This window comes from Streptomyces sp. NPDC001903 (genome assembly GCF_042891345.1).
Lineage (GTDB): Bacteria > Actinomycetota > Actinomycetes > Streptomycetales > Streptomycetaceae > Streptomyces.
The window spans coordinates 167,991-249,656 of sequence record NZ_JBIASZ010000005.1 but is presented as its reverse complement, the minus strand read 5'-3'; the positions used below and the strand labels follow the sequence as shown (position 1 = coordinate 249,656).

The following is an 81,666-nucleotide window of genomic DNA, read 5'->3' as shown; positions in this document are numbered from 1 at the left end:
TTCGGCGCGCCGGGCTTTTTCTTCCCCCCCCTTTCACTGTCCGCCTCCCACGCCCTCCCGGCCTACCTCTCCCCCCCCCCCGCCCGGCGGCCCCCCCCCCCCGGGGGGGGGGGGCGGCGCCGGGGCCCCCCACCACCCTTCGCCTTCCGCACCCCCCTTCGCTCTCCGCACCACCCGTCGCCTCCCGGCCCACCCCGCCTCCCCGCGCCGACTGGAGAACCGCCCATGCGCCCCCGCCCCCGTATCGCTCCGTACGGTCCGCTCCTCACCCTGTTGCTGCTGGTCGCGGGCCTGCTCCTGCTGCCGGCCACGACGGCGACGGCCGCGGACAACGGCACCTGGGGGGTGTTCCCGACGCCCGCGGCCGGGGCCGCGATGACCGACCGCGCGTACTTCTTCCACCAGGGCTCGGCCGGGACCACGGTCAGCGACAGCGTGACCGTCCTGAACTCCTCCGACCGGGAGCTGACCTTCCAGATCTTCGCCACCGACGCCGTGAACACCCCGGCCGGCGGCGCCTTCGCGCTGCTGCCGGCGGAGCAGAAGCCCAAGGACGTGGGCACGTGGATCGCGCTGGCGCCGGGGACGGCGAACACGGTGACCGTCCCGCCCAAGGGCCGCAAGGACATCCCGTTCACGGTGAAGGTTCCCGAGAACGCCACGCCCGGCGACCACGTCGGCGGGATCGTCGCCCTCAACACCGCGGTGGAGGGCATCCGGCAGGAGGGGAAGGTCCAGGTCGGGGTGAAGCGGCAGGTCGGCTCGCGGCTGTACTTCCGGGTGCCGGGACCGGTGACGCCGGGGCTGAGCGTGGAGGACGTGAAGGTCAGCCGGTCCGCGCCGCTGCTGCCCTGGGTCAAGGACGCCCGCGCCACGGTCTCGTACACGCTGGTCAACCGGGGCAACGTGGTCGTCGAGCCCAAGGTCGCGGTGTCCGCGGAGGGATTGTTCGGCCGTACGGTGCTGGACCGGCCGGCCCGCGAGCTGAAGCTGGTGCTGCTGCCCGGCCAGCGGATCGAGCTCACCGAGCCCTGGGCGGACGCACCGCAGTCGGACTGGGTGACCGTACGGATCTCGGCCGGGGCGACGGCCTATCCGGACCTCGCCTCAGCCTCCGAGGCGGAGTTCGTCGCCGTGCCGTGGCCCGCCCTCGGCGCGCTGCTGGTACTGGCGGGCGCCGCCCTCACCTTCCTGGCCCTGCGGCGCCGCCGCCGGGCCCCCGTGGAACAGGACGATCCCGCCCCCGACCTGGCGGCGACGCACTGACGGGACGGGCGAGGGCGGCCCCGGCGGCGGACCCGGCGGCGACCGGTGTCCGCTCCCCGCTCCCCACTCCGCCCCGCCCCGCCCCGAACGCACGCTCGCCTCCCGCGTGAGGGTGCGGGAGGCGAGCAGGTGGTGGTGCCGGTCAGCCGGTCAGTGGTTGCGGGGGAAGCCCAGGTCCACGCCCACCGGCGCCTCGGACGGGTCCGGCCAGCGGGTCGTGACGACCTTGCCGCGGGTGTAGAAGTGGATGCCGTCGTTGCCGTAGATGTGGTGGTCGCCGAAGAGCGAGTCCTTCCAGCCCCCGAAGGAGTGGTAGCCCACCGGCACCGGGATCGGCACGTTGACGCCGACCATGCCCGCCTCGATCTCCAGCTGGAAGCGGCGGGCCGCCCCGCCGTCACGGGTGAAGATCGCCGTGCCGTTTCCGAACGGCGAGGCGTTGATCAGCGCCACGCCCTCCTCGTAGGTCTCGGCGCGCAGCACGCACAGCACCGGCCCGAAGATCTCGTCGCGGTACGCGTCGGAGTCGGTCTTGACGTTGTCCAGCAGCGACAGGCCGATCCAGTGGCCCTTCTCGAACCCGCCGACCGTGTAGCCGGTACCGTCCAGGACCACGTCCGCGCCCTGGTCGGCCGCGCCCTTCACGTACGAAGCGACCTTGTCGCGGTGGGCGGCCGTGATCAGCGGGCCCATCTCGGAGGTCGGGTCGTTGCCGGGGCCGATCTTGATCTTCTCGGCGCGCTCGCGGATCTTCTCCACCAGCGCGTCACCGATCGATCCGACGGCGACGACCGCGGAGATCGCCATGCAGCGCTCGCCGGCCGAGCCGTACGCGGCCGAGACCGCCGCGTCGGCGGCCGCGTCCAGGTCGGCGTCCGGCAGCACCAGCATGTGATTCTTGGCGCCGCCCAGCGCCTGGACCCGCTTGCCGTTCGCGGAAGCGGTGGTGTGGATGTGACGGGCGATCGGCGTCGAGCCGACGAAGGAGACGGCGGCGATGCCCGGGTGGGCGAGCAGCGCGTCGACGGCGACCTTGTCACCGTGGACGACGTTGAGCACACCGTCCGGCAGGCCGGCCTCGGAGGCCAGCTCGGCCAGCTTGTTGGCGGCCGACGGGTCCTTCTCGCTCGGCTTGAGGATGAAGGTGTTGCCGCAGGCCACGGCCAGCGGGAACATCCACATCGGCACCATCGCCGGGAAGTTGAACGGGGTGATGCCCGCGACCACGCCCAGCGGCTGGCGGATCGAGGAGACGTCGACCCGGTTCGAGACGGAGGTCGACAGCTCGCCCTTGAGCTGCGTGGTGATCCCGCAGGCCAGCTCGACGATCTCCAGGCCGCGCGCCACCTCGCCCAGCGCGTCCGAGTGGACCTTGCCGTGCTCGGCGGTGATCAGCTCGGCGATGGCGTCGCGGTTGGCGTCCAGCAGGGCGCGGTAGGCGAAGAGCACCTTGGTGCGGGCGGCCAGCGAGGACTGGCCCCAGCTCTGGAACGCCTCACGGGCGACGCGTACCGCAGCGTCGACCTCGTCGGCGGACGCGAGCGCGACCTGCGTGGTGACCTCGCCGGTGGCCGGGTCGGTGACCGGGCCGTAGTTGCCCGACGCGCCCTCGACGGTCTTGCCACCGATCCAGTGGTTGACGGTCTTCATGCCTTTTGCTCCTTCACAGATGGCGACGTCGCTGCGCGGCTTGCCGGTCGTACTCTTCGCGGGCCGCGGCCGCGGATTTCCGTGTCGCGGTCTCGGCCACAGGAACATCCCACCACGCCTGTGCCGGGGGCGGGCCCGACACAGTGTCGGGTGTTCGGGTCTGTGCGTAGACACATGTGGGACGGTCCGCCGCACGCGCCTCGGCGAGGGCTTTCCGCAGGTCACCGATGGTGCGGGTGCGGATCACGGCCATCCCGAGGGAGGCCGCGTTGGCCGCGAGGTCCACCGGCAGCGGTGCGCCGGTGTACGAACCGTCGTCCGCCCGGAAGCGGTACGCGGTCCCGAAGCCCTCCGCTCCCACGGCCCCGGAGAGGCCGCCGATGGAGGCGTAACCGTGGTTGTCGAGGATCACCACCTTGATCGGAATCCCCTCCTGCACGGCCGTGACCAGCTCGGTCGGGTTCATCAGGTACGTCCCGTCTCCGACCAGCGCCCACACCGGGCGGCCGGGGGCCGCGAGCGCGACCCCGATCGCGGCCGGGATCTCGTAGCCCATGCAGGAGTACCCGTACTCCACGTGGTACTGGTCGGCCGAGCGGGCCCGCCACAGCTTGTGCAGGTCCCCGGGGAGGGAGCCGGCGGCGTTGATCAGGACGTCCTCGGCGCCGACGACCGCGTCGAGCAGCCCGAGCACCTGGGCCTGCGTCGGGGCGGCGTCCTCGTCGGCGGCCGCGTACGCCTGGTCGACCAGCAGCTCCCAGGCGCCTTTCTTCTCTTTGTACGCCGTCTCGTACCCGGGGTCCACGCGGTACCCGGCGACCGCGGCCCGGAGTTCTTCCAGGCCCGCTCGCGCATCGCAGACCACCGGCTGACCGGCGAGCTTGTGGGCGTCGTACGGGTCGAGGTTGAGCCCGAGGAAGCGGACGGCGGGGTTTTGGAACAGGGTCCCCGAGGCGGTGGTGAAGTCCGTGAGCCGGGTCCCGGCGGCGATGACCAGGTCGGCGCCCCGGGCCAGCTCGTCGGCGGTGGCCGTGCCGGTGTGCCCGATGCCGCCGACATCGGCGGGGTGGTCGTAGGGGAGCGCCCCTTTGCCCGCCTGCGTGGACGCGACCGGGATCCCGGTCGCCCCCGCGAACTCCGCGAGCGCGCTCTGGGCCGCGCTGTGCCGGATCCCGCCGCCGGCGATGATCAGCGGCCGAGCGGAGTCCCGTACGGCCGCCGCGGCCCGGGCGAGCTCGTCCCGGTCGGGCCGGGGCCTGCGTACGGCCCACACGCGCTCGGCGAAGAACTCGGGCGGCCACTCGTACGCCTCGGCCTGGACGTCCTGCGGCAGCGCCAGCGTGACCGCGCCGGTCTGCACGGGGTCGGTGAGCACCCGCATCGCCTGGAGGGCGGCCGGGATCAGGGCCTCGGGACGGGTGATCCGGTCGAAGTGGCGGGAGACGGGCCGGAGCGTGTCGTTGACGGAGACGTCACCCGCGTAGGGCACCTCCAACTGCTGGAGGACGGGATCGGCGGGCCGGGTGGCGAAGGTGTCGCCGGGCAGGAGGAGTACGGGGATCCGGTTGATGGTGGCGAGGGCGGCCCCGGTGACCAGGTTGGTGGCACCGGGCCCGATCGAGGTGGTGACGGCGTGGGCCGAGAGCCGCCCGCGCCGGCGGGCGTACCCGACGGCGGCGTGCACCATCGCCTGCTCGTTGCGCCCCTGGAGGAACGGCATCCGCTCCGGTCCGCTCTCCAGGAGGGCCTGCCCGATGCCGGCGACGTTCCCGTGCCCGAAGATCCCCCAGGTGGCGGCGATCAGCCGCTGCCTGTGCCCGTCGCGCTCGGTGTACTGGGCGGCCAGGAACCGTACGAGGGCCTGGGCGACGGTGAGCCTCACGGTGTCTCGTCCTCCGCTCGGTGGAAGGGCAGCCGGGGGTCGGTGTCCCGGCCGGTCCAGGTGTCCCGGATCCAGGCGTGGTCGGGATGGTCCCGGATCAGCCACTCGCGGGGCTGGCCCGGGGGCCCGGCCATGACGTTGAGGTAGTACATGTCGTGCCCGGGCGCGGCGATGGACGGCCCGTGCCAGCCGTCCGGGATGAGCACCGCGTCCCCGGTCCTCACCTCGGTGAGGATGTCGGTCTTCCCGGCGGGGGAGGGGGTGACACGCTGGTAGCCGAGGCCGGGCGTGTCGCCGTGCGGGGCGATTTCGAAGTAGTAGACCTCTTCGAGGCGGGACTCGTGGCCGGGGTGGTACTCGTCGTGCTTGTGCGGCGGGTACGAGGACCAGTTCCCGCCGGGGGTGAGCACCTCGACGGCGATGAGCCGGTCGCAGTCGAAGACCTCGGCGGCGGCGAAGTTGTTGACCTGGCGCGTGCAGTGGCTGGCTCCGCGGATCTCCACGGGGACGTCCCGGGCGGCCCCGTACCGGGCGGGCAGCACCTTCTCGCACCGCGCCCCGACGAGCGCGAACCGCCCTCCGGCGGCGGAGGCGATCTCCGCCGCCCCGTCCCGGGGGAGGTAGGCGAAGTCACTCACGCCGCTGAACACACCGTCCCGCCCGCCGAGTTCGAACACGGGACCGGGTGGCCCTGCGGGACTTTCCCCCTCCCCGCCGTTCTCCCGTTCACCGGGCTCCGCCCGGGCCCGGTCCTCGAACGCCGGACGGGCCAAAGGCTCCGGCTCCGCGCAGCGGATCGTGCAGGCACCCGCGAGCGGGAGGACGATCCACTCCCGGTCCCCGCACGGGTGCGCGTACGCCTCCCCCGGCTCGAGCTCCAGCACCCGCAGCGCCGCGAACTCCATCTCGTGCGACACGGTCACCGTCACGTCTCCAGCACCTCCTCCACTTCCTTGGCGTACGGCATCGCCGTCGAGCAGGCCAGCCGCGAAGCCACGATCGCCCCCGCCGCGTTGGCGAAGCGGAGCACCCGCTCCAGAGCCCACCCCTCGAGCAGCCCGTGGCACAGCGCTCCCCCGAACGCGTCCCCGGCCCCCAGTCCGTTCACCACGTCCACCGGCACCGGCGGGGCCTCCACCACCGTTCCGTCCCGGCGCATCGCCAGTACCCCCTCCGGGCCGCGCTTCACCACCGCCAGTTCCACCCCCGCCGCCAGCAGCGCCCGCGCCGCGGCCCGCGGTTCGGACTCGCCGGTCGCGATCGCGCACTCCTGTACGTTGCCGACCGCCACCGTGGCGAAGCCGAGCGCCCGCGCATACGCCTCCCCCGGGTCGCCCGGGTCCCCCGACTCCCCCTCCCACAGCATCGGCCTCCAGTCGAGGTCGAACACCGTGATCCCCGACTTCGAGCGCGCCTCCAGCGCGGCGAGGGTCGCGGACCGGCTCGGCTCCACGCTCAGGCCCGTCCCCGTCATCCAGAACACCCGCGCGGCCCGTACCGCCGCCAGGTCCAGCTCGCCCGGCTCGATCTCCAGGTCAGGGGCCTTCGGCAGCCGGTAGAAGTACAGCGGAAAGTCGTCCGGCGGGAAGATCTCGCAGAAGGTCAGCGGGGTCGGATACCGCGCCACCTCCCCCACCCACCGGTCGTCGACCCCGAATCCGCGCAGCTCAGCCCGGAGATAGGCGCCGAAGGGGTCCGCTCCGGTCCGGGTGATCACCGCCACCCGCCGTCCCAGCCGGGCCGCCGCGACGGCGACGTTGGTGGGCGAGCCGCCCAGGAACTTCCCGAAGGTGTCCGCTTCCGCCAGCGGTACACCCGTTGTCAGCGGGTAGAGATCCACCCCGATCCGCCCCATGGTGATCACGTCGAACGCGACATCGTCCGCGGTCGTCACAGGCAGTCCTCCCACTCGTCTCGCACCCTAAGGTGGCCGTCATGACGTCCTCCCCACCCGCGTTGACCCGTATCCGCGTCGGTTCGGCTCCGGACTCCTGGGGTGTCTGGTTCCCCGACGATCCGCTCCAGACCCCGTGGGAGCGGTTCCTCGACGAGGTCGCCGACTCCGGGTACGAGTGGATCGAGCTCGGCCCCTACGGCTACCTCCCCACCGACCCGGCCCGCCTCGCCGAGGAGACCTCCGCACGGGGCCTGCGCGTCAGCGCAGGCACCGTCTTCACCGGACTCCATCACGGGCCCGCGGTCTGGGAGCAGACCTGGGAGCACGTGTCGCGGATCGCGGCGCTCACCCAGGCCATGGGCGCGGGCCATCTCGTCGTCATCCCCTCCTTCTGGCGCGACGACAAGACCGGCAAGATGCTGGAGGACCGCACGCTCACCCCGGAGCAATGGCGTGAACTGACCACGCAGACCGAGCGGCTGGGCCGCGAGGTGCGGGACCGGTACGGGCTGCGGATCGTCGTCCACCCGCACGCCGACACGCACATCGACACCCCTTCGAACGTGGCCCGCTTCCTGGACGCCACCGACCCGGACCTGGTCTCCCTGTGCCTGGACACCGGGCACTACGCCTACTGCGGCGGCGACAGCGTCCAGGCCGTCGAGACCTTCGCCGAGCGGATCGGCTACCTCCACCTCAAGCAGGTCGACCCGCGGATCCTCGCGGAAGTCCGGGCGGAGGAGCTGCCCTTCGGACCGGCCGTGGCCCGCGGGGTGATGTGCGAACCTCCGGCGGGGGTGCCCGCGCTGGAGCCCGTCCTCGCGGCCGCCCAGCGGCTCGGTGTGGACCTCTTCGCCATCGTGGAGCAGGACATGTACCCGTGCCCGCCCGACCGGCCGCTGCCGATCGCCCGCCGCACCCGCGCCTACCTGCGCTCCTGCGGCGCCCGCTGACTCCCCGGAGGGAACACGACATGAGCACGCTGGGCATCGCCGTCATCGGGACGGGGAAGATGGGCGCCGACCACGTCCGCCGGATCGGGCGGACGGTGGGCGGGGCCCGGGTGGTGGCCGTGGCCGATCCGGACGGGGACCGGGTGAAGGCGGTCGCGGCGGATCTGGACGGCGCGAGCGCGCACACGGATCCGGCGGCGGCGATAGCGGTGCCCGGAGTACAGGCCGTACTGATCGCCTCCCCGGGGCCCGCCCACGAGGAGGCGATCCTGCACGCCCTGGGGCGGGAGTTGCCGGTGCTGTGCGAGAAGCCGCTGACCCCGGATCCGGCGGGGGCGCTGCGGGTGATGGAGGCGGAGCAGCGGCTGGGCCGGCGCCTGGTGCAGGTGGGGTTCATGCGGCGGTTCGACGCCGAGTACGAGCGGCTGAAGGAGTTGCTGGACGCGGGCGGGATCGGCCGGCCGCTGTTCCTGCACTGCCGGCACCGCAATGCCTCCTCGCCCTCCTTCTTCACCAGCGACATGCTGATCACCGACTCCGTCGTGCACGAGGTCGACGCGGCGCGCTGGCTGCTCGGGCAGGAGATCACGGCGGTGTCCGTGCTCTCGCCGACTCCCAGCTCGGCGGCCCCCGAAGGGCTGCGCGATCCCCGGCTGGTCCTGCTGGAGACCGCGGGCGGGGCCATCGTCGACGTGGAGATCTTCGTCAACTGCGGCTTCGGCTACGAGGTCCGCTGCGAGGCGGTCGGCGAGTCCGGCAGCGCCCAGATCGGCGAGGGACAGTCGATGGTCGTCCGCTCCGCGGGCCGCAGCTCCGGTGAGATCGCCCAGGACTTCACCGTCCGCTTCGCCGACGCCTACGACCGCCAACTGCGGCGCTGGGTGGCGGCGGCCGCGCAGGGCCGGGTGGCCGGGCCCGACGCCTGGGACGGCTACGCGGCGGCCGCCGTCTCGGCGGCGGGACTCACCGCCGCGCACAGCGGCGTACGGACCCCCGTGGAGCTGGTGGAGCGCCCCGCCCTCTACCGCTGAACCCTCCCTCCCCTCCTCCCCGTTGTGCCGCATGTGTCACAGGCGTCGCCCTTGTGTCACGCATATCCCCATTACGCGGGTATTTCGTCACAGCCGGTCGACAAGGCCTCCCCCGCCTTCACCCTCTGTCGTTCTCCGGGCACAACCCGAGTGATCGTCACTGTCCACGCGTCGGCTCCCCCGACGGCCTCCCGGCCGGCCCCGCCTCGTGGACAAGGAGGTGTCGTGGATGAGCGACCGACAGCTGTGGTCGTACAAGGAGATCGCCGCCCATATCCGGGTCCAGCCGGACACGGTGCGCTCGTACCGCAAGCACGGACTGCTCCCCGCTCCCGACCTCGTGGAAAGCGGGAAGCCCTACTGGTACGCCGACACGATCCGCACCTGGGTGGCCCGCCGCCCCGGCAACCGGGGCCGCCGCGAGGACTGACCCCCGGCGGCGGCCCCGGCGCCGGACGCGGCCGCCGGGGCCCGGCCCCGCGCGGTCAGTCGGCCCCGCGGGGCGGCCGCCGCCGCGGGCGGCGTCTAGCGGCTGCCCGCCGGTATCCGGTCCGGCTCCGGTGCCTTCCCCGGCACCTCCCCTGCCACCTGCGGCGCGGCCGTCGGCGCGGACTCCCCCTCGCTCAGGCCGAACCTCTCGTGCAGCCGCCGCAGCGGGCCCGGTGCCCACCAGGTGGCCTTCCCCGTCAGCTTCATCACCGCCGGGACCAGCAGGCTCCGTACGACCAGGGCGTCCATCAGCACGGCCAACGCGATCCCGAGCCCGAGCATCTTGGTGTTGGTCACCCGGGAGCTGCCGATGGCCACCATCACCACCGCCAGGATCACGGCCGCCGCGGTGATCAGCCCGCCCGTGCGGACCAGCCCGGTGCGCACCGCCCCCTCGTGGTCCCCGGTCCGCTCGTACTCCTCCTTGATGCGGGATATGAGGAACACCCCGTAGTCCATGGAGAGTCCGAAGGCGATGCAGAACATCAGCACGGGCAGGGTGGTCTCGATGTCCCCGGTCGAGGTGAAGGAGAGCAATCCGGAGAGGTGGCCGTCCTGGAAGACCCACACCACCGCCCCGAACATCGCCGTCAGGCTCAGCGCGTTGAGCAGGACCGCCTGGACGGGGATCAGCACGCTCCCGGTGAGCAGGAAGACCAGCAGCAGCGTCGCCAGGACCACCAGGGCCAGCGCGGCCGGCAGTTTCTGCGCTATCGCGTTCCGGGCGTCGACGAGGACGGCCGCCTGTCCGGTGACCGCGGTGTCGAAGGGGGCGTCCACCTCGCGCACCACACCGACGAGGTCCTGGGCCTGCTGCCCCACCGGCTCGCCGTCGGTGACCACCGAGAAGTACGCGTAACCCGGCCGGGCCCCGGAGCTGACCGGCCCGTCCACCCGGACCCCGGGCAGGGCCGCGAGCCGCTCCCGGTAGGCGGCGAGGTCGGCGGGACCGGCCGCGCCCTCGGCCAGCACGGTCAGCCCGGCCCCGGGGCTGCCCGGGAAGCCGTCGCGGATCTGCTGCTGGACCAGGTGGGAGGTGGCCGTCTCCGGTAGCTGCCGGTCGTCCACGCTGCCGAACTTCACCCCGAGGAAGGGCAGCCCGAGGAGCAGCAGCCCGGCCGTGGTGGCGATGGCGAAGACCGGGGCCCGGCGCATCACCAGCGCGGTCGCCCGCGCCCAGCCCCGCCCGGCCTCGCCGCCGGCGGCGGCCGCGCCCGGCGTCCCGGCGCCCGCCCCGGGCCGGCGGCGCCGCCACATCCGCCGCAGGTCGAGGGAGTTGACCCGCTCCCCGAGGAGCACCAGCGCCGCCGGCAGCAGGACGAGGGCCGCGGCCGCCGCGAGCAGGACCACCGCGACCCCGGCGTAGGCGAAGGAGCGCAGGAAGTACATCGGGAAGAACAGCATCGCCGAGAGCGAGACGGCCACGGTCAGCGCCGAGAACAGCACCGTGCGCCCCGCGGTGCGCAGGGTGGCCCCCACGGCCGCCGCCGGATCCCGCCCGGCGGCGAGCTCCTCGCGGAACCTCCGGACGATGAACAGGGCGTAGTCGATGGCGAGGCCGAGGCCGAGCGCGGTGGTCAGGTTCTGGGCGAAGACGGAGACGTCCGTGAACTCGGTGAGGCCGCGCAGCACGGCATTGGTGCCGAGGATGGCGACGATGCCCACGCCCAGCGGCAGCAGTGCGGCCACGGCGCTGCCGAAGACGAGGACGAGCAGGACCAGGGTCACCGGCAGGGCGATCACCTCGGCGCGCAGCAGGTCCTCCTGGATGGTGGTGGTCACCTCGCGCTGGACGGCGACCGGCCCCCCGAGGGAGACGCTCACCGGCCCGTGCTCACCCCGGTAGCGCGGGGCGATCTTCTCCAGCACGGCGGCGCGGGTCTTCTCGTCGCCCAGCACCCGGGCGGCGATCAGGGCCTGCCGGCCGTCCTCGGAGCGCAGGGCGGGCAGGTGCGTGCGCCAGTACGAGCCGACCCCGGCCACCCCCTGCTCGGAGGCGAGTTGGGCGGTCAGCCGCTCGGCTTCGGCGGCGACGGCGGGATCGTCCACCCCGGCCGCTCCCGCTGCGGCGGCGTCCACCAGCAGGAGCAGGTTGGGCTGGGAGCCCGGGAACTCGCGCTCCAGCACCTTGGCGGCGTAGGTGGACCGGGCGTCCGGGTCCTCCCAGCCGCCGCTGCCCATCCGGTCGGCGACGCCACCGCCCGCGAGGACGGCCAGGGCCGTGACCACGAGGGCGAGCAGCAGCGAGAGCCGCGGCCGGGCCGTGACGATCCGGGTCCACCGGCCGCTCTCCCCTGGCGACGGCGGTTTTTTGACTTCGGACATGACTCGGTGTCCCCTTCACCGTGATTGCCAGACGACTTACGCTGGCAAACACGAGCAGTCGCTCGCGTTTTCCAAGAATGCGAGCGACCTCTCGCATTTGTCAATCACCCACGGGAAGCAAGGGACGCGCCATGCCCGAGAGGCCCCAGGCCGAAAACGCCGCCAAGGCCCCAAAGGCCACCAAGACCACCGCCGCCGAGAAGACGACGAAGAAGGCGGTCAGGAGCGCCGCCGAGAAGACGGCCGCCCCGCGCCGCCAGGCCCGCGGCGAGCGCCGGATCGCCCAGCTCCTGGACGCCGCCGCCAGCGTGTTCTGCCGTACCGGCTACGCGGCGGCCAGCACCAACGCCATCGCCCGCGAGGCGGAGGTCTCACCGGGCACGCTCTACCAGTTCTTCCCGAACAAGGAGGCCATCGCCATCCACCTGGGCGACGAGCTGCTCCGGCGCGCCCGCGACATGCACGGCCAGGCCTTCCTCCCCGAGAACCTGGACAAGCCCCTGCCCGAGCTGCTCGACGCCGTCCTGGACCCGGTCATCGCCTTCAACTGCGAGAACCCGGCCTTCTGGGCCCTCATGCACGGCTCCGGCATCCCCGGCATCACCCAGGAGCGCGAGGAGCTGCACTCCGGCCTGCTGGAGCGCGTCCAGGACGTCCTGCGCACCTTCTGCCCGGACGGCTCGCCCGAGGAGCTCACCCGCGTCTCCGGCATGATCCTGGGCATTTTCAAGGCTGCCCTCGACCTGATCCTGGCGAGCGAGGGCGCCGAGCGCGCCGCGTACGTCGCCGAGCTGAAGACCGTCCTGCTGCGCTACGTGGAGCCGATGCTCACCACTCCCCACGCCCACTGACCCGGCCGCGGGGACCGCCTCGGCCTCCGCTTCCGCCGCCGCATCCGCCGCCACCTCGGCCGTCGCTTCCGCCACCACTTCGGCCGTCGCTCCGGACACAGCCCCCGACACTCGCATTGATACCCCCTAGGGGTATAGTCTTCGAGTGTCGGGAGGACGGTGGGGTGACAACACCCGCGACACCGCCGCCCCCGGCGACCGGACACGCCCTCGAAGAGGAGAACGACATGACCGCCGAGACGGACACCCAGACCACCACCGTCTACCGGGTGACCGGCATGACCTGCGGCCACTGCGAGGGCGCGGTGACCACCGAGCTCTCCGCCCTGCCCGGCGTCAGCTCGGTCAAGGCCGTCGCCGCGACCGGCGAGGTCACCGTGGTCTCCGCCACCCCGCTCGCCGAGGAGGACGTACGCGCCGCCGTGGACGAGGCCGGGTACGAGTTCGCCGGCCAGGCCGGCTGAGCACCCCGCGCCCCGCGCCACTCCTCCTTCGCAGTACCCCGCCGGGTCGTGCCGGCCAGCTCATACTGGTCCCGTACGACCCGGCCATCCCCTGGAGCCGGACATGAGCAGCAGCACAGTGCACGACGGGCCCATAGCGGCGGCCGGAGCCGCCCAGGTCGAGCTGACCATCGGCGGAATGACCTGCGCCTCCTGCGCCGCCCGCATCGAGAAGAAGCTGAACCGGATGGACGGGGTCACCGCCACGGTGAACTACGCCACCGAGAAGGCCCGCGTCTCGTACGGGAGCGGCGTCCAGGTCGCCGACCTGATCGCGACCGTCGTCAAGACCGGCTACACCGCCGAGGAACCCCCGCCGCCGGAGCCGGAACCGGAGCCGGAGGCCGCGGAGACCGGCCGGCCCCCGCGCGACCCCGAACTGGCCGCGCTGCGCCAGCGGCTGCTGGTCTCGGCCACCCTGGCCCTGCCCGTCGTCCTGCTCTCGATGGTCCCGGCCCTCCAGTTCGACAACTGGCAGTGGCTCTCGCTGACCTTGGCCGCCCCCGTGGTCGTCTGGGGCGCCCTCCCCTTCCACAAGGCCGCCTGGACCAACGCCCGGCACGGCGCCGCCACCATGGACACCCTGGTCTCGGTCGGCACGCTCGCCGCCTTCGCCTGGTCGCTGTGGGCCCTGTTCTTCGGCCACGCCGGCATGCCGGGCATGCGGCACGGCTTCGACTTCACCGTCTCGCGCACGGACGGCTCCTCCTCGATCTACCTGGAGGTCGCCGCCGGAGTCGTCAGCTTCATCCTGCTCGGCCGCTACCTGGAGGCCCGCTCCAAGCGGAAGGCGGGCGCCGCCCTCAAGGCCCTGCTGGAGCTCGGCGCCAAGGACGTCGCCGTCCTGCGCGGCGGCGGCGAGGTCCGGATCCCGGTGGCGCAGCTCGCCGTCGGCGACCGCTTCGTCGTCCGCCCCGGCGAGAAGATCGCCACCGACGGCACCGTCGTCGAGGGCGCCTCCGCCGTGGACGCCTCGATGCTGACGGGCGAGTCCGTCCCCGTCGAGGTGGCCGTGGGCGACTCCGTCACCGGCGCCACCGTCAACGCCTCGGGCCGTCTCGTCGTCGAGGCCACCCGGATCGGCGCCGACACCCAGCTCGCCCGGATGGCCCGGCTCGTCGAGGAGGCGCAGAACGGCAAGGCCGAGGTGCAGCGCCTCGCCGACCGGATCTCCGGGGTCTTCGTGCCGGTCGTGCTGGTGCTGGCGCTCGGCACCTGGGTCACCTGGCTGCTGATCACCGACAACCCCACCGCCGCCTTCACCGCCGCCGTGGCCGTCCTGATCATCGCCTGCCCCTGCGCCCTGGGCCTGGCCACGCCGACCGCGCTCATGGTCGGCACCGGGCGGGGCGCGCAGCTCGGCATCCTGATCAAGGGCCCCGAGGTACTGGAGTCCACCCGGCGCGTGGACACGGTCGTGCTCGACAAGACCGGTACGGTCACCACCGGCCGGATGACCCTGACCGGAGCCGTCCCCGCCGAAGGCGTGGACCCCGCCGAGCTGTTGCGCCTGGCAGGCTCGCTCGAACACGCTTCGGAGCACCCGATCGCCCGGGCGGTGGCGGCATCGGCGAGCGACCTCGGCGAGGGGTTGTCGGTCCCGGAGAGCTTCGAGAACCTCGGCGGCCTCGGCGTCCAGGGCGTCGTCGACGGGCACGCCGTGCTGGTCGGCCGCGAGCAGCTGCTGGCGGACTGGTCGATCGAACTGCCCGCCGGCCTCGCCGGGGCCAAGGCGGCCGCCGAGGCCGCGGGCGGCACCGCTGTCCTGGTGGCCTGGGACGGGGCGGCCCGCGGGGTCCTGACCGTGGCCGACGCGGTCAAGGAGACCAGCGCCGAGGCGGTGTCGCGGCTGCGGGCACTGGGGCTGACCCCGGTGCTGCTGACCGGTGACAACAAGGCGGTCGCCGAGACGGTGGCCCGCGCGGTCGGCATCGACGAGGTGATCGCCGAGGTCCTCCCGCAGGACAAGGTGGACGTCGTACGCCGACTGCAGGCCGAGGGCCGTACGGTCGCCATGGTCGGCGACGGGGTGAACGACGCGGCCGCGCTGGCCCAGGCGGACCTGGGCCTGGCCATGGGCACCGGCACCGACGCCGCGATCGAGGCGGGCGACCTGACCCTCGTACGGGGGGACCTGCGGGTGGCGGCGGACGCGATCCGGCTCTCCCGCCGGACCCTGGCCACCATCAAGGGCAACCTGTTCTGGGCCTTCGGCTACAACGTGGCGGCCTTGCCCCTCGCGGCCGCAGGCCTGCTCAATCCGATGATTGCGGGGGCCGCGATGGCGTTCTCCTCGGTTTTCGTGGTGAGCAACAGCCTCCGGTTGCGGACCTTCCGCTAAGGGATCTTCTCCCCACGCTGCACACACTTCCTTCACGGGAGACGCAGATCACAGTGATTGCAACGTAACCATCCGGCACTGCAGTGGGTCTAATGGGGCGATGCCAGGAACGTCTTGGGGGACGTTCACGGGGGTCTTGGGGGACGTCCGGGGCATCAGCCGGCCGGGACGCGTGCTCAACGGGGAGCTTTGAGCGGCCCTCCCGACCCGTACGGGTCCCGGCAGACACCCAACCGGAGCGCACCGCGCGTGCGCTCCCCGCCGACGCCCCGGCTCGGGTCCCGTGGGGGGAATCCGTTCCGGGGAAAGGAAAGCGCCCCGACCGTCGACCCGTGGGGGGATCGACGGCGGGGCGCTTTTCGCTTGCTCGAGGGACCTCGGGTCAGCGGGCCTCGACCGGGACGAAGTCGCGCAGGACCTCGCCGGTGTAGATCTGGCGCGGACGGCCGATGCGGGAACCCGGCTCCTTGATCATCTCGTGCCACTGGGCGATCCAGCCGGGAAGGCGGCCGAGCGCGAAGAGCACGGTGAACATCTCGGTGGGGAAGCCCATGGCCCGGTAGATCAGGCCGGTGTAGAAGTCCACGTTCGGGTAGAGGTTGCGCGAGACGAAGTACTCGTCGGCCAGCGCGTGCTCTTCCAGCTTGAGCGCGATGTCGAGCAGCTCGTCGCTCTTGCCGAGCGAGGAGAGGACGTCGTGCGCCGCGGCCTTGATGATCTTCGCCCGGGGGTCGAAGCTCTTGTAGACGCGGTGTCCGAAGCCCATGAGGCGGACGCCGTCTTCCTTGTTCTTCACCTTGCGGATGAAGGCGTCGACGTCGCCGCCGTCGTTCTTGATGCCCTCGAGCATCTCGAGGACGGACTGGTTGGCGCCACCGTGCAGCGGGCCCCACAGGGCCGAGATGCCGGCGGAGATCGAGGCGAACATGTTCGCCTGCGAGGAGCCGACCAGGCGCACGGTGGAGGTCGAGCAGTTCTGCTCGTGGTCCGCGTGCAGGATCAGCAGCTTGTCGAGCGCCGAGACCACGACCGGGTCCAGGTCGTACTCCTGGGCCGGCACGGAGAAGGTCATGCGCAGGAAGTTCTCGACGTAGCCGAGGTCGTTGCGCGGGTAGACCACCGGGTGGCCGACCGACTTCTTGTACGCGTACGCCGCGATCGTCGGGAGCTTGGCCAGCAGGCGGATCGTCGAGAGGTGCCGCTGCTTCTCGTCGAACGGGTTGTGGCTGTCCTGGTAGAACGTCGACAGCGCGCTGACCACGGAGGACAGCATCGCCATCGGGTGCGCGTCACGCGGGAAGCCGTCGTAGAACCGCTTCACGTCCTCGTGCAGCAGCGTGTGCTGGGTGATCTCGTTGCGGAAAGACGCGAGCTGGTCGACGGTCGGCAGCTCACCGTTGATCAGCAGGTACGCGACCTCGATGAAGGTCGAGCGCTCGGCCAGCTGCTCGATCGGGTAACCGCGGTAACGCAGGATGCCCTGCTCACCGTCGAGGTAGGTGATCGCGGACTTGTAGGCGGCGGTGTTGCCGTAGCCGCTGTCCAAGGTGACGAGCCCGGTCTGGGCCCTCAGCTTCGAGATGTCGAAGCCCTGGTCACCGACGGTGCTTTCGACCACCGGGTAGGTGTATTCACCGTCCGCGTACCGGAGTACTACAGAGTTGTCGCTCACGTCATCCCTCACCGACGTAGTGCCTCTTCTTCGAGGTGCCCTGACTGCCTCTACCTTCCCCCATTTGGCGCAGGAGAGTGCACTCGGGGTCGGCCTTTGGTCCTTTTGACGGCACTGAGTGCCTTCAACCTGCTCATCCTGCCCCCTCCACACCGGTGCGGGAACCCAAAATGATCGATCATTTAGGTGATGTTTCCCACCGGTATCCGGCCGGACAGCCTGGGCGCGACCGCCGTGAACCTCCTACCTGCGGAAACGGTACGCACAGCCTGACCGAGGGCTTTCCGGGACCCGACCAGCACGACCAACTTCTTCGCCCTGGTCACCGCCGTATAGAGCAAGTTGCGCTGGAGCATCATCCAAGCCCCGGTGGTGACAGGGATCACCACGGCCGGATATTCACTCCCCTGGGAGCGGTGGATGGTGACGGCGTACGCGTGCGCCAGCTCGTCCAGCTCGGCGAACTCGTACCCGACCTCCTCGTCCTCCTCCGTCCGCACCGTCAGCCGCTGTTCGTCCGCGTCGAGGGCGGTGACCACGCCGACCGTGCCGTTGAAGACCCCGTTGGCGCCCTTCTCGTAGTTGTTGCGGATCTGGGTGACCTTGTCGCCGACGCGGAAGACCCGGCCGCCGAACCGCTTCTCCGGCAGATCCGGCCGGGCCGGCGTGATGGCCTGCTGGAGCAGCCCGTTGAGGTTCCCCGCACCGGCCGGACCGCGGTGCATGGGCGCGAGCACCTGGATGTCGCGCCGCGGGTCGAGTCCGAATCTGGCCGGAATCCGCCGGGCGGCCACATCCACGGCGAGCCGCGCGGCCTCCTCCGTGTCCTCCTCCGGGAAGAGGAAGAAGTCCGGCAGCCCGTCGGTGATCGGCGGCACCCCGGTGTTGATGCGGTGGGCGTTGGTGACCACGCCCGACTGCTGCGCCTGCCGGAAGATGCGGGTCAGGCGGACCGCCGGGACGGGGCCGCCCTCGGCCAGCAGGTCCCGCAGCACCTCCCCGGCGCCGACCGAGGGCAGCTGGTCCACATCCCCGACCAGCAGCAGGTGCGCCCCCGGCGCCACCGCCTTGACCAGCTTGTTCGCCAGCAGCAGGTCCAGCATCGAGGCCTCGTCCACGACGACCAGGTCCGCATCGAGCGGGCGCTCCCGGTCGTACGCCGCGTCCCCGCCCGGCTTGAGCTCCAGCAGCCGGTGCACGGTGGAGGCCTCGGCCCCGGTGAGCTCGGCGAGCCGTTTCGCGGCCCGGCCGGTGGGCGCGGCGAGCACGACCTTGGCCTTCTTGGCCCGGGCCAGCTCCACGATCGAGCGGACGGTGAAGGACTTCCCGCAGCCCGGCCCGCCGGTCAGGACGGCCACCCGGCGGGTCAGCGCCAGCGTGACGGCGTCCCGCTGCTCGGGGGCCAGCCTGGCCCCGGTGCGCCCGGCGAGCCAGCCGAACGCCTTGCCCCAGTCCACGTCCTGGAAGCCCGGCATCCGGTCGTCCTCCGCGTTCAGGAGCCGCCGCACCTGCCCGACCAGCGACAACTCGGCCCGGTGGAAGGGGACCAGGTACACGGCGGTCAGCGGGTCCGGCCCGCCCTGCGGATCCGGCACCGATTCCCGTACGACACCCTCGGGATCGGCGGCGAGCTCGGCCAGGCACTCGATGACCAGCCCGGTGTCCACCTGGAGCAGCTTGACCCCGTCGGCGATGAGCCGCTCCTCCGGGAGGAAGCAGTGCCCCTGGTCGGTGGACTGGGACAGGGCGTACTGGAGCCCGGCCTTGACCCGCTCGGGGCTGTCGTGCGGTATGCCGACGGCCTGGGCGATCCGGTCGGCGGTCAGGAAGCCGATGCCCCACACGTCGGCGGCGAGCCGGTACGGCTGGTTCTTGACCACCGAGATGGAGGCGTCGGCGTACTTCTTGTAGATGCGGACCGCGATGGAGGTGGAGACTCCGACGCCCTGGAGGAAGACCATGACCTCCTTGATCGCCTTCTGCTCCTCCCAGGCGGCGCCGATCAGCCTGGTCCGCTTGGGGCCGAGCCCGGGCACCTCGATCAGCCGCTTCGGGGACTCCTCGATCACGTCGAGGGTGTCGGTGCCGAAGTGCTCCACGATCCGGTCGGCGATCTTCGGGCCGATGCCCTTGATGAGGCCGGAGCCGAGGTAGCGGCGGATGCCCTGGATGGTCGCGGGGAGCACCGTGCGGTAGTTCTCCACCGTGAACTGCTTGCCGTACTGGGGGTGGGAGCCCCAGCGGCCCTCCATGCGCAGCGATTCGCCCGGCTGGGCCCCGAGCAGGGAGCCGACGACGGTGAGCAGGTCCCCGCTGCCGCGGCCGGTGTCGACGCGGGCGACCGTGTACCCGCTCTCCTCGTTGGCGTAGGTGATGCGCTCGAGCACCCCCTCGACGACTGCCGGTTGCACCGCCCCGTTGGTTGTCATGGCACGAAGCTACCGCCCGGCGCCGACAGCCCGTCAGGCCTGTGGACAACCCCGGAGAACCCAGAAGGGGGTCCGGCCTCGCGGCCGGACCCCCTCACGGTTACCCCTCCCGTGTCGGCCTTCCCGATCCCCCCAGATCCCTCCCCGGAAGTACCGACGCACCATACGACCCGCTGCCCGGCCCAGGGGTTGCACGCGGAATCGGAACTTTACGTTTCCATTACCTTGGCGGGATCCGGTGCCGATCCGAAGTGCCGGTGAATCACCACAGAAGTAGCGTTTCAGGCATGAGCGAATCCGAATCTTCATTCCAGGACGACGTGCTCGGCGAGCTGGGCCCGGACCGGCTGGGCGAGATCGCCGGCCTGCTCGGCACGGACGCGGCGGGCGCCCGCGAGACCGTCGCGACCACGGTCGGCGCGATGACGGGCGACCTCCAGGAGAAGGCCGGCGCCGATGACGACGAGGGCAACGAGGTCCGCCAGGCTTTCGCCGAGGTGGCCGAACCCCCGCTCCAGGGCGTGGCCACGCTCGGCGGCGGGCTGCTCGGCGGCGGGCTGATGGCCGGGGTGCTCGCGAAGGTGAGCAAGCCGGTCGCCGCGGCGGTCTCCAAGAAGACCGGCATCCCCGCGGCCACCGTCTCCCGCGTCATCGAACTGCTGATCCCGGTCGTCCTGGCGGTCTTCGCCAAGCGCGCGGCGGCCGGCAAGGGCGCCACCGCCGGAGCCCCGGGCGCCACTGCGGGCGCGGCCCCCGGAGCCGCCCCGGCGGAGGGCGGCGGACTCGGCGACCTGCTCGGCCAGATCCTCGGCGGCGGCAAGAAGTAGCCCGCTACCCTGGGGCGCCATGGAGCCCCCTGCTGACAACTCCGCCGCAGCGGTACGGCTGCGGGACCCCGAGCCCGGGGAGCTGGGCTGGATCGTGCAGCGGCACGGCGCGCTCTACGCCGCCGAGTACGGCTGGAACACGGCCTTCGAGGGCCTGGTGGCCCGCATCGTCGCGGACTTCGCCGAGGACCACGACCCGTACCTGGAACGGGTCTGGATCGCCGAGCTGGACGGCCGCCCGGTCGGGTCGGTGATGTGCGTACGCGAGGACAGCTCCCCCGGCACCGCGCGGCTGAGGCTGCTGCTCGTGGAGCCGGCGGGCCGGGGCCACGGCATCGGGTCCCTCCTGGTCGACGCGGTCGTCGCCTTCGCCCGCTCCGTCGGATACCGCGAGCTGGTGCTGTGGACCAACGACGTGCTGACCTCGGCCCGTTCCCTCTACGAACGCGCCGGGTTCACCCTGGTGGCCGAGCACCCGCACCGCTCGTACGGCGTCAGCCTCACGGGGCAGGACTGGCGGCTGCCGCTGCAGGAGGGCTCCCCGCACTGACGGCCGCCGCGGCGCCCACCGCCGCGCCGCCGCCCTCCGCCACCGGCGTACGGGTGCCCGCGCGGGCGGGCGCCAGCGAGGTCATGCCCACCCCGCCGACCAGCAGCAGCGCCGCCACCCACCGCAGCCCCGAGACGCCCTCGCCCAGGACCAGCGCGGCCGAGGACATCCCGAACACCGGCACCAGCAGGGAGAACGGCGCGACCGAGGAGGCCGGGTAGCGCTTCAGCAGGAAGTTCCAGGCGCCGAAGCCGAACACGGTCGACACCCAGGCGACGTACGCGATGACCGCGGCCCCGGACCAGTCCAGCCCGCGCAGCGCGGCCAGGTCCCGCTCGGGCCCCTCCAGCAGCAGCGACAGCGCGAACAGCGGCAGCACCGGGACGGTGCACACCCAGACCATGAAGTTCAGCGCGTCGGGCGGGGACGCCTTGCGGGTCAGCACGTTGGACACGCCCCAGCAGGCGGCGGCCGCGACGACCAGGGTGAAGCCGAGCACCGGCCCCGAAGTGCCCCCGTCCACCGCGGCGACGGCGATCCCCGCGAGCGCCACCGCCATGCCGGCGATCCGGACCCGCCCGGGCCGCTCGCGCAGGACGAGGGAGGCGAGGACCGCGGTGAAGACGGACTGCACCTGGAGCACGAGCGAGGACAGTCCGGCCGGCATGCCGGCGGCCATCCCGGTGAACAGGAGGCCGAACTTGGCGACGCCGAGGGCCACGCCGACCGCGATGATCCACTTCCAGGCGGTCTTGGGCCGGCCGACGAAGAACACGGCGGGCAGCGCCGCGACGAGGAAGCGCAGGGCGGACAGGAGCAGCGGCGGGAAGTGGCCGAGCCCGATCTCGATGACGACGAAGTTGAAGCCCCAGACGGCGGCGACGAGTACGGCGAGTGCGGTGTGAACGGGACGCATGCTTCGAGCATCGACGCGGCGACCATGTAGCACCAGCGCGGATGTCTTCAGGGATGGATGAAGCATCTCTTACGGGTGCCTCGCGCTCGCGCGGTGCCTACGATGGGCCGCATGCTCGACCTCTCCCGGCTGCGCGCCCTGCACGCCGTCTCCGTCCACGGCTCGGTCGCGGGTGCGGCGGCGGCCCTCGGCTACACCCCCTCCGCCGTGTCCCAGCAGATCGCCAAGCTGGAGCGGGAGACCCGGACCACGCTGCTGGAGCGGCGCGGGCGCGGGGTCGCGCTCACCGAGGAGGCCCGGCATCTCGCGGATACCGCCCAGGAGTTGCTGGCGATCGTGGAGCGCGCCGAGACCACCCTGGAGGAGCGCCGCGGGCAGCCGAGCGGGCTGCTGACGGTGGCCGCCTTCGCCTCCGCGGCGCGCGGTCTCATGCCGGGGGCGCTCGCCGATCTCGCACGCCGGCATCCCGCGCTGGACGTGCGCCTCACCGAGGTCGACCCCCACCTGTCGGTGGACCTGGTGGCCCGGGGGGTCACCGACCTGGCGGTGGCCCACGACTGGGACATCGCCCCGCTGCCGGCCCCGGAGGGCGTCGAGCAGGCGGTCATCGGGGACGACCGCTGCGACCTGGTCGTACCGCGGGACCACCCGTTCACGCAGCGGGCCGTCATCCGGCGGGCGGACCTCGGCGGCCAGCGCTGGGTCTGCCAGCCACCCGGCCGGGTCTGCCACGACTGGCTGATGCGGACGCTGCGCACCGCCGGGTTCGAGCCCGACATCGCGCACGTGGCCGAGGAGAACCACACCATCGTCGCGCTGGTCGCGGCCGGGCTCGGGGTGGCCGTCGTACCCCGGCTGGGGACCGGGGCGCTGCCGCCGGGCGCGGTGGCCGTACCGCTGGAACCGAGCCCCGTGCGCAGGTTGTACGCCGTGTGGCGGACGGGGGCGGCCCGCCGGCCGGCGATCACCGAGGCCGTACGGACCCTGCAGGAGCACTGGGCGTACGCGGCACCCCTTCCGGGGGACCTCCCGAGTGTCCGCGGCGGCGCGGACGCGGCGCGGCAGTAGGGTCCGGCCGTGTCGTACCAAGCGTCCCGCAGGTCCCTGCTCACCGCGGCCGCCCTGGCCGCCGTCACGGCCGCCGGGGTGGCCTCGTACGCCGCGGTCGACGGCCCGGACGGCGGGGGCGGCGGCCCGCGCCCCGACGACGGCCGCCCGGGCGACCGGCCGCCGGGCCGGGCTCCCGACCGGGCGGCGCTGCGCCGGCTGGTGGACGGGATGAGCCTGGCGGAGAAGGTCGGGCAGCTCTTCGTGTCCCGCGCGTACGGCCATTCGGCGACCGATCCGGATCCGGCGGACGCCGAGCAGAACATGAAGCTGTTCGGGGTGCGCACGGCCGCCGAGCTGGTCTCCCGCTACCACCTCGGCGGGATCATCTACTTCTCCTGGGCCCACAACACCCGCGGCCCGCAGCAGATCGCCGAGCTGTCGGCCGCGCTCCAGCGGGCGGCGGCCGGGACCGGCTCCGGCATCCCGCTGCTGCTCTCCACGGACCAGGAGCACGGCGCGGTGGCGCGCATCGGCAAGCCCGCGACCCTGCTGCCGGGGGCGATGGCCCTGGGCGCGCGGCACGGCGCGGGCGGCACCGGCGGCACGGGTGGAAGCACAGCCGGCAGTACGGGCGGTACCGGTGGCACCGGTAGCACGGGTGGCACCAGTATTACGGGTGGCACCGATGCCGACTCCGACTCCGCGGCCACCGCCGAGGCCCGGCGCGCCGCACGCATCGCGGGTGCCGAGCTCGCCGCGATGGGCATCCGGCAGGACTACGCGCCGGTGGCCGACGTGAACGTCAACCCGGCCAATCCGGTGATCGGAGTACGGTCCTTCGGCTCGGACCCGCAGGCGGTGGCGGCCCTGGTCGCCGCCCAGGTCCGCGGCTACCAGGGCGCCGGAGTGGCCGCCACCGCCAAGCACTTCCCCGGCCACGGGGACACCGAGACCGACAGCCACGTCGGACTGCCGGTGATGCGGCACAGCCGGGCCCAGTGGGAGGAGCTGGACGAGCCCCCCTTCCGGGCGGCGGTGGAGGCGGGCGTGGACGCCGTGATGACCGCGCACATCGTCTTCCCCGCGCTCGACCCCTCCGGGGACCCGGCGACCCTCTCCGGACCGATCGTGACCGGCATCCTGCGCGAACGCCTGGGCTTCCGGGGGGTGGTGGTGACCGACGCCCTCGACATGGCCGGGGTACGCCAGAAGTACGGGGACGACCGGGTCCCGGTCCTGGCCCTGAAGGCGGGCTGCGACCAGCTGCTGAACCCGCCGGACCTGGGGCTCGCGCACCGCAGCGTCCTCGCGGCCGTCGAGGCGGGCGAGCTGACGCGGGCCCGGATCGAGGAGTCGGTGCTGCGGATCCTGGAACTGAAGGCCCGCCGGGGCCTGTTCGACGCGGCGCACACCGCCGCCGGGCAGACGGACGCCCAGGTGGGCATCCCGGCGCATCTGACGGCCGCCGACGAGATCGCCGCGGGTACGACGACCCTGCTGGCCAATCCCGTCAAGCTGCTGCCGCTGGACCCGGCCGCCGCGCCCCGGGTACTGGTCACCGGGGCCGACCCCGCCTCCCCCAGCGGTACGACAGGACCCCCTACGGCGGTACTGGCCCGGGAGCTGACCGCCCTGGGCTGCCGGGCGACGGCCGCGCCGCCCGCCCGGGCGGTGGCCGCGGCCCCCGGCAACGCGGCGGTGCTGGTGTGCACGTACAACGTCCCGGAGGGGGACGATCCGCAGCGCACGCTGGTCAAGGAGCTGCTGGCCACCGGGGTGCCGGTGGTCCTGGTGGCGATCCGCAATCCGTACGACCCCGCCCGGCTGCCCGCGTGCGCGGCGGAGCTGGCGACGTACACCTGGACGGACGTGGAGATGCGGGCGGCGGCCCGGGTGGTCACCGGGGCGGTACGGCCCACGGGCCGCCTCCCGGTCCCGGTTCCGGGCCGCTACCCGCTGGGCCACGGGCTCTCGTACGACTAGCCGTACCAGTACCGGTAGTTGGTACTGGTACTGGTGCTGGTATTAGCCGTACTACCTCTCCCGTGGCCCCTGGGGCCCTCCCGGGGAGCTACGGCCGCAGCTGCGGCTCGCGCTCCACGTCCTTCTGGTCGAGCACCGCGTCGGGCTTCGCCAGCGGCGTCGCCCGGCCCGCGTCGACGAGCGAGGCGGCCGGCGCGACCCCGGCCCACTGCAGGATCTTCTGCGTGGCCAGCGCCTTCTCGCCGTCCATGAGCTTGGCGACGTTGGCCCCGTGGTTGGCGCCCGGCGCGATCATCACGTAGCTGTCGCGGACGGTGTAGCCGAGGTGGAACGGTTCGGCACCCCACGGGTCGTTCTGCCCGTACACGAACAGCATCTGGTTCGCGTTGTTCTTCACCCAGTTGTCGACGTCCGCCATGACCCCCGGCTGGAAGGTCATCGGGATGTCGCGGGGCACGAAGTTGCGCGGCGGCTGGTAGCCGTAGCGGCTCAGGCCCTTCAGGTGCGGCTGCTTGATGTCGGGCGAACCGAGCTGCGTACCCGCCTGGTAGTAGTACGGCGTGTACGTCTCCAGGCCCTGGTCGGCGTAGGCCGAGAAGCCGGAGATCGTGTCGATCGAGTCCCAGATCTCCTGGTCGCTCGCGGTCGCGGCGGCCGGGATGGAGGCGCAGTCGGCCAGCAGGCTGTACTGCCAGAAGGCCCACACGTAGTCGAGCACGACGGCCTCGTAGGCCTTGTCGAGGTTGCCGACGGTGGTGAAGGTCCAGCCGTTCTCGGCGGCGGCGGCCGCGTACTTGGCCTCCAGCGGCTCACGGCGTACGAGGGCCTCCCGCTGCACCGCGTTCAGCTTGTCGCGGCACTCCTTGGTGCCGACCTTGGCGAAGAACCGGTCGTACGCCGAGTCCTCCTTGTTGACGACGTCGTTCGGCGCGACGTAGGCGACGACGCCGTCCATGTCGCGCGGGTAGTAGCGCTCGTAGTACGTCGCCGTCATGCCGCCCTTGCTGCCGCCCGTGGCCAGCCAGTTCTTCTTGTAGATCTTCTTCAGGGCGGTGTAGATGCGGTGCTGGTCGCTGGCGGCCTGCCAGATGTCCAGGTTCGCCCAGTTGGCCGGGTCGGGCCGGGAGGGCGTGAAGAACCGGTACTCCAGCGACACCTGGTTGCCGTCGACGATCGTCGTCGGCTCGCTGCGGCGCGGGCTGGTGTTGACGTTGTAGCCGGAGGTGTAGAAGACCGTGGGCCGGGAGACGTCCTTGTGCAGCAGGGTGAGGCGCTGCTTGAAGGTGCCCTTCGAGGGCTGCCGGTGATCGACCGGCTGTTCGTAGTTCAGTACGAAGAAGCGGTACCCGGGGTACTCCTTCTCCTCGATCAGACTCATCCCCGCGATGGCGAGGATCTCGTCCTTGATGTCCGTCGCGGCGGACGGCCCTGCGGCGGTGGCCGCCTGGGCCGTGAAGCCGGCTGTTCCCATGGTGCCGATCAGCACCACGAGCGACAGCAGCCAGCCGAGCGTCTTGCGCATTCACCCTCCCCTTGAGTTCACTTCGGTCGCCCGTGAACCTAGCGGGGTCAACGCGCCGCTGACCAGACCTAGTTGGGCCGCTCGTTCAGCACAGAATCCAGCCGGAATCGACAGATCCGGCCTCGATGCTCCCCTTTACATACACGCAGCGGCTGATCGCACCGACGGTGACGGGTCCGGCATATCGGGTGAATTGCCCGGCATCGCGGACCGGCACCCCGCCGCGCGGCTGGATGCTCACCGCCATCGCCCGGCGCCGCCCCGGGTCACGGGCGACGGTCACCGCGCAGGCCTGCGTACGGCTCTTGTAGACGCGCACCTCGCCGCTCCCCAACGGCAGCGTCCTGACCAGGTCACCCCCGCAGCCGCCGGTCGCCGCGTGCGCCGGAGGCGCCGCGAGCAGCCCCCCGACGCACAGCATCAGCCCGGCCACGAACACCCGCGCCGACGCGGCCCCCCGGCCGCGCCCCTTCCGCCCGTGCTCCACCCTGTCCCCCGATCAGTCGTACGCGACACGTACGCACGTACGACGCGCAGACCCCCCGGAAGGTTGCTCGCAGCAAGGTCCGGGGGGTCTGCGGGGCGGGTCGAACCGCCGGCGCCACGTCAGGCGGCGGCGCGTTCGTCCTCGCCCACGAAGGTGCGCCACAGCTCCGCGTAGCGGCCGCCGCGGGCCACGAGTTCGGCGTGGGTGCCGTCCTCCACCACCCGGCCGCGGTCCATGACCACCACGCGGTCGGCGCGCGCGGCCGTGGTCAGCCGGTGCGCCACCACGAGGGTGGTGCGCTTGCCGGCGAGCCGGTCGGTGGCCTGGTTGACCTGGGCCTCGGTGGCCAGGTCGAGCGCGGCGGTGGCCTCGTCGAGCAGCAGCACGTCCGGGTCGACGAGTTCGGCGCGGGCCAGCGCGATCAGCTGGCGCTGGCCGGCCGAGAGGTTGCGGCCGCGCTCGGCGACGGTGTGCAGGTAGCCGCCGTCCAGGGTGGCGATCATGTCGTGGGCGCCGACCGCGCGGGCGGCCGCCTCGACCTCGGCGTCGCCCGCCTCGGGCCGCCCGTAGGCGATGGCGTCGCGGACCGTCCCCGGGAAGAGGTACGGCTCCTGGGGGACGACACCGAGCCGGTGGCGGTACTCCGTCAGGTCGAGCTCCCGCAGATCGGCGCCGTCGGCGGTGACCCGGCCCGAGGTCGGGTCGTAGAACCGGGCCACGAGCTTGACCAGCGTGGACTTCCCGGCGCCGGTCTCGCCGACGAAGGCGACGGTCTGGCCGGCGGGTATGCGCAGGCTGATCCCGGCCAGCGCGTCCCCCTTCTCGCCGCGCTCCTCGGCGGTGCCGTACGCGAACCGCACGTCCTCGAAGGCGATCTCGCCGCGCAGCTCCTTGACCGCGCGCGGATCGGCCGGGCGGGGGGTGCTGGTGGGCTCGCGCAGCAGCCCCTGGATCCGGCCGAGCGAGACGGTGGCCTGCTGGTAGCCGTCGAAGACCTGGGAGAGCTGCTGGACGGGGGCGAAGAACAGGTCGATGTACAGGAGGTACGCCACCAGCGCGCCCGTGGTGAGGGTGCCGGCCTCGACCCGGCCCGCGCCGACGATCAGGACGGCGGCCGCGGCCCCGGAGGACAGCAGCTGGACGAAGGGGAAGTAGACGGATATCAGCCACTGGCCGCGCACCCGGGCCTCGCGGTACGAGTCGCTGCGCTCGGCGAACCGGGCGGCGCCCGCGCGCTGGCGGCGGAAGGCCTGGACGATGCGCAGTCCGGAGACGGACTCCTGGAGGTCGGCGTTGACCAGGCTGACCCGGTCGCGGGCGAGCTCGTACGCGGCCACCGACTTGCGGCGGAACACGATCGTGCCGATGACCAGCACGGGGAGGGTGGCGAAGACGATCAGCGCGAGCTCGACGTCGAGGACGAGCAGGGCGATCAGGATGCCGAAGAAGGTGAAGACGGAGACGACGGCGGTGACGAGCCCGGTCTGCAGGAAGCTGGAGAGGGCGTCCACGTCGGTGGTCATCCGGGTCATGATCTTGCCGGTCAGCTCGCGCTCGTAGTAGTCGAGGCCGAGGCGCTGGAGCTGGGCGAAGATCTTGACGCGCAGGGCGTACAGGACGCGCTCGCCGGTGCGCCCGGTCATCCGGGTCTCGGCGAACTGGGCGGCCCACTGCGCCACGACGACGCCCAGCGCGAGGACGGCGGCCACCCAGACGGCGCCGAGGGCCGCCTGTTCGACGCCCTTGTCGATGCCGTGGCGGATCAGGATCGGGAGCAGCAGCCCGGAGCCGGCGTCGACGGCGACGAGGCCGAGGCTGATGGCGAGGGGCGCCCAGAAGCCGTGGAGCAGGCGGCGCAGGTTGTAGCTCTTCTCGGCGGCCGCGGCGCGGTCCTCGTCCACGGCGGGCTCGTCGTCGGCGGGCGGCAGGGCGGCCACCTGGGCGAGCAGCTCAGGAGTGGCTGGCATGCCCGCGACGGCGCCGGCCACGGTGGCGCCCGGTACGCCGGTTCCGGGCGCGCCGGTCGCGGCCGCGGTCCCGGCGGCGGCCTCCGCCTCCGCTTCCTCTTCCTCCTCTTGTTCCTCCTGGCGGCGCCAGAGCTCGGGGGTCACCCCGTCCACGACCCGCCGCTTGGCGTTGACCGGCTCGGAGTCGATCTCGGCCTCGAGCTCGATGTCCCGTTCGAGCTTCCCCTCGATGTCCCGCTCGAATTCGGTCATCACGGGCGCCTCGGGGGTGCGCGGCGAGCCGGCGCCGAGCGCGTCCGGGTCGGTGAGCAGCCGCCGGTACAGGGGCGAGCGGCGCTCCAGCTCCTCGTGCGTGCCGATGTCGGAGAGCCGCCCGCGGTCGAGTACGGCGATCCGGTCGGCCAGCGCGAGCGTGGAGCGGCGGTGGGCGATGAGGAGGGTGGTGCGGCCCGCCATGACGGTGCGCAGCGCCTCGTGGATCTCGTGCTCGACGCGCGCGTCGACGGCGGAGGTGGCGTCGTCGAGGAGCAGCAGCCGGGGGTCGGTGAGGATGGCGCGGGCGAGCGCGATGCGCTGGCGCTGGCCGCCGGAGAGGGTGAGCCCCTGCTCGCCGACCTTGGTGTCGTACCCGGCGGGCAGGGCCTGGATGAAGGATTCTGCCTGGGCGGCGCGGGCGGCGGCCTCGATCTGCGCGTCGGTGGCTTCGGGGTGCCCGTAGGCGATGTTGGCGCGGATGGTGTCGGAGAAGAGGAAGGAGTCCTCCGGTACGAGCCCGATGGCGGCGCGCAGCGAGTCGTACGTCAGCTCGCGCACGTCGTGCCCGCCGACGCGGACGGTGCCGCGGTCGGCGTCGTAGAAGCGGGGCAGGAGGAGGGACAGGGTGGACTTGCCGGAGCCGGAGGCCCCGACGACGGCGACGGTCTCGCCTTCGGCGATGGAGAGCGAGAACCCGTCCAGGACGGGCCGCTCGGGGTCGTACCCGAAGCCGACCGCGTCGAACTCGACGGTGGCGGGGGCGTCGGCGGGCAGTTCCCGCGTGCCCTCCTCGATGACGGGCTCGGTGTCGATGAGCTCGAAGACGCGCTCGACGCCGGCGCGGGCCTGCTGGCCGACGGTGAGGACCATGGCGAGCATGCGGACGGGGCCGACGAGCTGCGCGAGGTAGGTGGAGAAGGCGACGAAGGTGCCGAGGGTGATGTGTCCCTGGGTCGCCATCCAGCCGCCGAGGGCCAGCATGGCGACCTGCCCGAGGGCGGGTACCGCCTGCAGGGCGGGGGTGTAGCGGGAGTTGAGCCGGATGGTCCGCATCCGGCCGGCGAACAGCCGGCGCCCGGCTTCGCGCAGCTTGCCGGTCTCCTGCTCCTCCTGGCCGAAGCCCTTGACGACGCGGACGCCGGTGACGGCCCCGTCGACGACGGTGGCGACGGCGGCGGCCTGGCCCTGGGCCCACCAGGTGGCGGGGAAGAGCTTCTTGCGGCTGCGCTTGGCGATGAACCACAGGGCGGGGGCCATGAGCAGCGCGACGAGGGTCAGCTGCGGGGACAGGGCCAGCATGATCCCGAGGGATATCCCGAAGAGGAGGAAGTTCCCGATGGTCATGGGCAGCATGAAGAGCAGGCCCTGGATCAGTTGCAGGTCGCTGGTGGCGCGCCCGACGACCTGGCCGGTGGACAGCTCGTCCTGGCGGCGCCCGTCGAGGCGGGCGATGGTGTCGTACATGTCGGTGCGCAGGTCGTGCTGGACGTCGAGCGCGAGGCGGCCGCCGTAGTACCTGCGGATGTAGGTCAGCACGTACACGAGGACCGCGGCGCCTATGAGGAGCCCGGCCCAGACGCCCATGGGCTTGGTGTGGTCGCCGATGACGTCGTCGATGATGACCTTGGTGACCAGGGGCACGAGCGCCATGACGGCCATGCCGGCCAGTGACGACCCGAGGGCGAGCAGCACATTGGTCTTGTACCGCCAGGTATAGGCGGTGAGCCGCCTCGCCCAGCCCTGTTTCTCCCCAGCCGCCGTCACGTGGTGCCTCCCCGTTCGTGTTGTCCTGCCGGAAGCGCCAACGCTCCGACCGGCGGATTTCATCCCGCCGCAACAATCGAACGGGTTTCCGCGCGGCGCGGCGACCCGGCCCCACCCATCCGTGTCGGCCCGGCCGTGCCGCCTCAGGGGCTGGGCAGAGGCTTCACGACGGGGGCTGCTCCAGCGGCTCGTTCTCGCAGCCGAGGGCCTCGGTGACCCTGCCGCAATTGGCGCTCGACCCCTTCTTCCCTTGCTCCTCGGCCTCGTCCTTCATGCCCTCGGCCCACTTGGTCGCGTCGTCTTCCTTGTCCTTGACGACGTCCGCTCCGCCTCCACCGGCAGGGCGTAGGCCGGGCCGTCGTCCGCGATGCCGCGCATCACGCGCACGGGGCTGCCCTGGCCGCTAAACGTGCGTGGGGGCGAACATGCGGAGCGTGGCCGGAAGTACGAGCACCGAGGGGCCCGGGGTGGTCAGGGACTTCTTCAGGTCCTCGCGGAGGGTTTGCGGGGTCGTCGTCGTTGCCGGGACGCCGAAGGATTCGGCCAGGGCCGCGAAGTCCGGGCGGGTGAGTTCGGTGGCCGTCGTGCGGCCCTCGAAGGAGTCCGTCATGTACTCGCGCAGGATGCCGTAGCCGCCGTCGTCCACGATCAGCCAGGTCACGTCCAGGTCGTGCTGCTTCGCCGTCGCCAGGTCCGCGATCGAGTACATCGCGCCGCCGTCGCCCGAGACCGCCAGGACCGGGGTGCCCGGTTCCGCGACGCAGGCGCCGAGGGCCGCCGGGAAGGCGTAGCCGAGGCCGCCGGCGCCCTGCGCCGAGTGCATCGTGTTGGGGTGCTTCGCGTCGAACGCCGACCAGGCCCAGTACGACAGGATCGTCATGTCCCAGAACGACGGGGAGCGGGCCGGGAGCGCCGCGCGGATCGAGGTGAGGAGTCCGCGCTCCAGCGTCACGTCCTGCGTCGACAGGCGGGCCTCGATCTCCGACAGGAGCCGGCGGACGCGTTCGGGCGCCTGCGCGTCCTCGCGTTCCCCGACCGTCTCCAGGAGGGCCTGGAGGGCCAGGCGGGCGTCCGCGTGGATGCCGAGGGCCGGGTGGTTGGACTCCAGCTTGCCGAGGTCCGCCTCGATCTGGACGACCCGGCCCGTCGGGAAGAACGTGTGGTAGTTCGACGACAGTTCGCCCAGGCCCGAGCCGACCACCAGCAGGACGTCCGCGTCCTCCAGGAAGTCCGTCATGTGGCGGTCCTCCAGCCAGGACTGGAGGGACAGCGGGTGGGTCCACGGGAAGGCGCCCTTGCCGCCGAACGTGGTGACCACCGGGGCGTTCAGCCGCTCCGCCAGCTGCCGCAGCTTGCCCGCCGCGTCCGAGCGGACCACCCCGCCGCCCGCGATGATCACGGGACGCGCGGCCCGCTCCAGCCAGTGCGCCGCCAGCGCGGTGAGCTCGGGGCGCGGGGCCAGCTCGTGCGGGCTCGCGTCCACGGCCGTGACCTGCGGGATCACCGTCTCCGCGCGCAGCACGTCCTCCGGGATCTCCACCCAGACCGGGCCGTGCGGAGCCGTCAGCGCCGACTCCCAGGCCTCCGCGATCACGGAGGGGATCTGCGAAGGCGTGCGGGCCGTGTGGACCGACTTCACCACGTCCCGGAACGACGCCGTCTGGTCCCGCAGTTCGTGCAGGTGTCCGCGCCGTCCGCCGCCCAGGCCCGCCACCGGGACCTGCGAGGAGATGGCGAGGACGGGGGCCGAGGCGGCGGCCGCCTCCGCCAGGGCCGGCAGGGCCATCAGCGCGCCCGGGCCGGTCGAGAGCAGCAGGGGAACCGCCTCGCCCGTGATGCGGCCGTACGCGTCGGCCGCGAAGCCCGCGTTGTTCTCCGTACGCAGCCCGATCAGCCGCAGGTCGGAGCGGCCCACGGCGTCGAAGAGGGCGAGTGCGTGCTGCCCCGGCAGACCGAAGACCGTGGTCGCGCCGAGGCCGCGGAGCGTCTCCACGACCAGGTCCCCGCCCGTCCGCCCCGGCGGCGGCGCGAGGGCGGCCGCCCGCTGGGCGTCGGTGGGACGGAGTACCAGGTCGTGGTCGTGCGTCACGTGCGCTTACTCGCCCTTCTCGGGTCCTGCTACGCCTTCTTCGCGGCGGCGATCTGGCGGCTCATGATGGTCGTCAGCTCGTACGCGGTGTGCGAGGCCGCGACCGAGGTGATCTCGGCGTGATCGTACGCCGGGGCGACCTCGACGACGTCCGCCGAGACCAGGTTGCAGGAGGACAGGCCGCGGATGATCTCCAGCAGCTCGCGGGAGGTCATGCCGCCCGCCTCCGGCGTACCGGTGCCGGGCGCGTGAGCCGGGTCCAGCACGTCGATGTCGATCGAGATGTACAGCGGGCGGTCGCCGATGCGCTGGCGCAGCTGGTCCGCGACCTCGTCGGCGCCGCGCCGGTAGACGTCGGCCGAGGTCACGATGCCGAAGCCCATCTTGGCGTCGTCGTCCAGGTCCTGCTTGCCGTACAGCGGACCGCGCGTGCCGACGTGGGACAGCGCCTCGGTGTCGAGGATGCCCTCCTCCACGGCGCGGCGGAACGGCGTGCCGTGCGTGTACTCGGCGCCGAAGTACGTGTCCCAGGTGTCCAGGTGCGCGTCGAAGTGCAGCAGCGCGACCGGGCCGTGCTTCTTCGCGACGGAGCGGAGCAGCGGGAGGGCGATGGTGTGGTCACCGCCGAGGGTCATCAGGCGGGAGCCGGCGCCGAGGAGCTCGTCTGCGGCCGCCTCGACCGTCTCGACGGCCTCGTTGATGTTGAAGGGGTTCACCGCGATGTCGCCGGCGTCCGCCACCTGGGCGAGCGCGAACGGGGAGGCGTCCTGCGCCGGGTTGTACGGGCGCAGCAGGCGGGAGGCCTCGCGGATGGCGTTGCCGCCGAAGCGGGCGCCGGGGCGGTACGAGACGCCCGAGTCGAACGGGACGCCGACGACGGCGACGTCCGCCGAGCCGACCTCGTCCAGGCGGGGCAGCCGGGCGAAGGTCGCGGGGCCCGCGTAGCGCGGGATGCGGGAGGAGTCGACGGGGCCGCGCGGCTGCGTGCTCATGAGGGGTGCCCTTCCGGAGGTCCTGCGGGGGTGCTGGTGCGGTGCTTCGAGCGTAAGCCGCCGCCAGGGGGGCGCGAAGTGTACGTTTCATCCACTACCCGTCTCTGATGTGTACGGAGCATCCATGGAGGTCCCGCCCACCCCCTCGGTCCCCCTGGCCGCGCTGCTCACCGACCGGGAGCTGGGGCTACGCCACCTCGCGGGGCCCGCCGAGGCCGATGTGCACGGGGTGCACGCCTCCGAGATGGCCGATCCCTCGCCCTACCTGCTGGGCGGCGAGCTGCTGCTCACCGCCGGCGCGGAGCTGGGGGCCGACCCGGACGGCTACGTGAGCGGGCTCGTCGCCGCGGGCGCGGCCGCACTCGGCTTCGGCGTGGCGCCCGTGCACGAGGAGGTGCCGGCGGCGCTGGCGGCGGCTTGCGCGCGGCACGGGCTGCCGCTGCTGGAGGTTCCGCCGCAGACCCGGTTCACGGCCGTGGCCCGCACCGTCTGGCGCCTCATGGCCGAGGCGCGGACCCGCGAGCTGCGCCGGGTCACCGAAGCCCAGCAGTCCCTCGCCGCCGCTGCCGCCCGCCCGGATCCGGTTCCGGCGGTGCTGGCGCGCCTCGCGGCCAGCCTGAGTGGGTGGGCGGCCCTGCTGACCCCGGCCGCCGCGGTCGCCCAGGGCGAGCCGGCCGCGTCCGGCGCCGCGGCGGCAGCCGCCGGGGCCTCCCCCGGGGTGGCGCGGGCCGCCGGGGCGGGGCCCGCGGAGGAGGTGCTCGGCGCCGTCCGGGTGCTGGCGCGGCGGGTGGCGAGCGGGGCGGCGGCCACCGCCACCGACGCCGTCGGCGGGACGCACCTCGCCGTCTACACCGTGGGCGGGGGCCGGGTGCTGGCCCTCGCCGCCCCGGTCCGGGCCCCGGGCGACCACGCCATCGCCTCCATCGCCGCCGTCCTGCTGGCCCTGCTCACCGCCGACCGGCCGGCCGGGGCCGAGGCCGCCGCGCTGGCCCGGCTGCTGCTCGACGGCTCCCCCGCGCAGGCGCTGGGCGGGCCCGGGCCCTGGTACGCCGTCCACGCCCGGGGCGGCGCCGATGCGCCGGCCCTCGCCGCCGCGCTGGGCACCGTACTGCTGGACCCGGACGGTCCGGCCGTACGGCTGCTCACCGACCGGGAGCCGTCCCCGCAGCCCGGGTGGCGGCTCGGGGTCAGCGCCCCGGCCGGGCCCGAGGCGCTGGCCACCGCCGACGCGCAGGCCCGCCGGGCCCTGGAGCGCGCCGAGGCCGCCCGCACCCCGCTGGCCCGGCACACCGGACCCGGCCTCGCGGGGCTCGTCGGCGAAGCCGAGGCCCGCGCCCACGCCGATGCCCTGCTCGGCCCGCTCTCCCCGGCCCTGCGGGACACCCTGCGCGCCTGGCTGGCCCACCACGGCAGCTGGGACCGCAGCGCCGCCGCGCTCGGCGTGCACCGCAACACCGTCCGCCAGCGCGTCGCCCGCGCCGCGGCCCTCCTCGACCGCGACCTCGACGACCCGGACACCCGGATGGAGCTGTGGTTCGCGCTGACCCGGGCCCCAGGGGTCTGACCGCACCGGCGCAAGGTCGGCTGCGCCGTACGGATGGACTCGGGCCGTACGGCCGCGGGCTCGGCGCCTCGCGGCGCGCGGCGGCCTACGTTCGCACTGCTTCCCCCACCCCCACCTCGAACCTCGAAAGGCAGTGCCCTCGTGCGATCGATCCGCCTCGCCCTGACCGCTCTCGCCGCCGGCGGCGTCATCCTGGCCGGCGCCTCCGCCGCGTCCGCCGACGACACCTTCACCGTGTACGCGCCGATCGACAACACGTACTCGATCGTCTTCGGCGACCTGTCCCAGGTGGCCGGCGACGACGTGTTCAACGCCGGCCGCGACAACACGGTCGGCTCCCACAACGGTGCGGCCACGGCCGGCGACATCGGCATGGCCGCGCTGACCGGGACCCGGATCCTGAGCAACGAGGCGCTGATGCACGGCGCCGCCGGCCAGTGGACCGGCAAGATCCTCGGCAAGTGAGCGTCGGCGCCGGCCGGCGGCCCGCCCGCCGGCCGGCGCCGGACATCACACCCGGTCCCCCTCCCCGACTCTGGACAGCCCACCCGACCCACCGGTAACTTAGTGGTCTGAGCAAGCGCTTAGACACGGCGCGACAGCGCGACGGGCGACAGGATCGAGGAGGCGGCTGTGCGCCGTACCGTTTTCAACGAGGACCACGAGGCGTTCCGCGAGACCATCCGCGCCTTCATAGAGGCCGAGGTCGTCCCCGTCTACGACGAGTGGTTCGCCGCCGGTCAGGCGCCGCGCGACTTCTACTACAAGCTCGGCGAGCTGGGCATCTTCGGCATCAACGTCCCCGAGGAGTTCGGCGGCGCGGGCCTGGACACCCACAAGTTCGAGGCCGTCCTGTACGAGGAGACCGCCCGCGCGGGCGTGAACTTCGGCGGCTCCGGCGTGCACGTGCTGCTCGCGCTCCCCTACATCAAGATGCTGGCCGACGACGAGCAGAAGAAGCGGTACCTGCCGAAGTTCGTCTCCGGTGAGGAGATGTGGGCCCTCGCGATGACCGAGCCGGGCACCGGCTCCGACGTCGCGGGCATGAAGACCACCGCCAAGCTCTCCGAGGACGGCACGCACTACGTCCTCAACGGCTCCAAGACCTTCATCACCGGCGGCGTGCACGCCGACCGCGTGATCGTCTGCGCCCGCACCGCCGCCCCGCGCGAGGACGACCGCCGCTTCGGCATCTCGCTGTTCGCCGTGGACACCAAGTCCGAGGGCTACTCGATCGGCCGCAAGCTCGACAAGCTGGGCCTGCGCACCTCCGACACCGCCGAGCTGGCGTTCGTCGACGTCAAGGTCCCCGTCGAGGACCTGCTCGGCGAGGAGGGCAAGGGCTTCTACTACCTCGGCCACAACCTCGCCTCCGAGCGCTGGGGCATCGCGTTCGGCGCGTACGCCCAGGCCGCCGCGGCCGTCCGGTTCGCCCAGCAGTACGTGACCGACCGCACCGTCTTCGGCAAGCCGGTCGCGCACTTCCAGAACACCAAGTTCGAGCTGGCCGCCTGCCAGGCCGAGGTGGACGCCGCCCAGGCCGTCGCGGACCGCGCCCTGGAGGCCCTGGACGCCGGCGAGCTGACCCCCGCCGAGGCCGCCTCCGCGAAGCTGTTCTGCACCGAGGTCGCGCACCGCGTGATCGACCGCTGCCTCCAGCTGCACGGCGGCTACGGCTACATGAACGAGTACCCGATCGCGCGCCTGTACGCCGATAACCGCGTCAACCGCATCTACGGCGGCACCAGCGAGATCATGAAGTCCATCATCGCCAAGGCGATGGGGCTGTAAGGCCCTGGCCTTCACTCCATGAACGAGGCACTGGCGACGCTCCTCGATCTGCTCGACCTCGAGCAGATCGAGGAGAACATCTTCCGCGGTACCAGCCGTTCGGCGCTGGTACCGCGCGTCTTCGGCGGCCAGGTCGCGGCCCAGGCCATGGTCGCGGCCGGGCGGACCGTGCCCGAGGACCGCACCGCGCACTCGCTGCACTCGTACTTCCTGCGTGCCGGGGATCCCGGCGCGCCGATCGTCTACGCGGTCGACCGGATCCGCGACGGGCGCTCCTTCACCACCCGCCGGGTCGTCGCCGTCCAGCACGGACAGCCGATCTTCCACCTCTCCGCGTCCTTCCAGACGCACGAGGAGGGCCTCGACCACCAGAGCGCGATGCCGGACGCGCCCGATCCGGAGACCCTGCCGACGGCCGCCGAGGCGCTGCCCGCGTACCGGGAGATCTTCCGCGACCCGGGCACGGTGGAGCGGCTGATCGAGGCGCGCGGCGCCGTGGACCTGCGGTACGCGACCGTCCCGCCCTGGGGCAGCGTCGGCAAGCCGGTCGAGCCGCGCTCGCAGGTGTGGTTCCGTACGGCCGGGAAGCTGGAGAGCGACGACGCGCTCCTGCACACCTGCCTGGCCACCTACGTCTCGGACATGACCCTGCTCGACTCGGTGCTGCTCGCGCACGGCCGCGGCGGCTGGGCGGTCGGCGACGTGGTCGGCGCCTCCCTGGACCACGCGATGTGGTTCCACCGGCCGTTCCGCGCCGACGAATGGCTGCTGTACGACCAGGAGTCCCCCTCGGCCGCGGCCGGGCGCGGGCTCGGGCAGGCCCGGATCTGGACCCAGGACGGGCGCCTCGCCGTGACCGTCATCCAGGAGGGCGTCGTCCGCGTCCCCCGCGCGTAGCCCCCCGCTGTCAGTCCCACCAGAACGCCCAGTGGCCGACGCCGGTCACCGCCTCGTCGGCGTAGGCGCGCACGCTCCCGGAGCCCTGCCAGACGTTGTCGGGGCAGAACGCGAAGTGCTCGGCGGCCACCGGCAGGGCCGCGGCCGTCGTCGGGGGCGGGGCGGCCACGGACACGTGGAGCTCGTCGAAGCCGAGCGCGATGACCCGGGCGCCGAACCGCTCCTCCCACGAGCGCAGGACGGCGCTGATGAGGGCCGTGTCGTTCTCGTGGTTCACCGGTCCCCGCCAGCCCATGGCGGTGGGTACGTCGGCTCCCCGGCCGGCGGGGACCAGCGCGAGGCGCGGTCCCGGCAGGACCCCGTCCCGGATCAGCCCGTCCGCGAGGGCGAGGGCGGCCTCCTCCGGATCCTCCCGCGGGGTCCGGCCTTCCGCCAGACCCGGCCAGTCCCGGCCGAAGGGGGCTGTGAGCCCGGCGCCGTCGGGGCCCTCCCCCTCCTCCGGGTCGGGGACGACCTCGGCCCAGAACTCGCGCAGGACCGGCTCGACGTGGTGGTCGTCGGGGTCGGACATCGAGGCGGGGCTCAGCTCGTCGCGCAGCCACCAGCTCTCCAGGCCGCGCCGCTCCTGGAACAGCACCGCCTGAAGGCCGGCGCCGGCCAGGGCGAGGCCCGCGCGGCAGGCGGCGAGCGCGCCGACGCCGACGGGCCCGTCGGACACCCACAGCAGCGGCTCCCGCCGCGCCTTGGGCCACGGCAGGGTCCGTCCGCCAGGCCGGTCGATCAGCGTGCCCGGCGGCAGCTCCAGCCCGAGGGCGCGGCCTCGCGGGTCGTCGGCCAGCACGGACAGCGGGTTCCGCGCCTTCGGCGGCGCCTTCGGCTTCGACTTCGACGGACTCTGCGGATTCGTCACGCCTTCGACGCTAGCCGCCGCCACTGACAACGCCCTTCGGGCGAACGGCTGGTGACGCCCGGAGGGCTACGCTTCGGGCTTGGCCTTGAGCTTGGCCCAGACCGCCTCCAGCGCGGCTATGTCCGCGTCGTCGAGGCGGTCGTCGAAGACCTCGGCGAGGGCCTCGCGGCGGGTGGCGTCGGCCTCCGCGAAGGCGCGGCGGCCCGCCTCGGTGAGGGCGATGCCCACGGACCGGGCATCCGTCGGGGACGGGACCCGTTCGACCAGGCCGCGGGCGCGGAGGGAATCGGCGACGCGGGAGACCTGGCTGCGGCTGAGCAGGGTCTTGGCCCCGAGCTCGGAGGGGGCGACCGGCTCGTTCTGGACGCTGAGCCACAGCATGACCTCGAACCACGACAGCGGCAGGTCGTGCCGGCGCGTGAGCGCTTGGTCGACACGCGCGGTGAGGGTGGTTCCGGCCCAGACCAGACCGTAGAAGGCGTGGTCGCGGGCGGTGAGGCCGTCCAGATTGAGATTCGTGTGCGCCATACGGGAAGGATACCGGGTTGCGTGCACACGCACACATCGTTAATGTGTGTGTGCACGCACAAACCTTAGGAGCCTTCCATGAGCACCAGCACCGCCGCCAAGACCGTCCTCATCACCGGCACCTCCTCCGGCATCGGCCTGGCCGCCGCGGTCGCCGCCGCCCGGGCCGGCTGGCACACCGTCGCCACCATGCGCGACACCACCCGCGCCGACGCCCTGAACAAGGCCGCCGCCGAAGCCGGCGTCGCCGACCTCGTCCAGGTCAAGCGGCTCGACGTGACCGACGCGGAGTCCGTGGCCGCGTGCGTGGCCGAGGTCGTCGCCGAGCACGGGCACCTCGACGCCGTGGTGAACAACGCGGGCGCCGGCTTCGTGGGCACCATCGAGCAGCACGACATGGACCGGCTGCGGCAGGTCATGGAGGTCAACTTCTTCGGCGTCGCCGAGCTCACCCGGACCGCGCTCCCCCACCTGCGCGCCTCGGGCGGCCGGGTCATCACCGTGACGAGCGTCGGCGGGGTGATCGGTCAGCCGTTCAACGAGTCCTACTGCGCCGCCAAGTTCGCCGTCGAGGGCTTCATGGAGTCCCTGGCCCCGGTCGCCGCGGCCATGGGCGTCCAGGTGTCCGTCATCGAGCCGGGCGCCGTGGCCAGCGAGTTCGTGAACAACGTGGGGCTCGACATTCCCGCGCTGCTCGCCCAGGCGGGCCCCTACGCCCCGGCGCTGCAGGGCTACATCAACCACGCCCTGCAGTCCTTCGGCAGCGACACCGCCCAGACCTCGGAGCAGGCCGCGGCGCCGGTCATCGACGCCCTGACCGCCGAGAAGATGCCGTTCCGGATCCAGACCTCGGACTGGGCCCGCACCTTCGTGGGCATGAAGCTCGCCGACCTCGACGGCTCCGCCGTCCAGACCGAGATGACGAACTGGCTCAGCTGACCGGCGGCGTACCGCAGACACCGGCGGGGCCGCGGAGACGCCCCGCCGGAAACCCCTCAGAGCAGGCCGGCCGCCGACAGCAGGTACGCCACCATCGGGTCGTAGAAACGCGGGTCGCGGACGTGGTCGTCGAGGGGGACCGCCACCTGGAGGGTGCCCTCGGCCTCGCCGAGGAACAGCGCCGGGTCGTTGCAGTCCGCGTACCCCACCGCGTCCAGCCCGCGCTGCGCCGCGCACCCCGCCCAGCCGTGGTCGGCGACGACCAGGTCGGGCTGGGGGCGGCCGGAAGCCGCCAGGCCGTCCAGGATCGCGGCCATCGGCTCCGGCGAGTGGGTGTGCCACAGCGTGGCGCCCCGCTCCAGCACCGCGACGTCCGCGAACTGCCACACCGAGCCCTCGTCCGCCACCAGCCCGGACGGGATCACCACGATCTCGCAGCCCGCGGCGCGCAGCGCCGCCGCCGTGGCCCGGTGGACGTCCAGCAGCCCGCCCGGGTGGCCCGTGGCGAGCAGCACGCTCTGCCGGTCCAGGGCGGCCTTCCGCAGCCGCGCCGCCATCCGGTCCAGGCCGGAGACGGTCAGCTCGGGGTCGATCGTGTCCTGGCCGAAGCGGTGCGCGGCGTCGTCGACGACCCCGACCCGCTCCGCCATCACGGCGAGCACGTCCTGCTCGTCGGTCCAGCGGTCGCCCAGCTCCAGGCCGAGCCAGTAGTGCCGGTCGCCGTTGGCGAGCTTGCGGTAGTGCGACAGGTTGTTCTCACGGGGCGTCGCCACCTGGCCCGAGATCCGGGTGCGGACCAGATGGTCGACGAGTTCGGCGCGGCTCGGTACGTGCGTCTCTATCGGCTTCGGCATGCGGCCCATTCTGCCGTCGCCGGACGCCGGACGCCGGTGCCATTTCGACCAGCGGACGCGTCGCCTCACCCCGACAGCGCCCCGAACGCCCCGTGTGCGAGCCGCCGCAGCAGGGATTCCGTCGCCTCCCGGCCGAGCGCGGCCAGGTGCGGGGTGGAGTTGAGCAGGCCGAAGACGGCGTGCACGGACACCCGCACCTCGGCCTCGCCGACCTCCGGGTGCAGCTCCCGGACGACCTCCACCCACAGCTCGACGTACTGCCGCTGCAGCTGCCGGACGAGCTTGCGGTCGGCCTCCCTGAGCCGGTCCAGCTCCCGGTCGTGCAGGGTGATCAGCGCCCGGTCGTCGAGCGCGAAGTCGATGTGCCCGTCGATGAGGGAGGCCAGTACGCCGTCCGGGTCGCCCGCGGCCGCGGCCACCCGGTGGCGGCCACCCGTCAGCAGCCGCTCGCTGATCCCGACGAGCAGCTCGGCCAGCATGGCGTCCTTGCCCGCGAAATGGCGGTAGAGGCCGGGGCCGCTGATACCGACCGCGGCCCCTATCTCGTCCACGCCGACGCCGTGGAACCCGCGCGCGGCGAAGAGGCGCGCGGCCTCGCTGAGGATCTGCTCGCGACGGGTCGGGGCGGCGGCTCTGGTGCTCATGGGAATCCATTCTAGACAGGGCCGTTAGCGCTCGTTAACCTAAGCTGTACATGCGTTAACGCTCATTAACAGCGTGCACCGAGCAAGGGAGCTCGACCGATGCAGCAGGCACCAGTGCTGACGAGCGCCGCGGACCCGGCGTCCGAGGCCTGGCGGACCAACGAGGCCGCCCACCGCGAGCTCACCGAGGGGCTGCGCGCCCGGCTCGACGCGGCCCGGCTCGGCGGCGGCGAGAAGGCCCGCGCCCGCCACACCGCCCGCGGGAAGCTGCTCCCCCGCGACCGCGTGGACGCCCTCCTCGACCCCGGATCGCCCTTCCTGGAGCTGGCCCCGCTGGCCGCCGAGGGCATGTACGGGGGCGCGGCCCCGGCCGCCGGGGTCATCGCCGGGATCGGCCGGGTCAGCGGCCGCGAGTGCGTGATCGTCGCGAACGACGCCACCGTCAAGGGCGGCACGTACTACCCGATGACCGTCAAGAAGCACCTGCGCGCGCAGGAAGTGGCCCTGGAGAACCGTCTCCCCTGCCTCTACCTCGTCGACTCGGGCGGCGCCTTCCTCCCCATGCAGGACGAGGTCTTCCCCGACCGGGAGCACTTCGGCCGCATCTTCTACAACCAGGCGCGCATGTCCGGCGCCGGCATCCCGCAGATCGCCGCCGTCCTCGGCTCCTGCACGGCGGGCGGCGCGTACGTCCCGGCGATGAGCGACGAGGCCGTCATCGTCCGCGGCCAGGGCACGATCTTCCTCGGCGGCCCGCCGCTGGTGAAGGCCGCCACCGGCGAGGTGGTCACGGCCGAGGAGCTCGGCGGCGGCGAGGTCCACTCCCGGATCTCCGGCGTCACCGACCACCTCGCGGAGGACGACGCGCACGCGCTGCGGATCGTACGGAACATCGTGGCGACCCTGCCCGAGCGCGGGGCCCTGCCCTGGTCGGTCGAGGCTCCGGAAGAGCCGAAGGTGGATCCGTACGGGTTGTACGGCGCGGTCCCGGTCGACTCGCGCACCCCGTACGACGCCCGCGAGATCATCGCCCGGATCGTGGACGGCTCCCGCTTCCAGGAGTTCAAGTCGGAGTTCGGCCAGACGCTGGTCACCGGCTTCGCCCGGATCCACGGCCACCCGGTCGGGATCGTCGCCAACAACGGCATCCTGTTCTCCGAATCCGCCCAGAAGGGCGCGCACTTCATCGAGCTGTGCGACCAGCGCGGGATCCCGCTCCTCTTCCTCCAGAACATCTCGGGCTTCATGGTCGGCCGCGACTACGAGGCCGGCGGCATCGCCAAGCACGGCGCCAAGATGGTCACGGCCGTGGCGTGCACGCGGGTCCCGAAGCTGACGGTGGTCGTCGGCGGCTCGTACGGGGCCGGCAACTACTCGATGTGCGGGCGGGCGTACTCGCCGCGCTTCCTGTGGATGTGGCCCAACGCCAAGATCTCGGTGATGGGCGGCGAACAGGCCGCGTCCGTGCTGGCGACCGTCAAGCGGGACCAGATCGAGGGCGCGGGCCAGGAGTGGCCGCTCGAGGACGAGGAGGCCTTCAAGGCCCCGGTCCGGGCGCAGTACGAGGAACAGGGCAACGCCTACTACGCCACGGCGCGGCTGTGGGACGACGGGGTCATCGACCCGATGGAGACCCGGCAGGTGCTGGGGCTGGCCCTGACGGCTTGTGCGAACGCTCCCCTGAGCGACTCCGCTTTCGGCATCTTCCGTATGTGACGTGAGGACCACTTCGATGTTCAGCACTGTTCTGGTCGCGAACCGGGGCGAGATCGCGGTACGGGTCATCCGCACGCTGCGGCAGCTCGGCATCCGCTCCGTGGCCGTCTTCAGCGACGCGGACGCGGACGCGCGGCACGTACGGGAGGCCGACACGGCCGTCCGGATCGGCCCGGCGGCGGCCGCCGAGAGCTACCTCTCGGTGGAGAAGCTGCTCGACGCCGCCCGCCGGACGGGGGCCGAGGCGGTCCACCCCGGCTACGGCTTCCTCGCCGAGAACGCGGCCTTCGCGGCGGCGTGCGCACAGGCGGGACTGGCCTTCATCGGGCCGCCGGCCTCGGCGATCTCCCTGATGGGCGACAAGATCCGGGCCAAGGAGACGGTGAAGGCGGCGGGCGTGCCCGTGGTGCCGGGCTCCTCGGGCAGCGGGCTGTCGGACGCCGAACTGGTCGCGGCGGCCGAGGAGATCGGCATGCCGGTACTGCTGAAGCCCTCGGCGGGCGGCGGCGGCAAGGGCATGCGGCTGGTCCGCGACGCCCGGCTGCTGGGCGAGGAGATCGCGGCGGCGCGCCGCGAGGCCCGGTCCTCCTTCGGCGACGACACGCTGCTCGTGGAGCGGTGGGTGGACCGGCCGCGGCACATCGAGATCCAGGTGCTGGCGGACGCGCACGGGAACGTGGTGCACCTGGGCGAGCGCGAGTGCTCGCTGCAGCGGCGCCACCAGAAGGTGATCGAGGAGGCCCCGTCGGTCCTGCTCACGCCGGAGCTGCGGGCCTCGATGGGCGCGGCGGCGGTGGAGGCGGCGCGGTCGTGCGGGTACGTCGGCGCGGGAACGGTGGAGTTCATCGTCCCCGGCGGGGACCCGTCCTCGTACTACTTCATGGAGATGAACACCCGCCTCCAGGTGGAGCACCCGGTGACGGAGCTGGTCACGGGGCTCGACCTGGTGGAGCAGCAGCTGCGGGTCGCGGCGGGCGCGGAGCTCGGCTTCGGGCAGGCCGACGTCACCCTGACCGGCCACTCCATCGAGGCCCGCGTCTGCGCCGAGGACCCGGCGCGCGGCTTCCTGCCGTCCGGCGGTACGGTGCTGGCGCTCTCCGAGCCGTCGGGCGGGTCCGTACGGACGGACTCCGGGCTGGTGGCGGGAGTCGACACGGGCTCCACGTACGACCCGATGCTGTCGAAGGTCATCGTCCACGGCCCCGACCGGGCGACGGCCCTGCGCATGCTGCGGGCCGCCCTCGCCGACACCGTGATCCTCGGCGTCCAGACCAACGCCGGCTTCCTGCGGAGGCTGCTGGCGCATCCGGACGTGGTCTCCGGCGACCTGGACACCGGCCTGGTCGAGCGCGACCTCCCCTCCCTCCTCCCGGAGGGCGTCCCGGACGAGGTGTTCGCGGCCGCGGCGCTGCTGTCCCTCCCGAGCCCCGCCCCTTCCCGCAACCCTGCCGGGGGCTCGGGGGAGCCGGGCTGGGTGGACCCCTTCGGGGCCGCCGACGGCTGGCGCCTCGGCGGTACCCCGGCCTGGACGGTGCACCACTTCCGCCTCCCGGGCCAGGACCCGGTCCAGGTCCGCACCCGTCCCGCCGGGCCGGGCTCCGGCGCCGCCCCCGCCACGGAGCTCCTCGTGGCCGCCGGCGCACCGGCCCGCGGCCGGATCGTCGCCCGCACCGCCGACCGCCTCACGGTCGAACTGGACGGCGCCACCCACCGCTTCGCGTACGCCGCTTCCCCTGAGGGGGTCTGGATCGGCCGGGAGGCGGACAGCTGGCACGTCCAGGACCACGACCCCGTCACCGCATCCCTCACCGGGGGCGCGAGGTCCGGCGCCGACACCCTCGCCGCCCCCATGCCCGGCACGGTCACCGTCGTCAAGGTGGCCGTCGGCGACAAGGTGGCCGCCGGGCAGAGCCTGCTCGTCGTCGAGGCGATGAAGATGGAGCACGTCATCTCCGCCCCGCACTCCGGCACCGTCACCGAGCTGGACGTCTCCCCCGGCACCACCGTGGCCATGGACCAGGTCCTGGCCGTCGTCACCCCGGACGAGGAAGACAAGGACGAGGAGGGGACGCAGTGAACGGGCTCCCCATGGCCTTCCCGGCCCCCGGACTGCCGGCGCGCGTGCGCATCCACGAGGTCGGGGCCCGCGACGGGCTGCAGAACGAGAAGACGGCCGTACCCACCGCCGTCAAGGCCGAGTTCATCCACCGGCTGGCCGCCGCCGGCCTCACCACCGTCGAGGCCACCAGCTTCGTGCACCCCAAGTGGGTGCCCCAGCTGGCCGACGCCGAGCAGCTCTTCCCCGAGCTGCGCGACCTCGCCGGGGTGCACCTGCCGGTCCTCGTCCCCAACGAGCGGGGGCTCGACCGCGCGCTCGCCCTCGGGGCCACCCGTATCGCCGTCTTCGGCTCGGCGACCGAGACCTTCGCCTCCCGCAACCTCAACCGGACCGTCGCCGAGTCCCTCGCCATGTTCGAGCCCGTCGTGGCCCGCGCCAAGGAGGGCCGAGCACACGTCCGCGGCTACCTCTCCATGTGCTTCGGCGACCCCTGGGAGGGACCGGTCCCGGTCCACCAGGTCGTCCGCGTGGCCAAGGCACTGCTCGACCTCGGCTGCGACGAGCTCAGCCTCGGCGACACCATCGGCGTCGCCACCCCGGGCCACGTCCAGACCCTCCTCGGCGAGCTGGGCGAGGAGGGCGTGCCGACCGACCGGATCGGCGTGCACTTCCACGACACCTACGGCCAGGCCCTGTCCAACACCCTCGCCGCACTCCAGCACGGGGTCACCACCGTCGACGCCTCCGCGGGCGGCCTCGGCGGATGCCCGTACGCGAAGAGCGCCACCGGCAACCTCGCCACCGAGGACCTGGTGTGGATGCTCGACGGCCTCGGCATCGAGACCGGTGTCGACCTGGCCGCCCTCACCGCCACGAGCGTGTGGATGGCCGAACAGCTGGGACGCCCCAGCCCCTCCCGTACCGTCCGCGCCCTCTCCCACAAGGAGTAACGAACATCATGGCCCTCGACCACCGGCTCACCCCTGAGCACGAGGAACTCCGCCGCACCATCGAGGCGTTCGCGCACGACGTCATCGCCCCCAAGATCGGCGACCTGTACGAGCGGCACGAGTTCCCGTACGAGATCGTCCGCGAGATGGGCCGCATGGGCCTGTTCGGCCTGCCCTTCCCGGAGGAGTACGGCGGCATGGGCGGCGACTACCTCGCCCTCGGCATCGCCCTGGAGGAGCTGGCCCGCGTCGACTCCTCGGTCGCGATCACCCTGGAGGCGGGCGTCTCGCTCGGCGCCATGCCCCTGTACCTCTTCGGCACCGAGGAGCAGAAGCGGCAGTGGCTGCCGAAGATGTGCGCCGGCGAGGTCCTCGGCGCCTTCGGCCTGACCGAGCCGGACGGCGGCTCCGATGCGGGCGGTACCCGCACCACCGCCGTCAAGGACGGTGACGAGTGGGTGATCAACGGTTCCAAGTGCTTCATCACCAACTCCGGTACGGACATCACCGGTCTGGTCACCGTCACGGCCGTCACGGGCCGCAAGGCCGACGGCCGCCCCGAGATCTCCTCGATCCTCGTCCCGTCCGGCACCCCGGGCTTCACGGTGGCCGCCCCGTACTCCAAGGTCGGCTGGAACTCCTCGGACACCCGCGAGCTGGCCTTCGACAACGTACGGGTGCCCCTGGCCAACCTGGTCGGCCAGGAGGGCCGCGGCTACGCCCAGTTCCTGCGCATCCTCGACGAGGGCCGCATCGCGATCTCGGCGCTCGCCACCGGCCTGGCCCAGGGCTGCGTGGACGAGTCGGTGAAGTACGCGAAGGAGCGCAAGGCCTTCGGCCGGCCCATCGGCGACAACCAGGCCATCCAGTTCAAGCTGGCGGACATGGAGATGCGCGCCCACATGGCGCGGATCGGCTGGCGTGACGCGGCCTCCCGCCTGGTGGCCGGGGAGCCCTTCAAGAAGGAGGCGGCGATCGCGAAGCTGTACTCCTCCACGGTCGCGGTGGACAACGCCCGGGACGCCACGCAGATCCACGGCGGCTACGGGTTCATGAACGAGTACCCCGTGGCCCGCATGTGGCGGGACTCCAAGATCCTGGAGATCGGCGAGGGCACCAGCGAGGTGCAGCGCATGCTCATCGCCCGCGAGCTGGGCTTCGCCGGCTAGCGGACCCGGCGTGAGCCGGACGTGGACGACCGCCGGGCCCCGACGGGGCCGGCGGTCGCTCGCTTCCCCTCCCTACGCCTGTTCGTGCTCCGCCTCGGAGACGAACGGCTGCAGGAAGTTCGCGATGTACTGCTCCACATCGGTGATCCGCTGCTCGAAGGCGTAGAGTTGGTCCCGCATGCCCGCCTTGGCCTGCTCGTCCTGCCGGGACTCCTCGATGTTGCGCTGGACGATGCCGATGAGGTCCTGGAGCTGGAGGTGGAGCGTTCCGCTGATCCCGCCCCACATCTCGCGCAGGTCGGCGGCGCGGCTGGCCGCGTACTGGCGGGCGGTCTGGTGCGCGGAGTCCTTCACGTGGGCGGCGAACTCCTCCGCGGCGCGCGTCTGCAGTTTGCCGGGGGCGAACAGGACCGCCCCCGAGGCGAGGAGCGGTCCGATGGCCGCGCCGATCGCGACGGCCACGCCGACCGGCGGAAGGGCCAGGCTGATCAGACCCGCCGCCGCCGCGGCGGCGGCCGCCCCGACGCCGAGCGCCGCACCGCCGCTCGCTCCGTACATCATGAGCGAGCTGGGGCGGAACATCAGCGGCACGTCGTCGCCGAGGAGGCGGCCCTCGCCCGCCTTGCCCTTGCCCGCCGCGATGGCCAGCGTGTAGATCAGGTGGTTCTGGTCCCGTTCCGCCTGGGAGCCGGTGAGTTCCGCACGGAGCTTGTCGAGGAGGTCTGCGTGCGCCCGGATCAGCGGTTCGAGCTGGCGCACCAGATCGCCCTGCCCCTCCTCGATGACCTGGTCGAGCTCCTGGGCGCAGAAGATCTGCATGCGCTCCTGGAGCTGGACCGTGTACGCCTCCATGAGCTCGTGCTGGGCGGCGACGCGGCCGCCCCTGGTGAAGGACCGGACGGCGCGGGTCAGGCGTCCGGGGCCGGTCGTGATGTGCCACTCGTGGATGTCGCTGCTGATGGCGGTGAGGAACTCGGCGAACTTTTTCTGCAGTTCCTGCTCGATGACGAGGATCTTGCTGCTGACGATGTCGCGGATCGCGTCGGCGCTGGTGCGCAACTGGTCCTGGGTGGACTGGCTGCGGTCGAGGAGGTCGCGCAGCTCCGCCGTCGACTTCATCAGGACCGCGCCCTCGTCGTGCAGGCGCACGCGCAGGTTGACGGCGTTGTGGCGCAGGAACTCGGCGAGGCGCACGAATTTCACCCGGGCCGCGTCGCGCATGCAGAAGACCTCCAGGGCGGACTCCAGCTGCCCGATCCCCGAGGCCCGCAGGCCCTCCTCGTCGCCGTCGGTCCGCGCGCGCAGGGCCTGGAGGGCGCTGATGAAGAAGACGTTGGCGGCCGGGCCGGATTCCCCGCTCAGCTCGGCGACCGCGTTGCGGCAGCGGCTCATCACCTCCGCCCGTTCCTCCTCATCGATCCGGTCGAACTGGTTGACCACGAAGAAGATGTCGCGGTGGCCGAGCTTCCTGACCCGGGTGAGGTAGTTCTCGGTCTCGTGGAGGGTGAACGGCCGTCCCGCGTCGGTGACGAACACGACGGCGTCCACCTCCTCCAGGTACCGCAGGGTCACCAGCTCGCGGTCGGCACTCTCGTTGATCCCGGCCGAGTCCACGATCTCGACGGACCTGCGCAGCAGCTCCAGCGGCTGCTCGACGACGGCCAGCGCGAAGGACGGGGTCCGGGGCGCGCCGTGCGCGTCGAGCTGGAGGGCCACCTCCCGCTTGAACTCCTCGGTCGTGACGGCCGTCTCACCGCCCCGCCGGTCCCCGTCCCGGTACAGCCAGGCCCGTTCGGTCTCGCCCCAGCGCAGGACCGTGGTGAAGGCGGTGGCCGGATTGGCCTTGGTGGGCAGCAGCCGTTTGCCCAGCAGGGCGTTGATCAGGGTGCTCTTGCCGCTGCTGAACTCGCCGAGCACCATGATGCGGAAGGTCTCGCGCTCGAAGACCGCCCCGTTGATCCCCAGGTCCAGTGCGCCGCCCGGGGTGCCGGGCGGGACGATGACGGCGGCGGCCTCGCCCGCCACCTGCTGCAGGCGCTGGTAGTACGAACGCAGCGTTCCGATGTTCTCGCTCCAGCCGCGGAACTGCACGGCCGGTGATTCCTGCCCGGCCGCCAACCGCCGGTTCTCGTGCGCCATCAGGCCCCTTCCAGGGGTAAGAGGAGAGCGTGCACGGAGCGGCTCAGCGTCCGCGCCGTGCTCTGGAGTGAACGCCAGTGGTCGAGGGACTCCGGCTGCGCGGCGACGGCCGTCGTGTGCAGCCGCCACCACTGCTCGTCGCGGTCCCGCGCCCGGCTCAGCAGGTGGTCGTAGACCTGGCCGATGCGCGCCTCGGTCCGTGCCACCTGCTCCGTGAACGCCGCCTCGACGATCCGTTCCAGGTCGTCGATGGCCCGTTCCCGGCGCTCCGCCTGGCCGTGTTCGAGTGCTTCGGTCACCAGCGCCGTACCGGCCGCTCCCGCGATCCGGCCCACGGCCTCGGCGGACATGGGGGTGACCACGCTCTCGATGGCCGTGCCGACGAACTCCGGCAGCCAGGAGGCGTCCCAGCCGGCGGCGTTCTGCGATTCCGCGGCGGCGGCCTCCTCCGCGACCCAGGGCAGGGCCGCGGCCGGTACGACCCGCCCCGCGTCGGGGGCGGCCAGGCCCTGGAACAGTTCCTCGCCGGGCCGGTTGCGGAGCAGGGCGGCGCGCAGCCGGCGGGTGTCGTCTTCCAGCGCCTGGTCGACCGCTTCGGTGATCCACGCCTCGAACCGCTGGAGGGCCTCGGCGGTGTACGGGATCGCGTGGAGGCGGATGAAGTGCTGCTCCTGCGGTGTCTCCAGCATCCGGGAGAAGCGCGCGGCGAGTTCACGCGCCGCGGCGGCCCGCCGCTTGCGCGCCTCGGCGGCGATCGTCTGCACGAGCACGGCGCGCCACTCACCGGCGTCTGCGCTGAGCACGATCCAGTGGAAGCGGGCGCTCTCGTGGGCCGTGTGCCAGATCTGGGCGGCCCGCGATCTGACGGGGTCGGGCCGGTCCACCTCCGCGAGCGCCCGCCCGGCGGCCTCCTCCACGAGGGCGCAGGTGGCGGCGAGGAGGTGCAGCCTGCGGATGGTCCGCAGTGCTCGGCGCAGCCGGATCCCGGCCAGGTGGCCCAGGACCGCGCGGAGCGGGTCGACTCCGTCGGCCTCCCCGGCCCCGGGTGCCGCGCCGGGCGCGGGGACCGGTCCGGGCAGCACCAACGCCTCGGGCGCCAGGCCCGGGACGAGGTGGTTGACGCGGCGCATGATGTCGGCCGCCTCGTCGTCGACTTCGGCGAGCTTGGTGACGACGACGGCGAGCGGAGGGCTGTGCGGGGCGGTGGCGAGCGCCTTGATGCGGGCCTGTTCGGTGGCGAGCAGCGCGCGGCGCGCCTCGGTGACGACGACCACCGCGTCGCAGTCGCCGACGATCCGGGCGAGGGCGGCGGTGTCGGGCTGCCGTACTCCGGACCAGCCTTCCCAGCCGGGGGTGTCGACGAGCTCCACACCGGTACGGGCCGCCCAGGACCCGGAGGGGACCTCGACCCGTACGGTACGAAGGCCGGTCGGCCCGGGGTCACCGGAGCCCGGGGGAGCCGCGGGAGGCCCCGATCCGGCGGACTGGCCGGATCCCGCCTGTCCGGCGGGGTCCGTGGAACCGTCGGACCCGGCGGCCCCTCCGGGCTCTCCCGGCTCCGCCTCTGCCGACTCCGCGACGTACGGGCGTACCAGCACGGGCGGCCCGTCCGTCGGGTGCACGGACACCGGCACGCACACCGCGCCGATCAGCTCGTTCACGAGGCGGGACTTTCCGACGTTGCTGCCGCCGACAACGCAGATCCGGGCCCGCGGGGATTCCGCGCGGCGGGCCGTGCGGCGGATCAGCGAGGCGGCGGAGTCGGCCCCGGCCCGGTCCGCCAGCAGGGCCACCCGTTCGGCGAGTTCAGCCTGCCGCGGCTCGCCTTCGTGCTCCTCCGTACCGGCCACAGTGCCGCCCACCCCACCCCGTCAGGACCTTCCGGCAGGGCCATGATGCCAACGGACGGGCCCGGGCGCCCCCGGTTCGGCGGGAAGGTCCCGCCGACGTGCCGGGGAGGAACGGGAGAGAGGGACCCGAGAAAAACTTAGGTCCCCCTTACCGTTTTCGGCCAAGGTTAGGCTAACCTTCCCTCCGAACGGCCCAGTGGTCGCCCGGCACGCACGAAAGCGGACATAGACATGCCCAAGTCCCGTACCTCCTACCTCTCCCGCCGCGGTCTCATCGCCGCCGGTGGCGCTCTCGGCCTCGTCGCGGCCCTCACCGCATGCGGCGGATCCGACTCGGCGAAGGGCGAGGCGGGCGACAAGGACAAGGGCGCCGCCGCCTCGGGCCCCTGGACCTTCAAGGACGACCTCGGCAAGGACATCAGCCTCAAGGCGAAGCCGAAGAACATCGTCGCGTTCACCGGGACCGCCGCCGCGCTGTACGACTACGGCATCCAGGTCAAGGGCGTGTTCGGTCCGACCAAGCTGGCCGACGGCAAGCCCGACGTGCAGGCCGGCTCGATGGACATCTCCAAGGTCGAGATCCTCGGCAACGTCTACGACGAGTTCAACGTCGAGAAGTACGCCTCCCTCCAGCCCGAGCTGCTCGTCACCAACACCTGGGACGGCACCTACTGGTACGTGCCCGAGGCCTCCAAGGACAAGATCCTGAAGCTGGCCCCGGCCGCCGCCGTCGGCGTCGGCGGCGACGTCTCCATGGACAAGGCCCTGGAGCGCACCGCGGACCTCGCCAAGTCCCTCGGCGCCGACATGAACGCCAAGTCCGCCGCCGACGGCAAGGCCCGCTTCGAGGCCGCCGCCGCCAAGGTCCGCGAGGCCGTCAAGGCCAACCCGGGCATCAAGGTCCTCGTCGGCTCCGGCTCCGCCGACCTCTTCTACGCCTCCTCCCCCGACACCTCGGCCGACCTGAAGTACTTCAAGTCCCTGGGCGTCGAGTTCATCACCCCGGACAAGCTGGGCGAGGGCAACTTCTTCGAGAGCCTGAGCTGGGAGAACGCCGGCAAGTACAAGGCCGACCTGGTCCTGCTCGACAACCGCACCGGCACCCTCCAGCCGGAGGAGCTGAAGGCCAAGCCGACCTGGGCCGAGATGCCCGCCGTCAAGGCCGGCCAGGTCGCCCCGCGCGTGACCGAGCCGATCTACTCGTACGACAAGTGCGCCAAGATCCTCGAGGACCTCGCCAAGGCCATCCAGGGCGCCAAGAAGGTCAGCTGACCCTCGGCCGGCCCACCCGCCTCCGGCGCCCCGACCAGGCGCCGCTTCCACTCCCAGGGGGGACTCTCCGCATGACCGCCACCGCATCCGACGCGACCGCCTCCGAAGCCGTCCCGGCCGCCGCCCACTTCCGGTTCTTCGAACTCGAAGTGCTGCGCACCCGCCGGCTCGGGCACTCGTTCCTGCGGGTCACGTTCGGCGGGGAGTCCCTCGCGGACTTCCGTTCGGGCGGCTACGACCAGAGCCTCTCGCTCTTCCTGCCGCCCGCGCACGAGGAGCACACGGTGCTCCCGTCCACCGACGAGGACACCTGGTTCGGCGCCTGGCGGGCGATGCCCGACGCCGACCGCCCGGTGATGCGCTCGTACACCGTGCGCGAGCAGCGCCGTACGCCCGGGGGCGCGGACGAGGTCGACATCGACTTCGTCCTGCACGGTGACTCTTCGCCCGCCTCGCGCTGGGCCGGACGGGCCGTCACCGGCCGCCGGATCATGGCGATCGGCCCGGCCGTCGCGGAGAACAAGTCCGTACGGTTCCAGCCACCGGCCGCCACCGACGCACTGGTGATGTACGCGGACGAGACGGCGCTCCCCGCGGCCGCCGCGATCCTGGAGCGGCTCCCCGCCGGAACGCGGGTCGCTGCCTGGTTCGAGGTCCCGCACGCCGACGACCGGCTCGCCCTCGCGACCCCCGCCGACGCCGAGATCACCTGGATCGTGCGGGAGGGCGGCGCGGGCAAGGAGCGCGCCGAACGCGTGCTGGAGGCGCTCCGAGCAGCGCAACTCCCGGCCGCCGAAGCTCCGTACGTCTGGCTCGCGGGCGAGGCGGGCACCGTTCGGGCGGTCCGCCGGCACATCGTGCAGGAACGTTCCATCGACCGGCGCACCGTGCGCTTCACGGGCTACTGGCGCCTCGGCGCGAGCGAGGAGGAACTCCTCGCCGAGGCGTACTCGGGACAGGCGGCCAGCGAGGACCCCGCCTCCGCGCTGTAGCACCAACCCCCTTTGTTCACACCCGAGTTGAGAGATGGGCCCCGGCTTTTGGCCGGGGCCCATCCCCATTTGGCGTGACACTTAGGTTAGGCTAACCTAAGGAACATCTTCCCCACCCCCCTCTCCCCCTGCCCGGAGGAACGTTGATGCGCTCGCATCTGCTGAATGAGACGACCGCTGACCTGTACCGGCGTTCCGTCACGGAAGGCGTCGAGCGCGTCGCCGCGAAACTCGCGACCACCGAGCGTCCGCACACCGGCATATCCGTGGACGAACTCGCCCCGGTCATCAACGGGATCGACCTGGACCGGCCGCTGGAGGACGCGGCCGCCGTCCTCGACGAGCTGGAAGAGGTCTACCTGCGCGACGCGGTGTACTTCCACCACCCGCGCTACCTGGGCCACCTCAACTGCCCGGTCGTCATCCCGGCCGTCCTCGGCGAGGCCGTCCTCTCGGCCGTCAACTCCTCCCTGGACACCTGGGACCAGTCCATCGGCGGCACGCTCATCGAGCGCCGGCTCATCGACTGGACCGCCGAGCGCATCGGCCTCGGCCCGGACGCGGACGGCATCTTCACCTCCGGCGGCAGCCAGTCCAACTTCCACTCCCTGCTGCTGGCCCGCGACGAGGCCTGCCGCACGGTGATGCAGAACAGCGACCGCCCGCTCGCGAAGTCCGAAGTCCTGCCGAAGCTGCGCATCTTCACCTCCGAGGCCAGCCACTTCAGCGTCAAGAAGTCGGCCGCCATGCTCGGACTCGGCTACGAGGCCGTCATCGCCGTCCCGGTCGACCGCAACCGCCGCATGGACACCTCGGTGCTCGCCCTGGAGCTGGAGAGCTGCGTCCGCGAGGGCCTGTTCCCGATGGCCGTCGTCGCCACCGCCGGCACCACCGACTTCGGGTCCATCGACCCGCTCCCCGAGATCGCCCGCCTGACCGCCGAGCACTCCACCTGGATGCACGTGGACGCCGCGTACGGCTGCGGACTTCTGGTCTCCCCGACCCGCCGGCACCTGCTCGACGGCATCGAGCACGCGAACTCGGTCACCGTCGACTACCACAAGTCGTTCTTCCAGCCGGTCAGCTCCAGCGCGATGCTCGTGCGCGACCGCGACACCCTCAAGCACGCCACGTACCACGCCGACTACCTCAACCCCCGCCGCATGGCGGAGGAGCGGATCCCCAACCAGGTCGACAAGTCCATCCAGACCACGCGCCGCTTCGACGCGCTCAAGCTCTGGATGACCCTGCGCACCATGGGCGCGGACGGCCTCGGCTCGCTCTTCGACGAGGTCATCGACCTGGCCGCCGCCGGCTGGGACATCATCGACGCCGATCCGCGCTTCGAGGTCGTCGTCCGCCCGCAGATCTCCACCCTGGTCTTCCGCTACGTCCCCCGCCCCGAAGGCGTGGAGGTCCGCAAGGACCTCGTCGACGAGGCCAACCTGCACGCCCGCAAGGCGCTGTTCGCCTCCGGCGAGGCCGTCGTCGCCGGCACCAAGGTGGACGGGGACCAGTACCTGAAGTTCACCCTCCTCAACCCGCAGACCACGACGGCCGACATCGCGGCCGTCCTCGACCTCCTCGCCGCACACGCCGAGCAGTTCCTGGGAGAATCCCTTGCCGTCCACCACTGAGCCCCACGACTTCATCGGCATCGGCCTCGGTCCCTTCAACCTGGGACTCGCCTGCCTGACCGCGCCGATCGCCGAGCTCGACGGTCTGTTCATCGAGTCGAAGCCGCACTTCGAGTGGCACGCCGGGATGTTCCTGGACGGCGCCCACCTGCAGACGCCGTTCATGTCGGACCTGGTCACCCTCGCCGACCCGACCTCGCCCTTCTCCTTCCTGAACTACCTGAAGGACAAGGACCGGCTGTACTCCTTCTACATCCGGGAGAACTTCTACCCGCTGCGGACCGAGTACAACGACTACTGCCGCTGGGCAGCCGACCGCCTCGACAACGTGCGGTACTCCACCTCCGTCACGGAGGTCACGTACGACGAGCAGGCCGAGGTGTACGAGGTCCACACCGACCGCGGCGAGACCCACCGCGCCCGCCGCCTGGTCCTGGGCACCGGCACCCCGCCGCATCTCCCGCAGGCCTGCGCCGGCGTGGGCGGCGACTTCACGCACAACTCCGCGTACATGCAGAACAAGGCGGAGCTCCAGCAGAAGAAGTCGATCACGCTCATCGGCTCCGGCCAGAGCGCGGCGGAGATCTACTACGACCTGCTGTCCGAGATCGACGTGCACGGCTACCAGCTCAACTGGGTGACCCGCTCCCCGCGGTTCTTCCCGCTGGAGTACACGAAGCTGACGCTGGAGATGACCTCCCCGGAGTACGTGGACTACTTCCACGCGCTGCCCGAGGAGACCCGCTACCGGCTCGAGACCCAGCAGAAGAACCTCTTCAAGGGCATCGACGGCGAGCTCATCAACGCCATCTTCGACCTGCTCTACCAGAAGAAGGTCACCTCGCCGGGCCCGGTCCCGACCACCCTGCTGACCAACACCTCGCTGAACTCCGCGGCGTACGACACCACCACGGGCACGTACACCCTGGGGCTGCGCCAGGAGGAGCAGGAGCGCGACTTCTCCCTCGCCACCGAGGGCCTGGTCCTCGCGACGGGGTACAAGTACACGCTGCCGGAGTTCCTGAACCCGGTGCGCGAGCGCCTCGCCTTCGACGGCCACGGCCGGCCGGACGCGGCCCGCAACTACAGCATCGACGTGACCGGCCGCGGGGTCTTCCTGCAGAACGGCACGGTGCACAACCACTCCATCACCTCGCCCGACCTGGGCATGGCCGCGTACCGCAACGCGTACATCGTCGGTGAGCTCCTCGGCCGCGAGTACTACAAGGTCGAGAAGTCCATCGCGTTCCAGCAGTTCGCGGCCCCGGAAGGCACCCACGCATGAGCACCGCCGCAGAAATCCTCTACACGCGCAGCGACGCCGCCCTCGGCAGCTTCGCCATCCGCCCGCTGGACCCCTTCGCCGACGCGGAGCTGCTCCACGGCTGGGTCACGCACCCCAAGGCCTCGTTCTGGATGATGCAGGACGCCTCGCTGCCGGACGTCGAGCGCGAGTACATGCGCATCGCCGCCCACGAGCACCACGACGCCTTCATCGGCCTCCACGAGGGCCGTCCGGCCTTCCTGATGGAGAAGTACGACCCGAGCAGGCTGGAGCTGGTGGGCCTGTACGAGGCCCGGCCCGGCGACGTCGGCATGCACTTCCTCGTCGCCCCGAGCGACCGGCCGCTGCACGGCTTCACCCGCGCCGTGATCACCACGGTGATGGCGGCCCTGTTCGCCGACCCGGAGACCGAGCGCGTCGTGGTGGAGCCGGACGTGGAGAACACGGCCGTGCACGCCCTGAACGAGGCCGTCGGCTTCGTCCCCGACGGCCCCGTCCGGAAGCCCGAGAAGACGGCCCTGCTGAGCTTCTGCACCCGCGCGCAGTTCGAGGCGGCCACCGGCGTGACGGGAGCCTCCATATGAGCCTCACCGACGCGATCTCGCACCTCTCCCCCGAACTGTGGGCCCGCGCGAACCGCGCGCTGGTCCGCAAGGCCCTGGCGGAGTTCTCGCACGAGCGCCTGCTGACCCCGGAGCCGCTCGACGGCTCCGACCGCGCGTACTCGGTCCTCAGCGACGACGGCTCGGTCGAGTACCGCTTCACCGCGGCCCGCCACGCCCTGGAGCACTGGGCGGTGGACGAGGCCTCGGTCACCCGCCTGCGGGACGGCGCCGAGCTCCCGCTGGACGCCCTCGACTTCCACATCGAGATGCGCGAGACCCTGGGCCTGAGCGCGGAGGTCCTGCCGGTCTACCTGGAGGAGATCTCCTCCACCCTGGCCGGCTCGGGCTTCAAGTACACGAAGCCTCAGGTCCCGTCCGCCGTGCTCGCGAAGTCCTCCTTCCAGGACATCGAGACCGGCATGACCGAGGGCCACCCCTGCTTCGTGGCCAACAACGGCCGGCTGGGCTTCGGCGTGCACGAGTACCTCTCGTACGCCCCGGAGACGGCGAGCCCCGTGCACCTGGTGTGGGTGGCCGCCCGCAAGGACGTCTCCACCTTCACCGCGGGCGCGGGCCTGGAGCACGACGCGTTCATGCGCGACGAGCTGGGCGAGGCCGCCGTCGCGGGCTTCGAGGCCAAGCTCTCCGCCCTGGACCTGGACCCGGCCGACTACCACTTCCTGCCGGTCCACCCCTGGCAGTGGTGGAACAAGACCACGGTCACCTTCGCGGCCGAGATCGCGAACCGCCGTCTGGTGCTGCTCGGCGAGGGCGAGGACGCGTACCTGGCCCAGCAGTCGATCCGGACGTTCTTCAACACCACGACGCCGACCAAGCACTACGTGAAGACCGCCATCTCGGTCCTCAACATGGGCTTCATGCGCGGCCTGTCGGCCGCGTACATGGAGGCCACCCCGGCGATCAACGACTGGCTGCACCAGCTGATCGAGGGCGACGAGGTCCTGCGGTCGGTGGACTTCTCGATCATCCGCGAGCGCGCGGCGATCGGCTACCACCACCGCCAGTACGAGCGCGCCACCGACCGGTACTCGCCGTACCGCAAGATGCTGGCCGCCCTGTGGCGCGAGTCCCCGGTCAACCACCTCCGGGACGGCGAGCGCCTGGCGACGATGGCCTCGCTCCTGCACGTCGACTCCGAGGGCAAGTCCTTCGTGGGCGCGTTGATCGAGGAGTCGGGGCTCACCCCGTCGCAGTGGCTGAAGCCGTACCTGAAGGCCTACCTGCTCCCGCTCCTGCACTGCTTCTACCAGTACGACCTCGCGTACATGCCGCACGGCGAGAACACGATCCTCGTCATCGAGAACGGCGTGGTGAAGCGGGCGATCTTCAAGGACATCGCCGAGGAGATCGTGGTCATGGACCCCGACGCGGTGCTCCCGCCGGCCGTCGAGCGCGTCAGGGCCGACATCCCGGAGGACATGAAGCTCCTGTCGATCTTCACGGACGTCTTCGACTGCTTCTTCCGCTTCCTGGGCTCGATCCTGGCCACGGAGGGGATCTGCGAGGAGGAGACCTTCTGGCGGGCGGTCGCGGAGTGCGGCGGCGACTACCAGGAGTCGATGCCGCAGCTCGCGGAGCGCTTCGAGCGCTACGACCTGTTCGCCGAGGAGTTCCAGCTGTCCTGCCTGAACCGGCTCCAGCTGCGCAACAACAAGCAGATGGTGGACCTCGCCGACCCGGCGGCCGCCCTCCAGCTGATCGGCACCCTCAAGAACCCCGTCGCGCCTTACGCATCGCGACGGTGATCAAAGGGGCGGGTGCGCTGCCGAATACGGTCCCTCGGCAGCGCACCCGCTCCCCTCGCCCGAGGACGTGTCCGCGGAGCCCTGACTGGCCCTCTTCGCGGACACGCCTCGGGCGTCCTCGTTCCTGCGGCTACGTCCAGGGGACGTCCGGCGCCCGGTAGTACGTGATGTCCTGGGCGTCCAGCCGCGGGGCCTGCGCCGCGACACGCCGGCTGTACTCGGTCCAGTTGCGCGGGCCCGGGCTCCAGCCCAGTTCCGCCAGGCCCAGCACCCGCGGGAAGGCCATGAACTCCAGGTCCGCGCGGGTCGCGATCGTCTCCGTCCACAGCGGCGCCTCGACACCGAGGACCGCGGACTCCGGGACCCCGGCCGCGGCCAGGTACGTCCCCGGATCCCAGTCGTAGGCCCGGCGCACCGGGACGAAGCCCGCCCACGCCAGACCCGGCTTCGTCGTCAGGTCGTACTTCATGTCCAGGTACAGCCGGTCCGCGGGCGACAGGATCAGCGGGTGGCCCGCCTTCGCCGCCGCGGCCACCGCCGCCTTCTCGGCGGCCGCCGTCCGGTCGTGGCCCCAGTACTGGAGCACCGCGCCGGGCGCCGGGCGGGCCGTCGCCAGCTGGTGCCAGGCCACCACCGTCTTGCCGTGGCGCCCGACGATCTGCTGGGCCCGGTCCATGAACGCCGCGTAGTCCGCCGCCGGCGTGGAGTGCGCCTCGTCACCGCCGATGTGCAGGTAGCGGCCCGGGGTCAGCTCGGCCAGCTCGCCGAGCACGTCGTCGACGAATTCGTACGTCCGCTCCTTGCCCACGCACAGCGAGCTGAAGCCGACCTTGATCCCGGTGTAGCGCTCGCGCGCCTTCCCGTCGCAGTTCAGCTCCGCGTAGGAGGCCTGGGCCGCGTTCACGTGGCCGGGCATGTCGATCTCCGGGACCACGTCCACGTACCGCTCCGCCGCGTACGCCACCAGGTCCCGGTACTGGTCCTTCGTCCAGTGGCCGCCCGGCCCGCCGCCGACCTCGCTGCCACCGCCGTACTCCGCCAGCCGCGGCCAGGAGTCGACGGCGATCCGCCAGCCCTGGTCGTCGGTCAGGTGCAGGTGCAGCGTGTTGACCTTGTACTGGGCCAGCTGGTCCACGTACCGCTTGACCTGCTCCGCCGTGAAGTGGTGGCGGGCGATGTCGAGCATGGCCCCCCGGTACGCGAACCGCGGCGCGTCGGTGATCTCGCCGCCGGGCACCGTGCCGGGACCGGTCGGCGGCAGCAGCTGGCGCAGCGTCTGGCCCGCGTGGAAGAGCCCCGCCGGGGTCCGGGCGGTCAGCGTGACCCCGCCCGGACCGGACTCCAGCCGGTACCCCTCGGCCCCGGTCGCCCCGGCCCCCTCGTCGAGCCGCAGCCGGATCCCGTCGCCGTCGGCCCCGTCGACCACCGGCAGCGGGAGCCCGCTCGGGCCCCTGAGCTGCTCCGCGAGGAGCTCGCCGACCCTCCGGACCTCCTCGTCGCCGCCCGGGCCGGTACGGATGACCGTGCCCGCGCCGACGGCGTAGCCCGGGCCCGCGGCGCGGGCGGAGGCGGGCGCCGGCAGGAGCTGTGCGTAGGGGGCGAGGGCGGCCGGGCGCCCGTCCCCGGGTCTGGCGTCGGCCTCGGGGGACGCGGCGCAGGAGACGGCCGCGCCGAGGACCAGGAGTGTGCCGAGCGTGCGTCGCAGGACTCTCATAGGGCAGGTATAGGCCAACTGGCGTGCCGGGGCCGGTGCGAGAATCGACGGATGGCGGAAATCATCCAGAAGGACGGCACATGGACGTTCGACGGGGACGCGGTGCGGATCGTGCCCGGCCGCGACAAGGGGGTGGGGCTGCTGCGCCAGACGCTGGGAGAGGTGGTCGTCCCGCTGCGCGCGCTCGCCGGGATCAGCCACGAACCGGGCCGCAGGGCGGGCCGGTTGAGGCTGAAGCTGCGTGACGGCGCCGACCCGCTGCTCCAGGTGACGGGCGGGCGGCTGCCGGAGGCCTCCGATCCGTACCGGCTGACGGTGGACGCGGACCGGACCGGGGTGGCGGAGTACTTCGTGGACGAGGTGCGGAGCGCGCTGCTCCTGGACCAGGTGGATCCCGGACCGGTCGACGCGTACCTGCTGCCGGGGCCGGCCGTGCCGATCACGGTGGCGGCGGGGGACGGGACGGTGGCCTTCGACGGCGTCCGGGTGGCGCTGGACTGGAACTGGACCACGGAGGAGGCCAAGAGCTCCGGCGGGCCGCGCGAGTTCCGCGTCGCGGACCTGCGGACGGTGGAGTGGTCGCCCTCGAAGGGCCTGGACAACGGATGGATCCGGTTCACCCTGGCCGGCGCCCCGGCGGCTCCCGCGCCCAAGTACGACCCGTACACGGTGGAGCTGTTCGGCTTCAAGAAGGACCCGCTGATGGCGCTGGTCGCGGCGGCCGTGGCGGTACGGATGCCCCATCCGCGGGGCGCCGAGGTACCGGCCGAGCCCGCCCCGGCCCTGGCCAAGGCCCCGGTGCCGGAGCTCGCGGCCTCGGCCCCCGAGCCGGCGGCCCCGGAGGACCACGACGCCCTGCTGCGCCGGCTGCGCGAGCTCGGTGATCTGCACCAGGGCGGCATCCTCACGGCCGAGGAGTTCGCCGCGGCCAAGCAGGCCGTTTTGCGTCGGTTCTGACCCTTATCGCCACTCTTCCATGACCGGATTTACACCCTCCACTGGTCTGGACCAGAGGGATCCTGCCCGATTGCGGGCAGGATCTTTGCGTTCACGGCCGCGGGCAGTCAGTATCTACGGGTGCTCGACCGCCGCCCGTCTCATGACGATCTCGTCGACCACCTGGTGCGCAGCACCGCGCTGCAGCGCGGCGAGGCCGCCCGGGTGGTGCTCGACGTACTCGCGTACTTCGACGAGACGACCGAGGAATTCGTGCGCCGCCGCCACCGTGAGCTCCAGTCCGGCGGCGCGGTCAACGCGGAGATCTTCGAACGGATCGCGGCCGAGCTGCCGCACCGCGCCGTGGCGCCGCCGGAGCTCTCGCTCCGGCAGCTGCGCCGCATCGTCTACGGCTGAGCGACAGGGCCGGCCGACGGCCAGGCGCGGCGACAACAGCGGCAAGGGCAACCGAACTTCAGGAGGGGCAAGACTTTATGTGCGGAATCGTGGGTTACATCGGCAAGCGTGACGTGGCACCGCTGCTGCTGGAAGGCCTGCAGCGACTGGAGTACCGCGGGTACGACTCCGCGGGCATCGTCGTCAACAACCCGAAGTCCCCCGCGCTCAAGGTGGTCAAGGCCAAGGGCCGGGTCCGCGAGCTGGAGTCCCGGGTCCCCAAGCGCTTCGCCGGCACCACCGGCATCGCCCACACCCGCTGGGCCACCCACGGCGCGCCGAGCGACATCAATTCGCACCCGCACCTCGACGCCGAGAACAAGGTCGCGGTCGTCCACAACGGCATCGTCGACAACGCCGCCGAGCTCCGCGTCAAGCTGGAGTCCGAAGGGGTCGTCTTCGTCTCGGAGACCGACACCGAGGTCATCGTCCACCTGATCGCGCGCTCCCAGGCCGACACCCTCGAGGAGAAGGTCCGCGAGGCCGTCAAGGCGATCGAGGGCACGTACGGCATCGCCGTCATGCACGCCGACTTCGCCGACCGCATCGTCGTGGCCCGCAACGGCTCCCCGGTGATCCTCGGCATCGGCGAGAAGGAGATGCTCGTCGCCTCCGACGTGGCCGCGCTCGTCGCCCACACCCGCCAGGTCGTCACCCTCAACGACGGCGAGATGGCCACTCTGAAGGCCGACGACTTCCGCACCTACACCACCGGCGGCGCCACCACCACGGCCACGCCGGAGACCGTGGAGTGGGAGGCCGCCTCGTACGACATGGGCGGCCACGACACCTACATGCACAAGGAGATCTCCGAGCAGCCCGACGCGGTCGACCGCGTGCTGCGCGGCCGGATCGACGACCGCTTCAACACCGTGCACCTGGGCGGCCTGAACCTGGACCCGCGCGAGGCGCGCGGCATCCGCCGGGTCAAGATCCTGGGCTGCGGCACCTCGTACCACGCGGGCCTGATCGGCGCCGGCCTCATCGAGAGCATGGCCCGCATCCCCGCGGACGCCGAGCCGGCCTCGGAGTTCCGCTACCGCAACCCGGTCGTGGACCCCGACACCCTCTACATCGCCGTCTCCCAGTCCGGCGAGACGTACGACGTGCTGGCCGCCGTGCAGGAGCTCAAGCGCAAGGGCGCCCGCGTCCTGGGCGTCGTCAACGTGGTGGGCTCCGCGATCGCCCGCGAGGCCGACGGCGGCGTGTACGTGCACGCCGGCCCCGAGGTCTGCGTCGTCTCCACCAAGTGCTTCACCAACACGGTCGTGGCGTTCGCGCTGCTCGCCGTGCACCTGGGCCGGATCCGGGACCTGTCGGTGACCGACGGCAAGCGGATCATCGAGGGCCTGCGCAAGCTGCCCGCGCAGATCCAGGAGATCCTCGAGGGCGAAGAGGACATCAAGAAGCTGGCGGCCGAGTACGCCGAGGCCAAGTCGATGATGTTCATCGGCCGGGTCCGCGGCTACCCGGTGGCCCTGGAGGCCTCCCTCAAGCTCAAGGAGATCTCCTACATCCACGCCGAGGCCTACCCGGCCTCCGAGCTCAAGCACGGCCCGCTCGCGCTCATCGAGCCGGCGATGCCGACGGTCGCGATCGTCCCGGACGACGACCTGCTGGAGAAGAACCGCGCGGCGCTGGAGGAGATCAAGGCCCGCAGCGGCCGGATCCTCGCGGTCGCCCACCGCGAGCAGGAGAAGGCCGACCACACCATCCTCGTGCCCAAGAACGAGGACGAGCTGGACCCGATCCTGATGGGCATCCCGCTCCAGCTGCTGGCGTACCACACGGCCCTGGCCCTGGGCCGGGACATCGACAAGCCGCGCAACCTGGCGAAGTCCGTCACGGTCGAGTAGTCGCACCTGCTCACCAGGCACGCGGAACGGCCCCCGGGGATTCCCCGGGGGCCGTTCCCGTGCGTCCGCTTCCGACGTCCGCCCGCGCGGGGCCTCAGCCCGCGGCGACCGCGCCGCGGCCGGAGGCCTTGCCCAGTGCGGTGGGCCAGTGGGCCAGCGCCGCGGTCGCGCCGTACCAGAACAGCAGCCCGGAGAGTGCGGCCACCCAGCCGGCGACCTTGGCGAGCCCGCCGCTGTCGGCGAAGGAGCCGACCGCGAGGAGCAGCAGGGAGAGGGTGAGCAGGGCGTACGCGCCCTGGCCGAACAGTCCGCTCGCGGCGCTCACCGTGAGGGTCAGCGCGAGCAGGGCGAAGAGGACCAGGAACAGTCCGGCCGCGTGTGCCGAAACCTTTCCGTCCGCCCCCGCCGCCCAGGTGAACCAGAAGGCGCCGAGGCCCGCGAACGCCGTGCCGTTGAAGCCGTTTCCGCCGCGGAATTCGAGGACTCCGAGGACGAACAGGGCGAGACCGCCGACGTAGGTCGCGAGTGACACGGAGTTGGCGACGGACACTCCGCTGACGATGGCGGTGTGGCCGATACCGAATGCGAGAAGGGTGAGACCCAGGGCTATGTTCCCGAGGGTCGAAGTCGAGGCCGTGCTTCCCGCAGAGACACCATTGTCCACGGCGGGCTCCCTTCGATCTGCAGTTGTTTGCTGCGTCCCAGCAGCATTTATCTACCCTTTACATGGGGGTTCACAACCGCACGAGCGACGTACAGCGGGTTACGGAATGACAACAACCGGTCGCTGTGCGCGCTTGGCCAGACGACCCGCCACGGAGCCGAAGATCCGGCCCACGATCCCGTGCGTGGAGCCCACCACGATGGCGTCCGCCGAGTACTCCCGGCCGACCTCCTCCAGTTCGTGGCAGATGTCCCCGCCCCGCTCCACCAGGATCCACGGCACCTCGGCGAGGTAGTCCGCGCAGGCGAGCTCCAGCCCCAGCACCTCGGTGCGGTGGTCCGGCACGTCCACGAAGACGGGCGGCTCACAGCCGGCCCACACGGTGGTGGGCAGCCGGTTGGCCACGTGCACGATGATCAGGCCGGATCCGGAGCGGCGGGCCATGCCGATCGCGTACGCCAAGGCGCGCTCACTGGACGTGGAGCCGTCGAACCCCACCACGACCCCGTGCCGGAAGGCCGGGTCGCAGGGATGACGTGTCTGTTCCACCGCGCGCAGGTCGCTCGACGTGTGGTCGGCGAGCGGTTTGCGCTTGCGGTCCGCGGGTTCGGGAAATTCGTGACCGGCCATGGATGTCTCGGCGAAGAGGTCCTCGGGGGAAGGGACAAGGCGACGGGGCGGCGAATGGGCGGAAGCGACGATTGAAAAAACGACGACTCTGGGTGACGGAGCTCTGTCCGGGAAGCATCTTCCCAAGCCCTTACCCACCAGGGTACGGCGACACTCCTGTCCTGCACAGGGCATGCCGCCCTTGGAGAGCGTCCCAGGGAGCATGCCGGAGCGAGGGCTCCTTGGCAATGGCCGCTGTCCCCTACAGCCAGTGACGAGTTGCCGCAGGTGCCACCCGTGCGCGCAGTGACCGAGCCGAGTCGCGCGCCGTTGGACAGGCGTCCGACCGTCCAGGAAGAGCCCGCAGGGAGCACGCCGTGCCCGGTCATCCGGTTCACCCCGTCCAGCCCGCTCAGCCGACCGTTCACCCGTCCGTGCACTCGGCGAGACGCCACCACGACGACCCCGCGGGTGACGTGGTGCGCTGGGCGGCCTTCAGCTGCCTGCTCGTGCCCGTGGTGCTCGTCGTGTACGGGACCTCCTTCGGCGGGGCCGCCGTCGCGACCCTCGGGCTGGCCGCGGTCACGGCGGCGTGCCGGGCGATGCTGCGCTACTCGGAGAAGGCGGAGCGGGCCGCCCTGGTCCTCGCGGAGGACCGGATTCCGTCGGGCCGGCGCCGCCGGCATTCGCGCGCCGGGAGCGGGTCCCCGGGTCGCGGATGCCACACGTCCGGTGGAATCTCCCCCGAGGACTGACTGATTCGCACACCCACACCCGCATGTTTTCAGCCAACTTCCCGGAACAGTGCCGGTCTTGCCGGAATGCCCCCTCAACCCCCCTACCACCAGCGACGACAGAGCCAGGGGGGCTCCGAGACCCTACGGGTACTGGCCATGGCCGGAGGGCGAGCTTCCCACTCCGGTAGCGGAGTGGAAGGCTTCCTGATCGAATGCTTTTCGCCAAGTTGCCAAGTCGACATAGCGCTGCGTGCTGAACTTGTCACGCCGACACCACGGGACGCAGTAGATTCGATCATGTATTTACGGCGGGGGATCCACGTGCAAGGCCGAGGGGAAACGTGCAGGTGCGACCAGACCAAGGAGTCGCGACACCCAAGGGGGGCTTAGCCATGAGCCAGGATTCCACCGCCGTCGTCGCGGACGCCGGCAGGAAGCTCGCGGGGCGTCGCCGCAGGGAGATCGTCGCGGTGCTGCTGTTCAGCGGCGGCCCGATCTTCGAGAGCTCCATTCCACTTTCCGTGTTCGGCATCGACCGGCAGGACGCGGGAGTTCCACGCTATCGACTGCTCGTCTGCGCCGGGGAGGACGGTCCGCTGCGGACCACCGGCGGACTCGAGCTCACGGCGCCGTACGGGTTGGAGGCGATCGCCCGGGCAGGCACGGTCGTCGTTCCGGCCTGGCGCTCGATCACTTCACCACCGCCTCCGGAGGCTCTCGACGCACTGCGTCTGGCGCACGAGGAGGGGGCCCGGATCGTCGGACTGTGCACGGGGGCCTTCGTGCTCGCCGCCGCCGGTCTGCTGGACGGCCGGCCCGCGACGACGCACTGGATGTACGCGCCGACGCTGGCCAAGCGGTACCCGTCCGTCCATGTCGACCCGCGCGAGCTCTTCGTCGACGACGGCGACGTGCTGACCTCCGCGGGCACCGCGGCCGGGATCGACCTGTGCCTGCACATCGTGCGCACGGACCACGGCAGCGAGGCGGCCGGGGCACTGGCCCGCCGGCTCGTCGTCCCGCCGCGCCGCACGGGCGGCCAGGAGCGCTATCTCGACCGGTCGCTGCCGGAGGAGATCGGCGCCGACCCGCTGGCCGAGGTCGTCGCCTGGGCCCTGGAGCACCTCCACGAGCAGTTCGACGTGGAGACGCTCGCGGCCCGCGCCTACATGAGCCGGCGCACGTTCGACCGCCGGTTCCGCTCGCTGACCGGCAGCGCGCCGCTCCAGTGGCTGATCACCCAGCGGGTGCTCCAGGCCCAGCGGCTGCTGGAGACCTCCGACTACTCGGTCGACGAGGTCGCCGGTCGCTGCGGGTTCCGCTCGCCGGTCGCCCTGCGCGGGCACTTCCGGCGCCAGCTCGGCTCCTCCCCGGCCGCGTACCGCTCGGCCTACCGGGCGCGCCGACCGCAGGCCGATGTCGCCCAGGTCACCGAGATGCCGGGGAACCCGGTGCCGCACCAGCGCACCCCGCAGCCCCAGCGGGCGGCGGCGGCCCTGGCCGCGGCCGGTCCGACGGTGACGGAGCTGTACGCCCCGAACCGGGTGCTGCGCGAGCACGCGTAGTCCCCGCCACGGGCACCGCCTGACGGAGGTCCCCCGCATCGGTCGCCACCGAAGCGGGGGACCTTCCGCGTTATCCGCATAAGCTGGGCCGCATGAACGATCGCATGGTGTGGATCGACTGCGAGATGACCGGGCTCTCGTTGACGGACGACGCACTTATCGAGGTGGCCGCACTGGTCACCGACTCGGAGCTCAACGTGCTCGGCGAAGGCGTGGACCTCGTGATCCGCCCGCCGGACGCGGCCCTGGAGACCATGCCCGACGTGGTGCGCGAGATGCACACCGCCTCCGGACTGCTCGACGAGCTGGCCGGCGGGATCACCCTCGCGGACGCCGAGGCGCAGGTCCTGGCGTACGTACGGGAACACGTGAAGGAGCCCCGCAAGGCTCCGCTCTGCGGGAACTCGGTCGGCACCGACCGCGGATTCCTGCTGCGCGACATGCCGGCGCTGGAGGCCCACCTGCACTACCGGATCGTGGACGTGTCCTCGGTCAAGGAGCTGGCGCGCCGCTGGTACCCGCGGGCGTACTTCAACAGCCCGCCGAAGAACGGCAACCACCGGGCGCTCGCGGACATCAAGGAGTCCATCGCCGAGCTCCGGTACTACCGGGAGGCGGTCTTCGTCCCGCAGCCCGGGCCCGACTCGGACACCGCCCGGGCGATCGCCGCCAAGCACACCCTGTCCGCCGAATAGGACCCGGCGGGCGCCTCCGGAGACGGGTCGGGGGAAAGGGGGGCGCGAGCACCCTCCCGGACCCTGTACCCTTTTCTTCGGCCGGTCGGTTTTCCGACCGGACATGGTGGGTGTAGCTCAGCTGGTAGAGCACCTGGTTGTGGTCCAGGTGGCCGCGGGTTCAAGTCCCGTCACTCACCCTGCGAGAGGGCCCCGGTACGCGAAAGCGGCCGGGGCCCTTTGCGTTGCCCTCCTACGAGACCTCCCGTACGAGAGGTCTCCCGTACGACCAGCTCGGTCGGCGCGGACAGGTGGTGCGGCCGGCCCGGCCGAGGCGGCTCAGCGGCGGCGTCGGCCCGCGTAGAGGAGGGTTGCGGCGGTCAGGGCGTAGAGGCCCGCGGTGATGCCCAGGCCGACCGGGTCGACGGCGCGGTTGTCACTGGCCTCGATCCATGGATCCAGGCCGCCCAGCCGGTCCTCGAAGAGGACGACGCGCCGCCCCGTCGCGAACTGGCCGTGGCAGTTCCGGATGTCGCCCAGCTCCGCGCGGCTCCCCGAGTCGTCGAGGACTCGGCAGAAGTGCCGGACGTCACCCTTGCCGTTGACCCGGTCCCCCGCCTCCGAGACCACCGCGCCCGTGCGTTCGCCGAGCTGCTTGAGGTACGTCTCGTTGAGGTTGGACCCGGCGAACAGCCCCAGCGCGAAGACGGCGAAGCCCACCAGGGTGGCGGCGCCCGCCCGCCTCCAGACCGAGCCCGCCACGATCGCTCCGGCTGCCGCGGCGGCGAGGACGATCAGGACGCCGATCCACAACATGCCGTAGGGGTACTGGCTGACGAAGCCGCCCACCGTGGCCGCCGTGGGTATCAGTGCCGCCCAGAACAGCGTGTTCGCCGTCCGCCGCGGCCGCACGGCCACGACCCCCTCCGCGCTCCCCGCCATGCCGATCTTCTGCATCCCGACACCCTAGGCCCGGAAGGCCTCCGCGTGGTCACGGGCCCAGGTTTCGAAGGAGCGGGCCGGGTGGCCGGTGAGGTGCTCGACGGCGTCGGTGATCTCGACCGGGAGCCCGTCACTGGCGGCCCAGTAGTCGAGGAGCGCGTCGGCGTAGGGGCCGGGTATGTATCCCTCGACCTCGGTCTTCCACTGCTCTGCGGTGACCGCCTCGAAGGGTATGGGGGCTCCAAGGACCCGGCCGAGTATCGCGAGTTGGGTCGCGAACGTCAGCGACTGGGGTCCCGTCAGGTGGTACGCGCGGCCGGCGAGGGCCGGGTCGGTGAGGACGGCGAAGGCGGCCTCGGCGAGGTCGGCCTCATGGACCGGGTCGCAGTGCGAGCCCGGGTGGGGCAGGTGGACCGGGCGGCCGGACTTCAGCGACCAGGCCCAGCCGAGGGCGTTGCCCGCGAAGGCGCCGGGGCGCAGCAGGGTGGTGCGCAGCGGGGAGGCCAGCAGGGCTTCCTCGACGGCGAGGTGGGAGGCGGCCAGCGGGCTGTCGGCGGCGCCGGGGGCGAGCACCGAGGAGGAGGACAGGAGCACCACGTGCTCGACTCCGGCGGTGACGGCCTCCTTGACGAAGGCATCGACGGCGGAGGCCTCGGCATAGAGGAAGACCGACCGGACTCCGGCCAGGGCGCCCGGGAAGGTCGCGGGATCGCCGAGGTCGCAGCGGACGGTGCCTGGTGTGTCCGGCTCGCGGGAGGCGAGGCGGTGAGGGAGGCCGCGGGCGGCGAGGAGGGAGGCGAGACCGCGGGCGACGGAGCCGCGGGCACCGGTGACGAGGATCGACATGACGGGTTCCTGCTTCCTGTCCGTGTGGACGGTGTCCACGCTAGGATGAGTACGTGGCACAGATTCTGCATCACAAATATTCTGCGTCACACAGATAAATTTCAGGCATGGAGAAGCCGATGTCAACCGATTCCCCTCGTTCGAGTGACGCCGCCCGTGATGAGTGGAGCCGCGCCGAGCTGCTCGCGCGCATCGTCACCGAGAGCCAGCGCCACTACGCCGACTACTCGCTCTTCAACCAGGCGATGGCCGACCACGTCGGCCTGCACCCCACCGACATGCAGTGCGTCGGGCTCCTCGACATGGAGCCCGGCCCGGTCAGCACCGGGGACATCGCCCGCCTCACCGGCCTGACCTCCGGCTCCGCGACCCGCCTCGTCGACCGGCTGGTCAAGGCCGGCATCGTCGAGCGCCTCGCCGACCCCCACGACCGGCGCCGCTCCCTCGTCGCCCTCGCCCCCGAGGCCCGACGGCGGATCGGCGAGGCCTGGGACACCCCCGGCCGGGCCTTCGGCGCCGTCCTGGAGAGCTACTCCGACTCCGAACTCGCCGTCATCGCCGACTACCTGCACCGCGCCGCCGAGGTCGGCCGGGCCCAGGCCCGGCGCCTGAACTCCGGCGGCTGAGCCCCGTACACGCGGCGGCGGCCGCCTCCCCGCTGCTCGCGGTGGCGGCGGCCGCCGGCCGGGCACGCGCGCGTACCTGCGCGCACGTACGCGTACGGCCGTACACGGCCGTGGCCGGGCGCTACGCGCCCCGCATCTGCGAGAGCCCCCTCGCCAGGTCGTCCGCGTTCATCACCGGGCTGATGTCGATCTCTGCGTTCAGCTCCGAGAACAGGCCTTCGAGCAGCGCCGGCATCTCCGCGCTGTCCTGCATGTCGAAGACGATCCAGCAGCTCCGGACGCCCTCGGAAGGTCCGAAGTACGCGGCTTCCGGCTTCACCTTCTCCATGAGCGTCCTCATGGCCTGGGGCAGGGTGCCGGTCCTGGTGGCCTCATTGCCGGCCTGCGTGTCGATGTGGGCCCGGAGCATGACTCTCATGCCTGACTCCTTCCGTCAGGCCCACACTCGGCGGGGCCACCGGGACCGGCAACATCTCCGCGCCCATCCGGCCCCGACCCCCGACCCCGGCCCCCGGCTCGCGGCTTCCGGGCCCGGGGAACGTCTCAGTCGGCCGCCGCCGCGCCCTGGATGTGGAAGTTGAAGTCCGCGTGCCCGAGCGTCCCCATCAGACGGAGCCAGATGGGCAGGAGCATCTCCGTCCCGCGGGCCGACTCGATGCCGCCGAGATCGAGGACGCTCGCCTCCGGCCAGCCGAAGGAGTACAGCAGTTCGCGTACGGACTTCTTGGCGTCGGCGTCCTCGCCCGACAGGAACACGGAGTGCTCGCCCGGCACCCGCGCCGGTTCGACCATGACCCGGCAGTTCATCGTGTTCAACGTCTTGACCACCCGCAGCCCCGGGAAGGTCCGCTGGAGCAGTTCCCCCAGGCTGTCGTCGTCCACCGGGTCGAGGGTGGGCGGGAACCCCCGCGAGAAGTCCAGCGGGTTGGCGATGTCGATCAGCACCTTCCCGTCCAGGTGCGCGGCGTCCGCCTCCGTCAGGGCGGCGACGGAAACCTGCCCGCCGGTGGCGTTGACCAGGACGTCACCCTGCCGGGCGGCGTCGGGGAAGGGCGCGAGGCCGACCTGCGGGTGGGCCGACTGCCATTCGGCGTACTCGGTACGGGCGAGGGTGGCCCCGGGATCCCGGGTGCCGATGACCACCTCGTGGCCCAGGGAGACGAGGCGGGCGGCCACCGTGCGGCCGACGATGCCGGTGCCGAGGACTGCGTAGCGCATGACCGGTTCCGTTCCGTTCGAGGGAAGGGACGAAGGACGAGCAACAACCCCGTACGGTACGCGTCAGCCGCGCCGCTTGCGCCGGCTCACCCGGCGCGACCGCACGCCGCCCGCCCCGCCCCGCGCCCGGTCGTCCAGGGCGATCCACACCCTGACCTCGGTCCCTCCGAGCATCGAGCGCCCGATCCGCACGTCACCGCCCGTCGACTCCGCCACCCGGCGCACGATGTCCAGCCCGAGCCCCGTCGAACCGTCCCGCCCGCCGTCGTTGCCGCGCCGCAGCGCCGCGTCCGGATCGGCGATCCCGGGGCCCGCGTCCGAGACGAGCACGATGACCGCGTCCCCGGCGTCATGCACGTCCACCGCGAACGGGGTGCCCTCCGGGGTGTGCCGGAACACGTTGCCGAGCAGGGCGTCGAGCGCGGCCGCGAGCTCCGGCCGGGCGACCGGGAGCCGTACCGTGCGGTCCACGCCCGCGAGCCGCACCTCGCGGCCCTCGTCCTCCGCCAGCGCCGACCAGAAGGCCATCCGGTCGCGGATCACCTCCGAGGCGTCGCAGCCCGCCCCGCCCCCGCCGCCGGCCGCTCCGGACGCCGGCGCGCGCTGCTCACGCGCCGTACGGATGATCGTGTCGACCTCCCGTTCCAGCTGCTCCACCGCCGCCCGGGTCTGCTCCGCGGCCGGTCCGTCGCCGAGCGAGGCCGCGTTGAGCCGCAGCACCGTCAACGGCGTCCGCAGCCGGTGCGAGAGGTCGGCGGCCAGCTCCCGCTCATTGGCGAGGAGTTCCACCACCTGGTCCGCCATCGAGTTGAACGCGACGGCCGCCGAGCGCAGTTCCTTCGGCCCGTCCTCCGGCACCCGCGCCCCGAGCCGGCCCTCCCCCAGCTGGTGCGCGGCGTCCGCGAGCCGCTCGGCCGGGCGCACCAGCCGGGCGCCGAGCCGGTCGGCGACCGCCACCGAGCCCACGATCAGCGCCAGGCCGACGCCCGCGAGGACCAACCAGGCCGTCCCGACACCGTTGCTGACCTCGCTCTCCGGTACGAAGATCTCCACGACCGCGATGTCCCCCGAGCCGAGCGCGGTCGGCTGGAGCAGCGCAGAACCGCCCCCGGCCAGCCGGGCCGTCATGGCCCGCCCCATCCGCCGGGTCTCCTCCACGGCGTGCGCCCCGGCCCGCGTGGTGCCGATCTCCACCGGCGCGCTGCCGCCGATCGAGGGCACGTGGACCGCCATCCGCTGGGCCGCGCCCATCTGCGTGGACTCCACGGCCTTGCGCAGCTGCCCCGGGTCGGTGGTGATGGACAGGGTCGGGCCGATCGTGGCGGCCTGCCGCTCGGCGTTGGAGAAGGCCCGGTCGCTGGCCATCTCCTGGACGACCAGCCCGAGCGGTACGGCGAAGGCCACGACCACCATGGCCGTGACCGCGAGGCACACCTTGACCAGCGCCCATCTCACCTCGGCGGCTCCAGCTTGACGCCGACCCCCCGCAGGGTGTGCAGGTACCGCGGCCGGGCAGCCGTCTCCCCGAGCTTCCGGCGCAGCCAGGACAGGTGCACGTCGATCGTCTGGTCGTCCCCGTACGACTGCTGCCACACCTCGGCGAGCAGCTCGCGCCGGGCCACGACCACCCCGGGCCGCCCGGCGAGGAAGGCCAGCAGGTCGAACTCCCGCCGCGTGAGGTCCAGTACGGCTCCGTCCAGCTCGGCCTGGCGCCGCAGCGGATCGATGGCCAGCCCGCCCACCCGCAGTACGCGCGAGGGCGGCTCGGCGCCGGCCGCCGCGCGGGCACGGCGCAGGACGGCGGACATCCGGGCGGAGAGGTGCTCCACGGAGAAGGGCTTGGTCAGGTAGTCGTCGGCGCCGTCGTTGAGGAGCCTGACGATCTCGGCCTCGTCGTCGCGGGCGGTGGCGATGATCACCGGTACGTCGGTGATGCCGCGCAGCATCTTCAGAGCCTCCGACCCGTCGAGGTCGGGCAGCCCGAGGTCGAGGATGACCACGTCGAACCGGTGGTGGGCGACCTCGCGCAGCGCCTCCAGGGCCGTGCCGACGCTGCGCACGGTGTGCGCGGCCTCGGTCAGGTGCCTGATCAGCGCGGAACGTACGAACTGGTCGTCCTCGACCACGAGCACACTTGCCATGGGCCGCACCGTAGTCCATTCGGGGGACCCGGCGGGGTGTCGGGCCGCCTCCCGGACCGGTGGTGCAGTATGTGCCCTGATGCACCGAGGACTTGTTCACGCACTCGCCTGGACGCTGGCGACCGGGGCGGCGGTGACGCTGTCCTGGTGGGGCGTGCACACGGTCATGTCCGGAACGGCCTACGATCCGCCGCTCGCGGTGCCGCTCACCACGCGGCCGCTGTCCTCCTCGACGCACGACGCGGCGACGCCGCCACCCGGACCGGCCTCGGAGTCCCCCTCCCCGTCCGCCTCCCCCTCGGCCCCGCCCTCCGCCGGCGCCTCGCCCGCGAAGCCCCCGCAGAAGGCGGCCCCGCCGAGCCCGCGCCCGGAAGGGGAGCAGGGCGACGGCGGGGATCCGGGCAAGGTGAAGGCCTACCCCGTCACGGGTGGCCGGGTGGTCTTCGACCTCGGGACGTCCTCGGCCGAGCTGGTCTCGGCGACGCCGGACGCCGGCTGGCAGATGCAGGTGTGGAAGCAGCCGTACTGGATCCGGGTCACCTTCACGAAGGCGGGCCGGGAAATGTCGGTCTTCTGCACCTGGAACGGCCACCCGCCCCTGGTGGAGACGTACGAGGGTTAGGCCGTGTCCTCACGGCCCGGGCCGTGACGGCCCGGGTCGTCAGCGGATGATGCTGATGTTCGTCGCCTGCGGGCCCTTGGTTCCCTGGCCGAGGTCGTACTCGACCTTCTGGTTCTCCTGGAGCTCCCTGAAGCCGGTCGACCGGATCTCGCTGTAGTGCGCGAACACGTCCGCGCTGCCGTCCTCGGGCGCGATGAACCCGAAACCCTTCTCCGCGTTGAACCACTTGACGGTGCCCTGAGCCATGTCCGTGTCTCCCTTGCCTTGCGGATGCCCGCTCGCCCCGGCGGGGCGCTCGACTCGCAGACATACCCGCCCGCGGGGTGATCGGATCGCAAGGTCATCCGTACGAGGGCGTGTCGCGCCGGGCCGCGGCCGTCAGCGGAAGACCGACGGCGGGGGCTCCGGCGAGGCCACCGCCGAGGCGTCCGCGACCGGGGCCGCGCCGCCCGCGAAATCGGCGAGGGCCCGGCCGTGCTCGACCCGGCCGGGATGCGGATCGCTCGCGACCCGGCGGGTGAACTCGGCGACCGGCAGCTCCCGGTCGGCCGCCGCCAGCACCGCGTTGCCGAACCGTTTCCCCCGCCACACCACCGGATCGGCGGCCAGCGCCAGGTACCCGAAGCGCGAGGCGGCCGTCGCGATCTGGCCCTTCAGGTGCGCGAGCGGCGGACCGTCCGCGAGGTTGGCCACGTACCACCCGCCGGGCGCGAGGGCCCGCCGTACGTCGTCCAGGAACTCGGCGCTCGTCAGGTGCGCCGGGGTCCGCGCGCCGCTGAACACGTCCGCGATCACCAGGTCGGCCCAGCCGTCCGGGACCTTGGCCAGGCCCGCCCGCGCGTCCACCGCCCGGACCCGGACCCGCGCCTGCGGGTCCAGCGGCAGGTGTTCGCGCACGAAGGCCACCAGCGCGGCGTCGATCTCCACGACCTGCTGGGTGGAGCGGGGCCGGGCGGCGGCCGTGTAGCGCGCGAGGGTGAAGGCGCCGCCGCCCAGGTGCACCACGTTCAGGGGCTGCCGGGCGGGTGCGACGAGGTCGATGAGGTGGCCGATCCGGCGCTGGTACGCGAAGTCGAGGTACCCGGGATCGCCGAGGTCCACATGCGACTGCGGGGCTCCGTCGATCAGCAGCGTCCAGGCCCGGGCGCGCTCGCGGTCGGGAGCCAGCTCCGCCGTGCCGCCGTCCACCTGCCCGACGACCGCCTCGGAGCCCGCGCTCCCGCTTCCGCGCCCGCGCTGCCTGCCGCCGCCGCTGCCTCTGCCCTTGCCTGCCACCACCCCATTGTCGCCGGTCAGCGACAGTTGTCCGCCGCCTCGATCAGGCGGGCGGCCTCGCCGAGCGCGGCGCGCAGCACCTCCGGGTCGGTGACCGGCCCGACGGCCTCCGGGGGGAGCAGCCAGCCTGTGTCGCCGGCGGTGGGCGAGACGTCCCCGAAGCGCATGCCGCGTCCGTTGGTCTGGGTGCAGGCGCTGCCCGGCATGTCCCAGGCATCGGCGGTGCCGGGCGGGACGAGGAAGCCGAGGGTGTCCCCGGAGCCGTCGTGCAGCACCGGGCCGACCCCGCCGGGCAGGCTGGCGGCGCGGCGGATGATGTCCACGGCCTCCAGGCCCTGCCGGGTGGGCACGGTCACCAGGTCGGGCGCGTCGGCCGGGGCGACCGCGAGGGCCGGAGCCACCGGGGCGATCGCGACGACCGGGGCCGCCGGGGCGACCGGGGCCACCGCCACGGCGGTCGCGGCCGGGACGGGGGTCGCGCCCGAAGACACGGGCGCGGTGTTCATTCCAGTGTTCTCCATGCCGCCCTCCACCAAGGGAACCCCTCCTCGATCCGCGTACGAGCGGGGCGGGAGTCACCTCACACCCCGCACGGGCTCAACGCGCGAAAACGTCAACGGGTGCGGTGGCAAGACGCTGCAAAGGATGGCAGTTCATGGCGGATCGCGGGTGAGATATCCCTTTTGTAGCCAAACACCGCGTCAGCCGTCCGCCTCTGGCGGTACGTTCATGCGCGCCGGGACCTGCCCCATCCCGCGGAACCGGCGGTGCGTCCCTTGCCAGAGAGGCCACGTCCATGGCGGCGTTCCCCCACTCACCCAATCAGACGTTCCGGCGACTGCGCGGCCGCAACTCCCCGGCCGAGTTCGCGGCCATGGTGCGCCGGGCCGCGAAGGAGATCGGAGAAACGGTTTCCTGCGACGCCCGCTACATCGGGCGGGTCGAGTCCGGCGAGATCCGCTGCCCGAACTACGCGTACGAGCGGGTCTTCCTGCACATGTTCCCCGGCCGAACCCTGGCCGACCTGGGTTTCTCCCCGCGCGAGGCGGTCCGCGGCCGGTCCGCGCAGCGCTCCGCACCTTTCACCCACAAGGAGAGCGACGTGCTGCGTCGCGCGTTCATGGCGGGCGGCTCCGCGACCGTGGCGGCCGCGACGATCGGCTTCAGCCTGCTCGGCGACACCCGCCGACCGCCCTCGCGGGCCGGCGAGTCCGAGGCCGCCGCGGTCGAGGAGGCCGTACGCCAGATCCGGCTGCTGGACGACCGGCACGGGGCCGACGCCCTGTACCGCAAGGCCGCCGAACCCCTGCGTACCGCCTACGCGCTGCTGGACGCCGGGGCCACGCGGCAGTCCACCGAGGACCGGCTGCACGCGGGAGCCGGCGAACTGGCCATCTCGGTGGGCTGGCTGGCGCACGACTCCGGCCGCTTCGACGACGCCCGCTCGCACTACGCGGAGGCCCTCGCCACGGCCCGGGTCGCGGGGGACGCGGGCCTGGAGGCGCACGCCTTCAGCAACATGGCCTTCCTGGCCCGGGACTGCGGCCGGCCGCGGGAGTCCGTACGGGCGGCCCAGGCGGGCCGCCGCGCCGCCCGCTCCCTCGGTTCCCCGCGGCTGCTGTCGCTGCTCGCCCTGCGCGAGGCGGGCGGCTGGGCCGGGCTGGCCGACCGCAAGGCCTGCGAGGAGGCGCTGACCCGGGCGCACACGGAGTTCTCCCGCGGCACGGCGGCGGCCGACCCGGAGTGGATGTCCTTCTTCGGCGAGGCCGAACTGGAGTCCCTGGAGTCCCGGTGCTGGGCGGCGCTCGGGGAGCACGCCCGCGCGGCCCGGCACGCCCGCCGTGCGGCGGACCTCCAGGATCCGCACTTCGCCCGGAACGTGGCCCTCTACACGGCGGAGCTGGCCGACGACCTGGCCCGCGCGGGCGCCCCGGACGAGGCGGCCTGGGCGGGCGGACGGGTCCTGGACCTGCTCACCGAGGTCCAGTCCACCCGCATCCGGTCCATGCTCTCGGGCACGGCCCGCGCCCTGGTCCCGCACCAGCGCAGCCCCCGCGTGGCCGCCTTCCTGACCCGCCACGCGACGGCCTGACCGGTCCCGCGGCGGCCGGGCCGGTCACGACGGCCTGACCGCTCGCGCCGGCTGACCGCTCGCGCCGCCCGGCCGCGGGCCCGGCCCGCCGCCGCGCTCAGCTGCCGACGTACTCGTAGACCGCGCCGTCCGGGTGCCGGAGCACGGCCCGCCGCCCGTTCGGCGTGTCGGCGGGCGCGGCGACGAGCTCCGCGCCGGCCGCGTGGGCCTGCGCGACGGCGGCGTCCAGATCGGCCACGCCCAGGGTCGCGGCCACCCCCGCGAACCGCTCCGCGACCTCGTCCGGCCCGGTGAACAGGAGGAAGGGGCCGACGGCCGCCAGTTGCAGACCGGCGAACGCGAACCGGTTCGCCGGCTCCCCGGTCAGCTTCTCGTAGAACGCCTGGACCGCGTCGAGGTCGGCCACGCGCCGCCGGATCACCACGGAATCGATCGTCATGGCCCCATCCTCGCAGCCGCGCCGATCACCCAACCAGCCACCCCCGCAAGGGACTTCGGGCCACGGCTCGGCCTACAGGTCCAGGTGGCCCGTGTCGTTCCAGCGTTCCAGGGCGGGGGCCCCGTACGCCCAGCCCAGGACCGAGAGGGACGTGGGCTCCAGGCGGATGCGGGCGCCGAAGGAGGCCTCCAGGCCGAGCCAGCGGGCGGCCAGGGTGCGCAGGATGTGCCCGTGGGCGAAGACCAGCACGTCGCGCTCGGCCGAGCGGGCCCAGGCGACGACCTCGTCGGCGCGGGCCGCGACGTCGGCCACGGACTCGCCGCCCGGCACCCCGTCGCGCCAGATCAGCCAGCCCGGCCGGACCGCCTGGATCTCGGCCGGGGTCATGCCCTCGTAGTCGCCGTAGTCCCACTCCATCAGCGCGTCCCACGGATCCGCCTGGGCGCCGAAGCCCGCCAGGTCGCAGCTCTCGCTCGCGCGGACCAGCGGGCTGGTGCGGACCTCCACGCCCGGCAGCCCGTTCCAGGGGGCGCGGGCCAGCCGCTCGCCGAGCAGCTTCGCGCCGCGCCGGCCCTCCTCCAGCATGGGCACGTCCGTGCGTCCGGTGTGCTTGCCGAGCTGGGACCACGCCGTCTGGCCGTGCCGGGCCAGGAGGATGCGGGGGGCCATAGGGAACTCTCCCGGTCTGTAGTGATTCGTACGACTATGGGCGATTGCGTCGTCCATCCATCATCCATCACATGAACACCAGGCAACCCACCACGTCGCACAAGCGTCCTACCGCATATGACTGATCGGCAGAAGCCCACCCGGTGGTGGGCCGAACTGCTGCTCCTGGGGCTCGTCTACGGCGCGTACACCGGTGGCAGACTCCTCGCCCGGGGCGACGTGCACCTCGCCGTCGGCCACGGCCTCTCCCTCCTGCGGACCGAGGAGCTGCTGGGCCTCGACTTCGAACGGCCGCTCAACCGGCTGTTCTCGCAGCACGGGCTGCTCGGGATACCCGCCGACTTCGTCTACGCCTCCCTGCACTACCTCGTCACCCCGGCCGTGCTGGTCTGGCTGTACCTGCGCAGGCCGCAGCACTACCGCTCCGCCCGCACCTGGCTCGTCGCCTCCACCCTCCTCGGACTCGTCGGCTTCACCCTGATGCCCACCTGCCCGCCGCGCCTGCTCGACGCCGCGCACGGGTTCACCGACACGATGGCCCAGTACAGCGCGTACGGCTGGTGGGGCGCCGAGGCCAGTGCGCCGCGCGGGCTGGGGGGCCTGACCAACCAGTACGCGGCCATGCCGAGCCTGCACGTGGGCTGGGCCCTGTGGTGCGGGGTCCTGCTCTGGCGGCACGGGCGCCACCCGCTGCCGCGGGCCCTGGGCATCGCCTATCCGGCCGTCACCGTGCTCGTGGTCATGGGCACCGCCAACCACTACTTCCTGGACGCGGCCGCCGGAGCCGCCGTGATGGCCGCCGGGTACGCGATCGCCCGCCGGCTGTCCGCGCGAGCGGCCCGGCGAACAGGGCGAGCAGCCGGTTTCCGCGGTACCGCCCCGATTGTCAGTGGCGGATGGGACACTTCCGCCCGTGAGCTCCTACCCGCCCAGCGGCCCGCCCCAGAAGACGACACTGCGGCAGCGGCTCGCTGACCTGCGCGGCCCCGCCGTGCCGCCCCGCCCGCTCGACGCCCGCGCGCTGGCGGCGCTCGCAGCCAACCCCGGATGCGGCAGACGAGCCCTGCTCGACGGCGCGGGCGTGGACAAGACCGCCCTGGCCGCGGCCCTCGGCTCGCCCGCCGCCTTCGGCCAGTCGCAGTTCGCGATCGTCCGCGGGAACTCCTTCGAGGCGAGGGTCAAGGGCGACGGCGGAGCGGAGCTCCTGCGCCTCGTGTACGAGCACCTCGGCGCCGGAGCCGAGCCCCCCGGCCCGGGCGCACGCATCCCCGACCTGACGGCCGCCGGACCCGAGGGCCGCGCCGCCCGCACCGCGCTCGCGCTGCGCGAGGCGACCGCCGCCGGGGCCGCCTCCGGGGCGTGGACCCTGCTGGACCACCCGATGCTGGCCCTGGAGGTGGCGGGCTCCCCCGCCTATCTGGAGCCGGACGCCGTCGTGGTGCATCCCGACGGCCGCTGGACCGTCGTGGAGATCAAGTCGTTCCCGATGATCGACGGGGCCGCCGACGCCGCGAAGGTGGGCGCCGCCGCCCGGCAGGCCGCCGTGTACGTCCTGGCCCTGGAGAAGACCGCCGAGAAGCTGGCCTCCGCCGTGGTCGGGCACACCGTGCTGCTCGTCTGCCCGAAGGACTTCTCCAACCTGCCCGCCGCCGCACCCGTCGACATCCGCCGCGAGCGGGCCGTGACCCGGCGCCAGCTGCAGCGGCTGACCCGGGTGGAGGAGCTGGCCGCGGCCCTGCCCGAGGGGCTCAGCTTCGATCCGGCGCGGCCCGCCGAGGAGCTGACCGAGGCGGTGGCGGCCGTCTCCGCCGCCTACGCCCCCGAGTGCCTGGCCGCCTGCGAGCTGGCCTTCCACTGCCGGGAGCGGGCCCGCGCGGCCGATGCGGTGACGGCGCTGGGCCGTTCCGTACGGGGGGAGCTCGGCGCGCTCACCACCGTCGAGGAGGCCCTCGCGGCGGCCGCCGGCTCCGGCGGCCCCGACGACCCGACGGCGGCCTCGCTGCACCACGCGGCCCGGCTCCGCGCCGAGGCCCTGGAGGCGGCCGCATGTCCCTGCTGAACACCCTCGCGCGCCTGGAGGCCGTCCGGGCGGGCCGGGCCCGGCCGCTGGCGACCGTACGGCACCGGCATCTGAGCGGGCGCCCGCTGGTCCTCGTACCCCTGACCACGGCGGGCGAGGCCGGGGCCCCGCTCGGCGCGCTGGTCGGCACGGATCCCGCGGAGCCGCGGCTGCTGGTGGTGCCGCAGCCGCGCGACCGGGACCTGCGCTGGGCCTTCCTGGCGGACCTGGCCGATGTGGTGCTGCCGTACCTGGACGGGTACGCGGA

Annotated in this window: 70 protein-coding genes, 1 tRNA gene and 1 pseudogene (1 of these 72 cut by a window edge); 39 read left to right on the top strand and 33 right to left on the bottom strand. The window is 72.6% G+C overall.

Annotated features, from left to right (window positions below):
• The first annotated feature begins 225 nt into the window (after positions 1 to 225).
• Positions 226 to 1,266, top strand: coding sequence for a WxL protein peptidoglycan domain-containing protein (locus tag ACFYZS_RS13660; RefSeq protein WP_389010826.1), 1,041 nt, complete (start codon positions 226 to 228; stop codon positions 1,264 to 1,266).
• A gap of 150 nt (positions 1,267 to 1,416) precedes the next feature.
• Here ACFYZS_RS13660 and ACFYZS_RS13655 read toward each other — a convergent pair whose 3' ends face one another.
• The 4 genes from ACFYZS_RS13655 to iolC are packed head-to-tail and all read right to left on the bottom strand — an operon-like array spanning position 1,417 to position 6,653.
• Positions 1,417 to 2,916, bottom strand: a complete 1,500-nt coding sequence (locus ACFYZS_RS13655) for a CoA-acylating methylmalonate-semialdehyde dehydrogenase (RefSeq protein ID WP_389010823.1) — start codon at positions 2,914 to 2,916, stop codon at positions 1,417 to 1,419.
• Positions 2,917 to 2,929: 13 nt separating this feature from the next.
• On the bottom strand, positions 2,930 to 4,798 hold the full coding sequence (gene iolD / locus ACFYZS_RS13650; protein ID WP_389010820.1) for a 3D-(3,5/4)-trihydroxycyclohexane-1,2-dione acylhydrolase (decyclizing): 1,869 nt from the start codon (positions 4,796 to 4,798) through the stop codon (positions 2,930 to 2,932).
• Positions 4,795 to 5,703, bottom strand: a complete 909-nt coding sequence (gene iolB, locus ACFYZS_RS13645; RefSeq protein ID WP_389011652.1) for a 5-deoxy-glucuronate isomerase — start codon at positions 5,701 to 5,703, stop codon at positions 4,795 to 4,797. The genes iolD and iolB overlap by 4 nt, the downstream gene beginning before the upstream one ends.
• Positions 5,704 to 5,723: 20 nt before the next feature.
• On the bottom strand, positions 5,724 to 6,653 hold the full coding sequence (iolC, locus tag ACFYZS_RS13640) for a 5-dehydro-2-deoxygluconokinase (RefSeq protein ID WP_389011649.1): 930 nt from the start codon (positions 6,651 to 6,653) through the stop codon (positions 5,724 to 5,726).
• Between the two features lie 80 nt (positions 6,654 to 6,733).
• Here iolC and ACFYZS_RS13635 point away from each other — a divergent pair, with 80 nt between their 5' ends.
• The 3 genes from ACFYZS_RS13635 (at position 6,734) to ACFYZS_RS13625 (ending at position 9,109) form a co-directional block, all read left to right on the top strand.
• Positions 6,734 to 7,648: a sugar phosphate isomerase/epimerase family protein gene (locus ACFYZS_RS13635; protein ID WP_389010817.1), complete on the top strand. Its 915-nt coding sequence runs from the start codon at positions 6,734 to 6,736 to the stop codon at positions 7,646 to 7,648.
• A 20-nt stretch (positions 7,649 to 7,668) separates the two neighbouring features.
• The gene (locus ACFYZS_RS13630) at positions 7,669 to 8,679 is read left to right on the top strand and encodes a Gfo/Idh/MocA family protein (protein WP_389010814.1); all 1,011 of its coding nucleotides are present in this window, start codon (positions 7,669 to 7,671) and stop codon (positions 8,677 to 8,679) included.
• Between the two features lie 229 nt (positions 8,680 to 8,908).
• Entirely contained in the window at positions 8,909 to 9,109 is a 201-nt protein-coding gene (locus tag ACFYZS_RS13625) for a helix-turn-helix transcriptional regulator (RefSeq protein ID WP_389010811.1), read from the top strand.
• Positions 9,110 to 9,204: 95 nt separating this feature from the next.
• Here the strand turns inward: ACFYZS_RS13625 and ACFYZS_RS13620 are convergent, their stop codons facing one another.
• The gene (locus ACFYZS_RS13620; protein ID WP_389010808.1) at positions 9,205 to 11,493 is read right to left on the bottom strand and encodes an MMPL family transporter; all 2,289 of its coding nucleotides are present in this window, start codon (positions 11,491 to 11,493) and stop codon (positions 9,205 to 9,207) included.
• 131 nt (positions 11,494 to 11,624) lie between these two features.
• Here ACFYZS_RS13620 and ACFYZS_RS13615 point away from each other — a divergent pair, with 131 nt between their 5' ends.
• The 3 genes from ACFYZS_RS13615 (at position 11,625) to ACFYZS_RS13605 (ending at position 15,188) form a co-directional block, all read left to right on the top strand.
• The gene (locus tag ACFYZS_RS13615) at positions 11,625 to 12,344 is read left to right on the top strand and encodes a TetR family transcriptional regulator (protein WP_389010805.1); all 720 of its coding nucleotides are present in this window, start codon (positions 11,625 to 11,627) and stop codon (positions 12,342 to 12,344) included.
• A 227-nt stretch (positions 12,345 to 12,571) separates the two neighbouring features.
• Positions 12,572 to 12,808 carry a heavy-metal-associated domain-containing protein gene (locus tag ACFYZS_RS13610; RefSeq protein WP_389010802.1) on the top strand — a complete coding sequence of 79 codons (237 nt, stop codon included), beginning with the start codon at positions 12,572 to 12,574 and terminating at the stop codon, positions 12,806 to 12,808.
• 103 nt (positions 12,809 to 12,911) lie between these two features.
• Positions 12,912 to 15,188, top strand: coding sequence for a heavy metal translocating P-type ATPase (locus ACFYZS_RS13605; RefSeq protein WP_389010799.1), 2,277 nt, complete (start codon positions 12,912 to 12,914; stop codon positions 15,186 to 15,188).
• A gap of 382 nt (positions 15,189 to 15,570) precedes the next feature.
• Here the strand turns inward: ACFYZS_RS13605 and ACFYZS_RS13600 are convergent, their stop codons facing one another.
• Positions 15,571 to 16,860 (bottom strand): citrate synthase, encoded by a 1,290-nt coding sequence (locus tag ACFYZS_RS13600; protein WP_030161574.1) that lies wholly within the window; start codon positions 16,858 to 16,860, stop codon positions 15,571 to 15,573.
• A gap of 182 nt (positions 16,861 to 17,042) precedes the next feature.
• Positions 17,043 to 19,289 carry an ATP-dependent RecD-like DNA helicase gene (locus tag ACFYZS_RS13595; RefSeq protein WP_389010795.1) on the bottom strand — a complete coding sequence of 749 codons (2,247 nt, stop codon included), beginning with the start codon at positions 19,287 to 19,289 and terminating at the stop codon, positions 17,043 to 17,045.
• A gap of 287 nt (positions 19,290 to 19,576) precedes the next feature.
• Between ACFYZS_RS13595 and ACFYZS_RS13590 the strand changes: the two genes are divergently transcribed.
• Together ACFYZS_RS13590 and ACFYZS_RS13585 are read left to right on the top strand one after the other, a co-directional pair.
• Positions 19,577 to 20,116: a DUF937 domain-containing protein gene (locus tag ACFYZS_RS13590; RefSeq protein ID WP_389010792.1), complete on the top strand. Its 540-nt coding sequence runs from the start codon at positions 19,577 to 19,579 to the stop codon at positions 20,114 to 20,116.
• Between the two features lie 52 nt (positions 20,117 to 20,168).
• Positions 20,169 to 20,666, top strand: a pseudogene (locus ACFYZS_RS13585) (GNAT family N-acetyltransferase); the annotation flags it as partial.
• On the opposite strand, the gene ACFYZS_RS13580 reads toward ACFYZS_RS13585, so the two are convergent.
• Complete coding sequence (locus tag ACFYZS_RS13580) at positions 20,617 to 21,582, bottom strand: EamA family transporter (protein WP_389010789.1); 966 nt, start codon at positions 21,580 to 21,582, stop codon at positions 20,617 to 20,619. The pseudogene ACFYZS_RS13585 and the gene ACFYZS_RS13580 sit on opposite strands and share 50 nt — an antisense overlap.
• Positions 21,583 to 21,693: 111 nt before the next feature.
• Between ACFYZS_RS13580 and ACFYZS_RS13575 the strand changes: the two genes are divergently transcribed.
• Positions 21,694 to 22,650 carry a LysR substrate-binding domain-containing protein gene (locus tag ACFYZS_RS13575; protein ID WP_389010786.1) on the top strand — a complete coding sequence of 319 codons (957 nt, stop codon included), beginning with the start codon at positions 21,694 to 21,696 and terminating at the stop codon, positions 22,648 to 22,650.
• A 9-nt stretch (positions 22,651 to 22,659) separates the two neighbouring features.
• The gene (locus ACFYZS_RS13570; protein ID WP_389010783.1) at positions 22,660 to 24,615 is read left to right on the top strand and encodes a glycoside hydrolase family 3 protein; all 1,956 of its coding nucleotides are present in this window, start codon (positions 22,660 to 22,662) and stop codon (positions 24,613 to 24,615) included.
• A gap of 88 nt (positions 24,616 to 24,703) precedes the next feature.
• Here ACFYZS_RS13570 and ACFYZS_RS13565 read toward each other — a convergent pair whose 3' ends face one another.
• The 5 genes from ACFYZS_RS13565 to speB all read right to left on the bottom strand — a co-directional run bounded on the left by ACFYZS_RS13565 (position 24,704) and on the right by speB (position 33,691).
• Positions 24,704 to 26,137 (bottom strand): S28 family serine protease, encoded by a 1,434-nt coding sequence (locus tag ACFYZS_RS13565; protein WP_389010780.1) that lies wholly within the window; start codon positions 26,135 to 26,137, stop codon positions 24,704 to 24,706.
• Between the two features lie 85 nt (positions 26,138 to 26,222).
• Positions 26,223 to 26,624, bottom strand: coding sequence for a hypothetical protein (locus ACFYZS_RS13560; RefSeq protein WP_389010777.1), 402 nt, complete (start codon positions 26,622 to 26,624; stop codon positions 26,223 to 26,225).
• Between the two features lie 119 nt (positions 26,625 to 26,743).
• Complete coding sequence (locus ACFYZS_RS13555; RefSeq protein ID WP_389010774.1) at positions 26,744 to 30,610, bottom strand: ABC transporter ATP-binding protein; 3,867 nt, start codon at positions 30,608 to 30,610, stop codon at positions 26,744 to 26,746.
• Between the two features lie 403 nt (positions 30,611 to 31,013).
• Positions 31,014 to 32,699 (bottom strand): thiamine pyrophosphate-binding protein, encoded by a 1,686-nt coding sequence (locus ACFYZS_RS13550; protein WP_389010771.1) that lies wholly within the window; start codon positions 32,697 to 32,699, stop codon positions 31,014 to 31,016.
• A gap of 29 nt (positions 32,700 to 32,728) precedes the next feature.
• On the bottom strand, positions 32,729 to 33,691 hold the full coding sequence (gene speB / locus ACFYZS_RS13545; RefSeq protein ID WP_119096088.1) for an agmatinase: 963 nt from the start codon (positions 33,689 to 33,691) through the stop codon (positions 32,729 to 32,731).
• A 124-nt stretch (positions 33,692 to 33,815) separates the two neighbouring features.
• Between speB and ACFYZS_RS13540 the strand changes: the two genes are divergently transcribed.
• The 4 genes from ACFYZS_RS13540 to tesB all read left to right on the top strand — a co-directional run bounded on the left by ACFYZS_RS13540 (position 33,816) and on the right by tesB (position 37,943).
• Entirely contained in the window at positions 33,816 to 35,255 is a 1,440-nt protein-coding gene (locus ACFYZS_RS13540; RefSeq protein ID WP_389010768.1) for a helix-turn-helix domain-containing protein, read from the top strand.
• 141 nt (positions 35,256 to 35,396) lie between these two features.
• Entirely contained in the window at positions 35,397 to 35,720 is a 324-nt protein-coding gene (locus ACFYZS_RS13535) for a hypothetical protein (RefSeq protein WP_389010765.1), read from the top strand.
• 168 nt (positions 35,721 to 35,888) lie between these two features.
• Positions 35,889 to 37,046, top strand: coding sequence for an acyl-CoA dehydrogenase family protein (locus tag ACFYZS_RS13530; RefSeq protein ID WP_389010762.1), 1,158 nt, complete (start codon positions 35,889 to 35,891; stop codon positions 37,044 to 37,046).
• 18 nt (positions 37,047 to 37,064) lie between these two features.
• Complete coding sequence (tesB, locus tag ACFYZS_RS13525) at positions 37,065 to 37,943, top strand: acyl-CoA thioesterase II (protein WP_389010759.1); 879 nt, start codon at positions 37,065 to 37,067, stop codon at positions 37,941 to 37,943.
• A gap of 10 nt (positions 37,944 to 37,953) precedes the next feature.
• On the opposite strand, the gene ACFYZS_RS13520 is transcribed toward tesB, so the two are convergent.
• Both ACFYZS_RS13520 and ACFYZS_RS13515 read right to left on the bottom strand, forming a co-directional pair.
• Entirely contained in the window at positions 37,954 to 38,853 is a 900-nt protein-coding gene (locus tag ACFYZS_RS13520) for a DUF4253 domain-containing protein (RefSeq protein WP_389010756.1), read from the bottom strand.
• A gap of 66 nt (positions 38,854 to 38,919) precedes the next feature.
• Positions 38,920 to 39,381, bottom strand: coding sequence for a MarR family winged helix-turn-helix transcriptional regulator (locus ACFYZS_RS13515; RefSeq protein WP_389010753.1), 462 nt, complete (start codon positions 39,379 to 39,381; stop codon positions 38,920 to 38,922).
• Positions 39,382 to 39,459: 78 nt separating this feature from the next.
• Between ACFYZS_RS13515 and ACFYZS_RS13510 the strand changes: the two genes are divergently transcribed.
• Positions 39,460 to 40,320 carry an SDR family NAD(P)-dependent oxidoreductase gene (locus ACFYZS_RS13510; protein WP_389010750.1) on the top strand — a complete coding sequence of 287 codons (861 nt, stop codon included), beginning with the start codon at positions 39,460 to 39,462 and terminating at the stop codon, positions 40,318 to 40,320.
• A 56-nt stretch (positions 40,321 to 40,376) separates the two neighbouring features.
• Here ACFYZS_RS13510 and ACFYZS_RS13505 read toward each other — a convergent pair whose 3' ends face one another.
• Positions 40,377 to 41,183 carry a phosphatase gene (locus ACFYZS_RS13505; RefSeq protein ID WP_389010747.1) on the bottom strand — a complete coding sequence of 269 codons (807 nt, stop codon included), beginning with the start codon at positions 41,181 to 41,183 and terminating at the stop codon, positions 40,377 to 40,379.
• A gap of 56 nt (positions 41,184 to 41,239) precedes the next feature.
• Positions 41,240 to 41,818, bottom strand: coding sequence for a TetR/AcrR family transcriptional regulator (locus ACFYZS_RS13500; protein WP_366101563.1), 579 nt, complete (start codon positions 41,816 to 41,818; stop codon positions 41,240 to 41,242).
• 99 nt (positions 41,819 to 41,917) lie between these two features.
• Here ACFYZS_RS13500 and ACFYZS_RS13495 point away from each other — a divergent pair, with 99 nt between their 5' ends.
• The 4 genes from ACFYZS_RS13495 to ACFYZS_RS13480 are packed head-to-tail and all read left to right on the top strand — an operon-like array spanning position 41,918 to position 47,712.
• On the top strand, positions 41,918 to 43,534 hold the full coding sequence (locus tag ACFYZS_RS13495; protein WP_389010744.1) for a carboxyl transferase domain-containing protein: 1,617 nt from the start codon (positions 41,918 to 41,920) through the stop codon (positions 43,532 to 43,534).
• 16 nt (positions 43,535 to 43,550) lie between these two features.
• Complete coding sequence (locus ACFYZS_RS13490) at positions 43,551 to 45,611, top strand: acetyl/propionyl/methylcrotonyl-CoA carboxylase subunit alpha (protein WP_389010741.1); 2,061 nt, start codon at positions 43,551 to 43,553, stop codon at positions 45,609 to 45,611.
• Positions 45,612 to 45,622: 11 nt separating this feature from the next.
• Positions 45,623 to 46,543: a hydroxymethylglutaryl-CoA lyase gene (locus ACFYZS_RS13485; protein WP_389011647.1), complete on the top strand. Its 921-nt coding sequence runs from the start codon at positions 45,623 to 45,625 to the stop codon at positions 46,541 to 46,543.
• Positions 46,544 to 46,551: 8 nt separating this feature from the next.
• The gene (locus ACFYZS_RS13480) at positions 46,552 to 47,712 is read left to right on the top strand and encodes an acyl-CoA dehydrogenase family protein (RefSeq protein ID WP_389010738.1); all 1,161 of its coding nucleotides are present in this window, start codon (positions 46,552 to 46,554) and stop codon (positions 47,710 to 47,712) included.
• A gap of 72 nt (positions 47,713 to 47,784) precedes the next feature.
• On the opposite strand, the gene ACFYZS_RS13475 is transcribed toward ACFYZS_RS13480, so the two are convergent.
• Together ACFYZS_RS13475 and ACFYZS_RS13470 are read right to left on the bottom strand one after the other, a co-directional pair.
• On the bottom strand, positions 47,785 to 49,851 hold the full coding sequence (locus tag ACFYZS_RS13475; protein WP_389010736.1) for a dynamin family protein: 2,067 nt from the start codon (positions 49,849 to 49,851) through the stop codon (positions 47,785 to 47,787).
• Positions 49,851 to 51,713, bottom strand: coding sequence for a hypothetical protein (locus ACFYZS_RS13470; protein ID WP_389010733.1), 1,863 nt, complete (start codon positions 51,711 to 51,713; stop codon positions 49,851 to 49,853). Before ACFYZS_RS13470 ends, ACFYZS_RS13475 begins: the two co-directional genes overlap by 1 nt.
• A 219-nt stretch (positions 51,714 to 51,932) precedes the next feature.
• On the opposite strand from ACFYZS_RS13470, the gene ACFYZS_RS13465 reads away from it, so the two are divergent.
• From ACFYZS_RS13465 to ACFYZS_RS13440, 6 genes are all read left to right on the top strand, one after another.
• Positions 51,933 to 52,973 (top strand): ABC transporter substrate-binding protein, encoded by a 1,041-nt coding sequence (locus ACFYZS_RS13465; RefSeq protein ID WP_389010731.1) that lies wholly within the window; start codon positions 51,933 to 51,935, stop codon positions 52,971 to 52,973.
• A gap of 71 nt (positions 52,974 to 53,044) precedes the next feature.
• Complete coding sequence (locus ACFYZS_RS13460; RefSeq protein WP_389010728.1) at positions 53,045 to 53,965, top strand: siderophore-interacting protein; 921 nt, start codon at positions 53,045 to 53,047, stop codon at positions 53,963 to 53,965.
• A gap of 146 nt (positions 53,966 to 54,111) precedes the next feature.
• On the top strand, positions 54,112 to 55,602 hold the full coding sequence (locus ACFYZS_RS13455) for a pyridoxal phosphate-dependent decarboxylase family protein (protein ID WP_389010725.1): 1,491 nt from the start codon (positions 54,112 to 54,114) through the stop codon (positions 55,600 to 55,602).
• Positions 55,586 to 56,887 carry a lysine N(6)-hydroxylase/L-ornithine N(5)-oxygenase family protein gene (locus ACFYZS_RS13450; RefSeq protein ID WP_389010722.1) on the top strand — a complete coding sequence of 434 codons (1,302 nt, stop codon included), beginning with the start codon at positions 55,586 to 55,588 and terminating at the stop codon, positions 56,885 to 56,887. The genes ACFYZS_RS13455 and ACFYZS_RS13450 overlap by 17 nt, the downstream gene beginning before the upstream one ends.
• Positions 56,884 to 57,471, top strand: a complete 588-nt coding sequence (locus ACFYZS_RS13445; protein ID WP_389010719.1) for a GNAT family N-acetyltransferase — start codon at positions 56,884 to 56,886, stop codon at positions 57,469 to 57,471. Before ACFYZS_RS13450 ends, ACFYZS_RS13445 begins: the two co-directional genes overlap by 4 nt.
• Positions 57,468 to 59,258 (top strand): IucA/IucC family protein, encoded by a 1,791-nt coding sequence (locus ACFYZS_RS13440; RefSeq protein ID WP_389010716.1) that lies wholly within the window; start codon positions 57,468 to 57,470, stop codon positions 59,256 to 59,258. The genes ACFYZS_RS13445 and ACFYZS_RS13440 overlap by 4 nt, the downstream gene beginning before the upstream one ends.
• Positions 59,259 to 59,388: 130 nt before the next feature.
• Here the strand turns inward: ACFYZS_RS13440 and ACFYZS_RS13435 are convergent, their stop codons facing one another.
• Entirely contained in the window at positions 59,389 to 60,972 is a 1,584-nt protein-coding gene (locus ACFYZS_RS13435; protein ID WP_389010713.1) for a beta-N-acetylhexosaminidase, read from the bottom strand.
• Between the two features lie 51 nt (positions 60,973 to 61,023).
• On the opposite strand from ACFYZS_RS13435, the gene ACFYZS_RS13430 reads away from it, so the two are divergent.
• The 3 genes from ACFYZS_RS13430 to glmS all read left to right on the top strand — a co-directional run bounded on the left by ACFYZS_RS13430 (position 61,024) and on the right by glmS (position 64,220).
• Entirely contained in the window at positions 61,024 to 61,929 is a 906-nt protein-coding gene (locus tag ACFYZS_RS13430; RefSeq protein ID WP_389010710.1) for a DUF4429 domain-containing protein, read from the top strand.
• 120 nt (positions 61,930 to 62,049) lie between these two features.
• Positions 62,050 to 62,325 carry a hypothetical protein gene (locus tag ACFYZS_RS13425; protein WP_030008735.1) on the top strand — a complete coding sequence of 92 codons (276 nt, stop codon included), beginning with the start codon at positions 62,050 to 62,052 and terminating at the stop codon, positions 62,323 to 62,325.
• A 77-nt stretch (positions 62,326 to 62,402) separates the two neighbouring features.
• The gene (glmS, locus tag ACFYZS_RS13420; RefSeq protein WP_389010707.1) at positions 62,403 to 64,220 is read left to right on the top strand and encodes a glutamine--fructose-6-phosphate transaminase (isomerizing); all 1,818 of its coding nucleotides are present in this window, start codon (positions 62,403 to 62,405) and stop codon (positions 64,218 to 64,220) included.
• A 94-nt stretch (positions 64,221 to 64,314) separates the two neighbouring features.
• Here glmS and ACFYZS_RS13415 read toward each other — a convergent pair whose 3' ends face one another.
• Positions 64,315 to 64,884, bottom strand: coding sequence for a GPR1/FUN34/YaaH family transporter (locus ACFYZS_RS13415; protein WP_389010704.1), 570 nt, complete (start codon positions 64,882 to 64,884; stop codon positions 64,315 to 64,317).
• A 99-nt stretch (positions 64,885 to 64,983) separates the two neighbouring features.
• Positions 64,984 to 65,514, bottom strand: coding sequence for a universal stress protein (locus ACFYZS_RS13410; RefSeq protein ID WP_389010701.1), 531 nt, complete (start codon positions 65,512 to 65,514; stop codon positions 64,984 to 64,986).
• A gap of 413 nt (positions 65,515 to 65,927) precedes the next feature.
• Between ACFYZS_RS13410 and ACFYZS_RS13405 the strand changes: the two genes are divergently transcribed.
• The 4 genes from ACFYZS_RS13405 (at position 65,928) to ACFYZS_RS13390 (ending at position 68,669) form a co-directional block, all read left to right on the top strand.
• A complete protein-coding gene (locus ACFYZS_RS13405) occupies positions 65,928 to 66,248 on the top strand; it encodes a hypothetical protein (protein WP_389010698.1) in 321 nt (106 codons plus the stop codon).
• Positions 66,249 to 66,622: 374 nt separating this feature from the next.
• Positions 66,623 to 67,795: a helix-turn-helix domain-containing protein gene (locus ACFYZS_RS13400; RefSeq protein WP_389010695.1), complete on the top strand. Its 1,173-nt coding sequence runs from the start codon at positions 66,623 to 66,625 to the stop codon at positions 67,793 to 67,795.
• A gap of 92 nt (positions 67,796 to 67,887) precedes the next feature.
• A complete protein-coding gene (gene orn, locus ACFYZS_RS13395) occupies positions 67,888 to 68,490 on the top strand; it encodes an oligoribonuclease (RefSeq protein WP_389010692.1) in 603 nt (200 codons plus the stop codon).
• 106 nt (positions 68,491 to 68,596) lie between these two features.
• Positions 68,597 to 68,669, top strand: a tRNA-His gene (locus ACFYZS_RS13390).
• Between the two features lie 139 nt (positions 68,670 to 68,808).
• Here ACFYZS_RS13390 and ACFYZS_RS13385 read toward each other — a convergent pair.
• Both ACFYZS_RS13385 and ACFYZS_RS13380 read right to left on the bottom strand, forming a co-directional pair.
• Positions 68,809 to 69,426: a hypothetical protein gene (locus tag ACFYZS_RS13385; RefSeq protein WP_389010689.1), complete on the bottom strand. Its 618-nt coding sequence runs from the start codon at positions 69,424 to 69,426 to the stop codon at positions 68,809 to 68,811.
• 9 nt (positions 69,427 to 69,435) lie between these two features.
• Entirely contained in the window at positions 69,436 to 70,257 is an 822-nt protein-coding gene (locus tag ACFYZS_RS13380; RefSeq protein ID WP_389010686.1) for an NAD(P)H-binding protein, read from the bottom strand.
• 119 nt (positions 70,258 to 70,376) lie between these two features.
• Here ACFYZS_RS13380 and ACFYZS_RS13375 point away from each other — a divergent pair, with 119 nt between their 5' ends.
• Positions 70,377 to 70,883: a MarR family winged helix-turn-helix transcriptional regulator gene (locus ACFYZS_RS13375; RefSeq protein ID WP_389010684.1), complete on the top strand. Its 507-nt coding sequence runs from the start codon at positions 70,377 to 70,379 to the stop codon at positions 70,881 to 70,883.
• Between the two features lie 121 nt (positions 70,884 to 71,004).
• Here the strand turns inward: ACFYZS_RS13375 and ACFYZS_RS13370 are convergent, their stop codons facing one another.
• The 4 genes from ACFYZS_RS13370 to ACFYZS_RS13355 all read right to left on the bottom strand — a co-directional run bounded on the left by ACFYZS_RS13370 (position 71,005) and on the right by ACFYZS_RS13355 (position 74,242).
• On the bottom strand, positions 71,005 to 71,301 hold the full coding sequence (locus tag ACFYZS_RS13370; RefSeq protein ID WP_389010681.1) for a DUF3303 family protein: 297 nt from the start codon (positions 71,299 to 71,301) through the stop codon (positions 71,005 to 71,007).
• Between the two features lie 125 nt (positions 71,302 to 71,426).
• On the bottom strand, positions 71,427 to 72,101 hold the full coding sequence (locus tag ACFYZS_RS13365) for an NADPH-dependent F420 reductase (RefSeq protein ID WP_389010678.1): 675 nt from the start codon (positions 72,099 to 72,101) through the stop codon (positions 71,427 to 71,429).
• A gap of 63 nt (positions 72,102 to 72,164) precedes the next feature.
• A complete protein-coding gene (locus ACFYZS_RS13360; protein ID WP_389010675.1) occupies positions 72,165 to 73,556 on the bottom strand; it encodes a sensor histidine kinase in 1,392 nt (463 codons plus the stop codon).
• Complete coding sequence (locus ACFYZS_RS13355) at positions 73,553 to 74,242, bottom strand: response regulator transcription factor (protein ID WP_389010672.1); 690 nt, start codon at positions 74,240 to 74,242, stop codon at positions 73,553 to 73,555. Before ACFYZS_RS13355 ends, ACFYZS_RS13360 begins: the two co-directional genes overlap by 4 nt.
• A 79-nt stretch (positions 74,243 to 74,321) precedes the next feature.
• On the opposite strand from ACFYZS_RS13355, the gene ACFYZS_RS13350 reads away from it, so the two are divergent.
• Complete coding sequence (locus ACFYZS_RS13350) at positions 74,322 to 74,864, top strand: hypothetical protein (protein WP_389010670.1); 543 nt, start codon at positions 74,322 to 74,324, stop codon at positions 74,862 to 74,864.
• A 39-nt stretch (positions 74,865 to 74,903) separates the two neighbouring features.
• On the opposite strand, the gene ACFYZS_RS13345 is transcribed toward ACFYZS_RS13350, so the two are convergent.
• The 3 genes from ACFYZS_RS13345 to ACFYZS_RS13335 form a co-directional block, all read right to left on the bottom strand.
• Positions 74,904 to 75,110 carry a cold-shock protein gene (locus ACFYZS_RS13345; RefSeq protein ID WP_389010667.1) on the bottom strand — a complete coding sequence of 69 codons (207 nt, stop codon included), beginning with the start codon at positions 75,108 to 75,110 and terminating at the stop codon, positions 74,904 to 74,906.
• Positions 75,111 to 75,242: 132 nt separating this feature from the next.
• Positions 75,243 to 76,139 carry a spermidine synthase gene (locus ACFYZS_RS13340; RefSeq protein ID WP_389010664.1) on the bottom strand — a complete coding sequence of 299 codons (897 nt, stop codon included), beginning with the start codon at positions 76,137 to 76,139 and terminating at the stop codon, positions 75,243 to 75,245.
• A 17-nt stretch (positions 76,140 to 76,156) separates the two neighbouring features.
• Positions 76,157 to 76,660: a hypothetical protein gene (locus ACFYZS_RS13335; RefSeq protein WP_389010661.1), complete on the bottom strand. Its 504-nt coding sequence runs from the start codon at positions 76,658 to 76,660 to the stop codon at positions 76,157 to 76,159.
• A gap of 275 nt (positions 76,661 to 76,935) precedes the next feature.
• On the opposite strand from ACFYZS_RS13335, the gene ACFYZS_RS13330 reads away from it, so the two are divergent.
• Entirely contained in the window at positions 76,936 to 78,231 is a 1,296-nt protein-coding gene (locus ACFYZS_RS13330) for a tetratricopeptide repeat protein (protein ID WP_389010658.1), read from the top strand.
• Positions 78,232 to 78,328: 97 nt separating this feature from the next.
• Here ACFYZS_RS13330 and ACFYZS_RS13325 read toward each other — a convergent pair whose 3' ends face one another.
• Together ACFYZS_RS13325 and ACFYZS_RS13320 are read right to left on the bottom strand one after the other, a co-directional pair.
• The gene (locus tag ACFYZS_RS13325; RefSeq protein ID WP_389010655.1) at positions 78,329 to 78,670 is read right to left on the bottom strand and encodes a VOC family protein; all 342 of its coding nucleotides are present in this window, start codon (positions 78,668 to 78,670) and stop codon (positions 78,329 to 78,331) included.
• Positions 78,671 to 78,742: 72 nt separating this feature from the next.
• Positions 78,743 to 79,339, bottom strand: coding sequence for a histidine phosphatase family protein (locus tag ACFYZS_RS13320; RefSeq protein WP_030866362.1), 597 nt, complete (start codon positions 79,337 to 79,339; stop codon positions 78,743 to 78,745).
• A 117-nt stretch (positions 79,340 to 79,456) separates the two neighbouring features.
• Here ACFYZS_RS13320 and ACFYZS_RS13315 point away from each other — a divergent pair, with 117 nt between their 5' ends.
• The 3 genes in view from ACFYZS_RS13315 to ACFYZS_RS13305 are tightly spaced (each overlapping or abutting the next) and all read left to right on the top strand, a layout consistent with a single transcriptional unit that may run on beyond the window.
• On the top strand, positions 79,457 to 80,314 hold the full coding sequence (locus ACFYZS_RS13315; protein WP_389010652.1) for a phosphatase PAP2 family protein: 858 nt from the start codon (positions 79,457 to 79,459) through the stop codon (positions 80,312 to 80,314).
• Positions 80,253 to 81,398 carry a hypothetical protein gene (locus tag ACFYZS_RS13310; protein ID WP_389010649.1) on the top strand — a complete coding sequence of 382 codons (1,146 nt, stop codon included), beginning with the start codon at positions 80,253 to 80,255 and terminating at the stop codon, positions 81,396 to 81,398. Before ACFYZS_RS13315 ends, ACFYZS_RS13310 begins: the two co-directional genes overlap by 62 nt.
• On the top strand, positions 81,386 to 81,666 hold the 5' end (the start) of the coding sequence (locus ACFYZS_RS13305) for a hypothetical protein (RefSeq protein WP_389010647.1). Its footprint extends 1,285 nt past the window's final position; 281 of the gene's 1,566 nt are visible here — the first part of the coding sequence; its start codon is at positions 81,386 to 81,388; its stop codon lies beyond the right edge, outside the window. The genes ACFYZS_RS13310 and ACFYZS_RS13305 overlap by 13 nt, the downstream gene beginning before the upstream one ends.

Coding starts and splice junctions, on each gene's coding strand:
- ACFYZS_RS13660 (WP_389010826.1), top strand. CDS start 226: ATGCGCCCCCGCCCCCGTATCGCTCCGTACGGTCCGCTCCTCACCCTG.
- ACFYZS_RS13655 (WP_389010823.1), bottom strand. CDS start 2,916: ATGAAGACCGTCAACCACTGGATCGGTGGCAAGACCGTCGAGGGCGCG.
- iolB (WP_389011652.1), bottom strand. CDS start 5,703: ATGGAGTTCGCGGCGCTGCGGGTGCTGGAGCTCGAGCCGGGGGAGGCG.
- iolC (WP_389011649.1), bottom strand. CDS start 6,653: ATGGGGCGGATCGGGGTGGATCTCTACCCGCTGACAACGGGTGTACCG.
- ACFYZS_RS13635 (WP_389010817.1), top strand. CDS start 6,734: ATGACGTCCTCCCCACCCGCGTTGACCCGTATCCGCGTCGGTTCGGCT.
- ACFYZS_RS13630 (WP_389010814.1), top strand. CDS start 7,669: ATGAGCACGCTGGGCATCGCCGTCATCGGGACGGGGAAGATGGGCGCC.
- ACFYZS_RS13625 (WP_389010811.1), top strand. CDS start 8,909: ATGAGCGACCGACAGCTGTGGTCGTACAAGGAGATCGCCGCCCATATC.
- ACFYZS_RS13620 (WP_389010808.1), bottom strand. CDS start 11,493: ATGTCCGAAGTCAAAAAACCGCCGTCGCCAGGGGAGAGCGGCCGGTGG.
- ACFYZS_RS13615 (WP_389010805.1), top strand. CDS start 11,625: ATGCCCGAGAGGCCCCAGGCCGAAAACGCCGCCAAGGCCCCAAAGGCC.
- ACFYZS_RS13610 (WP_389010802.1), top strand. CDS start 12,572: ATGACCGCCGAGACGGACACCCAGACCACCACCGTCTACCGGGTGACC.
- ACFYZS_RS13605 (WP_389010799.1), top strand. CDS start 12,912: ATGAGCAGCAGCACAGTGCACGACGGGCCCATAGCGGCGGCCGGAGCC.
- ACFYZS_RS13595 (WP_389010795.1), bottom strand. CDS start 19,289: ATGACAACCAACGGGGCGGTGCAACCGGCAGTCGTCGAGGGGGTGCTC.
- ACFYZS_RS13590 (WP_389010792.1), top strand. CDS start 19,577: ATGAGCGAATCCGAATCTTCATTCCAGGACGACGTGCTCGGCGAGCTG.
- ACFYZS_RS13580 (WP_389010789.1), bottom strand. CDS start 21,582: ATGCGTCCCGTTCACACCGCACTCGCCGTACTCGTCGCCGCCGTCTGG.
- ACFYZS_RS13575 (WP_389010786.1), top strand. CDS start 21,694: ATGCTCGACCTCTCCCGGCTGCGCGCCCTGCACGCCGTCTCCGTCCAC.
- ACFYZS_RS13565 (WP_389010780.1), bottom strand. CDS start 26,137: ATGCGCAAGACGCTCGGCTGGCTGCTGTCGCTCGTGGTGCTGATCGGC.
- speB (WP_119096088.1), bottom strand. CDS start 33,691: ATGAGCACGCAGCCGCGCGGCCCCGTCGACTCCTCCCGCATCCCGCGC.
- ACFYZS_RS13540 (WP_389010768.1), top strand. CDS start 33,816: ATGGAGGTCCCGCCCACCCCCTCGGTCCCCCTGGCCGCGCTGCTCACC.
- tesB (WP_389010759.1), top strand. CDS start 37,065: ATGAACGAGGCACTGGCGACGCTCCTCGATCTGCTCGACCTCGAGCAG.
- ACFYZS_RS13515 (WP_389010753.1), bottom strand. CDS start 39,381: ATGGCGCACACGAATCTCAATCTGGACGGCCTCACCGCCCGCGACCAC.
- ACFYZS_RS13510 (WP_389010750.1), top strand. CDS start 39,460: ATGAGCACCAGCACCGCCGCCAAGACCGTCCTCATCACCGGCACCTCC.
- ACFYZS_RS13505 (WP_389010747.1), bottom strand. CDS start 41,183: ATGGGCCGCATGCCGAAGCCGATAGAGACGCACGTACCGAGCCGCGCC.
- ACFYZS_RS13500 (WP_366101563.1), bottom strand. CDS start 41,818: ATGAGCACCAGAGCCGCCGCCCCGACCCGTCGCGAGCAGATCCTCAGC.
- ACFYZS_RS13495 (WP_389010744.1), top strand. CDS start 41,918: ATGCAGCAGGCACCAGTGCTGACGAGCGCCGCGGACCCGGCGTCCGAG.
- ACFYZS_RS13490 (WP_389010741.1), top strand. CDS start 43,551: ATGTTCAGCACTGTTCTGGTCGCGAACCGGGGCGAGATCGCGGTACGG.
- ACFYZS_RS13485 (WP_389011647.1), top strand. CDS start 45,623: ATGGCCTTCCCGGCCCCCGGACTGCCGGCGCGCGTGCGCATCCACGAG.
- ACFYZS_RS13480 (WP_389010738.1), top strand. CDS start 46,552: ATGGCCCTCGACCACCGGCTCACCCCTGAGCACGAGGAACTCCGCCGC.
- ACFYZS_RS13475 (WP_389010736.1), bottom strand. CDS start 49,851: ATGGCGCACGAGAACCGGCGGTTGGCGGCCGGGCAGGAATCACCGGCC.
- ACFYZS_RS13465 (WP_389010731.1), top strand. CDS start 51,933: ATGCCCAAGTCCCGTACCTCCTACCTCTCCCGCCGCGGTCTCATCGCC.
- ACFYZS_RS13460 (WP_389010728.1), top strand. CDS start 53,045: ATGACCGCCACCGCATCCGACGCGACCGCCTCCGAAGCCGTCCCGGCC.
- ACFYZS_RS13455 (WP_389010725.1), top strand. CDS start 54,112: ATGCGCTCGCATCTGCTGAATGAGACGACCGCTGACCTGTACCGGCGT.
- ACFYZS_RS13445 (WP_389010719.1), top strand. CDS start 56,884: ATGAGCACCGCCGCAGAAATCCTCTACACGCGCAGCGACGCCGCCCTC.
- ACFYZS_RS13440 (WP_389010716.1), top strand. CDS start 57,468: ATGAGCCTCACCGACGCGATCTCGCACCTCTCCCCCGAACTGTGGGCC.
- ACFYZS_RS13435 (WP_389010713.1), bottom strand. CDS start 60,972: ATGAGAGTCCTGCGACGCACGCTCGGCACACTCCTGGTCCTCGGCGCG.
- ACFYZS_RS13430 (WP_389010710.1), top strand. CDS start 61,024: ATGGCGGAAATCATCCAGAAGGACGGCACATGGACGTTCGACGGGGAC.
- glmS (WP_389010707.1), top strand. CDS start 62,403: ATGTGCGGAATCGTGGGTTACATCGGCAAGCGTGACGTGGCACCGCTG.
- ACFYZS_RS13410 (WP_389010701.1), bottom strand. CDS start 65,514: ATGGCCGGTCACGAATTTCCCGAACCCGCGGACCGCAAGCGCAAACCG.
- ACFYZS_RS13400 (WP_389010695.1), top strand. CDS start 66,623: ATGAGCCAGGATTCCACCGCCGTCGTCGCGGACGCCGGCAGGAAGCTC.
- orn (WP_389010692.1), top strand. CDS start 67,888: ATGAACGATCGCATGGTGTGGATCGACTGCGAGATGACCGGGCTCTCG.
- ACFYZS_RS13385 (WP_389010689.1), bottom strand. CDS start 69,426: ATGCAGAAGATCGGCATGGCGGGGAGCGCGGAGGGGGTCGTGGCCGTG.
- ACFYZS_RS13380 (WP_389010686.1), bottom strand. CDS start 70,257: ATGTCGATCCTCGTCACCGGTGCCCGCGGCTCCGTCGCCCGCGGTCTC.
- ACFYZS_RS13375 (WP_389010684.1), top strand. CDS start 70,377: ATGTCAACCGATTCCCCTCGTTCGAGTGACGCCGCCCGTGATGAGTGG.
- ACFYZS_RS13370 (WP_389010681.1), bottom strand. CDS start 71,301: ATGAGAGTCATGCTCCGGGCCCACATCGACACGCAGGCCGGCAATGAG.
- ACFYZS_RS13365 (WP_389010678.1), bottom strand. CDS start 72,101: ATGCGCTACGCAGTCCTCGGCACCGGCATCGTCGGCCGCACGGTGGCC.
- ACFYZS_RS13355 (WP_389010672.1), bottom strand. CDS start 74,242: ATGGCAAGTGTGCTCGTGGTCGAGGACGACCAGTTCGTACGTTCCGCG.
- ACFYZS_RS13350 (WP_389010670.1), top strand. CDS start 74,322: ATGCACCGAGGACTTGTTCACGCACTCGCCTGGACGCTGGCGACCGGG.
- ACFYZS_RS13345 (WP_389010667.1), bottom strand. CDS start 75,110: ATGGCTCAGGGCACCGTCAAGTGGTTCAACGCGGAGAAGGGTTTCGGG.
- ACFYZS_RS13335 (WP_389010661.1), bottom strand. CDS start 76,660: ATGGAGAACACTGGAATGAACACCGCGCCCGTGTCTTCGGGCGCGACC.
- ACFYZS_RS13330 (WP_389010658.1), top strand. CDS start 76,936: ATGGCGGCGTTCCCCCACTCACCCAATCAGACGTTCCGGCGACTGCGC.
- ACFYZS_RS13325 (WP_389010655.1), bottom strand. CDS start 78,670: ATGACGATCGATTCCGTGGTGATCCGGCGGCGCGTGGCCGACCTCGAC.
- ACFYZS_RS13320 (WP_030866362.1), bottom strand. CDS start 79,339: ATGGCCCCCCGCATCCTCCTGGCCCGGCACGGCCAGACGGCGTGGTCC.
- ACFYZS_RS13315 (WP_389010652.1), top strand. CDS start 79,457: ATGACTGATCGGCAGAAGCCCACCCGGTGGTGGGCCGAACTGCTGCTC.